The sequence below is a fragment of the Rhizobium sp. P38BS-XIX genome (assembly GCF_012641435.1).
Taxonomy (GTDB): Bacteria; Pseudomonadota; Alphaproteobacteria; order Rhizobiales; family Rhizobiaceae; genus Rhizobium.
On sequence record NZ_JABAIJ010000001.1, the window covers coordinates 903644 to 1017454 of the forward strand.

Annotated in this window: 112 protein-coding genes, 2 tRNA genes and 4 pseudogenes (2 of these 118 only partly in view); 55 read left to right on the forward strand and 63 right to left on the reverse strand. The window is 58.1% G+C overall.

The window, feature by feature from the left end:
* From HGP17_RS04390 to HGP17_RS04415, 6 genes are all read left to right on the forward strand, one after another.
* Nucleotides 1-258 carry the 3' portion of a hypothetical protein gene (locus tag HGP17_RS04390; RefSeq protein ID WP_168806255.1) on the forward strand. 108 nt of this gene lie to the left of the window's left edge, so only the last 258 of its 366 coding nucleotides appear in the window; its start codon lies off the left edge, out of view; it ends in the stop codon at nt 256-258.
* Nucleotides 248-643, forward strand: coding sequence for a hypothetical protein (locus HGP17_RS04395; RefSeq protein WP_168806257.1), 396 nt, complete (start codon nt 248-250; stop codon nt 641-643). Before HGP17_RS04390 ends, HGP17_RS04395 begins: the two co-directional genes overlap by 11 nt.
* A 5-nt stretch (nt 644-648) precedes the next feature.
* Nucleotides 649-1683, forward strand: a complete 1035-nt coding sequence (locus HGP17_RS04400; RefSeq protein WP_168806259.1) for a radical SAM protein — start codon at nt 649-651, stop codon at nt 1681-1683.
* 88 nt (nt 1684-1771) lie between these two features.
* The gene (locus HGP17_RS04405) at nt 1772-3079 is read left to right on the forward strand and encodes a hypothetical protein (protein WP_168806260.1); all 1308 of its coding nucleotides are present in this window, start codon (nt 1772-1774) and stop codon (nt 3077-3079) included.
* Nucleotides 3080-3222: 143 nt separating this feature from the next.
* Nucleotides 3223-4608 carry an AAA family ATPase gene (locus HGP17_RS04410; protein ID WP_168806262.1) on the forward strand — a complete coding sequence of 462 codons (1386 nt, stop codon included), beginning with the start codon at nt 3223-3225 and terminating at the stop codon, nt 4606-4608.
* Nucleotides 4605-5573, forward strand: coding sequence for a DUF4435 domain-containing protein (locus HGP17_RS04415; protein WP_168806264.1), 969 nt, complete (start codon nt 4605-4607; stop codon nt 5571-5573). The genes HGP17_RS04410 and HGP17_RS04415 overlap by 4 nt, the downstream gene beginning before the upstream one ends.
* Nucleotides 5574-5836: 263 nt before the next feature.
* Here the strand turns inward: HGP17_RS04415 and HGP17_RS04420 are convergent, their stop codons facing one another.
* On the reverse strand, nt 5837-6655 hold the full coding sequence (locus HGP17_RS04420) for a metallophosphoesterase (protein WP_168806267.1): 819 nt from the start codon (nt 6653-6655) through the stop codon (nt 5837-5839).
* 80 nt (nt 6656-6735) lie between these two features.
* Nucleotides 6736-8721 carry an AAA family ATPase gene (locus HGP17_RS04425; protein ID WP_168806269.1) on the reverse strand — a complete coding sequence of 662 codons (1986 nt, stop codon included), beginning with the start codon at nt 8719-8721 and terminating at the stop codon, nt 6736-6738.
* A 467-nt stretch (nt 8722-9188) separates the two neighbouring features.
* On the opposite strand from HGP17_RS04425, the gene HGP17_RS04430 reads away from it, so the two are divergent.
* A complete protein-coding gene (locus HGP17_RS04430; RefSeq protein ID WP_168806270.1) occupies nt 9189-9722 on the forward strand; it encodes a helix-turn-helix domain-containing protein in 534 nt (177 codons plus the stop codon).
* Nucleotides 9723-9938: 216 nt separating this feature from the next.
* On the opposite strand, the gene HGP17_RS04435 is transcribed toward HGP17_RS04430, so the two are convergent.
* Complete coding sequence (locus HGP17_RS04435) at nt 9939-10571, reverse strand: MarC family protein (RefSeq protein WP_168806272.1); 633 nt, start codon at nt 10569-10571, stop codon at nt 9939-9941.
* A gap of 227 nt (nt 10572-10798) precedes the next feature.
* Between HGP17_RS04435 and gyrA the strand changes: the two genes are divergently transcribed.
* The gene (gene gyrA, locus HGP17_RS04440) at nt 10799-13591 is read left to right on the forward strand and encodes a DNA gyrase subunit A (RefSeq protein ID WP_168806274.1); all 2793 of its coding nucleotides are present in this window, start codon (nt 10799-10801) and stop codon (nt 13589-13591) included.
* A 153-nt stretch (nt 13592-13744) separates the two neighbouring features.
* Here gyrA and HGP17_RS04445 read toward each other — a convergent pair whose 3' ends face one another.
* The 4 genes from HGP17_RS04445 to HGP17_RS04455 all read right to left on the reverse strand — a co-directional run bounded on the left by HGP17_RS04445 (nt 13745) and on the right by HGP17_RS04455 (nt 15496).
* Complete coding sequence (locus tag HGP17_RS04445; RefSeq protein ID WP_168806275.1) at nt 13745-14635, reverse strand: NAD(P)-dependent oxidoreductase; 891 nt, start codon at nt 14633-14635, stop codon at nt 13745-13747.
* Nucleotides 14636-14849: 214 nt separating this feature from the next.
* Nucleotides 14850-14984, reverse strand: a complete 135-nt coding sequence (locus HGP17_RS33895) for a hypothetical protein (RefSeq protein WP_281412742.1) — start codon at nt 14982-14984, stop codon at nt 14850-14852.
* A gap of 38 nt (nt 14985-15022) precedes the next feature.
* Nucleotides 15023-15181: a hypothetical protein gene (locus HGP17_RS04450; RefSeq protein ID WP_168806277.1), complete on the reverse strand. Its 159-nt coding sequence runs from the start codon at nt 15179-15181 to the stop codon at nt 15023-15025.
* 90 nt (nt 15182-15271) lie between these two features.
* A complete protein-coding gene (locus HGP17_RS04455; RefSeq protein ID WP_168806279.1) occupies nt 15272-15496 on the reverse strand; it encodes a hypothetical protein in 225 nt (74 codons plus the stop codon).
* Nucleotides 15497-15697: 201 nt separating this feature from the next.
* On the opposite strand from HGP17_RS04455, the gene coaD reads away from it, so the two are divergent.
* The 7 genes from coaD (at nt 15698) to HGP17_RS04490 (ending at nt 21551) form a co-directional block, all read left to right on the forward strand.
* The gene (gene coaD / locus HGP17_RS04460; protein ID WP_168806281.1) at nt 15698-16210 is read left to right on the forward strand and encodes a pantetheine-phosphate adenylyltransferase; all 513 of its coding nucleotides are present in this window, start codon (nt 15698-15700) and stop codon (nt 16208-16210) included.
* A gap of 29 nt (nt 16211-16239) precedes the next feature.
* Entirely contained in the window at nt 16240-16812 is a 573-nt protein-coding gene (locus HGP17_RS04465) for a peptidylprolyl isomerase (protein ID WP_168806283.1), read from the forward strand.
* 139 nt (nt 16813-16951) lie between these two features.
* Nucleotides 16952-17452 carry a peptidylprolyl isomerase gene (locus HGP17_RS04470; RefSeq protein ID WP_168806285.1) on the forward strand — a complete coding sequence of 167 codons (501 nt, stop codon included), beginning with the start codon at nt 16952-16954 and terminating at the stop codon, nt 17450-17452.
* A gap of 74 nt (nt 17453-17526) precedes the next feature.
* Nucleotides 17527-18612: a tRNA preQ1(34) S-adenosylmethionine ribosyltransferase-isomerase QueA gene (queA, locus tag HGP17_RS04475; RefSeq protein ID WP_168806287.1), complete on the forward strand. Its 1086-nt coding sequence runs from the start codon at nt 17527-17529 to the stop codon at nt 18610-18612.
* Nucleotides 18613-18618: 6 nt separating this feature from the next.
* On the forward strand, nt 18619-19749 hold the full coding sequence (gene tgt, locus HGP17_RS04480) for a tRNA guanosine(34) transglycosylase Tgt (protein WP_168806289.1): 1131 nt from the start codon (nt 18619-18621) through the stop codon (nt 19747-19749).
* Nucleotides 19750-19991: 242 nt separating this feature from the next.
* A complete protein-coding gene (locus tag HGP17_RS04485) occupies nt 19992-20417 on the forward strand; it encodes a VOC family protein (RefSeq protein ID WP_168806291.1) in 426 nt (141 codons plus the stop codon).
* Between the two features lie 249 nt (nt 20418-20666).
* Nucleotides 20667-21551 (forward strand): cell wall hydrolase, encoded by an 885-nt coding sequence (locus tag HGP17_RS04490; RefSeq protein ID WP_168806293.1) that lies wholly within the window; start codon nt 20667-20669, stop codon nt 21549-21551.
* 174 nt (nt 21552-21725) lie between these two features.
* Here the strand turns inward: HGP17_RS04490 and HGP17_RS04495 are convergent, their stop codons facing one another.
* The 5 genes from HGP17_RS04495 to HGP17_RS04515 form a co-directional block, all read right to left on the reverse strand.
* Nucleotides 21726-22148 carry a DUF4864 domain-containing protein gene (locus tag HGP17_RS04495; protein WP_168806295.1) on the reverse strand — a complete coding sequence of 141 codons (423 nt, stop codon included), beginning with the start codon at nt 22146-22148 and terminating at the stop codon, nt 21726-21728.
* 83 nt (nt 22149-22231) lie between these two features.
* Nucleotides 22232-23497, reverse strand: coding sequence for a beta-ketoacyl-ACP synthase II (fabF, locus tag HGP17_RS04500; protein ID WP_168806297.1), 1266 nt, complete (start codon nt 23495-23497; stop codon nt 22232-22234).
* A gap of 17 nt (nt 23498-23514) precedes the next feature.
* Nucleotides 23515-24021 (reverse strand): helix-turn-helix domain-containing protein, encoded by a 507-nt coding sequence (locus tag HGP17_RS04505; RefSeq protein WP_168808084.1) that lies wholly within the window; start codon nt 24019-24021, stop codon nt 23515-23517.
* Between the two features lie 138 nt (nt 24022-24159).
* The gene (locus HGP17_RS04510; protein WP_168806299.1) at nt 24160-26061 is read right to left on the reverse strand and encodes an ABC transporter ATP-binding protein; all 1902 of its coding nucleotides are present in this window, start codon (nt 26059-26061) and stop codon (nt 24160-24162) included.
* Nucleotides 26062-26063: 2 nt separating this feature from the next.
* On the reverse strand, nt 26064-27953 hold the full coding sequence (locus HGP17_RS04515; RefSeq protein WP_168806301.1) for an ABC transporter ATP-binding protein: 1890 nt from the start codon (nt 27951-27953) through the stop codon (nt 26064-26066).
* 233 nt (nt 27954-28186) lie between these two features.
* On the opposite strand from HGP17_RS04515, the gene HGP17_RS04520 reads away from it, so the two are divergent.
* Nucleotides 28187-28843 (forward strand): dihydrofolate reductase family protein, encoded by a 657-nt coding sequence (locus HGP17_RS04520; RefSeq protein WP_168806303.1) that lies wholly within the window; start codon nt 28187-28189, stop codon nt 28841-28843.
* A gap of 19 nt (nt 28844-28862) precedes the next feature.
* Here the strand turns inward: HGP17_RS04520 and HGP17_RS04525 are convergent, their stop codons facing one another.
* Nucleotides 28863-29732: a LysR family transcriptional regulator gene (locus HGP17_RS04525; RefSeq protein ID WP_205925787.1), complete on the reverse strand. Its 870-nt coding sequence runs from the start codon at nt 29730-29732 to the stop codon at nt 28863-28865.
* Between the two features lie 105 nt (nt 29733-29837).
* On the opposite strand from HGP17_RS04525, the gene HGP17_RS04530 reads away from it, so the two are divergent.
* Nucleotides 29838-30062: a DUF1127 domain-containing protein gene (locus HGP17_RS04530; RefSeq protein WP_168806307.1), complete on the forward strand. Its 225-nt coding sequence runs from the start codon at nt 29838-29840 to the stop codon at nt 30060-30062.
* A gap of 278 nt (nt 30063-30340) precedes the next feature.
* Nucleotides 30341-31195, forward strand: coding sequence for a D-alanyl-D-alanine carboxypeptidase family protein (locus HGP17_RS04535; protein ID WP_168806310.1), 855 nt, complete (start codon nt 30341-30343; stop codon nt 31193-31195).
* A 241-nt stretch (nt 31196-31436) separates the two neighbouring features.
* On the opposite strand, the gene HGP17_RS04540 is transcribed toward HGP17_RS04535, so the two are convergent.
* The 4 genes from HGP17_RS04540 to metG are packed head-to-tail and all read right to left on the reverse strand — an operon-like array spanning nt 31437 to nt 35104.
* Complete coding sequence (locus tag HGP17_RS04540; protein WP_168806312.1) at nt 31437-31931, reverse strand: YbaK/EbsC family protein; 495 nt, start codon at nt 31929-31931, stop codon at nt 31437-31439.
* The gene (locus HGP17_RS04545) at nt 31928-32755 is read right to left on the reverse strand and encodes an MBL fold metallo-hydrolase (protein ID WP_168806314.1); all 828 of its coding nucleotides are present in this window, start codon (nt 32753-32755) and stop codon (nt 31928-31930) included. Before HGP17_RS04545 ends, HGP17_RS04540 begins: the two co-directional genes overlap by 4 nt.
* Before the next feature lie 4 nt (nt 32756-32759).
* Complete coding sequence (locus HGP17_RS04550; protein ID WP_168806316.1) at nt 32760-33542, reverse strand: TatD family hydrolase; 783 nt, start codon at nt 33540-33542, stop codon at nt 32760-32762.
* Between the two features lie 8 nt (nt 33543-33550).
* Nucleotides 33551-35104, reverse strand: a complete 1554-nt coding sequence (gene metG, locus HGP17_RS04555) for a methionine--tRNA ligase (protein WP_168806318.1) — start codon at nt 35102-35104, stop codon at nt 33551-33553.
* Nucleotides 35105-35353: 249 nt separating this feature from the next.
* Between metG and HGP17_RS04560 the strand changes: the two genes are divergently transcribed.
* Nucleotides 35354-36154: a sulfite exporter TauE/SafE family protein gene (locus HGP17_RS04560; RefSeq protein WP_168806320.1), complete on the forward strand. Its 801-nt coding sequence runs from the start codon at nt 35354-35356 to the stop codon at nt 36152-36154.
* 55 nt (nt 36155-36209) lie between these two features.
* On the opposite strand, the gene HGP17_RS04565 is transcribed toward HGP17_RS04560, so the two are convergent.
* The 10 genes and pseudogenes from HGP17_RS04565 to HGP17_RS04610 all read right to left on the reverse strand — a co-directional run bounded on the left by HGP17_RS04565 (nt 36210) and on the right by HGP17_RS04610 (nt 44445).
* Nucleotides 36210-36653, reverse strand: coding sequence for a hypothetical protein (locus HGP17_RS04565; RefSeq protein WP_168806322.1), 444 nt, complete (start codon nt 36651-36653; stop codon nt 36210-36212).
* Nucleotides 36654-36680: 27 nt separating this feature from the next.
* The gene (locus HGP17_RS04570; protein WP_168806324.1) at nt 36681-37712 is read right to left on the reverse strand and encodes a DNA polymerase III subunit delta'; all 1032 of its coding nucleotides are present in this window, start codon (nt 37710-37712) and stop codon (nt 36681-36683) included.
* Complete coding sequence (gene tmk / locus HGP17_RS04575) at nt 37709-38392, reverse strand: dTMP kinase (protein WP_168806325.1); 684 nt, start codon at nt 38390-38392, stop codon at nt 37709-37711. The genes HGP17_RS04570 and tmk overlap by 4 nt, the downstream gene beginning before the upstream one ends.
* Before the next feature lie 151 nt (nt 38393-38543).
* Nucleotides 38544-39755: a D-alanyl-D-alanine carboxypeptidase family protein gene (locus HGP17_RS04580; protein ID WP_168806326.1), complete on the reverse strand. Its 1212-nt coding sequence runs from the start codon at nt 39753-39755 to the stop codon at nt 38544-38546.
* Nucleotides 39756-39823: 68 nt separating this feature from the next.
* The gene (locus HGP17_RS04585) at nt 39824-40990 is read right to left on the reverse strand and encodes a septal ring lytic transglycosylase RlpA family protein (RefSeq protein WP_168806327.1); all 1167 of its coding nucleotides are present in this window, start codon (nt 40988-40990) and stop codon (nt 39824-39826) included.
* A gap of 322 nt (nt 40991-41312) precedes the next feature.
* Nucleotides 41313-41813 (reverse strand): GNAT family N-acetyltransferase, encoded by a 501-nt coding sequence (locus HGP17_RS04590; protein WP_168806328.1) that lies wholly within the window; start codon nt 41811-41813, stop codon nt 41313-41315.
* A gap of 80 nt (nt 41814-41893) precedes the next feature.
* Nucleotides 41894-42757: pseudogene (locus HGP17_RS04595) on the reverse strand (sigma-70 family RNA polymerase sigma factor).
* The gene (locus HGP17_RS04600; protein ID WP_168806329.1) at nt 42754-43380 is read right to left on the reverse strand and encodes a flavodoxin family protein; all 627 of its coding nucleotides are present in this window, start codon (nt 43378-43380) and stop codon (nt 42754-42756) included. Before HGP17_RS04600 ends, HGP17_RS04595 begins: the two are co-directional and overlap by 4 nt.
* Before the next feature lie 276 nt (nt 43381-43656).
* Nucleotides 43657-44061, reverse strand: a complete 405-nt coding sequence (locus tag HGP17_RS04605) for a hypothetical protein (protein WP_168806330.1) — start codon at nt 44059-44061, stop codon at nt 43657-43659.
* A 294-nt stretch (nt 44062-44355) separates the two neighbouring features.
* Nucleotides 44356-44445, reverse strand: a tRNA-Ser gene (locus HGP17_RS04610).
* 233 nt (nt 44446-44678) lie between these two features.
* Between HGP17_RS04610 and HGP17_RS04615 the strand changes: the two genes are divergently transcribed.
* Complete coding sequence (locus HGP17_RS04615; RefSeq protein ID WP_168806331.1) at nt 44679-45275, forward strand: DNA-3-methyladenine glycosylase; 597 nt, start codon at nt 44679-44681, stop codon at nt 45273-45275.
* Nucleotides 45276-45349: 74 nt separating this feature from the next.
* Nucleotides 45350-45760: a VOC family protein gene (locus tag HGP17_RS04620; RefSeq protein WP_168806332.1), complete on the forward strand. Its 411-nt coding sequence runs from the start codon at nt 45350-45352 to the stop codon at nt 45758-45760.
* A gap of 123 nt (nt 45761-45883) precedes the next feature.
* Here HGP17_RS04620 and HGP17_RS04625 read toward each other — a convergent pair whose 3' ends face one another.
* The 4 genes from HGP17_RS04625 to HGP17_RS04640 form a co-directional block, all read right to left on the reverse strand.
* Nucleotides 45884-47428 (reverse strand): DHA2 family efflux MFS transporter permease subunit, encoded by a 1545-nt coding sequence (locus tag HGP17_RS04625; protein WP_168806333.1) that lies wholly within the window; start codon nt 47426-47428, stop codon nt 45884-45886.
* Complete coding sequence (locus tag HGP17_RS04630) at nt 47421-48647, reverse strand: HlyD family secretion protein (RefSeq protein WP_168806335.1); 1227 nt, start codon at nt 48645-48647, stop codon at nt 47421-47423. The genes HGP17_RS04625 and HGP17_RS04630 overlap by 8 nt, the downstream gene beginning before the upstream one ends.
* Nucleotides 48640-49104: a MarR family transcriptional regulator gene (locus HGP17_RS04635; protein ID WP_168806337.1), complete on the reverse strand. Its 465-nt coding sequence runs from the start codon at nt 49102-49104 to the stop codon at nt 48640-48642. Before HGP17_RS04635 ends, HGP17_RS04630 begins: the two co-directional genes overlap by 8 nt.
* A 348-nt stretch (nt 49105-49452) precedes the next feature.
* Nucleotides 49453-49734 carry a hypothetical protein gene (locus tag HGP17_RS04640; protein WP_168806339.1) on the reverse strand — a complete coding sequence of 94 codons (282 nt, stop codon included), beginning with the start codon at nt 49732-49734 and terminating at the stop codon, nt 49453-49455.
* 180 nt (nt 49735-49914) lie between these two features.
* Here HGP17_RS04640 and HGP17_RS04645 point away from each other — a divergent pair, with 180 nt between their 5' ends.
* The 5 genes from HGP17_RS04645 to glp are packed head-to-tail and all read left to right on the forward strand — an operon-like array spanning nt 49915 to nt 55403.
* On the forward strand, nt 49915-51807 hold the full coding sequence (locus HGP17_RS04645; RefSeq protein ID WP_168806341.1) for a peptidylprolyl isomerase: 1893 nt from the start codon (nt 49915-49917) through the stop codon (nt 51805-51807).
* Between the two features lie 25 nt (nt 51808-51832).
* A complete protein-coding gene (trpD, locus tag HGP17_RS04650) occupies nt 51833-52849 on the forward strand; it encodes an anthranilate phosphoribosyltransferase (RefSeq protein ID WP_168806343.1) in 1017 nt (338 codons plus the stop codon).
* A gap of 12 nt (nt 52850-52861) precedes the next feature.
* Entirely contained in the window at nt 52862-53677 is an 816-nt protein-coding gene (gene trpC / locus HGP17_RS04655) for an indole-3-glycerol phosphate synthase TrpC (protein ID WP_168806345.1), read from the forward strand.
* A 1-nt stretch (nt 53678) separates the two neighbouring features.
* The gene (gene moaC / locus HGP17_RS04660) at nt 53679-54173 is read left to right on the forward strand and encodes a cyclic pyranopterin monophosphate synthase MoaC (protein ID WP_168806347.1); all 495 of its coding nucleotides are present in this window, start codon (nt 53679-53681) and stop codon (nt 54171-54173) included.
* Between the two features lie 3 nt (nt 54174-54176).
* On the forward strand, nt 54177-55403 hold the full coding sequence (gene glp / locus HGP17_RS04665; RefSeq protein WP_168806349.1) for a gephyrin-like molybdotransferase Glp: 1227 nt from the start codon (nt 54177-54179) through the stop codon (nt 55401-55403).
* A 108-nt stretch (nt 55404-55511) separates the two neighbouring features.
* Here the strand turns inward: glp and gnd are convergent, their stop codons facing one another.
* Nucleotides 55512-56537 carry a phosphogluconate dehydrogenase (NAD(+)-dependent, decarboxylating) gene (gnd, locus tag HGP17_RS04670; RefSeq protein WP_168806351.1) on the reverse strand — a complete coding sequence of 342 codons (1026 nt, stop codon included), beginning with the start codon at nt 56535-56537 and terminating at the stop codon, nt 55512-55514.
* Between the two features lie 366 nt (nt 56538-56903).
* Here gnd and tehA point away from each other — a divergent pair, with 366 nt between their 5' ends.
* On the forward strand, nt 56904-57905 hold the full coding sequence (gene tehA / locus HGP17_RS04675) for a dicarboxylate transporter/tellurite-resistance protein TehA (protein WP_168806353.1): 1002 nt from the start codon (nt 56904-56906) through the stop codon (nt 57903-57905).
* Between the two features lie 84 nt (nt 57906-57989).
* On the opposite strand, the gene HGP17_RS04680 is transcribed toward tehA, so the two are convergent.
* Nucleotides 57990-59123 (reverse strand): citrate synthase, encoded by a 1134-nt coding sequence (locus HGP17_RS04680; RefSeq protein WP_168806355.1) that lies wholly within the window; start codon nt 59121-59123, stop codon nt 57990-57992.
* A gap of 84 nt (nt 59124-59207) precedes the next feature.
* On the opposite strand from HGP17_RS04680, the gene HGP17_RS04685 reads away from it, so the two are divergent.
* Complete coding sequence (locus HGP17_RS04685; protein WP_168806356.1) at nt 59208-60296, forward strand: citrate synthase/methylcitrate synthase; 1089 nt, start codon at nt 59208-59210, stop codon at nt 60294-60296.
* A gap of 64 nt (nt 60297-60360) precedes the next feature.
* Here HGP17_RS04685 and HGP17_RS04690 read toward each other — a convergent pair.
* From HGP17_RS04690 to HGP17_RS04705, 4 genes and pseudogenes are all read right to left on the reverse strand, one after another.
* Nucleotides 60361-62213 (reverse strand): annotated as a pseudogene (locus tag HGP17_RS04690) (adenylate/guanylate cyclase domain-containing protein).
* A gap of 13 nt (nt 62214-62226) precedes the next feature.
* Nucleotides 62227-62760, reverse strand: coding sequence for a FecR domain-containing protein (locus HGP17_RS04695; protein ID WP_168808085.1), 534 nt, complete (start codon nt 62758-62760; stop codon nt 62227-62229).
* A gap of 85 nt (nt 62761-62845) precedes the next feature.
* Nucleotides 62846-63895, reverse strand: coding sequence for a HoxN/HupN/NixA family nickel/cobalt transporter (locus HGP17_RS04700; RefSeq protein ID WP_168806357.1), 1050 nt, complete (start codon nt 63893-63895; stop codon nt 62846-62848).
* A gap of 142 nt (nt 63896-64037) precedes the next feature.
* The gene (locus tag HGP17_RS04705) at nt 64038-64430 is read right to left on the reverse strand and encodes a rhodanese-like domain-containing protein (RefSeq protein WP_168806358.1); all 393 of its coding nucleotides are present in this window, start codon (nt 64428-64430) and stop codon (nt 64038-64040) included.
* 65 nt (nt 64431-64495) lie between these two features.
* Here HGP17_RS04705 and ftrA point away from each other — a divergent pair.
* A pseudogene (gene ftrA / locus HGP17_RS04710) lies at nt 64496-65534 on the forward strand (transcriptional regulator FtrA).
* Here ftrA and HGP17_RS04715 read toward each other — a convergent pair.
* The 4 genes from HGP17_RS04715 to HGP17_RS04730 form a co-directional block, all read right to left on the reverse strand.
* Entirely contained in the window at nt 65497-67125 is a 1629-nt protein-coding gene (locus HGP17_RS04715; RefSeq protein WP_168806359.1) for a CTP synthase, read from the reverse strand. The pseudogene ftrA and the gene HGP17_RS04715 sit on opposite strands and share 38 nt — an antisense overlap.
* 142 nt (nt 67126-67267) lie before the next feature.
* The gene (gene secG, locus HGP17_RS04720; RefSeq protein WP_168806360.1) at nt 67268-67795 is read right to left on the reverse strand and encodes a preprotein translocase subunit SecG; all 528 of its coding nucleotides are present in this window, start codon (nt 67793-67795) and stop codon (nt 67268-67270) included.
* A 114-nt stretch (nt 67796-67909) separates the two neighbouring features.
* The gene (gene tpiA / locus HGP17_RS04725; RefSeq protein WP_168806361.1) at nt 67910-68680 is read right to left on the reverse strand and encodes a triose-phosphate isomerase; all 771 of its coding nucleotides are present in this window, start codon (nt 68678-68680) and stop codon (nt 67910-67912) included.
* Between the two features lie 139 nt (nt 68681-68819).
* Complete coding sequence (locus tag HGP17_RS04730; RefSeq protein WP_168806362.1) at nt 68820-69716, reverse strand: alpha/beta hydrolase; 897 nt, start codon at nt 69714-69716, stop codon at nt 68820-68822.
* 207 nt (nt 69717-69923) lie between these two features.
* Between HGP17_RS04730 and parE the strand changes: the two genes are divergently transcribed.
* The 3 genes from parE to HGP17_RS04745 all read left to right on the forward strand — a co-directional run bounded on the left by parE (nt 69924) and on the right by HGP17_RS04745 (nt 74582).
* Nucleotides 69924-71987 (forward strand): DNA topoisomerase IV subunit B, encoded by a 2064-nt coding sequence (gene parE / locus HGP17_RS04735; RefSeq protein WP_168806364.1) that lies wholly within the window; start codon nt 69924-69926, stop codon nt 71985-71987.
* A 146-nt stretch (nt 71988-72133) separates the two neighbouring features.
* Entirely contained in the window at nt 72134-73264 is a 1131-nt protein-coding gene (locus HGP17_RS04740) for an esterase-like activity of phytase family protein (protein WP_168806366.1), read from the forward strand.
* A 139-nt stretch (nt 73265-73403) separates the two neighbouring features.
* Nucleotides 73404-74582, forward strand: coding sequence for an AI-2E family transporter (locus tag HGP17_RS04745; protein ID WP_168806368.1), 1179 nt, complete (start codon nt 73404-73406; stop codon nt 74580-74582).
* 7 nt (nt 74583-74589) lie between these two features.
* Here HGP17_RS04745 and HGP17_RS04750 read toward each other — a convergent pair whose 3' ends face one another.
* The 4 genes from HGP17_RS04750 to HGP17_RS04765 form a co-directional block, all read right to left on the reverse strand.
* Nucleotides 74590-75054: a GNAT family N-acetyltransferase gene (locus tag HGP17_RS04750; RefSeq protein WP_168806370.1), complete on the reverse strand. Its 465-nt coding sequence runs from the start codon at nt 75052-75054 to the stop codon at nt 74590-74592.
* A gap of 33 nt (nt 75055-75087) precedes the next feature.
* Nucleotides 75088-76239: a DUF2336 domain-containing protein gene (locus HGP17_RS04755; protein ID WP_168808087.1), complete on the reverse strand. Its 1152-nt coding sequence runs from the start codon at nt 76237-76239 to the stop codon at nt 75088-75090.
* A gap of 108 nt (nt 76240-76347) precedes the next feature.
* Nucleotides 76348-76953, reverse strand: coding sequence for a flavin reductase family protein (locus tag HGP17_RS04760; RefSeq protein WP_168806372.1), 606 nt, complete (start codon nt 76951-76953; stop codon nt 76348-76350).
* Entirely contained in the window at nt 76953-77540 is a 588-nt protein-coding gene (locus HGP17_RS04765) for a nitroreductase (protein WP_168806374.1), read from the reverse strand. Before HGP17_RS04765 ends, HGP17_RS04760 begins: the two co-directional genes overlap by 1 nt.
* Nucleotides 77541-77649: 109 nt before the next feature.
* Between HGP17_RS04765 and HGP17_RS04770 the strand changes: the two genes are divergently transcribed.
* Entirely contained in the window at nt 77650-78774 is a 1125-nt protein-coding gene (locus tag HGP17_RS04770) for a hypothetical protein (protein ID WP_168806376.1), read from the forward strand.
* Between the two features lie 47 nt (nt 78775-78821).
* Here HGP17_RS04770 and HGP17_RS04775 read toward each other — a convergent pair whose 3' ends face one another.
* The 5 genes from HGP17_RS04775 to HGP17_RS04795 all read right to left on the reverse strand — a co-directional run bounded on the left by HGP17_RS04775 (nt 78822) and on the right by HGP17_RS04795 (nt 83358).
* A complete protein-coding gene (locus HGP17_RS04775) occupies nt 78822-79661 on the reverse strand; it encodes a lysophospholipid acyltransferase family protein (RefSeq protein ID WP_168806378.1) in 840 nt (279 codons plus the stop codon).
* 144 nt (nt 79662-79805) lie between these two features.
* Complete coding sequence (thrS, locus tag HGP17_RS04780) at nt 79806-81794, reverse strand: threonine--tRNA ligase (RefSeq protein ID WP_168806380.1); 1989 nt, start codon at nt 81792-81794, stop codon at nt 79806-79808.
* 128 nt (nt 81795-81922) lie between these two features.
* On the reverse strand, nt 81923-82450 hold the full coding sequence (locus HGP17_RS04785; protein WP_168806382.1) for a DUF1697 domain-containing protein: 528 nt from the start codon (nt 82448-82450) through the stop codon (nt 81923-81925).
* 5 nt (nt 82451-82455) lie between these two features.
* A complete protein-coding gene (gene yidD, locus HGP17_RS04790; protein WP_168806384.1) occupies nt 82456-82878 on the reverse strand; it encodes a membrane protein insertion efficiency factor YidD in 423 nt (140 codons plus the stop codon).
* Between the two features lie 15 nt (nt 82879-82893).
* On the reverse strand, nt 82894-83358 hold the full coding sequence (locus tag HGP17_RS04795) for an iron-sulfur cluster assembly scaffold protein (protein WP_348648883.1): 465 nt from the start codon (nt 83356-83358) through the stop codon (nt 82894-82896).
* A 290-nt stretch (nt 83359-83648) separates the two neighbouring features.
* Here HGP17_RS04795 and folE point away from each other — a divergent pair, with 290 nt between their 5' ends.
* From folE to HGP17_RS04810, 3 genes are all read left to right on the forward strand, one after another.
* Entirely contained in the window at nt 83649-84260 is a 612-nt protein-coding gene (gene folE / locus HGP17_RS04800) for a GTP cyclohydrolase I FolE (RefSeq protein WP_168806388.1), read from the forward strand.
* 25 nt (nt 84261-84285) lie between these two features.
* Entirely contained in the window at nt 84286-84735 is a 450-nt protein-coding gene (gene hisI, locus HGP17_RS04805; RefSeq protein WP_168806390.1) for a phosphoribosyl-AMP cyclohydrolase, read from the forward strand.
* Between the two features lie 106 nt (nt 84736-84841).
* Nucleotides 84842-85795 (forward strand): patatin-like phospholipase family protein, encoded by a 954-nt coding sequence (locus tag HGP17_RS04810; protein WP_168806392.1) that lies wholly within the window; start codon nt 84842-84844, stop codon nt 85793-85795.
* A gap of 156 nt (nt 85796-85951) precedes the next feature.
* Here the strand turns inward: HGP17_RS04810 and HGP17_RS04815 are convergent, their stop codons facing one another.
* Nucleotides 85952-86386 (reverse strand): CBS domain-containing protein, encoded by a 435-nt coding sequence (locus HGP17_RS04815; RefSeq protein ID WP_168806394.1) that lies wholly within the window; start codon nt 86384-86386, stop codon nt 85952-85954.
* Nucleotides 86387-86552: 166 nt separating this feature from the next.
* A complete protein-coding gene (locus tag HGP17_RS04820; protein ID WP_168806396.1) occupies nt 86553-87326 on the reverse strand; it encodes a rhomboid family intramembrane serine protease in 774 nt (257 codons plus the stop codon).
* 311 nt (nt 87327-87637) lie between these two features.
* On the opposite strand from HGP17_RS04820, the gene HGP17_RS04825 reads away from it, so the two are divergent.
* The 7 genes from HGP17_RS04825 (at nt 87638) to HGP17_RS04855 (ending at nt 94180) form a co-directional block, all read left to right on the forward strand.
* Nucleotides 87638-88303 carry a PAS domain-containing protein gene (locus HGP17_RS04825; protein ID WP_348648884.1) on the forward strand — a complete coding sequence of 222 codons (666 nt, stop codon included), beginning with the start codon at nt 87638-87640 and terminating at the stop codon, nt 88301-88303.
* A gap of 84 nt (nt 88304-88387) precedes the next feature.
* Nucleotides 88388-89017, forward strand: a complete 630-nt coding sequence (locus tag HGP17_RS04830) for a PilZ domain-containing protein (RefSeq protein WP_168806398.1) — start codon at nt 88388-88390, stop codon at nt 89015-89017.
* A 70-nt stretch (nt 89018-89087) separates the two neighbouring features.
* Nucleotides 89088-90050: a prolyl aminopeptidase gene (pip, locus tag HGP17_RS04835; RefSeq protein WP_168808091.1), complete on the forward strand. Its 963-nt coding sequence runs from the start codon at nt 89088-89090 to the stop codon at nt 90048-90050.
* Nucleotides 90051-90443: 393 nt separating this feature from the next.
* Nucleotides 90444-91049 carry a transglutaminase-like cysteine peptidase gene (locus HGP17_RS04840; RefSeq protein ID WP_168806400.1) on the forward strand — a complete coding sequence of 202 codons (606 nt, stop codon included), beginning with the start codon at nt 90444-90446 and terminating at the stop codon, nt 91047-91049.
* A gap of 338 nt (nt 91050-91387) precedes the next feature.
* Complete coding sequence (locus HGP17_RS04845; protein WP_168806402.1) at nt 91388-92158, forward strand: hypothetical protein; 771 nt, start codon at nt 91388-91390, stop codon at nt 92156-92158.
* A 116-nt stretch (nt 92159-92274) separates the two neighbouring features.
* Entirely contained in the window at nt 92275-93783 is a 1509-nt protein-coding gene (locus tag HGP17_RS04850; RefSeq protein WP_205925865.1) for a D-alanyl-D-alanine carboxypeptidase, read from the forward strand.
* A gap of 121 nt (nt 93784-93904) precedes the next feature.
* Nucleotides 93905-94180 carry a hypothetical protein gene (locus tag HGP17_RS04855; protein ID WP_168806404.1) on the forward strand — a complete coding sequence of 92 codons (276 nt, stop codon included), beginning with the start codon at nt 93905-93907 and terminating at the stop codon, nt 94178-94180.
* A gap of 114 nt (nt 94181-94294) precedes the next feature.
* Here HGP17_RS04855 and HGP17_RS04860 read toward each other — a convergent pair whose 3' ends face one another.
* Nucleotides 94295-94729, reverse strand: a complete 435-nt coding sequence (locus HGP17_RS04860; protein ID WP_168808095.1) for a DUF1489 family protein — start codon at nt 94727-94729, stop codon at nt 94295-94297.
* Between the two features lie 106 nt (nt 94730-94835).
* Here HGP17_RS04860 and HGP17_RS04865 point away from each other — a divergent pair, with 106 nt between their 5' ends.
* Nucleotides 94836-95852, forward strand: coding sequence for a serine hydrolase (locus HGP17_RS04865; RefSeq protein WP_168806406.1), 1017 nt, complete (start codon nt 94836-94838; stop codon nt 95850-95852).
* A 31-nt stretch (nt 95853-95883) separates the two neighbouring features.
* On the opposite strand, the gene HGP17_RS04870 is transcribed toward HGP17_RS04865, so the two are convergent.
* A complete protein-coding gene (locus HGP17_RS04870; RefSeq protein ID WP_168806408.1) occupies nt 95884-97293 on the reverse strand; it encodes an L-serine ammonia-lyase in 1410 nt (469 codons plus the stop codon).
* Nucleotides 97294-97493: 200 nt separating this feature from the next.
* Here HGP17_RS04870 and HGP17_RS04875 point away from each other — a divergent pair, with 200 nt between their 5' ends.
* Nucleotides 97494-98186, forward strand: a complete 693-nt coding sequence (locus tag HGP17_RS04875) for a DUF599 family protein (protein ID WP_168806410.1) — start codon at nt 97494-97496, stop codon at nt 98184-98186.
* A gap of 61 nt (nt 98187-98247) precedes the next feature.
* Nucleotides 98248-99237 carry a DUF1624 domain-containing protein gene (locus HGP17_RS04880; RefSeq protein WP_168806412.1) on the forward strand — a complete coding sequence of 330 codons (990 nt, stop codon included), beginning with the start codon at nt 98248-98250 and terminating at the stop codon, nt 99235-99237.
* A 561-nt stretch (nt 99238-99798) separates the two neighbouring features.
* On the opposite strand, the gene HGP17_RS04885 is transcribed toward HGP17_RS04880, so the two are convergent.
* The gene (locus HGP17_RS04885) at nt 99799-100188 is read right to left on the reverse strand and encodes a MerR family DNA-binding transcriptional regulator (RefSeq protein WP_168806414.1); all 390 of its coding nucleotides are present in this window, start codon (nt 100186-100188) and stop codon (nt 99799-99801) included.
* 295 nt (nt 100189-100483) lie between these two features.
* On the opposite strand from HGP17_RS04885, the gene HGP17_RS04890 reads away from it, so the two are divergent.
* On the forward strand, nt 100484-100984 hold the full coding sequence (locus HGP17_RS04890; protein WP_168806416.1) for a peptide deformylase: 501 nt from the start codon (nt 100484-100486) through the stop codon (nt 100982-100984).
* 51 nt (nt 100985-101035) lie between these two features.
* Here the strand turns inward: HGP17_RS04890 and HGP17_RS04895 are convergent, their stop codons facing one another.
* Nucleotides 101036-101572, reverse strand: a complete 537-nt coding sequence (locus tag HGP17_RS04895) for a hypothetical protein (RefSeq protein WP_168806418.1) — start codon at nt 101570-101572, stop codon at nt 101036-101038.
* A gap of 316 nt (nt 101573-101888) precedes the next feature.
* Nucleotides 101889-102215 carry a hypothetical protein gene (locus HGP17_RS04900; protein WP_168806420.1) on the reverse strand — a complete coding sequence of 109 codons (327 nt, stop codon included), beginning with the start codon at nt 102213-102215 and terminating at the stop codon, nt 101889-101891.
* Nucleotides 102216-102713: 498 nt separating this feature from the next.
* On the opposite strand from HGP17_RS04900, the gene HGP17_RS04905 reads away from it, so the two are divergent.
* A complete protein-coding gene (locus HGP17_RS04905) occupies nt 102714-102875 on the forward strand; it encodes a hypothetical protein (protein WP_168806422.1) in 162 nt (53 codons plus the stop codon).
* 111 nt (nt 102876-102986) lie between these two features.
* Here HGP17_RS04905 and lipB read toward each other — a convergent pair whose 3' ends face one another.
* Nucleotides 102987-103703 (reverse strand): lipoyl(octanoyl) transferase LipB, encoded by a 717-nt coding sequence (lipB, locus tag HGP17_RS04910; protein WP_168806424.1) that lies wholly within the window; start codon nt 103701-103703, stop codon nt 102987-102989.
* 239 nt (nt 103704-103942) lie between these two features.
* Between lipB and HGP17_RS04915 the strand changes: the two genes are divergently transcribed.
* Nucleotides 103943-104027: transfer RNA gene (locus tag HGP17_RS04915), tRNA-Leu, on the forward strand.
* Between the two features lie 252 nt (nt 104028-104279).
* Here the strand turns inward: HGP17_RS04915 and HGP17_RS04920 are convergent.
* Nucleotides 104280-105320 (reverse strand): methyltransferase domain-containing protein, encoded by a 1041-nt coding sequence (locus tag HGP17_RS04920; protein ID WP_168806426.1) that lies wholly within the window; start codon nt 105318-105320, stop codon nt 104280-104282.
* A 103-nt stretch (nt 105321-105423) separates the two neighbouring features.
* Entirely contained in the window at nt 105424-105846 is a 423-nt protein-coding gene (locus HGP17_RS04925) for a helix-turn-helix transcriptional regulator (protein ID WP_168806428.1), read from the reverse strand.
* 218 nt (nt 105847-106064) lie between these two features.
* Here HGP17_RS04925 and HGP17_RS04930 point away from each other — a divergent pair, with 218 nt between their 5' ends.
* The 6 genes from HGP17_RS04930 (at nt 106065) to sugE (ending at nt 112185) form a co-directional block, all read left to right on the forward strand.
* Nucleotides 106065-107000 carry a DMT family transporter gene (locus tag HGP17_RS04930; RefSeq protein ID WP_168806430.1) on the forward strand — a complete coding sequence of 312 codons (936 nt, stop codon included), beginning with the start codon at nt 106065-106067 and terminating at the stop codon, nt 106998-107000.
* Between the two features lie 79 nt (nt 107001-107079).
* Nucleotides 107080-109089 (forward strand): acetyl/propionyl/methylcrotonyl-CoA carboxylase subunit alpha, encoded by a 2010-nt coding sequence (locus HGP17_RS04935; RefSeq protein WP_168806431.1) that lies wholly within the window; start codon nt 107080-107082, stop codon nt 109087-109089.
* A gap of 162 nt (nt 109090-109251) precedes the next feature.
* Nucleotides 109252-110379: an S-(hydroxymethyl)glutathione dehydrogenase/class III alcohol dehydrogenase gene (locus HGP17_RS04940; RefSeq protein WP_168806434.1), complete on the forward strand. Its 1128-nt coding sequence runs from the start codon at nt 109252-109254 to the stop codon at nt 110377-110379.
* A 59-nt stretch (nt 110380-110438) separates the two neighbouring features.
* On the forward strand, nt 110439-110903 hold the full coding sequence (locus HGP17_RS04945) for a YaiI/YqxD family protein (protein WP_168806436.1): 465 nt from the start codon (nt 110439-110441) through the stop codon (nt 110901-110903).
* Nucleotides 110900-111730, forward strand: a complete 831-nt coding sequence (gene fghA / locus HGP17_RS04950) for an S-formylglutathione hydrolase (protein WP_168806438.1) — start codon at nt 110900-110902, stop codon at nt 111728-111730. The genes HGP17_RS04945 and fghA overlap by 4 nt, the downstream gene beginning before the upstream one ends.
* A 140-nt stretch (nt 111731-111870) precedes the next feature.
* Nucleotides 111871-112185 (forward strand): quaternary ammonium compound efflux SMR transporter SugE, encoded by a 315-nt coding sequence (sugE, locus tag HGP17_RS04955; protein ID WP_168806440.1) that lies wholly within the window; start codon nt 111871-111873, stop codon nt 112183-112185.
* Between the two features lie 5 nt (nt 112186-112190).
* Here sugE and HGP17_RS04960 read toward each other — a convergent pair.
* The 3 genes and pseudogenes from HGP17_RS04960 to HGP17_RS04970 form a co-directional block, all read right to left on the reverse strand.
* Nucleotides 112191-112577: pseudogene (locus tag HGP17_RS04960) on the reverse strand (DoxX family protein).
* Nucleotides 112578-112709: 132 nt separating this feature from the next.
* A complete protein-coding gene (locus HGP17_RS04965; RefSeq protein WP_168806442.1) occupies nt 112710-113102 on the reverse strand; it encodes a DoxX family protein in 393 nt (130 codons plus the stop codon).
* Between the two features lie 123 nt (nt 113103-113225).
* Nucleotides 113226-113811, reverse strand: partial view of an acyl-CoA carboxylase subunit beta gene (locus HGP17_RS04970; protein WP_168806444.1) — the 3' portion only. The gene runs 947 nt beyond the window's last position; 586 of the gene's 1533 nt are visible here — the last part of the coding sequence; its start codon lies beyond the right edge, outside the window — the gene reads right to left on this strand; the stop codon is at nt 113226-113228.

The window sequence follows — 113811 nt, forward strand, 5'->3', positions numbered from 1 at the left end:
TATGTTTATGATGCGTTTTTCGTGGGATCGCTCGATCTCAAAGAAGAATATCGTCGCTACTACTGCGTCGAGTACCCCACCCTTCGTTATTATCTTGCGATGGTTCACGGTGAACGCTTCGAGGAAGCCGACCTAGACCAAACTCATATATTTCGCATCACCAACCTTCCTCAAATGGTCGATGATTTTCAAGGCGGGACCTATCTCGACACCGTGTTGGAAGTCTTGGAAAAGTGGAGAGCCGGACGTGAAAATTAAAATGGATTTCGTGTCGAACAGTTCATCGACTTCTTTCATATACATTTCCGACCAGGAATTCACCAAGGAAAATTTCCTTGAAGCCATTGGCGCTTCAAACGAGGGGCCATTGAGCGGACTTTTCGTGGCCATGTTTGAGGAGCTGAACAGTTCGATTGAACGCGGTGAACGAATTGAGGACATTGCTCAGGCTTCCTCAAGCCGTGATTTCGATCTAACCCCAGAGGTCCTGGAACGTGTCGCGATTGCTCTCAAGGACGGCAAACCCGTTATTCGTGGCGGCTTAAGCAGCGACGGCGCATTGGCTGAGTCGATCCTTTGCATGGAGATGTTTGAAATCGATACGGACAAGATGTTTATCAACGCTTACCCCAGCTACTGGTGATCTCCATGCTTCGGATGAACCGCTACCAAGACGAAGGCTACTCGACGTTTTTTAACGCGAAAACCGGTTTCTTTGCTCGTGTCGAAGACAAGGGTAAGCCGGAGCCATTCTGGTCGCCGCATGGTCCAGAACTCATGGACATATCGATCACAAACTGGTGCGATAAGGGCTGCGCGTTCTGTTACAAGAGTTCCACAAAGTCTGGGCATCACATGAAGCTCGACGATTACAAGAGTGTGATCGATGCCGCTGCTCGAATGGGGACTTTCCAGGTCGCACTTGGCGGTGGCAATCCGAACCAGCATCCTGATTTTATCGAGATACTCCGATACACGCACGAGCGCCGGATCGTTCCGAATTATACGACCAATGGCAGAGGCCTGACCGACGAGATTTTGGAAGCCACCAAATCATTCTGTGGCGCGGTCGCCGTCTCAGCTTATCCGCCTTACGATGAGACGACGTCCACGATCCGGCTTCTCGCCGCCTTCGGAATAAAGACGAACATTCACTACATCCTGGATGCAAGCAGTGTGGACACAGCAATCCAGTGGATGACCGAGCCGCCCGAATTCCTGCGAGGAATAAACGCTCTCGTCTTCCTGAACTACAAGCCATCCGGGCGAAAAGTGTTCGAGGCCAACTTGCTTCGAAACAGCGACCGCCTCGACGAGTTTTTCAAGCTGGCGACCTCGAAGGAATGCAAGCTGAAGGTTGGGTTTGACGCCTGCTGTGTGAGCGGGGTTTTCGCCCGCACTAAAACAAGCTCGACAGTTGTCGATGCATGCGATGCCGGAAGGTTCTCGCTCTATGTGTCGGAGGACATGCAGGTTCACCCGTGCTCGTTCCAGGGCGGGCTTGCGGCGGGCGATAAACTGACGGCTGAAAACACCTTAGAGGACATCTGGAAGAATTCGCCGAATATGAAGTCCTTCCGAGACTATTTCAGCTCGAACCGCTGTGCTGGTTGCGGGCATCAATCCTCATGCATGAACGGCTGTCCGATCTTTGAGGACTTGGTGGTCTGCGGAAATCGGTAACGAGATGCGAATGGTTGTCGACTGCATAGGCAGGAGCACCGAGGGCATCTCTGAGCCCGCGATACACAGTTGGATTTGGAGTTGAGGAATGCCCGTATCCAAGCTTCAGAGAGAAGTTGTACTGAAGGCACTAGCTTCGGTCTATCAGACCGTCGGTGACGACGGCATGCGAACCTCGTTCATGTTGAACGCGCGGCGCGGAAATCCGTTTTCTGGCGGTATATCCATTACATTGTTCTTCAGGCACTCGCTCTTGGTTGAAGCTGCTGTCATCCTGAGACGAGACGGCCCTTCATTCTATCGGCACATATCATTGTCGGAGGTCCAGTCCGACCTCAGGAACTTCGTTGTGGACCATTTCAATTTGGTGGGCGACGCCATGATATTGAAACAGGTCGAGGGGTCCCTCTTGGAGAATGCGCCGAAGGAGAAAGTTGAGGCTCTTGCCGAGGCGCTCGCTCAGTCGTCATTGTTCGCACCGAAGATGATCCCCACCATCTTTCCCATCATACCGGTGAAAGTTGAAGACGATTTCGAGGGCAAGGTCTTCTGCGCGGTGAGCCCTGACGGGCTCGCCCGAGGGACGGTGTTGCCCGAAAAATTTCGCCCAATTTTAGTTCCAAATCAGTTCCCGCCGTTCGCCGAGAAGCACTCCAAAAAAGAGATTCCAAACTCGTGGCTCGTGGTTCGCGTCCCTCACGCGGGCACCGGGAGCAAATTGCGGTCAGCCATCCTGGGAGCGGTCGCTCTGTCAGTTCGAGCCCCCTATCGATATCAGTTTACCGGCAGAGAGATGTTCGGTGGAAAATGTGCGCTGACAGACACAGGTTACACACTGAACTTTTCTGATCCAGCTACACCGGCCCTTGGACAGGATGTAATCTTACAAAAAGCCGATCACGCTTGGTTACGGATATTAGATAAGAAACTCGAATCGAATGCTGACGCTGACGTCCGGCAGATTAAAGCCTTGCAGTATTACTATCGGGCTTGGTTCCTGGAGGATGCTGAACGCTTCCCCATCACATGCATGGCGCTGGATTCCCTACTGGGTGATCAGGGCGCTGCTACGGAGTCAGTGATCAAAGGCGTAAGGGATTTGCTTGGAGAACAGGTGGAATGGGATCGCCTGAGCCTTCTCATGAAACTGCGCGGATCAGTGATCCACGGAGGTGCACCCGATGTCTACGAATCCAGCAAGTATGCGAGATACTACTCCGGCTACGGCGAGGACCCCATTTCAGATATGGATTCGGTCGTTACCGAATGCCTGCGACGCAAGATATTTGGCGCTGACTTCGTGGAACAGGTCGACCCCTATGCGAAGATCATAGAGGAGCATCGGAATATGGGAAATATTCCGGCTTCAAACGAGCGGAAAGGCATCTTGGGGTGATGCCGTTCCCGTCAGCGCAAAACGCTGAAACACAGCGGCTTGCGTGAAGCATCCTTTTTTTTTCCAGATGCGCAGTCCTCGCTTGAAGGGCACCTCAACTCATGATTGGAATTGGTTCGAGTTAATAGGACATCGACTGATCAATGAACAGCAACGCGGAATTCACCAAATTTGTGATAAATGGATTGCGTGGCAGCAAGTCCGTATCAGCAAAACTCCATTCTAACACGCTGATTCTGGTGGGCGAGAACGGGTCCGGCAAGACCACATTCTTGCGGATGCTTTTCTATTTTCTTTCGGGAAGGTGGTCAAATCTTGCTGAGTTCGAGTTTGACAGCATCTCAGCCACTCTCGATGGCAAGACGTTTCATGTGTCGCACGAAGACGTATTGAGTATTACTAATCTCCTTGTTGATCCGCGAACCCTTAGTCGCTTTCCAGCGAGTCAGAGGCGCAGGATCAATGAGGCTATAGAGTTGGGTCGGTTCGCCGAGGCTGAGGCATTATTCTCCGCGTATGCCAAGCACATGGGTATTACGTTGCCCTCGCAACAAATCGAATTGTTCAGAGAACGTGGCGAGCGGATGGACAATCTGCTCGCACTCCAAGAGGAGGTTGCCAATACGCTTCAAGCGCAAATTCTTTATCTTCCTACATACCGAAGAATTGAGCGCGAGCTAAGCAGCATTCTCAGCGGATATGATCCTGATGAACGACGTAGTCCTGCCGCGATAGCTAGACAGCAGCAGGAAGATGCCAGGGACTACGTCGAACTTGTCGAATTCGGCATGAACGATGTCAAGAAATCGATAAACCGAGCATTGGGCGAGATACGTGATTTCCAGCTGGTCGAGGCCACGCGCCTCAGCGTAAGTTACCTTGGCGATGTTGTTAGTCAAAGCTATAAGTCTGTAGACCGCCATGAAATCGAAAATGCATCAGATGAAAATATCGATAACATACTTAATCGAATTGACAGTACAATTTTGAGTGCGCAGCATAAGAAGCGCCTTAGAGACGTCATTCGCTCCGCTAAGACCACTTCGAACGTGCCCTCCGAGCATGAGCAGATCATCTATCATTACTTCTCGAAACTCATTCGGTTTCAGCGAGATTTACAGAATAGGGAACGCTCTATATCTGAATTTTGTGAGTTGTGTTCAACTTACATTGTAGACAAGTCGTTTACATATTCTACTCGCGATATTTCCTTCAATATTACATCCAAGCGAGATAAAGCCGAAGTTCAATTGTCTGACCTGAGTTCTGGAGAGAAGCAAATAGTATCCCTCTTCAGTCACTTATATCTTTCAGGGCGACAAAAATATTTCGTTTTGATCGACGAGCCGGAGTTATCACTTTCCGTTCCGTGGCAAAGGCGGTTTCTAATGGATATTCACAACGCCTCGTTTTGTGCGGGTATGGTCGCAGTGACACATTCACCGTTTATCTACGACAACGAATTAAGGAAGCATGCGCACGCGTTGGGAGAGTTCGTAAGCGGCGCGGATTGGGGCAATATTGAATGACGATGCTTGAAGTGCATGCGGCAGCGCTGGCGCAGGTTGACGAAGCGTATCATGAGTTCCTTCTTCGCTATGATGTCATGAGAAAAAGTGTCTATGGTTTCGTCGAAGGAAAAGAAGACCCCTCGTACTATCGAAGCCTGGTCGAGCGGTTCATCCCTGAGGATTGGTCAATCGAATTTCTTGCATCGGGCAATCGAAAGAAAGTGTTGGATACCGAAGCGGCGTTCGACTGGACCAGGTTTTCGCGAAGACAGATCGTTTTTTTTGTCGACAGAGATTTGGTGCATTTCCTCAATCCTGAGATAGCGTACCCTGAGAACGTGTACGTGACTGACGGGTATTCGGTAGAAAATTCGATAGTCACGAGAGACGTTTTCGCCCGCCTACTTGAAGAGGTTCACAATGTTGTCGATTGGACACCCCAAGAGCGCGATCAACTGCTGCATCATTTTGACCAACAACTTGAAGCGTTCCAGGAGCTTTTATCACCAGTTATGGCGCAAATTGGGATTTGGCGTCGAGATAAGGTCAGAGCCAATCTTAATAATTTTGACCTTGGATCGGTAATTCGCGTGGTAGATGGCCAGATAACATCGACCGATGATCGGCAAACCGTCGATCAGAAGATCGACAGACTTTGTCAATGCGTAGGGGCCGAGGCTGCTTCGGCGCAGCAGAGGGATGCGATGGAGGAAGGTTTTCGCGCAGCAAATGGACCAAGGAATTTAACACGAGGGAAATATCTTGTCTGGTTCCTAACGGCCATTGCAAATGATTGTCACGGACGGATAGACCAGATCGTACAAGCCTACCAAAATCCTCCGCGACCAAAGCTTACCCTGGGCGTTAATAACGTGATGGTAGTTGCGGCTCCTCGTGCGCGAAGCCCGAATTCGCTGAGAACATTTATAGAAAATACGTTGGCAGCCTTCATACAGGCGCGTAGTGCTCCGATTGCAGGCTAAATCGGATTTGCCATTTTCGAGCGGGGTGGACCTCTACAGCTCCTAGCGAGGTGTAGGGCTGAAAGTGGTGGCACAGCCTGGGAGATTTGTTTCGCGTTGCCTTGAACGCGTTTGTGTGCGGCATGCGCATTCAGCCTGAAGATATCCGTAAATTTTCTAAATATTGTTCCCTCGCCAGCAAGGCGAAACTGGTGGACTGGTATCATGTTGCCATTGCCTCAGCACCATGACTTGGCGACCCTTACCCGGACCGCAGTCCGGCGTTAGGGGCAGAGGTCGATGACAAACCCTGGACGAAAACCATTCGACTCTTGTTCTGTCGCATTTCCTCTCGGGTTGCAGAGAATTCTGGTGCTGCCAAACATGTAGTCTCGTGCACGGTGAATGTGGCCGTGTATCCAAATCGACGGCCGCCGGAGCGTGATCAAACTCGACAAATCGCTTCCGAAACAGGCGTTTGTAACATTGCCGTAGAAACGCGCATCCAAACTGTCGGGCAACGGTGCGTGGTGTGAAATTACGATTGTTCGAGCTGCGTGAGACTTCGATAATTCTTGATCGATATACGCTCGGCTTTCCTTGTGACGGCGATAGATTTCCCGAACTGTAACTGATCCGGTCTGGCCTGGCTTTCTTTCGTCTGAGCGGAAAATCAGGTGGAAATCGAGCATGTAGCCAGGAGCGTTCTGGAAAGCGTGGGTGCGGCGCTCCTCGGGCGACAGGTGCTCATCTCCGCCAATCTCGACAGCGAAATCAGTCCAAAGGGTCGCTCCAATAAAGCGGCACCCTCCGATCTCCACGCTGTCGTTTTCAAGGAGGTGAACGTTGGAATTCTCCACCGCACGACGTGCCTTTTCGAGTGCGTACTCAATGCTTACCCCGAAATAATCATGATTTCCTAGAACGACTACGACCGGCATTTTTGGAGAAATGACGTTTTGGAGGTATCTGATCGTTTTATCGATTTCGTCGGAGACATCACCGGCACAGATGCACAGGTCTGCATCCGGCATCTTCAGGTGGCTTCCCCAAAACCTGTCCATCGCGGATAGGTGAATGTCACTGATGATCCAAGCTCGCATAGCTGGTCCCTTACGCCCGGCATGCCAAGCGGCCTTCTTCTTCGGTCGAAACCTTGTGGTGGGTCAGGGGAGGGCAGCAGCTAATGATTTGCTGCTGCCGGAGTTTTCGTGCCGCGTGGCCAGTAAGCCTCCAGCTGCCTTGCGTCCAAACGCTTTTGCTCGACCAGGGCGTCAGCAATTTTCAGTAGGCTCGGCTTCAGCCCGTCGAGTATCTCTTTTGCTCGTTGATGCTGTTCGCGAAGGATTTCACCTACCTCCTCCCTCAAAGGTAGGTCTTCCCAGAGCTTGGCGGCGTTCGATCTGTCGATGGAACCTGGCAGGAAAAACAATGAGTCTCCGAAAGCGTGTTCAGCCACCATTTGCACTGCCAATTGGGTTGCAACGGCCAAGTCACTTTCCTTGGTTCCGGAGGACCAATTTGCACGATGCCCGAAAACGAGGTCTTCGGCTGCAGCGCCAGCCAAGTTGTACGTTATCATCTTCATCGTATCCCACCGGGTGACGAATTCGGACGGGTGGAATTTGGTCAACGTTGTGCCGTGTGAATCTACAAGTGACGCGAAGCTTTCTACGTTGTCATAGATTTCGACGTGTTCGACCTTACCGAGCAGCAACGCGCGGGCGATAACGGCATGCCCCGCCTCGTGCACCGCCACACGGTAAAGGGTCTTCGCGTCGAGTGGAGGCGTTGGGCGTATCACCGCCTTCAGGTCCAGGATGGTGACGTCCCTTTTTTCTCGCCTTGCCCTCCGGCGTGCTTCGCGCCCCAGTCTTTCAAGATCGGCTCCGCTTTTGCCTGGCAGCCGAGTACCGATTTCTTTTAAAGATGCCTCGGCGGCCAAAGTCGGCAAGTGAAAAGCTAAAATCTCCGCCCGAGATGCAGCGTCGGGCATTGGGAAGTGGATATGCTTTTCCAAACGTCCGCTCCGCAGTAGCGCCGGGTCAATTCGTTCCGGGAAATTGCAGGCACCAATTACGATGACGCCCTCGCGATCAACGATCCCGTCAAGGCATTCAAGCAAGGCGTTGACGACTGTCGTCGAGTAGGTCTCATGCCGCGATGGGAATTTTGCACGGTCACCGATGGCGTCGAATTCGTCGATGAAAAGCAATGAGGGAGCGTTTTCCTTTGCTGCATCGAAGGCTTTGTACATTGCTTTGAGCAAATCACCGAGATCACCATCTTTAAAACTCTGCCATTGCGCAACCGAGGCAGCCTCAAGATGCATACTGCAGTCAGCCGCGAGCGCGGCCGCGAAGCGGGTTTTCCCCGTGCCCGTTGGGCCAAAAAACAAGCATCCTTTATCTATTTCAGACCACGGAAGACGACCCTGCCTCCAATCATCCAGATCGCGCTTCAATGTTTCGGCCCAAGTGCTGGCCTCGCCAAACCCTCTCTGAACGTCAAGGTGCCGAGCTTGACCAGAACCATCTTGCCGTTTTGCGGAAACCAGTTTCGCAGCCGCGCTGGCAGCGGATCGTTTGGGTCGGAAGATAGCTTCCATGCGCTCGGATGGTTGCGCAGCAATCACCGCCGCCTCTCGTTCCGACAGGCTTCCACACCCTCGTAAATGGCTCAATGCTCTAAGGTGCGTGACGTCACAAGTTTGAAGCTGGTCACAAACTGTAGCCGCAAGTTCGAAATCCTCATGAACAGCTGAGCCTTCATGGGTAAAGATAATCAGCTTCTCGCCGGATGAAAAAAGCTCGGCGGGGTCGACTTCCCAACCTCGCCGATGTTTCGATGTTGGGTGGACACAGAGTTTTACCCCCTTTTCACCTTTGAGGATGAACTTTGCCGCTTCGTGAACATCTTCAAGCTGCCATCGGCGCGGCACACTGAAGATCGCGACACAAGAGGGCTCGGAGAGGCAACCGATATTTTTGCGGAAGAGCCTGACAAGAGAGCAGTACGACAAGTATTCAGTTGCAGATTTCCTGGCAATCGCCGCGTTGTTACGCTTAGACCGGCGAAACTCGCCAGTGCGAGCGCTCTTTAGTTGATCAGAAACTCCCTGCAGTTTGAAGATGAACTTGTCAAGGTTGTCAACGAGAGCTTTGTCCATTTGATCGTACCTCATCGGATCAGCCAAGGAGCCCTTGGGGGAAATGGTACCAGCGGCTCAACGTCCTCGCCAATTTCCGCTTTCCGTCGAAGTAGAAAAGCTCGCTGGTGATGCCAGGGCCATCCTTGATTTGCGGGTGGCCGGACATCTCTCCGATGAGGCAAGGCACAGACCGTTTGGCCAGCATGCAGTTGCGAATTACCACGGCGTCGTCAGGAGCAGGAAAGTCGTCAGGTGACGCTAGGCATTCAAGGTCAGTCAAAAGCGACCGCAGTCGTGGGATAAGCACACTGGAGGGAGTTCCAAGCCATTTGTCCATAAATCTCACCATGATTCGTTTGCGCTGATTACAAGAAGCAAAAAATATGATTCGCGACTCAAAATCAAAGAAAAATGATGCACAGGGGCTATAAATGACGCACAGCGAATATTGTTGACATTTCCTTGGTGGAGCGTTTTTTCGGGCTATGAATCCGGTAATTCCGCTACTGAGAGCCGCCCGATTTTTGCTTGGATGGAGCCAAGCGGATGTCGCATCGGCTCTTAATATAAAGCCGAAGACAATTCAGCTGATCGAGCGCGGAAAGTACAAGCTGCTGCCCCGCGAGGCTTGGATACTTAAAGCACACTACCAGGGGGCACTGGTTGAGTTCACCGACGCTACTGCCCACCACGGCGCTGGCGTGCGCTGGAGCGTGCCGGGCATCAAGATGGCAGACGGCACACTTGACCACTTCGGCGGCCGCATTGTCAGATCAGCTCGGGGACTGGTTGATCTTAGCCAACGTCAGCTTGCAGAAATAGCTGAAATCGATCCGAGTTTTATCGCTCGACTTGAAACCAACAGCTACGGCGCTTTGAACGAGGCAACGCTAAAAAAATTGGAAGTAGGATTGCGATCCTTGAATGTCGAGATGACACCGGAAACGTCGTTGGTCGGCGCTGGCGTTAGATGGGTAACAGCTCCGTCGGAAGCGGCATTCATATGTAAAGATGAGTGACGTAGATTTTCCCGAAACTAAAATGTAAACTAACATGCCGATAAAGGGCGATTTCATGTCGTTTGTTTACAAACGCGACAATACCGGAGAAAATTCAGTCGTAACCGCCTAATTCGTTTATACTCTCTCTCTCAGTTTACAGATGTGTTCCGCCTTTCCATTTTGAGAGCGCAGGTCGAACTCAGTTTTCAGGAGCCCGCTTTATGGCGGGCTTTTTCATGAAAGAGCGAGTGCTGCTCGCGCGCCATCGACGACGAACTGGGCTGCCAACGCGGCAAGAATGACCCCGAGCAGACGGGTCAGGATCGCGCGGCCGGTTGCACCGAGCATACGGTCAAGCCTGTCCGAAATAGCGAGCGCAGCAAAGACGAGGCCGAGGTTGACGGCGATGACGCCGATTAGCTGGGCGCGATCGAGGGTCGTCTGCAGCGATCCGGCGAGCAGGATCGTGGCGGAAATAGCACCGGGGCCGGCGATCAGGGGCAGGGCAAGCGGAAACACCGCGATGTTGCGGATGTGATCCTGGGTAATGGCGACTTCCGTCGTCTTTTCCTTTCGATCCTGTCGTCGCTCGAATACCATCTCGAAGGCGATCCAGAAGAGCAGGAGACCACCGGCGATGCGGAAGGCGCCGATGGAAATGCCGAGAACGCCGAGGACGCTCGCGCCAAAGAGCGCGAAGGCCGCCAGGATGAAAAAGGCGATCAGGGAGCCGCGCAGCGCCACCTGCTTCCGCTCCGAGCGGTTCATGCCAGCAGTGAGACCTATGAAGAGCGGCGCAAGGCCGGGTGGGTCGACGGTGACAAGCAGAGTCGTGAAGGCATTGATCAGCGTGTCTGAGCTCGCCATATGATCCCCGGAAATGGTTCTTGATCGTCGTTTTCGCCCATTGTTATGCGAGGAACGGGCTTTCGCAAAGCGCATTGCATCGTTATAGGCGAGATCCGCCACGGAAATGTTCGATTTCATGGCTTAAAAGGGCAAAAGCCTGTTCAAAAACATCGGGCTAAATTGGCGCTCGCCAGGCCTTTCGGCTATAAATTTCACAGTGATTCTAAAAGAGATCGTGATCTGTTTTGACTGAGCAAACACCACCCGGTGGCGGGAAGCTCCCGCCAGGCATCGAGCCGATTTCCATCATGGAGGAAATGCAGCGGTCGTATCTCGATTACGCGATGAGCGTAATCGTCAGCCGCGCGCTTCCCGATGTCCGCGATGGTCTCAAGCCCGTTCATCGGCGCATCCTCTACGCTTCGCACGAAAGCGGCTATCACTGGAACCGCAAGTATGTGAAGTCGGCCCGCCCAGTCGCCGACGTGATGGGTCAATACCATCCCCACGGCGATGCCTCGATCTATGACGCTCTCGTGCGCATGGCGCAGGATTGGTCGATGCGCGTCCCACTCATCGACGGGCAGGGTAATTTCGGATCCATCGACGGCGATCCGCCGGCAGCGATGCGTTACACGGAATCTCGCCTGACGAAGGTCGCCCACGAGCTTCTTGAGGATATTGACAAGGAAACGGTCGATTTTCAGGAAAACTACGACGCGACAACGGAAGAGCCCAAGGTCCTGCCGGCGCGCTTCCCGAACCTGCTCGTCAACGGCTCGGGCGGTATCGCCGTCGGTATGGCCACGAACATCCCGCCGCACAACCTCTCCGAAGTGATCAACGGCTGTATCGCGCTGATCGACAATCCCGCGATCGAGCTACCGGAGATCATGGAAATCATCCCCGGTCCGGATTTCCCGACGGGCGCCAAGATCCTCGGTCGCGCCGGCATCCGTTCCGCCTACGAGACGGGCCGCGGTTCCGTCGTCATGCGCGGTGTTGCGACCATCGAGCCGATGCGCGGCGATCGCGAGCAGATCATCATCACCGAAATCCCCTATCAGGTGAACAAGGCGTCGATGATCGAGAAGATGGCCGAACTGGTGCGCGAGAAGCGCATCGAGGGCATCTCCGATCTGCGCGACGAATCCGACCGCCAGGGCTATCGCGTCGTCGTCGAGCTGAAGCGCGATGCTAACGCCGACGTCATCCTGAACCAGCTCTATCGCTACACGCCGCTGCAGACCTCCTTCGGCTGCAACATGGTGGCGCTGAACGGCGGCAAGCCGGAGCTGATGAACCTGCTCGACATGCTGCGCGCTTTCGTGACTTTCCGCGAGGAAGTCATCAGCCGCCGCACGAAGTACCTGCTGCGCAAGGCGCGCGAGCGTGCCCACGTCTTGGTCGGTCTGGCGATCGCTGTCGCCAATATCGACGAGGTCATTCGCGTTATCCGCCAGGCGCCGGATCCGCAATCGGCTCGTGAAGAGCTGATGACGCGCCGCTGGAATGCAGTGGATGTTGAATCCCTTATCCGGCTAATCGATGACCCTCGTCACCGTATCAACGCGGACGGCACCTACAATCTCTCGGAAGAGCAGGCGCGTGCGATCCTTGAACTGCGTCTGGCACGTCTGACGGCTCTCGGCCGCGACGAAATCGACGAAGAACTCAATCAGATCGGCGTCGAGATCAAGGATTACCTTGATATTCTTTCTTCGCGTGCCCGCATCCAAACTATTGTAAAAGAAGAGCTTTCTGCTGTTCGTGATGAATTCGGAACGCCGCGCCGCACTGAGATCGTCGACGGTGGCCTCGAGATGGACGATGAAGATCTCATCGCTCGCGAGGACATGGTCGTCACCGTTTCGCATCTCGGCTACATCAAGCGCGTGCCGCTGACCACCTATCGTGCGCAGCGTCGCGGCGGCAAGGGCCGCTCCGGCATGACGACCCGCGACGAAGATTTTGTTACCCGGCTATTTGTTCTCAATACGCATACGCCGGTTCTCTTCTTCTCGTCGCGCGGTATCGTCTATAAGGAGAAAGTCTGGCGCCTGCCGATCGGCACGCCGACGTCGCGTGGCAAGGCGTTGATCAACATGCTGCCGCTGGCACCCGGCGAGCGTATCACCACGATCATGCCGCTGCCCGAGGATGAGGACAGCTGGGATAACCTGGACGTCATGTTCACCACGACGCGCGGAACCGTGCGCCGCAACAAGCTGTCGGACTTCGTGCAGGTAAACCGCAACGGCAAGATCGCGATGAAGCTCGAGGAAGAGGGCGATGAAATCCTCTCCGTCGAAACCTGCACTGATCGCGACGACGTCTTGATGACGACGGCACTCGGCCAATGCATTCGTTTCTCCGTTTCGGATGTTCGCGTCTTCGCTGGTCGTAACTCCATCGGTGTTCGCGGCATCACGCTTGCGTCCGGCGATCGCATCATCTCGATGACCATCGTGCGCCATGTCGATGCGGAACCTTGGGAACGCGCGGCATACCTCAAGCGCTCGGTCAGCGAACGTCGCTCGGCAACGGGCGAGGATGAGGAAATTGCACTGGTCGGCGAAGAAGTCACCGAAGAGGGACAGCTGAACGACGAGCGTTATGAAGAGCTGAAGGCGCTCGAGCAGTTCGTGCTGACGGTCTCTGAAAAGGGCTTCGGCAAGCGATCGTCTTCCTATGATTTCCGTATCTCGGGCCGTGGCGGCAAGGGTATCCGCGCCACCGACACCTCGAAGACGGGCGAAATCGGCGAGCTGGTTGCCGCCTTCCCGGTTGAGGATGGCGATCAGATCATGCTCGTTTCGGACGGCGGCCAATTGATCCGCGTACCGGTCGGCGGCATTCGCATCGCCAGCCGCGCCACCAAGGGCGTCACCATCTTCTCGACCGCCAAAGATGAGAAGGTTGTTTCGGTCGAGCGGATCAGCGAGCCGGAAGGCGAAGACGATGCAATTGTCGAGGACGACAACGTCGCCGACGAAACTGGTGAAGCCAGCGGTGGCGAGGGCGCCAGCGAGGAATAAGCACGCAGCATGTCCGCGAATGATGATGGTGGGCAGTTCGCCCGCCATCAAGCCGGCACTGGAAGCTTTCATGATCACCCAAGCCCGTTTTGAAAGCAGGCTTGGGTGATTTGGTTTTTAGTTCGCGTTGGTTTTGTGTGAGGTCTGCCGCCGCTATTGCGACGGTTTCCCGGTAGCGGACAATGGAAGCAGGACCTCCGGACTTCCCTGATCCATTTGCGCAAGGATTTCCTCAGGGCCGAAGTGTGCCCGCCATCCGAGGGTATGATTGGCTGACGTCGAAGCGTAGATCCGGTCTATGCTTTGCGGCAATGTCCAATGTCTGCGGTCAAATTCCGCAGCAAGGGCAGGGGCTCTCAGCCTGATGATCGAGGGCGCGTTGGTCGCGAGCGCGTCGCGATCCTCCAGCTCGAAAGGCGTGGTTGCCGAAACAATATGTCGTTGAAAGTGGTCGCCATCGTTGATCAGAGCGGCTGCGTGGGCATCAGCGACATCGCGTATGTCTATGCCGCGATGCAGTCGGTAGACGGCCATGACATCGGCTTGCTCGGGGAAGCTGCGAGCCATGCGCAAAACGCGCACCTGAAAATCCGGACCAGCCAAAGTCTGAACAATTCGCTCTGCCGTCAGCTTCGTGCGGTGATAGATCGTCCTTGGGTGCGGTTCTGTCTGTTCGTCCAGCCATGTGCATTGGTTAAGAGCAACGGCATGGCCGTAGAGTGCAGTGGTGCTTGTAAACACAAAACGCTTGATGCCGGCAGCGATTGCCGCCTCGGCCAGAAGGCGCGTTCCTTCGACATTGATCCGCCAAAACTCATCGTCGCTTATCGTGCCGACATGCGGCGCGTGCAACGCCGCGCAATGGATCACCGCGTCCGCACCCTGCAAGACGTCGCGTAGAATGGCTCCATCCGTGAAATCGCCAACGAAACGTGTGGTGGCGGAGGGTGAGCGATCGATACCCAGGATTATGTTGTCATCAGCCAAGGCGTGGAACATGGCGCGGCCGAGCCGTCCGGAACTGCCGGTCAAAACAATGCGCATGCAGATCCTCCACCGAATTTTCTCTCAGCCAAACATATTGAAGCGCACATTGCGCTTTATGTCACGAAATCAGGCGGTTGTAGCAATATCGGAGAGGGGCGGCGAGACAATGATTATATTGCGATGGCCTTGAAATGGAAAACCGGACGCTGGCGGCGTCCGGTTTTAGGTCCATCAAAGCTCTTGGCGGGCAAAAGTGCTCGGTACGCGGATATCAGAGCGTCTTGTGGCGCTTATGCAGTCTCTTGCTCTCTTCGCTTTCGCGATGGAGTGCCGAAATGGTGGACGCGACGGATACGACAAACATGATGCTGATAAAAAGCGTAAGCACCGTCAAAATCGTGAACATGATCGCTCCCTCCTTGGTGGGACTAGCGTTCAGATCCCTTAGTATTGGCTCGTGGTGACGAAAGGACGAGCCGAAGCAAAGGGACCGTAAACCTTCGACTGGTCTGGTTTCTGATCGTACAGCGCGACGGTTGCGACGAGCATTCCCGAAATCATGGTCATCCAAACAGCGTTAATAAGGGTGATCTTCTGGGGCATGTTCATCTTCCTTCTTGCCGCAACGTGCAATCTGATTTCGGTTGTTAAACGCGGCGGTTCGCAAATGGTTCCGCCGATGTTGAGGGGGTATTAGCAATGCGCTCCTGAAGCGACTTTGAATGCCTTGTTCATCTGGCGTTCAGATTCGCGATGTGTTTTGCGCATGGCAGTGATGATTTCTTGTGCAGAATCCATGTTGTCTGGGGTTTCAGACGCGGAAACCCATTCGATCTCGTAATTGTCCGCGAAAAGCTGAACGAGATACTCGACCAAAAATGAACAGATGATCGCGCCTGTAACAATAAAAACCAACATGGCCGCTTATTCCTTGAGCCTGACGTCGACGGGCGTTGAAATAAGCTCGTTTCGACGTTGTTTGCAGTAAAGCATTCCCGATCTGAAACAGGCTTGAACGTCGCGTTCATCTACCGTTCAGAGCTGGCCGTCAGGTTGCAAATGACTTGCGAGATAGTTCCATCCATGACAAAAGGCGTCGAAACAACGAGCCGGCTTGGTATGACGACAGCCTTTTATCCCGGATCCTTCGACCCGATGACCAACGGACATCTGGATGTCCTCGTGCAGGCGTTGAATGTCGCCGCAAAGGTCATTGTTGCCATCGGCATTCATCCTGGCAAAAAGCCGCTCTTCTCCTTTGACGAAAGAGCGGAGCTGATCCGACGTTCGCTTGCCGATGCCTTGCCGCAGAAGGCGGGCGATATTTCTGTCGTCGCTTTCGATAATCTCGTCGTCGATGCGGCGCGTGCACATGGTGCAACTCTTTTGGTCCGGGGCCTGCGCGATGGCACCGATCTCGACTATGAAATGCAGATGGCCGGCATGAACCGGCAGATGGCGCCGGATATCCAGACGCTTTTTCTGCCGGCCGGCACCGCGTCCCGGCCCATAACCGCCACATTGGTGCGGCAGATCGCATCCATGGGCGGCGATGTCAGCGCCTTCGTGCCACCGGCGGTTCTTCAAGCCCTGACTGGCAAACTCAAAGATACGGCCAGCGCCAAAAGCTGAGCTGAAATTCATTTCCGAACGGAGCACCCATGAAACTCTTTCATATCGCATTGGCAGGCTTCCTGGGCCTCGCCGCTCTCGCAGGCAGCGCATTCTCGGCCGTAGCCGCCGATCTTCTGACGATCCAGCTGAAGGATGGCCCCGTGGTCATTCAATTGATGCCGGAAGTTGCTCCGAAGCACGTCGCCCAGATCGAGGCGCTGGCCAAAAAGGGTGCGTACGATAACGTTGTATTCCATCGCGTTATCGATGGCTTCATGGCCCAGACGGGCGACGTTCAGTATGGTAACGCTTCGAAGGGTTATGATCCCAACAGAGCCGGCACCGGTGGCTCCGACCTGCCCAACCTCCCGGCTGAGTTCTCCAAGGTTCCATTTGCGCGCGGCGTTGTCGGCATGGCCCGTGCACAGGATCCTAATTCCGCTAACTCGCAGTTCTTCATCATGTTTGCTCCGGGCGACTCCTTGAACGGCCAGTACACGGTCGTCGGCAAAGTCATCTCCGGCATGGAGCTGGTCGACAAGATCAAGCGTGGCGAAGGCCAGAACGGCGAAGTTACCAACCCGGACAAGATGATCAAGGTAACCGTCACCAAGAAGTAATTTCACTGGCGTGATCCCCGAAAGTGCGTTGTGGTTTCGGGATAAGATCATGTCATGTCAAAAGGCATGATCCCGAGGGGCACCGAGCGCTTCTCGTCAGGGATCACGCGCAATCAAAAAGAGAGAAGAGGAAACGAACATGGCTGAGATCAAGGATCCAGAAAACACCCTCATCCTGGAAACCACCAAGGGCCAGGTTGTCATTCAGCTTCTGCCGCAGGTCGCTCCTGATCACGTTGCCCGTATCAAGGAACTTGCTCGCGAAAAGGCCTATGACAACGTTGTGTTCCATCGCGTCATCGATGGCTTCATGGCGCAGACTGGCGACGTCGAGCATGGCAAGGCCGGTGGCAACACCGCGCGCGCCGGCACCGGCGGCTCCTCCAAGCCCGATCTGAAGGCAGAGTTCTCCGCAACGCCGCACGTTCGCGGCACTTGCTCGATGGCTCGTTCGCAGAACCCGAATTCGGCCAACTCGCAGTTCTTCATCTGCTTCACCGATGCACCTTGGCTCAACAAACAGTACTCGGTTTGGGGGCAGGTCATCTCCGGCATGGAATTCGTTGACCAGATCAAGCGCGGCGAGCCGGTGAAGGATCCGGATTCGATCGTATCCGCTCGGGTTGCCGCCGACGTCTGATCGTGATTATTCCTGAAACCCGCCTCTTGCGCTTTTGGCGTGGGGGCGGGTTTCGCTTTGCCTGGATGAATTGAATGCGTGTTGACCTTTTCGATTTCGATCTGCCGGATGAGCGCATAGCGCTGAGGCCTGCAGAGCCGCGCGATAGCGCGCGCCTGCTTGTCGTTGACCCGAACAATGGCTTGACTGCGCTGAGCGATCACCAGGTGCGGGATCTTCCGTCCTTCCTGCGTCCCGGCGACGCCATGATCTTCAATGATACCAAGGTGATCCCGGCGCAGCTTGAAGGCATTCGTCACCGTGAAGGCGCGCCTGGCCAGCAAGTTTCCGCAACTCTTCACATGCGCACAGCCCCCGATCGCTGGAAGGCTTTCGCAAAGCCCGGAAAACGCATCAAGATCGGGGATCGCATACAGTTCGGTCACGGTGAGAATGTCTGCGTGCTCGGTTCGCTCGACGCCACGGTCGAGGAAAAGGGCGACGGTGGCGAGATTACGCTGCGGTTCGATCTGTCCGGTCCGGCTCTCGACGAGGCCATTGCCAGCGTCGGGCATATTCCGCTCCCGCCCTATATCGCGGCCAAGCGCCCGGAAGACGATCGCGATCGCGCCGATTATCAGACGATCTATGCGCGCGAAGAGGGTGCCGTTGCAGCCCCCACCGCCGGCCTGCATTTCACGCCGGCGCTGTTTGCCGCTCTCGATGCTCTTGGCGTCGAGCGGCATTTCGTGACGCTGCATGTCGGCGCCGGCACCTTCCTGCCCGTCAAGGCCGACGATACGGACGATCACAAGATGCATTTCGAGATCGGCTATGTCGATGCTGCGACGGCCGAAAGGCTGAATGCCGTCAAGGCGAGGGGCGGGCGCATCATCTGCGTCGGCACGACCTCGCTGCGGCTGATCGAAAGTGCGGCTGCTGACGACGGTACTATTCAGCCTTGGCAAGGCGCCACGGGCATTTTCATCACGCCCGGCTATCGCTTCAAGGCCGTCGACATGCTGATGACTAATTTCCACCTGCCGCGCTCGACCCTGTTCATGCTCGTATCGGCCTTCGCAGGCCTCGATACGATGCGCGCGGCCTATACCCATGCTATCGAGACGGGCTATCGCTTCTATTCCTATGGCGATGGCAGCCTGCTCCACCGGAAAGACTAGAACGAAATGACAGAGAGCTTTCAGTTTCAATTGAAGAAGACCGATGGCGGCGCGCGCCTCGGTGAAGTCTCCATGCCGCGCGGAGCGATCCGTACGCCGGCATTCATGCCCGTCGGCACGGTCGGCACGGTCAAGGCGATGTATCTCGACCAGGTGCGCGAAACCGGCGCCGACATCATTCTCGGCAATACTTATCACCTGATGCTGCGCCCGACGGCAGAGCGTGTCGCCCGCCTTGGTGGCTTGCACCAGCTGATCCGCTGGCCGCATCCGATCCTCACCGATTCCGGCGGCTTCCAGGTGATGTCTCTGTCCGGCCTGCGCAAGCTCGACGAGCAGGGCGTGACCTTCAAATCGCATGTCGACGGCAGCCTGCATCACATGTCGCCTGAGCGCTCGATCGAGATCCAGGGTCTCCTCGGCTCCGATATCCAGATGCAGCTCGACGAGTGCGTCGCGCTGCCGGCGACACCGAAGGACATCGAACGCGCCATGGAAATGTCGTTGCGCTGGGCGGAGCGCTGCAAGGTGGCCTTCGGCAACCAGCCCGGCAAGGCGATGTTCGGCATCGTCCAGGGTGGCGACGTCCCGGAACTTCGCGTCCGTTCGGCGCAGGCGCTGAGCGGCATGGACCTGAAGGGCTACGCGGTCGGCGGCCTTGCCGTCGGCGAACCGCAGGAAGTTATGCTGCGCATGCTCGATATCACGCTTCCAGAATTGCCGACGGAGAAGCCGCGTTATCTGATGGGTGTCGGAACGCCGGACGATATTCTGAAATCCGTTGCGCGCGGCGTCGACATGTTCGACTGCGTCATGCCGACCCGCTCGGGTCGTCACGGTTTGGCCTTCACGCGCCGCGGCAAGGTGAACATCCGCAACGCCCGTCACGCTGAAGACATGCGCCCGCTTGACGATCAATCGAATTGCCCGGCCTCGCGCGACTACTCGCGCGCCTATCTGCACCATCTTGTCCGCGCCAACGAGGCACTCGGCGGCATGCTGCTCTCCTGGCACAATCTCGCCTATTATCAGGAACTGATGCAGGGCATCCGTCAGTCGATCGCGGAAGGCCGCTTTGCCGATTTCATGGCCGAGACGCAGGAGAACTGGGCGAGGGGCGATCTCGAGCCGGTGTGAGTAGTCAGGCTCGCGTATTGCTGCACGATCTTGCTCCTATCGCCATTTCGCGCTAACAGAAGCGTGTCGAAAAAGGCAGGGTTGGTTTCGGTAGGCCCAACCCCTTCCGGTCTGGAAGTTCTGCTCCTAGCCATTGGTGATGAGAGCCCGCGACGCGGAACTTGACCATTGTGGTCGAGTGTCTCGCGTTGGCGTGCCGTTTCGACCGACATGTCTCCGCGGGACAGCCTTTTGGAGCTGTCATGAGACTGAACCATCTAGATCTGCATGTCCCCGATGTCGCCGCGACACGGGATTTTTTCGTTTCCGTTTTCGGCCTGACTGAGGTGGAAACGCGCGGCGCAGACGGCCTTGCCATTCTTCGTGACGATGCCGGGCTCGAGCTCGTTATCAGCCGACCCGTCGAGAAGTTCGGCGGTGCCGATACCGTCTCCGTCGGTCGCAATACCTATCATATCGGCTTCATGCAGCCATCTCGGGAAGCGGTCGATCTATTGTTCGAACGGGCGAAATCGGCCGGTTGCGAAATCTGGAAACCGCCTTCGGCCATACGCGGCGGTTGGTCGTTCTATTGTTTTGCGCCGGGGCAAATCCTCGTCGAGGTCGGCTGGCGCATGGACCTCGCCCTGTTGGTAAATCATTTATTATCGATTGACGGCTATGCTTAATTAACATCGTTTTGAGCCGGCTGGAGCGGAATTGCCCGAAGCAATTTCTGCTCTCAGTCGTTTCAAAATGAGCCTGGCGACAACAAAGCATTGGGAAAAATAGCGAATCGGAATAAACGGTCCGTCCGCCATTGAAACTATCATTGGCTGATTTGATTGCGTTGACGCTTGGAATTTTAGAAAAATCCGGCTAAAACGCATTCTCTTGTCGATAAGGGCTGTACTACCGAAAATAGGAGGCACTTGCCGTTGAGGGCGCAACGCAAAATCGGGGCATGTCTTTCGGGGCTATTGGTTGTCGGCTTGGCCGCCACCGGCTGCACGACGACGCAGAAGACAACACCGACCCCACGCAATACCACGAAGCCCATTCGTGGTGCCAAAGTTACCTATAACTACACGATAAAAGACAAAGACTGTCTCGAACGTGCGATGTACTTTGAATCGGAACGCTCGGATCCCGGTGGCTACATGGCAGTCGGCACGGTCGTCATGAACAGATTGACCTCCGGTGCCTATCCGCCCACGATCTGCGGCGTGGTCTCGCAGGAGAAGCAGTTTGCGCCCGGCGTCATGACCAGGGAAGTCAAGGATCAGGCAAAGCCGGATCTTGAAGTCGCTGCATCCGCCATCTTGCGCGGCGCGCGACATCCGCAGGTGAAGGACGCCATGTTCTTCCATACCGAAGGCCTGCGCTTCCCATACGACAACATGCACTATGTCGCTTACGCCGGTGGGAACGCTTTTTACGAAAAGCGTGGCCGCGATGGCGAGCTTCAGACGCCTGCGCCGCTTCCGGCCTATGAGGTTGCGATGAATTACGTGCCCACGCAGGGTGCGCCGCAATCGCCGTTCGTCTTGCCTGAGACGCAGCCGTTCCAGCAATCGGAGCCATCGGTTGTGAGCTTTACGCCGGTGAACAATCCGAGCGTGACCATGCCGGCCGCAGCGTCGGTCATTCCGACCGAGGTTCCGATCCCGACGCCCGCACCGACCTCGATGTCGATTTCAGGCCCGATCACGGATGAGAATGCTTTTGCCAATCCGGCCCCGGTTTCGACAATTGTAATTCCGAAGCCTCGCCCGGAATTTCAGAGCAACAGCATAGCGACAGCCTCGAGAGTTCGAGGCTGATAAGGCTTACGGCCTCTCTGCGCGGCGCGTATCGTCTTCACGATGAACGCGCCGTTAGAGCAATTTCAGGAAAAGTGCGCAGCGGTTTTTCGTCCGAAATTGCGCGAAAACAAAGAGCTAGAGCGGTTCAGGGATTCCGTGAAGAGCTGAACCGCTCTAGCCTCTGATCTTCAATCAGATGCCTTCACTCGTCGTGTTGCGGAGTATCTGCACGCCATTGATCTTGTAGCTGCCATCCGGCTGGCGATTGATCTGATAGATTGCGGTCCAGCTCTTGTCATCCGTCCCTGTGATCAACACTTCCTGGTAGACGACGGCGCCGTTGTCGATCGCGCGGCTTTTTCCGAAAGCATAGTTGCCGGGATGATAGACCGGCTCATAGTTCTTCTTCACCATCGCAAAGAAGCTGTTCTGATCGGGGAAGAGCGCTTTGATGCCGGGCGCGGCGAAGGAATAGGCGGCCGCTGCATCATTATGCAAAAAAGCTTGAATCTGTTGCTCGATGAGGCCTTGCGCGGCCTGCACCGGCTCTTCCGCTCGGGCAGCGCCGGCAAACGCGGTGAAGCAGAGGAAAGCGGCCAGAGGCAAAGCGCGCATGTCTATCTCCGTCGATCTGACGAACCATAGCGCGCTTCACCGTTTTTCAGAAGCGGTTCCTTCCTGAAAGATTGCGACGTGCTTCAGTGCCAGCGGCGGAACAGGGCGCTTGCGTTGACGCCGCCGAAGCCGAAGCCATTGGAAATAGCGTATTCCATGGCCATGGGGCGCGCTTTTTCGCCAACAAGATCGATGCCTTCGGCCGCCGGATCGGGGTCCTGTAGATTGCGGGTCGGCGGCGCGATCTGGTCGCGCAGCGCCATGATCGTGAAGATCGCTTCCATGCCACCGGCTGCGCCGAGAAGATGGCCGGTCGCAGCCTTGGTGCCGCTGACGGCGATTTCGCCGTTGCGGCCGAAGACTGTCTTGATGGCTTCCATTTCGCCGTGATCGCCGACGGGCGTGGACGTTGCATGCGCGTTGAGATGTTTGACCTCGGAAGGTGAAATTTTCGCCTGCGCAAGTGCCGCCAGCATTGCGCGTCGCGCGCCGTCGCCATCCTCCGGGCCGGCCGTCATATGATAGGCGTCAGCCGCCGTGCCGTAACCCACAAGCTCGGCGAGGGGCGTTGCACCGCGAGCCAGCGCGTGCTCCAGCGTTTCGATGACGAGCATGCCCGCGCCTTCGCCCATGACGAAGCCGTCGCGCGCGCTGTCGAAGGGCCGGGATGCCTCGTCCGGCCTATTGCTGAACCCGGTGGAAAGCGCGCGGGCTGCGGCAAAGCCACCGAGGCTAACCTTATCGATACAGGCTTCCGCACCGCCGCAGATCGCGACATCCGCTTCGCCGGAGCGGATCAGACGAGCGGCATCGCCGATGGCCTGGACGCTTGCAGCACAGGCCGTGACCGGCGCGCCAAGCGGACCTTTGAAACCATAGCGAATGCTGATCTGGCCGGCCGCAAGGTTGACGAGGAAGGACGGGATGGTGAACGGCGATAGGCGCCGCACTCCGCGCGTCTCAGCCGCGCGAACCGCATCTGCGATGGCCGGAAACCCGCCGACGCCGGATGCGATGATCGTGGCCGTGCGTTCCAGATCGGTAAGGCCCGTTGGCTGCCATCCGGCCTGAAGGATAGCCTCTTCAGCCGCGGCCATCGCAAACAGAATGAAGCGGTCCATCTTCTTCTGGTCTTTGATGGGCACGTAGCGGTCGACGTCGAAGCCGGCTTCCGCGTCTTCTTCAAGACTTGGAACCACGCCGCCGACTTTGGCTGAGAGGTCGCTGACTATCTCATCTGGCAGCACCCGTAGGCCGGACTGCCCGGCGATCAGCCGCTGCCAACTTGCGTTGACGCCCACACCCAGCGGTGAAACCATGCCCATGCCGGTCACGACGATACGATCCATATCTTGCTCCTATTCGATCAGGCGTCGAAGCCCAAAAACCATGCCTTCATCTGAGCGATACGCTCGTGAACGGCTTCGTCGGCCGCCGGCCCAGGCACCAGGATGGTGTCTTCTGGAGAAAAGGCGCGGCCGGTCACTCTATCGATCAGCAGAGGATCTCGATCCTCTCCCGTGTTCACATCGGCAAGCCGCATCGCGACCTCTTCGGCCGGCATGTGCTGATTGCCCCAGGTGAAAAGCGCCATCAGAACGGGGAAGAAATCACGCCCTTTGGTTGTCAGCACATACTCGTAGCGCGGCGGTCGCTCGTTATAGAGCCGCCGATCGAACAGACCTTCCTCGGTCAGATGCTTGAGCCGTCGCGTCAGGATATTCGGCGCGATACCGAGATTCTTCTGGAATTCATCAAACTTGCTCAGCCCCTGAAACGCATCCCGCAGGATGAGAATGCTCCACCAATCGCCGACGCTTTCGAGCGAGCGCGCCGCGGGGCATTTAACTGTGCTGAAGTTTGTTCTCTGCATGGCGAGGCGAATAGCATGAGTAACTATCATTATGCAAGTTACTATCGAGAATGATCTATCGAGGTGCTCCGATCGCAAAAAAAGCTCGCCTTCCAATGGAAGGCGAGCTCGGTGCTGATTGAGCTGAGATTGGGATTCTTAAGTCTGCGATTCTGCCGGCACGGTCGCCGTGACCTCGTCGTCGGGAATGTCGTCGAAGGACGCATAATTGAGGTTGTAAAGCTTCGAATAGAGCTTGCCGTTGGCCATGAGCTGATTGTGATTGCCGCTCTCGATCAATTGTCCGTTCTGCAACACGATAATGCGATCAGCCTCCCGAATGGTGGCGAGGCGGTGCGCGATCACGAGACCCGTTCGGCCCTCGAGCAGCTTGACCAGCGCCTTCTGGATCAGCATTTCGGTGTAGCTGTCGATATTGGCCGTGGCTTCGTCGAGCACCAGGATCTTCGCATCCGCGACGAGAGCGCGGGCGAAGCTGACGAGCTGACGCTGGCCGAGCGAAAGACCGCCGCCACGCTCGCCGAGAACGGTATCGTAGCCCTGCGGCAGGCGCATGATGAATTCATGCGCGCCGACCGCCGTCGCAGCCTCTATCACTTCGTCGCGTGTGGCTTCTTCCTTGTTATAGCGAATGTTTTCCAGAACCGTGCCCGTGAACAGGAACGGCTCCTGCAGCACCATAGCGATCTGCCGGCCGAGCGAATCCTGGGTGAGGGAGCGGACATCGTGACCGCCGACCAGAACCTCTCCCTGCTGCACGTCGTAGAAGCGATGGATGAGCGCCATCGAGCTGGATTTTCCTGAACCGGTCGGACCGATCAACGCCACCGTTTCTCCGGGATTGACGCGGAAGCTGACGTCCTTGAGCACGGGATGTTTGGGATCGTAACCGAAGACGACGTTGCAAAATTCGACGGAGCCATCCATCGAGCGCGGCAGCTCCAAGGCGTTCGGCGCATCCTTGATGTCGATCGGTACGTCGAGCACCTCCGTTAATCGCTGACCGGAGGCCATGGCGCGCTGCATGACCGAATACTGCATCGTCAGCGACCGGATCGGATCGAAGAAGCGCTGAATGTAGAACAGAAAGGCGACCATGATGCCGACATCGAGCCGGTGGTTCAAGACCATCGAGCCGCCGACGATGATGACGATCGCCATGGCCATGCCTGTCAGCGTATCGACGATCGGCACCATGATCTGCGCATAGCGCGCCGCCGTCAGATGCGTCTTGAGATTGGCATGTGCCTTGTCGTCGAAAAGCGCAAAATTCACGCTCTGGCGATGCATGCCCTGGACCGCGCGCACGCCATGGATCGCTTCTGCCAATGCGCCATTGGTGATGGAATTCGTCTCATGCGCATTCATGAACGCGACACGCGCTTTCGGCAGCCAGAAGAGCCGGACGATGAAGAGGATCGGCATGACGGATAGCGTCAGCAGGCCCAGCCGGAAATCGAGCGTCAGCATCACCACGACAATGCCGAACAGTAACGCGATGTCACCGACTGAAAGGACTGACGTTTCAAGGAATTCCTGCATGGAGTTCACGTCGCCCTGCAGGCGCGACATCAAGCGTCCGACTTCGGTCTTGTCCATGAAGGAGAGGGAGACGCGCTGCAAATGCGCGAACATCGCCCGACGGATATCGAACAACACCTCTTCGGCGACCTGGCCGACATAGGTCTCCTGCACGTAGCTTGCGCCGTAATTGACAATGATCGCCGCCGTGAAGATGCCAAGCGAAAGCCAGAGCGCCGAATAATCGGCGGCACCCGGCGCCATCGCGCTATCGATCGCGTGACGAATGACCAGAGGGATAACGATCTGGGATGCTGTGAAGAGAAGTACGGCAACGACAGAAATATAGATCTGGCGACGATAGGGGCTGACGAAGGCCCAGATACGGCGAATGATCTTGGTATCGAAGACCTTGCCGAAAATCTCCTCTTCGACGCGGTGCGAGCCGACGACGGCGCGGGGAGGGCGACGACCATCCTCGCGCACATCGTTGCGCTCGGTTTCCGTAGTTTCCGACATTGTCAGACCTCCCTTTTCGCTCTGGCGAGCGTACCGCCCGATGTCCTGATGACATCGTCCTCCGGGCGTACCTGCAAATCGTAAAGCGCCTTGTACCGCCCTCCAGCGGCCAAAAGCTGCTCATGAGTGCCGCGCTCGACGATCTCGCCGTCCTCGATGAAGAGGATCTGGTCGGCATGCATCAGCGAGCTAAGGCGGTGGGCAACGATCAGGGTCACCCGGTCGCGGGCAAACCGCTTCATGGCGCTGCGAATGCGCTGCTCCGTCGCCGCGTCGATCGCGGCAGTGGAATCGTCAAACACCATCACGGCGGGCTTCAACATCAAAGTCCGCGCAATCGTCAGACGCTGACGCTGGCCGCCAGAGAGCGATACGCCGCGCTCGCCGACGACGGTGGTATATCCTGCCGGAAGGCCGAGAATGTAGTTATGCAACTGAGCGGACTCGGCGGCGCGCTCGATGCGGCCTTCCTTTGCCCACGGGTCGCCATAGGCAATGTTGTTTTCGATGCTTGTGGTGAACAGGAACGAATCCTGCTGCACGACGGCAACGTTCTGTCTGAGCGACTGCAGTGTCGCCTTGTCGATATCCTGTCCGTCGATCGTGATGCGGCCCGAAGTGACATCGTAGAAGCGCGGGATCAGGTGAGCGATGGTGGACTTGCCGCTGCCCGGCGGTCCGACGATCCCGATCGTCTCGCCACGTCGCGCCTCGAAAGAGACATTACTCAGCACTTGCCGCTTTTCCGGACCCGGATAGCTGAAGCTGACATTGTCGAAGCGCAAGGTGCCTTCGGTCACGACGAGCGGCTTTGCGTCAGGCGCGTCCTTGATCGGAATATCGAGATCGAGCAGCTCAAACAAACGCGAGCCGCAGGTGGATGCGCGTGCGAAAGCGTTGACCATCAATCCGAGCTGGCGCACCGGCATCTGTAGGATTGTCATGAAGGTCAGGAACGAGGCGAGCGTGCCCACGCTGATGCTGCCGGCAATCACCTTCAAGCCGCCGACCCAGAGGACGAGGCCCATCGAGATGAAGAAGGATAGGTTCATCGCGCTGGTGTTCATGACGCGAATGCCGACACGACGGTGCGCAAGCGTCAGTGCATTGTGCGATGCCTCGTCGAATTTCATGATCTCATGCAGCTGGGCCGCAAAAGCACGAACGACGCGGATGCCGCCGAGATTTTCTTCCATGACGCGCGTGAGCACCGAAAGGCGCTCCTGCAGATCGAGCCAGGTGGCGCGCAGACGAAGCTGCGTTACGGAGGACCGCCAGGCTACGAAAGGCACGAAGCTCAGCGCAAGCAGGCCGAGGACCACATCCGTCGATAGCAGCATGTAGGCGCCGACGCCGATCAGCATGGTGAGCAGCACAGTGCGCACGAGAGCGGTGGAGAAATACATGCGCACGCCTTCCAGATCGAGAAGGCCAACGGTGATCAGGTCGCCGGAATGCACTTTGTCGTGGAAGCTGAAGGAGAGCTGCTGGATCTTCTCGTAACAGGCAAGCCTGAGTTCGTAGCCCATATGGTGGACCACGGACTCGCTGTAGTAGTTTTGCACCATCGTAAACAGGCCGCGCAGAACGCTGACCACGAGCAGAAGAAGCGCTGTCGTCATCAGGGCGCTCTCGGCGATCTGGCCTGCCGCACCGCCGGCAACCGCCGTTTGCGTTTGGTCAACGGCTCGACCAAGCAGGCGCGGTATCGTCAGCTGCAACGTTGCAGCTACAAAAGTTGCCCCAATCGCGAGGCTGGTTTGCCAGGGATGTCGCACCGTCATGTGGGTGATGCGCACGATCGTCGAGAGACCTCGCCCCCAACCGGCCGCATTGACATGCGCTTGCGAAACCAAAGACTTCGCCGCGCTTCTTGATGAATCGCTGCTCACGCTTTTTATCCAGGTATTTTCAAAACGAGGCGGCCCGGAAATCGGGTTCGTATCTCACGATGTCTATTGATGGGATGAATTTTGCCGATTCCGTGACCACGTTCAAGAGTCAATTGGTCACAAGTCCCACGCGAACGTTAGATTGCGTGTTCGAAAAAAAAACGAAAGAGGGTGTCGGAACGGCGAAAGGCGAGACGTCCTTTGTCCGAGACCCAAACAGCACGGAGGAAATCATGCGCAAGGTCATAGCAGCCACATTCGTCAGCCTCGATGGCATCATGCAGGCGCCCGGCGGACCCCAGGAAGATCCAACCGGAGGCTTTCAGCATGGCGGATGGACATTCCACTATTTCGACGAGGCGACCGGCAAGGCGCTTTTCGAGGTCTTCGAGAAACCATTCGACCTGCTGCTCGGACGAAAGACCTACGATATATTTGCCGCTCATTGGCCGCATGCGGGCGATGACGACCCCATCGCCAGGCAGTTCAATACGATCACCAAATATGTCGCGACGCGCGGAGAGGGGAAGCTGGCCTGGAACAATAGCCGTTCGCTCGGCCCCGACGTCGTTGCGGCTATCAAGCAGTTGAAGGCAGGCGAGGGGCCGGATTTGCTTATCCAGGGTAGCAGCGATCTCATCCAGACGCTGCTCAGCAACGGCCTGATCGACGAGTTCAGCATCCTCACGTTTCCGCTTCTACTGGGCGGCGGCAAAAAGCTGTTTGGCGACGGCACAATTCCATTGGCCATGAAACTGCTGCGCACGCAGATTTCCCCGACCGGCGTCATCATGGCGACGTATCAGCCTGATGGACCTGTCAAGACCGGCTCGTTTGCCCTGCCTGATCCTTCTGAGGAAGAGGTCGAGCGCCGTAAGCGTCTCGACTAAGCCTCGGTACGATCGTGCCTCAGACTTCGCGAAGACACCTTATGACTTCGCGAAGTCCCTTGGTCAGATGCTTGTCCCGGCGCATCGCCATACCGAGTTCACGCACAAGCCGTGGGCGAACAGGCGATGTTGTCAGGACAGCCGAACTGCCGCCATTCACCGCCATGCTCGGCAGAATGGACCAGCCAATTCCGGCCGCCACGAGTTCCTTGATGGCCTCGACGCTGCCGAATTCCATGGCAGGTTCTGCCCGGATACCCGCCGCCATGAACCAGTTGTCGGTCGCGCGCCTGGTGTTTCCACCTTCATAGAGCATCAGCGTCTTGTCTCTCATGAATTCCGCATCCGGACCCGCTGTCGGCATTGAACTGCCTTTCGGCGCCACGGCCAGAAGCTCGTCGTGATAAAACGGCTCGATCTCGAGCGAACGGCCGGAGGCGGGCAGGGTGACCACCGCCAGGTCCAGCCTGTTGGCTTCGATATCGCGCAATATGTCGTCGGTATTTCCGATGCGAACGATGATCTCCAACCCCGGCATGCGCTTCTTTGCGGCGGCAATCGCTCGAGGTAGCAGGTGAATCGATGCTGTGCCGCCGCTGCCGATGCGAACGCGGCCAATCGCCCCTTCGCGATAAGGCGCCATTGCCTCTTCGGCTGTCGCGCAACCTTCCAATATGCGGCGTGCATGCTCAAGCAGTTCCAAGCCTGCGGGAGATGGTTGCGCTCGCCGGCCCACACGCTCGATCAGCCGCACGCCAAGGCGCTGCTCCAACAGCTTTACCTGCAGACTAACGGCGGGCTGTGTCAGTCCTGCCTTCTCTGCCGCTGCGGTAAAGCTGCCAAGATCGATAACGCTGACAAAGGCGGCCAGTTGATCGAGGTTCAACATCAAAAGAATTCCTTATGCATTGCATAGGAATCATAAGCTTCATTCACAAGAAGCGCCAGTGCATCCTGATCCCATCTGAAATGTGGGTAATCGGAGACTGGGCAGATGGCGATCGATACGGAAAGAATGGCGGCTGTGATGCCCGCTGCGGGCAGGGGCGCAAGCGGCTCAGGACTATTAAAGCGCAGCTGGGCAGCCTTCCAATCCTATCTGGAAAAGAGAAGAACGAGGCGGGATCTGCGTGAGCTGACAGACAGTGAGCTTGTGGATATCGGTGTCACACGCGCGGAAGCGCGGATCGAAATCAGCAAATCGTGGTTTTGGAGCTGAAGGACCTTAATATATTGAAAAATTGGATAATTATCTCAATAGCTCTCGAGAATTTTGAATGCAGGCGTTCTGATTCCTGAAATTATGCCACGTCAGCCGAGGTTGGCACCCATAAAGCGGCCCGGGAAAGACCTTCACATAAATCTTTTTTCATGGCGTCGTTCTTGTTTCCGCCATAGATTTGCCCGATCCATCTCTCGCGAAAGCTGCCGGCTGCCTCATTCGGCCCTCGCTCTTCGCCTTATCCCGAAAATCAATCGAAGAGACTGCAAAAATCCATGCTCAAGACGACCTCCTTGCTCCTCGCAACGGCAATCTCAGCCGCATCGTTTTTCGCTACCGTTACGATGGCGGAAGCCGGGCAGGCCAGCTATCTCGTGGATGCAAAGAGCGGCCAGGTGCTGGAGGCGACAAACCAGGACGAGCTGAACTATCCCGCGTCGCTGACGAAGATGATGACGCTCTATCTCGCATTCGAAGCCTTGCATGACGGCCGGCTGAAATGGGATCAGAAGCTGACCATGTCGGAAAATGCCGAAAGCAAGGAACCGTTCAAGCTCGCCGTCGGCGCCGGCCGTAAAGTGACCGTACGCGAAGCTGTGGAAGGGATTGTCGTTCTCTCCGCCAACGACGCTGCGGTGGCGATCGGTGAGCAGCTGGCCGGCAGCGAAGATGCATTCGGCAAGATCATGACCGAAAAGGCGCATAAGCTCGGCATGAGTAACACTGTCTTCAAGAATCCATCGGGCCTGCCGGATCCGGAGCAGATGACGACGGCGCGTGATATGGCGACACTCGGCGTCTCGCTGATGAGGGACTTTCCTCAAGAGTTCAAACTTTTCTCGATGCGCGGCATCAAGTTCCGCGGCATGAAGCTGCGCGGCCACAATAATCTGATGTACCGCTATGCCGGCGCTGACGGCATCAAGACCGGCTATACCGATGCGTCCGGCTACAATCTCGTGACGTCGGCCACAAAGAACGGCCGCCGCGTCGTCGGTGTCATCATGGGCGAGAAGACCGCTGAAATCCGCGACGACAAGATGGCGGTCATGCTCGATACGTATCTGACACCAGCCGGAGCGACGGCCACGGTGTCGACGAACGCTGCGAAGCAGAGCTCGGCAAACTGAGAATTGCCTCTATCGAACGGTTGATCGCCGCGCAAATTGATGTGCGGTGAGGCGGACATAAAGCCAAATCGGCTGGCCCTCTGATCCATGTACAAATATCAGATAAGATAGATTATGGAACTAAATCGTATAAGGCTGAGTGATGGGATCTCAGCTTTCTTTGTGTTTTTCAGATAGTTAGCCGAGAGATCCATAAGCGCCGCTCCAATGCTCAGATGCTCTCCTCAGCCCATCCGCGTGCTTAGCCGCTTGCCTTGATGCGGATAACCTTGGCTGCGATCTTCTCGGCCAGCGTTGTCGGATTGCAGGCGAAGATGCTGTCCGGTCGTCCAGCGGCGCACCAGACCTGATCGTAACCCAGCAGGCTCTCGTCCATGAAGACAGGCAGATCGACGAGATGGCCGATCGGGCCGACGCCGCCGATGGCAAAGCCGGTTTCGTCGCGGACACGGTCGATATCGGCCCGCTTCAGGCGAACTCCATAGTTTGCCGCAATATAGGCCGTGTCGGCGTTATGGGCGCCGGAGACGAGAAGCAGCGTCAGCCTGTGCGTGTCGGCGTCAACGAAGACCAGCGACTTGACGATCTGGCCGATATCGCAGCCGGCCGCCTTGGCAGCTTCCTCGGCTGTCCGGGTCGATTGCTCCATACGCTTGATCAGAATGTTGAGATGCAGATTGCGCGCGGCCTGTTCGACACGCTCCAGGCTCGAAAGCTTCTTGCCGTCTTCGCTCATAACTCGTCATCCTCCACGTCGAGTTCGATCTGCATCTGGTCGTAGGCCGGCTCGACATGATCCGGCGTTTCCGCCAGCACGGTTTCATAATCGAGCGGTGTATGCATATGGGTCAAGATGGCGTGCTTTGGCTTGAGCCGCTCGATCCAGGCGAGTGACTGTTCCAGCGACAGATGGCTTGGATGCGGCCGATACTGCAGGGCGTCGATAATCAGCACGTCGAGATTTTGAACTTTTTCAATCGATTCCGGCGGGAAGTCACTGATATCGCTGCAATAAGCGAGTTTACCGATCCGGAAGCCCAGCGAATGAATATCGCCGTGCGTCTGCTTGTGAGGCCAGAAGCGGATGGGACCGCCTGCCCCATCGATCACAAAGCTTTTATCGAGGCTTTCGATCAGCACGGGACGCACGATTGGCGGATAACTGCTGCCGGGCGGCGTTTCCAGGCAGTAGCGAAAGCCCTCGCGAATGCGGTCCATCGTCGGCGCATCGGCATGGATGGGTATGCGCTCATGCGAGATATGGAAATATCCGCGCAGGTCGTCGATGCCGTGAATATGGTCGGCATGCGCGTGAGTATAAAGCACGGCGTCAATCGAGCTGACGCCGGCGCGGATCATCTGCTCACGAAAGTCCGGCCCTGTATCGATGACGACCGTCGTGATGCCGCCATCGGGTGCGATCTGTTCAATGAGAAAAGCCGCGCGCGTGCGACGGTTCTTGGGATTCTTGGGATCGCAATCGCCCCAGTCACCGGTGATGCGGGGAACGCCCGGCGACGATGAACAGCCCAAAATGGTGAAGCGTCGCCGGTATGTCACGCCGTCAGATCCTCGTCATCTTCGAGAAGCAACGGAAGGCGTTCGCCGTGGTGATCTCGGCGATTTCATCCATGCTGACGCCGATCGTCTCGGCCAGCACTTCCGCCGTGTTGACGACATAGGACGGCTCGTTGCGTTTTCCCCGCCACCGCTTTGGCGCGAGGTAAGGCGCGTCGGTCTCCACAAGCAGCCGGTCGTGCGGGATCGTCTTGGCGATCTCCCGCAGTTCTTCCGATTTCGGAAAGGTCAGGATGCCGGAAAAAGAGATATAACCGCCAAGCTCGACACCGGTCTGGGCAAGGGCAGGGCCTGCAGAAAAGCAATGCAGGATGAAGGGGAAAGCCCCCTTCCCCATCTCGTCCGTCAGGATCGCAGCCATATCCTCATCGGCGCTGCGGCTGTGAATGACGAGCGGCAGCTGCGTTTCACGGGCGGCTGCGATGTGGCGCAGGAAGCCGGTCTTCTGGTCTTCAGGTTTGACCGTATCGTAGAAGTAGTCGAGCCCCGCCTCGCCGATCGCCACTACTTTCTCGTGCTGGTTTGCCAGTCGCACGAGATCCTCGGTCTGGATATCGAGTTCCTGGTCGGCGCTGTTCGGATGCGTGCCGACGGAGCAGAAAACCGATGGATAGCGCTCGGTGAGAACAAGCAATCCCTCAAGTTTCCTGACCCGGGTTGAAATGGTGACCATCTGCTTGACGCCCATTTCGTGAGCGCGCGCGACGATGGCGTCACGCTCCTCTTCGAAGTCGGCAAAATCCAGATGGCAATGCGTATCGATCAGCATGGAAAACCTTATTCGGCGGTCGGCGCGACATAGCGCGGGAAGACCGGCTTCGGAGCTTCCAGCGGCGTTCCGGCAACGAGGCGACCTGCCTCGCCCAGCGCCGTGAAATCGCGCTTGTCGGCAGGGATTGCAATGAGATCCAGAAGCTTAGCCGAGGATTCCGGCATGAACGGCTGCAGCAGGATACCGATTTGCCGAACGACGTCGGCCGTGACGTAAAGCACGGTCGCCATGCGGGCGGGATCGGTCTTCTTCAGCGCCCAGGGCTCCTGGCTCGCGAAATAGCGGTCCGTCTCGGAAACGACGGCGATAATCGAGGCGAGCGCGCGATGAATAAGCTGCTTGCCCATGTCGTCGCGTGTCGAGGCCAGCAAGCCGTCGGCCTGCGCGAGCAGCGTCTTGTCTTCCTCGGTCAGCTCACCGCATTCCGGGATCTGGCCGTCGCAGTTCTTGACGATCATCGATAGCGAGCGGCTGGCGAGATTGCCGATGCCGTTCGCAAGGTCGGAGTTGATGCGCGTGCCGATCGCCTCTTCGCTATAGCTGCCGTCCTGGCCGAACGAGACTTCGCGCAGGAAGAAATAGCGCACCTGATCGAGACCGAAATGGTTCACGAGGTTGACCGGATCGACGACATTGCCGAGCGACTTCGACATCTTCTCGCCCTTGTTGAGCAGGAAGCCGTGGGCATAGACCCGCTTCGGCAGCGGCAGCTTCGCGGACATCAGGAAGGCCGGCCAGTAGACGGCATGGAAGCGGATGATGTCCTTGCCGATGATGTGCAGATCGGCCGGCCAGTATTTCGCACGCGGGTTGTTCGGATCTTCAAGATAGCCCGTCGCCGTCAGATAGTTCGTCAGCGCGTCGACCCAGACATACATGACGTGAGCCGGGTCGTTTGGCACCTTGATGCCCCAGTCGAAGGTCGTGCGCGAAACCGAGAGATCCTTCAGCCCGGATTTTACGAAGGAAATGACTTCGTTGCGGCGTTCGGCCGGGCCGATGAAATCCGGGTTTTCCTCATAGTGCTTCAGCAGCCGGTCCTGATATTCGGAGAGCTTGAAGAAATAGCTTTCCTCCTGCACCCATTCGACCGGCGTACCCTGAGGCCCGTAGCGCACGCCATCGGCGCGCAGCTCGGTTTCGTTTTCCTGGTAATAGGCCTCGTCGCGCACGGAATACCATCCGGCATAGGAATCCTTGTAGATGTCGCCGGCATCGGCCATCAGGTTCCAGATGTTCTGGGAGGTCTCGTGGTGGCGCGCCTGCGTCGTGCGGATGAAGTCGTCGTTCGACGCATTCAGCAGCTTACCCATCGCCAGAAACTCACCGGAGTTACGGTCCGCGAGCTGCTGCGGCTCCAAGCCCTCGGCGCGTGCCGTCTGCTGCATCTTCTGACCATGCTCGTCCGTGCCCGTCAGAAAGAAGACGTCACGGCCATCGAGACGCTGGAATCGCGCCATGGCATCGGTGGCAATCAACTCATAGGCATGGCCGATATGCGGCTTGCCGTTGGGATATGCGATTGCGGTGGTGATGTAGAACGGGGTCTTTTCGGTCATGTCAGGCAGGGATCCGCTTTTACGGTTGCGTCTCTGTTATTCTTGGCTCCGCTCGCTTTAGCGCATGTTTGCCGGGAGCGAAACACCAAGTTTCGCGCGCGCAGCATTCGGTTGACCACGAACGCGGCTTGCTTGACAGGCTCCCGCCTCGCCTTTACCCCTTCGAGAAACCGGAAGCAGGACAGGGATTGCCGTGAAATTCATCGCCATTTGTCGTCGCCTGCCCCACGGCTTCAAGGGGCCGTGATTTTGAGTTTGGTTTCATCCTTTCAGCCGCTTTATTCCGTTTCCGGCTTTTTCGTCGGCATGCTCGTGGGCATAACCGGCGTCGGCGGTGGTTCCCTGATGACGCCGCTGCTCGTCCTTCTCTTCGGTGTGCATCCGGCGACGGCCGTCGGTACCGATCTGCTCTATGCCGCGATTACAAAGACCGCTGGCACGGCGGTTCACGGCATGCATGGGCGTGTCAATTGGAAGGTTGTTGGCCTTCTGGCATCCGGCAGCGTGCCGGCCGCCCTCGCAATGCTGTGGATCATGGCCGGCGTGAACCGCGAAAGTCCGGCGGTTGCCCACACCATCACGTTGTCTTTAGGCTGTCTCCTGCTTCTGACCGCATTGATGCTGATCTTTCGCGGCCAGATCCTCGGCGCCATAAGAAAATGGCGCGGTGAACGCGGCATGATCTCGCCGCGCACCATCGCGTTGCTGACGATTGTCCTCGGCCTGATTCTCGGCATTCTCGTCACCATGACCTCGGTCGGCGCGGGCGCGCTCGGCGTGACCGTGCTGCTGGTGCTTTACCCGCAAACCGATGTTCGCGAAATTGTCGGTTCCGACATCGTTCATGCTGTCCCACTGACACTTATCGGCGGCATGGGATATTGGTTCATCGGCGAGATCAACTGGGCGATGCTCTTCGCCCTGCTCGTCGGTTCGATCCCCGGCATCGTCGCCGGCAGCCTGCTAGCACCGCGCCTGCACGAGCGCTCCGTCCGCATCATCCTGGCCGTCACGCTGGCTGTCGTCGCCTGGAAGCTGATTTTTCCTTAGAAACGCTTGGGCCAAACGATCTGAAGTATAGTGGCGGCCTCCACTTCATAGCGGGCTACGCCTGAGCTCCAAACTCTGGAAACTTCGATGTCAATTCTAGAGCAAGTGGACCGTTTTTCGCCGCGAGGGCGCACCATCCAGGCTTGGCTCCTGAAGACAAAATAGCGAACAACTCGCGATGCAGGTAGATATGAGCTATCGGACCGTATTGCTCGGATGTTTTCCATAGAACAACGATATCGGATGGTTGTTTGGCAAACTCAAAAGCCAGATCCTCACGCACGAATTCACGCGGATTCGCGAATGGCATCTCTTCTCCTTCGTGCCATGGAGGCTCTGCCGGTGCTTCGCCTATGTTATAAAGCCAAACGTCACCGATGATTTCACCGTCCGCGGCTAACAGGTAGGCGTAGGCAACGTGGCCATTATCCTCGAACAAGACGCTACACCCGGAATCCGGATCACTGACAGAGGCCAACAAGGGTTCTTCGTTCGGCACGCTTCCTCCGCCAATTAAGCTACTGCTTCATGCCGAAAGCTGCTGCTTAAGCTCACCGAGAACCGTAATCAGCGTCTGCTTGCGATCGAGATTGTAGGCTTGCGCGATATTAAGCCGTTCGGTTGTCTCCGAATGGAGACGTGCCAGTCTTTCGGCAGTTGCGATCGCGCCGCCCAGCGCAGCTTCGCGGGCACGATCGATAATATCGTCGCCGATGTGGGAGACGAAAAACCCGAAAATGGTTTCGCTGTCCTTGCCTGAAAGCGCGTCGGCAAGCCGATGCATCGCCTTGCGGGAGGCTGGGCCCTCTGCCGCAAGCACCTGGCGATACGCCTCGATGATCTCGCCGCCGCCATAATTCAGCAGCTTGAGCGCTTCGCTGACGCTGCCCTTGGCCGCCGGTAACAACTCACTCCCCTGCCCTGGCGGCACACCAAGGTTTTCGAGCGCCCAGCGCAAAGGCTCGTTTTCGAGCGCCGAGAGCTTCAACGGCAGGCAGCGCGAGCGGATTGTCGGCAGGAGCCGGCCCGGCGCATGTGAAAGAACCAGAAACAAGGCACGTTTCGGCGGCTCTTCCAGGATTTTCAGGATGGCATTGGCAGCGTTGCGGTTCAGGTCGTCGGCTGGATCGATAATTACGATTCGCCAATTTCCCGTGCCGGAGGTTTGCGAGAAGAATTTCCCGGCGCGCCGAACCTCGTCGACCGTGATCGCCGATTTCACCTTGCCGGTCTTCTCATCGACCGGGCGGCTGAGATGCAGGAGATTATGCGATGCTCCGCCGGAAATCTGCCTGGAGACGGCAGATGCCGGATCGGGGTCGGCGATGATTTCCGGCGCCGATGACGGATCCGGATGAGAGAGAACGTGGTTGGCAAAGCGGAATGCGAGCGTCGCTTTGCCGATTCCCTCCGGGCCTTCGATCAGGATGGCATGATGCCCCTTGCCGGAGCGATAGGAGTGCGCCAGAAAAGCTTCAGCATCCTCATGACCGAAGAGCTTGGTATTGTCCTGCGGGGCAATCGCACCGTCGAGAACGCCGGGTCTGTCTTCGCTCATTGCGCAGCTTCCGGGTTCGTTGCCGTGCCGGTGGCGCCGGTCTCCAGCAGCTTCTCGACAATCCCGGCGATATCAGCGGCAATCTGGTCTTCCGAGCGCTGCGCATCGATGACGTGACAGCGGTTAGGCTCACGAGCGGCAATGTCGAGAAAGGCCTCGCGACGCTTCTCGTGCGTCTGCATCTCTTCCTTCTCGAAGCGGTCCGGAGCCTCCACGGCGGAGGCGCGCTTGCGGGCCCGTTCGAGGCCGATCTGTGCTGGAATATCCAGGATCAGTGTGCAGTCGGGTATAACACCGTTGACGGCAACGCGCTGCAGCGCCTCGATATAATCGGCTTCGAGATTGCCCGTTACGCCCTGGTAGACGCGCGAGGAATCCATGAAACGATCGCAAAGAACGATGATGCCGCGCACCAGTGCCGGGCGAATGATGTCTTCCACGTGGTCGTTGCGAGCTGCAGCGAAGAGAATGGCTTCCATCCGTGTTCCGAATATTTCAGCGGCGCCGGAAAGAAGCACATGGCGAACGGCTTCGGCCCCTAGCGATCCGCCCGGCTCCCGCGTCACCAGAACATCGCGACCACGCTCGCGCAATCGCTCGGCCAACCGGCGGATCTGTGTGGACTTGCCAGCCCCTTCCCCGCCTTCGAAGCTTACGAATAATCCGTTTGCATCAGCCAATGATCATGTCCTGCACTTTTCGCGTATCGTCCGCTCGATACGCGATATAGCTCCTGTTTAACCCAAGACATCCCGACGTGGAACCGTGCATGTCACGGTGCTCGAGATTCTATATGGGGTGTAAACAGGGATTTGGCGAACCGCGCAACTGTCAGGCCGGCAATGGCTTATCCCACAGCCAGGAAAACAACAGCGATTCCGTCAGTTCCATGAAAGCATCGAATGCACGCCGTGTGAGAGTGCCTTCCGCAATCGATTCCTTCGTATAGAGCGGCAGTTCCCGCACCATTCGTGCGCCGAGAAAAACGCGCAGCGTGCCGGCTTCATAATCCTCCGCTACCGGCGCGGTCAGCGGCCAGCGATAGACGATGCGCGCCGACAGGCGATCAGGGGTGTCGACCGGAACGTAGACGTCGACCGGTATCTTCGTCAGCAGCCCCACGGTGGATTGCGCGCCACCATAGACGCTTGCGTCACCGATCACTTCCCGGTCTGCGAAAATGCGCTGGCTTTTGAAGTTGCTGAGGCCCCATTCGAGGACGCGGCGCGTTTCCTCCGTCCGCTCCTTGTCGCTTTTCAAGCCTCCGAGCGCCAGAAACAACCGCCGGCCATCGCGCTGGATCGAAGCAACGACCGAAAACCCTTCGCCATCGGCAAAGCCAAGCCCCAAACCGTCTACGCCGATGTTGAGCAGTAGCAACGGGTTTTTATTGCGCTGGTAGATCTTGTTCCAGGTGAAATCCGGCTGGCCGAAATACTTATAGAGATCCTGGTGCTTTTGCTGCAGGTCCTGCGCCAGCGTCACGAGCTCGCGCATGGAGACCTTGCCCCCACCGTTGGGATCATTGGCATCAGGCAAGCCGGTGGAGTTGGTGAAAACTGCCTTCGGCATGCCGATTTCCCGCGCGCGTGCGGTCATGCGCCGGGCAAACTCGCGCTCGTTGATCGCAATGCCTTCGGCAAGAACGATGCAGCTGTCATTGCCCTGCTGTACGGCGACGCCCTGGATCAGATCGCCGACACGAATACGGGATTTCAGCGCTGCAAACATGGTCGATGCGCGCGAGGGCGCTCCGCCCGTTCGCCAGGCATTTTCCGAGACCGGGTATTCAGTGTCGAGCGAGATCTCTCCTCGCCCCACGGCATCGAAGATAACGTCCAGCGTCATCAGCTTGGCAAGCGATGCCGCCGAGATGGGCTGATCCTCATTCTTCGCGAGCAGGATGGTCCCGGTCGATGCTTCGATCATAAAGGCTTGGGTAGCTTTCGTATCGAAAGCACCCGGCGCTGCCGGTTGAGCATCGGCCGCCGAGGTGAAGCGTCCCAGGAGAAGAAGGAACACAAGAATCAAACGTTTTGGCATACCGCCCCTCAATCCAATCACCGGCACATTATTTTAGTGACGGGTAAAGATTCAGGCAACGACGCTGATCAATCCGTCTGCGTCGCGCCCTGATGCTGGCGGCGATAGGACGAAAGGATCGATTCCTGCGTCAGGCCGTCATTGCGAACCATGACGGCATCGAATGCCAGGTCGACATAGACTGTCTTGGCCGGCGCATTCTGATAAGCGGCAACGGTTGAACCGAGGGTTTGGTCGTCAAGGGCTGCCAGCCGAGGCGTGAAATCCGGGCGCTCGCGCGGGATCGGCCCGATCTGCGGCAGAACGATCATGACCGGCTCTGCAGATTCGACGGCTGGCATCGCGCCACCGTTCCACGTCATGGGCGGCGGGTTGTTGCGCTTCTCGCCGCTATAGGCCGGCTTGGGCGCATCCGCAAAAGCCGTTGTGGAATAAGGCGATTGGCGCGGAATGGGCGCGATTGCGGGCGCCATGTCGAAGCTGCGCTGCTGGCGAGCCATATGCAGTGGTGTATCGCTATCCGGCAGCTGATCTGCAGTCATTTTGCCATTCGAGGCAACCATGACACCCGTAGCAATCTGGCCGCCCGGATTGATGCCTGGCAGGCGCGAGCCCTTCGGAATATAGGATGCCATCAAGTAAGGATCATCGTGGCCGTCCATCCGCGCGCGGCCGACATACTGAACCCGCACGTCGCCCGTGCCGCTATGCTGAAGATCGAGCATTTGCGCTGTTTTGTTGGAGAGGTCGATGATGCGCCCGGGATGATAAGGGCCACGGTCGTTGACGCGCACGATAATCGAAGAGCCGGTTTCGACATTGGTGACGCGAGCGTAGCTCGGCAGCGGGAATGTCGGATGCGCAGCGGTCAGCGACTGCTGGTCGTAAACTTCGCCATTGGCGGTCAGGCGGCCGTGGAATGCCGAGCCATACCAGGAAGCGATGCCGACCTTGTTATAGTTATAGTCTTCCTTGGGGTAATACCATTTACCCTTCACCTGGTAGGGATTGCCGACCATGAAACGGCCGCCGCCCTTCGGCACCGGGCCGTTGTTGACGACGCGAGGGCTGGCCTTCACACCGTATTCTTTCTCGGAAAAATATTCCTTGCCGTGCTGACGCGTCGAGGCGACCTTCTGGGAGGTTCCGCAGGCAGTGATGGTTGCGCACATCAGTGAGAGAGCAAACCAACGCATACCCGTTGCGCATGTCACCGCACGATTTTCGAATTTCATCTGTCCCACGCCGCTACTCGATAACTTTGACGGAGGTCTGCTGAACCGGTACATCCCTCATTCCGGTATCCAGCTACGCTCCAATCACCTAACGGTACTTTAATCATGATTAGAGTTCGGCGATTTTGCGATGCAAATTAAGCGCACCGAGGAAATTCTGAAGATCATGGTTAATGATGGGTAAAACCCGACGAGTGATTTAAGCCACCGAGAATAGCCGCCAGCGTTTGCCGATCCGCAGTCGCCGAATCCCCGATGGTGACAGTTCAACCGGAACTTTGCTTCTATGGGTGCATCGAGGGACTGGAAATGGGACGCGATCTCAGGCGCCTGTATCAAGACGCATCAGTATCTCGTCATGATAGACGTCACCGACCTTCAGCGCCTCGCTGTCCTTCGCCCATTCCTTGAATCCGAAGCTTTCGTAGAGACGGATCGCGGCATGATTGGATGAAACGACGCAAAGACGTATCGACCGGCATGCGGTCGCTTCATCGAGGGCCGCGTGCATAAGCTGGCGGGACAGGCCGGAGCCGCGTGCTTCGGGTCGGATATACATTCCCCAGATAGAGGCTATGTGGTGCGTCTTTGCGCCCTTCATTCTTGCGATGGCGATCACGCCGGCAAGCGCGTCGGCATCCGTAAACCCACCGAATATGCAGTTGTTGGCAATCCTGTCTGAAATCTGTGATGCGGAATGGGCCAGCTCATCTTCGTAGGACGCGCCGAACGCTTCCGGATGACGCTCCAATCCCTCAAGACGAACGTCTCGGAAAGCGGCGACATCGCTGCGCTCCAGCCGACGTATGTTGAACCGCGACATGACAATTTCCTTTCGATGACGTGCCTTGGGTTGGAACCGGACGATGTGGTTTCGCATCCCGCCTTCCTGCGCGTCAACACTCAATGGCTCGCTATATGTCGCAGCTTGTCCGGGTTGCGTGTACAGTAGATCGCGACGACCCTACCCTGTTCTATGGAGAGCGCCGTCGTCTGCACGACGTCGCCACCCTCCATCGTAATGAAGCCTGGCAAGCCATCGATCACGGCGTAGCGGATCAACCGCGAAGGCTGGAGGCTGAACAATCGCGCCATTTGCTCGTGGCGCAGCATGACGGCATCGAGCCCGATAAGCGGCTGGCGCGTGGCCGCCACTTTGCCGCCGCCATCGGCATAGGCGACGACGTTTTCCGAAAGCAGGGCGCGCAATCCAGCCATATCTCCTGTTCTGGATGCGGTGTAGAAAGCATCCGCGAGCTTCAGCCCCTCTTGCCGTCCAACCGAAAAGCGTGGCCGGGCGTCGACGAGATGGCTCCTCGCCCGGCTGGCCAGCTTGCGGCAGGCAGCTGCTTCGCGGTCGATTGTCAGCGCGACATCCTCGAAATCCATGCCGAAGACGTCATGGAGCAGGAAAGCGGCGCGCTCGAGCGGTGACAGCCGTTCGAGCGCCATCATCAATGGTAGAGTGATGTCGTCGACGGCATCCTCATCCTGCGGATCGAAGATCGGCTCGGGCAACCAGGACCCGACATAGGTCTCTCGCCGCCGACGCGCGGATTTGAGCTCATTCAGGCAAAGCCGCGCAACGATGGTCCGCAGGAAGGCCGCCGGCTCACGAACCGATTTTCTGTCGGCGGCCAGTCAGCGCAGCCAGGCCTCCTGCACGATGTCTTCCGCGTCGGCCACCGATCCGAGCATCCTATAGGCAAGCCGGGCAAGGCGCGGGCGTAGCTCCGAAAAGATCGAATCGGCGGATGTCTCGGTCATGGCGTTGCAAGAGCTTCCGGGAATGATGCGGACATGGCCTCACGACCACGCACGAACTGTAGCGTCGTCAGCGCGACGCGTCGCCCCAAATAGCGCGCCGTGGCAAGATCGGATTCGGGCGGCGCCGTCTCCGGCCCTTCATCCGTATTGGCCTGAGCGCCGGCTCCCAGCCAGAATCCGAGCCGATTCATATCCATCTCCGAGCCCGTCGAGGAGCAATTTGCTGGCGGCAGGTCGAGGCCGACCCAATGCATGCCATGCTGTGCGGCAAAGATCGCCAGCTGCATGAGTGTGGACAGCTTGTCACCGGACCGGGACCCTGATGTGGTGAAACCGGCCGCGATCTTGTTCTTCCAGCGATAACCCCTGGCAAGGACGGCGCTCGAGGTCTTCTCCTGAAATGCTTTGAAGGCTGCAGATACGCAACCCATATAGGTCGGCGAACCGAAAATGATCGCTTCTGCCGCCTCCAGGTCCTCCCAGTGCCGTTCCACATCATCAACGGACAGCAGCAGGGCCTCGGCGCCGTCGACCTGCTCAATCCCTGCCCTGACGGCATCCGCCTGGCGGCCGGTATGTCCATAGCCGGTGTGATAGATAATCGCGATACGCGGGCGGATCATTGCCTTCTCCTTCGAAATTGCGTTGCGAAGGATAAGACAAGGCACGGAGGTCATTTGTGACATCGTCCGTGGTTTTTCAAGTTTGGGGAGCTTCTGCGCCGGGAAGCATTCTTGTAATCCGGCAAAATGAAAAAGCCTGGCCGCTGGAGACGGCCAGGCTATCTGTGCCAGGTCAGGGGTCAAATCTGACTGAAGCAGCCTAGTAGTAAGTTAAGCTTATCTTTTGTCAACAATAGTTCACGCGATCACGCAATAGTGCTCTTTAGGCGTCATAACTCACGCGCGGGGGCTCTTCTCATCCTCACCTTTCGCGCCGCCTTCTCCAGGCGAGGTCAATCCCTTGAAAAATATAGAGGCTTGTTGGCTCGTGGCATTTTCGTACGCATTTTTGAAATCATAATAGATGACCTGCCATTCCGCCGATCCCATAACGAGATCGATGCTTTTTGCGCGGTAGGTCTCTCTAGCGCTGAAGATCGCCCGCTTTGCGGCGTTCAACGTCGCCCAGCGCTGCTCGAAACGATAGATTCGTCGAATTCCCTCAATGAGCGCACCGATGGTCGCGACAACAATCGCACACACCGATAAGGCCGAAACCGTGTCGGTGGAATGGTTGGTGGCTGCGGCGACGGCGAGAGGACACTGCAAACCATTGCCGATACCGATGTAATTCTCTGCCACCTGGCGGAGACCCGAATTTGCTCCGAATAGTTTCTGTTCGTATCCCCTATTTCACCAAAGAGCTTCTGCTCCCGTTTCAGCCACTTGTCTGCCCTTGATTCCTCGTCAGTATAACTGCCACCAATATCCGCCATATGTCGCTCCCGTTTGCTTGCCGACAGTGATCAGCCACGGCAAGGAAGCTATGACGGGAAATTGGCTCCAGGCTAACCAGCGTGAAAGCTTGCGCGTTCCCAAGAACGCCTATTTCGCCTTGCGAAAGACGGAGGTCGGAAAACCTTGGAAATCATGAAATGGCGGAAGAGGTGGGATTCGAACCCACGGTACGGTTTCCCGCACGCCGGTTTTCAAGACCGGTTCCTTAAACCACTCGGACACTCTTCCAGTCACAAGGGCAGCGATGCCTTGTATAAAGTGGTTGGCTGGCTTTACAGCTATTCGGGGCGGAGCGTCAACCGGGCTGGCGCCCATCTGCGATAATCATTGGCAGTTGTGGCTTCGAGCGCTGAGCCGGGTTTGATTTTCGCATCATTTGGAGCTGTGAAAGACATTCCATAATCTCGTTGCCTGTGCGAAAAGTGCGCTCTCGATCATTCGAAAAGAAACAGCGCTTCTTCATGACTTTCGACGATCAGGTTTCTCCGCTCGGCCCCAGGCCATTGGCAGGCCCTGCCCTTGCCGAATTCTTTGCCCGCGATGCGGTTTCGGTCGCGTCAGAGCTGATCGGCACGCGATTTACCGTCGCTGGGGTCGGCGGACGGGTCGTCGAGACGGAGGCCTATCGTCCCGATGACGAAGCTTCGCATGCCTATCGCGGTCCGACGGCGCGGAATGCAGCCATGTTTGGTCCGCCGGGCCATGTCTATGTCTACCGTTCCTATGGCATTCACTGGTGCGTCAATTTCGTGTGCCTGACCGGGAGTGCCGTGCTCATCAGGGCATTGGAGCCGGAAAGCGGCATTGAAGATATGATCGGTCGGCGCGGAATGGCCGACATCGTTTCGCTCTGCAACGGGCCGGGAAAGCTGTCGCAGGCGCTTGCCATCGATATCAGTTTGAATGGGTGTTCGCTCGACCATGCGCCACTCAGCTTTTCGCTCGCCGAGCCGGTTCCGGTTGTCGCGGGAAAACGCATCGGCATCACCAAGAATGTCGATCAGCTCTGGCGTTTCGGCGCGGCGGGCTCTCGCTTCGTCAGCCGCCGCTTCTCCTGACGATTAGCGATGGAATAGTGGCTCCGCGGCGCTAGATAATTTCAACAGTTAAACGCGAATGATGTGGGAATGGCATGTTCGATCACATCGGAATTGTCGCCAAGGATTTGAAGGCCAGTGCCCGGCTTTACGCCTATATGCTGGCGCCTCTCGGTATCCGCATCGTCGAAAAGCACAGATTGGCCGCGGATTCTGGCTGGGTTGTGCTTTCTACGGGAAAACCGCAATCGCCATTCTTTGTCATCGGCGAAGGACGGCCAACGTTCTGGCCGGAAAATGCCACCGCCGCTTCAAGCCCTCTTCATCTCTGCTTTCGGGCGCCCTCCAGAGAAGCCGTCGATCTCTTCTATGAAGCAGGGCTCAAACATGGTGCGCGTGACAACGGCGCTCCGGGCATTCGCCGCGAGCCGTTCTATTGCGCCTTTCTGATCGATCTGGATGGCAACAATGTCGAGGCAGGTTGCTATCTCGGTGATCAGGCGTGAATTGCCGACATCATGAAGCCGTCTCAGTCACGCTCTTATTCCGCCTCCATTGATGAAAAAGACCGCCGGGGGTGGCGCCCGGCGGTCATATGGCCACGCAGTGAAACTGGAAAGACTGCGCGGCTATTCCATGGCGACGCTGTGATCGACAGCCGGCGGTGCGCTTGGCTTGCGCAGGAGCACCAGCAGCGGTATCGCGCATATCGACATCAGCATCAGCAGTTTGAAGTCGTCGATATAGGCAATGACGGTTGCCTGAGTTGTGATCATACCGTCGAGCGTCGCACGACCGACTGCGGTCAACGGGCTGACGCCCTGCGCGGCGGCCGCATCGAAATAGCGGTTGAACGGTGTCACATAGGCGGCGATGTTCGCATGATTGACCTGGGTATTCTCGGTAATCAACATCGAAACCACCGAAATTCCGACGCTCGAGCCGATGTTACGCGAGAGGTTGTAAAGGCCTGTGCCCTCGCCGCGCATATGTGCCGGCAGCGTTGCGAATGCGATCGTCGTTAGCGGCACGAAGAGGAAGCCGAGACCGGCGCCCTGCACGAAGCCAACCGAGATCAGCGTCCATTGCGAAACGTCCGGCGTCCATCCGGTCATGTCGTACATGGCCCATGCCGTCAGGGCGAGACCGACGAACAGCAGCAGGCGCGTATCCACCTTGCCGATCAGCCGTCCCATCAGGAACATGCAGACCATGGTGCCGACGCCGCGCGGGCCCATGACAATACCAGCGGTGACGACCGGATAGCCCATCAGCGTTTGTAGATAGGGCGTCATCAGTGCGAGCGACGCAAGATAGGTCACGCCGACAATAAAGATGAAAAGCATGCTGACGGCAAAGTTCTGGTCCAGGAACAGCCTCGGATTGACGAAACTTCGCTGGGCCGTGAACATATGCACGATGAACAGGTAGAAGGCGCAGACGCAGACGAGCGCTTCCACGAGGATCTCGCTCGAATAGAACCAGTCGAGCTGCTCGCCTCGGTCGAGGAACAACTGCAGCGCCGCAATGGCGATCGAAAGCATGCCGAAGCCGAACCAATCGAGCTTGGCAAGCGCATCCAATTTGGTTTCCGTCACGTAGACGACGATACCGAAGAATGCGAGCGCGCCGATCGGCACGTTGATGTAGAACACCCAGCGCCAGCTGATGTTATCCGTCAGCCAGCCGCCGATGACCGGTCCAAGCACCGGGCCGACCATGACGGAAACGCCGAAGAGCGCCATCGCGCGGCCACGTTCCTCGACATTGTAGATATCAAGCAGAATACCCTGCGACAGCGGCACGAGTGCCGCGCCGAACAGCCCCTGCAGCAGACGGAAGCCGACGATCTGGTTGAGGGATTCGGAGAGGCCGCAGAGCACGGAGGCTGCGACAAACCCGGCAATCGCCACCAACAGCACGCGCTTGCGGCCGAACTTGGCCGAAAGGAAGCCGGAAGGTGGCGTCATGATCGCGGCGGCGACGATGTAGGACGTCAGGACCCAGTTGATCTGGTCGGCACTGGCAGCGACGTCGCCCTGGATGTGCGGCAGGGCAACGTTTGCGATCGTGGTGTCCAGTGCCTGCATGATGACAGACAGGATGACGCAGGCGGTGATCGCACCGCGATTGGCGACAGGCCCCGATGGCGAGGCGGTTGTGGCGTTACTCATGATCCTGACCGCGGGGTTGGCCCAGCAGGTTGTTGACGAAGTCCGGCAGGCCACGGGCATGGCCGGTGTCGACATCGGCAACGACGCTCATGCCGACGCGTAGCGGAGGCTTGCCCTGCGTGTCGTCGATGTTGATGATCATCGGGATGCGCTGCACGACCTTCACCCAGTTACCCGTGGTGTTTTGTGCCGGAAGCAGCGAGAAACTGGAGCCCGATGCCGGCGCGATGCTGGCGACGGTGCCCTTCCAGGTCGCGCCCGGATAGGCGTCGACGGAGATGGTCACCTTCTGACCGGTGCGGACATAGGTCAGTTCGGTTTCCTTCGGGCTGGCATTGATCCACATATGCGTGGTCGAAACCAGCGAGAAGCCCTGCTGAGCGGCCGTCAGATAGGCGCCGACCTGCAGCGACGGAACGTTGGCGGTGACGCCATCGAAAGGCGCACGGACGATGGTATCGTCAAGCTCGCGTTGAGCATTGTCGACCGCAGCCTTGGCCTGAAGGTAAAGCGGGTTCTGCTCGGCGGGCAGATCGGCCGTACCCTCGCCGCCCAATTGAGCGAGCGTCGTGGCAGCCTGCGCCTGGGCGACTGAAACTTTCTGCTGCGCAGCTTCGAGATTGTGCTTTGCCTGATCGAAAGCGGCCTTCGAGGCGACCGAACTGTTGATCAGGTTCTGCTGGCGATCGAATTCAGTCTGGTAGTAAGGGATATCGGCCTGGGCCTGGGCAATCTCGGCCAGAGCCTGCTTGTAGCTCGCCTGCAGGTTCAAGATCTGGTTCTTCGCATTGCCGAGCTGAGCCTGGGCGCCTTCGAGCGCGATGCGGAAGGAATCGGGCTTCAGGCGGAAGAGCACCTGGCCCTTCTTCACGACTTCATTCTCATGAACGTCAACGGAGATCACCGTGCCGGAGACATCGGTCGAGACACCCACCATATCGGCCTGGATATAGGCATTGTCCGTCGACATGATCTGGCCGCCGGTCACATAGTAGTAACCGCCGATAACGAGCGCGACGGGAAGCAGCGCGAAAAGGATCGGCCGCGTCGGGCTGCGCCGCTTTCGTGGCGTTTCGGGAGGCGCGACCGAAGCCGGAGCAGCAGCGGCCGCTGGCTGCGCTGCCGGGGTGGAAGACGGCGCCTCGGCAACGGGAGTTTGATTCGGTTCTGATGCGTTTGCGTTTGCGGGTACGCGTAGCGGAGAGGATGCGTCAGCCATGTTGTATCTCTTTGTCGACTGCCTTTGAGCGGCAGGCGGTGAGCAGGTTCGATTTCATAACGGTAAGCAATTCATAGAGGCGCTCGTGGTCTTCCGGTGGAACTCCATCGAGCGCTTCCTTGCGGGTCTGGTCGCCCATACCGCGCATGGTATCCATCAAGGGCCGGGCTTCCTCACGCATATAGAGCAGCCAGCTGCGCCGATCTTTGGGATGCTGGCGACGCTCCACGAGACCACGCTCGCTCAGCTTGTCGAGGATCCGAACGAGCGTAATCGGCTCGATCTCGAGGATCTCAGCCAGTCCGGCCTGATGGATGCCTTCGTTGTTCGCGAGGTAGGCGAGCGTCTGCCATTGAGAGCGCGTCAGCCCCAAATCCTTTGCACGCTGCTCGAACCTCTTGCGAAGAAGTCGTGCAACGTCATGGAGGAGAAAGCCAAGGGTAGGTGTCGATTGCATTGTATAAGAAGCCTGCTATTCATAAGCAACCTTATAATTACTGCTACGTATAGTAAGCGCCCATGCGATACAAGGGGTTCGCGATTAAGAAATAGCGATGGTCGAAGATGTCGCAGGGGGTGTCGCAAAGATGTCGCACTCGGAGGTAACGGGATATGGAGCGCGATGGTCCGGAGCACAGCGGAGAAGTATTTGCGCCCGTCTTTGCCTGAAAAGTCTCGCTAGGAAATTGAAAAGGGACGGAAAATTGAAAAGGCGCGGACGAATCGTCCGCGCCTTTTCGGCAGTTTGGCGTCACGAATGAGCGCGTGGGGCTCGCTCGATCCGTTTTTGAGTTCGGCGTTGAAACTAGCGTCTGGTCAGAAGCCCGATCAGATAGCCGATACCTGCGGCAGCGGCGACCATGAATATCGGCTCCTCGCGAACTCTTTCGCGCAACTGCTCTGTAAATTCCTGCGCCTCTTCGGCGACGACGGACTTTGCCCCCTGCCCGACCGCGGCCACGCTCTGGGATAGCCGGGTTAAATCTTCGCGCAACGCGGCAACCTGCGAGGTCAAATCTTCCATCGCCATCTCCGTTTGTGCTCGCGCTGAAGATGTTTGGGCGGAAGCTGATTTCGTCTCTGCCATCGGGTGCTCCTTGTGTTTTCTTGCCGGTAGAACGCTAACACGCGGCAAAGGTTCCGGCACTTTTGCGCAGCGGTCGGGGATTTCCCCTCTGGCTCTTCAATTCCGGTTCGGATTGTTCTAAGGAACTTCGATTGTTTCACCTGCTGGTGAAGACGTATTGTTGACGAGGTTTGCTTTCCGATGTTCGATGTCCTGAGAAAAATCGCCCAGACCTGGGTTGCCAAGGGTTTGTTGCTTCTTCTGGCGGCGGCTTTCGGCGTTTGGGGCGTCGAGCGCTCGCTGATTACCGGCGGTAACAGCAACACCGTGGTCACGGTGGGCGATCAGCACATCGATACCAATGAATTCCGCCTCGCCTATCGCCGCCAGATCCAGGCGATCAGCCAGCAGCTGCGCATGCAGGTCACGCCCGATCAGGCCCGCGCCTTCGGCATCGGTCAGCAGACCGTTGCTCAGCTCGTGGCCGGCGCTTCGCTCGACCAGCTCGCCGCCGACATGAACCTTGGCCTTTCCCAGGATCGCCTGGCGAAGCTGATCGGTGACGATCCGGCTTTCAAGGCGGCAAACGGTTCCTTCGATCGTCAGAAATTCGACTCGCTGCTGCGCAACAGCAGCATCCTGCCGGATGATTACATCAAGGAGCGCAGCAAGGTTGCCATTCGCGGCCAGATCGTCGAAGCCGTGTCCAACGGCTTCGTTGCTCCCAAGGTCCTGGTCGATGCCGTCAAGCAGTATCATGACGAGAACCGCAGCATCGATTATCTGCTGCTGACCAATGCGAACATCGATCCCGTCAAGGCTCCGGCCGATGATGTGCTTTCCAAATGGTTCGATGGCGTCAAGTCGAAATACCGCGCTCCCGAATATCGCAAGTTTGCCTATGTAAAGCTGCAGGCCGAAGATCTCGCCGATACGGCGAGCGTGTCGGATGAGGAAGTGCGCACGCAATACGACCAGCGCAAGGACAGCTTCAAGACGCCGGCAACGCGCACGATCGAGCAGCTGACCTTCGCCAACAAGGATCTCGCCAACGCGGCGTCGGATGCCTTGAAGACCGGCACGACCTTCGATCAGCTCGTTTCCGACCAGGGCAAGAAGCCGTCCGACGTGCTGCTGGGTACGTTCAACAAGGATCAGGTTCCGGACAAGGCGATTGCCGATGCCGCCTTTGGCGTAACCAAGGAAGGCGGCACGACGCCCGTCGTCGAAGGCTCTTTCGGGCCCGTCATCCTACGCGTGACCAACGTGAAGGACGAAACGTCGAAGAATTTCGACGACGTCAAGGAAGATATCCGCAAGCAGATTGCGCTCAGCAATGCGGCCAACGAGATTACCAGCGTTCACGACAAGTTCGAGGATCTGCGCGGTTCCGGTCTCTCGCTGCAGGACGCCGCGACGCAGCTGAAGTTGAAGCTGGTAAGCGTCGATGCCATCGATGCGACGGGTCTCGACCAAAGCGGCAACGAAGTGAAGGATTTGCCGGTTCGCCAGCAGCTGCTATCCGAAGTGTTCAAGGCCGAACAGGGTGGCAACCCCGCGCCGCTGACGGTCGGCAACGATGGTTACATCTGGTATGACGTTCTCGGTATCACGCCCGACCACGACCGTACGCTCGCCGATGTTCGCGAAAAGGCCGTCGCCGACTGGACTGCCGAACAGCAGAAGGTTGCTCTCGCCGCCAAGGCAAACGAGCTGAAGCAGGAAGCACAGAAGGGCAAGTCGCTCGCCGATATCGCAGCGCCGCTGGGCATCGCCGTCGAAAACAAGACGAACATTCTGCGTTCGACCGATGACCCGGTTCTGGGCCGCGGCGGGATTGCTGCGGCATTCTCCGGCCCGGTTGACACCGTTGCCAATTCCGTGGGCGCGGATGACACGACGCAGATCCTTTTGAAGGTCACCGACGTCAATGAGAACCCGACGACGGATGCTTTGAGCAACGACGATCAGCAGGTTGCGCAGATCGCCAACGCTGCCGGCGACGACATCCTCGACCAGATGGTGAACCAGCTGCAGTCGAGATATGCCGTAACCGTCAATCAGAACCTCGCCGATCAGGCGATGTCCCGCTAGACCCGGTCGGGAGGATTGATAGTCGATGGCCGAATTGAAACCTTTAATCGCCAAGGTCGCCAATCGTGAGACATTGACGCGAGATGAAGCGCGGCAGGCATTTGAAATCCTGATGTCCGGCGAAGCGACGCCGTCGCAGATCGGTGCCTTCCTGATGGCCCTGCGTATCCGTGGTGAAACGGTCGACGAGCTCGTCGGTGCGGTGACCACGATGCGCGCCAAAATGCTGCCGGTATCGGCGCCCGCCGATGCGATCGATATCGTCGGCACCGGCGGTGACGGCGTTGGGACTTACAACATATCGACGCTGGCGGCCTTTATCGTCGCCGGCGCGGGCGTGCCGGTCGCCAAGCACGGTAACCGCGCCCAGAGCTCCAAGGCTGGAACGGCGGACACGCAATCCGTATTGGGCATCAAGCTCGATATCGGGCCGGAGACGATTGCACGCTGCATTCGCGAGGCCGGTATCGGCTTCATGTTCGCGCAACTGCACCATTCGTCCATGCGCCATGTCGGCCCTTCCCGCGTCGAACTCGGCACACGCACGATCTTCAACCTGCTCGGCCCCCTGTCGAATCCGGCTGGCGCCCGTCGTCAGCTGCTCGGCGTCTTTGCACCGCAATGGATTGTTCCGCTCGCCGAAGTTTTGAAAGACCTCAACGCCGAGAGCGTATGGGTGGTCCATGGCGACGGTCTGGATGAAATCACCACGACGGGCAAGACCTTGGTCGCGGCACTCGAGGATGGCAAGATCCGCACCTTCGAGCTGACGCCGGCGGATTTCGGTCTGCAGCATGCGAACCTCGCCGATCTCAAGGGCGGAGATGGCGTGGCCAATGCAGCAGCACTACGTGCGGTACTTGGCGGTGCAAAGAATGCCTATCGGGACATTGCGCTTGCCAACGCTGCGGCATCCCTCGTCATTGCCGGCAAGGCAGAAACGCTTCATGATGGCATGAGACTTGCGGCTCAGTCGCTCGATAGCGGCGCGACTGCGGCCGCGTTGGAGAAGCTCGTCGCCGTATCCAACGAAGAAGAATAGGTTCAGAACGTTATGACCGATATCCTTCAAAAGATCGAAGCCTACAAGCGCCAGGAAATCGCAGCCGCAAAGGCTAAGGTCTCCCTTGCCGATCTCAAGGCGATGCAGGCTGGCCAGTCCGCACCGCGTGGCTTTCACAAAGCGCTGCTGGCAAAGAAGAATGCCAGCACGTTTGGTCTCATTGCAGAAATCAAGAAGGCAAGCCCGTCGAAGGGGTTGATCCGTCCGGATTTCGATCCGCCGGCGCTTGCAAAGGCCTATGAGGCCGGTGGCGCAGCCTGCCTTTCGGTGCTGACGGACACGCCGAGCTTTGAAGGCGCGCCTGAATTCCTGACCGCGGCCCGGGCTGCATGTTCGCTGCCGGCCCTGCGCAAGGATTTCATGTTCGATACCTATCAGGTTCAGGAAGCCCGTGCCTGGGGAGCCGACTGTATCCTCCTCATCATGGCGTCGCTGTCGGATGACGATGCGCAACGCCTTCAGGACGAAGCCTTCGGTCTCGGCATGGACGTGCTGGTCGAAGTTCACGATGCGGAGGAAATGGAACGGGCGCTGAAACTGTCCTCTCCATTGATTGGCATCAACAACCGCAATCTGCGGACCTTTGAGGTCAGCCTTACCGTCAGCGAAACCCTGTCCGCCATGGTGCCCGAGGGACGTCTGCTGGTTGGCGAAAGCGGCGTCTTCACCCACGACGACTGCAAGCGCCTTGAAGCTGCCGGCATCTCCACTTTCCTCGTCGGCGAAAGCCTGATGCGCAAGGACGATGTGACTGCGGCAACGCGGCTGTTGCTCAACGGTGAAGCCGGCGTACTGGCGGCCGAGTAAGATGAGCACCGATAAAACCGGTCTCACCCATATCGACGCCTCGGGCGAGGCACATATGGTCGATGTCGGCGACAAGGCTGAAACGGCACGAAGCGCCACGGCCGGCGGTTATGTCAGGATGAAGCCGGAGACGCTGGCGCTGATTCGCGAAGGCAACGCCAAGAAAGGCGATGTGATCGGCACCGCACGGCTGGCGGGGATCATGGCCGCGAAGCAGACCTCCAATCTCATCCCTCTGTGCCATCCGCTGATGCTGACCAAGGTTGCCGTCGATATTGTCGAGGATGCTGGCCTGCCCGGTCTGCGCATTACGGCAACGGCAAAGTTGACCGGCCGCACAGGTGTGGAGATAGAAGCGCTGACGGCGGTTTCCATTGCCTGTTTGACGATTTACGACATGGCGAAAGCTGCAGATCGAAGCATGGAAATCGGTGGCATTACGCTACTGGAAAAATCCGGCGGAAAGTCGGGAGATTTCCGCCACCCGGGGGCCTGAAGCATGAGCTTGTTACCTGTCGCCGAAGCTCTGTCGCGTCTGTTGGACAGCGCGACGCCACGTCATCGGTTCGAGAACGTGGCGCTCGACATGGCCGAAGGCAGGGTTTTGGCAAAGGGTCTGGCAGCGCGGCTGACGCAGCCGCCTTTTGACGCTTCCGCCATGGATGGCTACGCTCTGCGCTTTGAGGATGCCGCAGCACCCGGCGCAGAGTTCCGAGTGATCGGTGCCTCTGCCGCCGGTCATGCCTTCGAAGGCAGCATTGGCAAGGGCGAGACGGTTCGCATCTTCACGGGCGCGCCGGTTCCTGCCGGCGCCGATTCGGTGCTTTTGCAGGAGGACGCCGAGAAGCTGGATGGCGATCGCATTCGCACGACCTATCCCATGCGCCAGAGGCAGCATGTTCGCCCTCGCGGTCAGGATTTTCTCGAGGATGAGGTCGTATTGCCCGCCGGCACGGTGATGGATTTCACCCGGCTCACGGTCGCCGCGGCCATGAATCACGCCACGCTCGATGTCTATCGTCGTCCGCTGGTCGCGATCCTTGCGACGGGCGATGAGCTGGTGACGCCCGGCAGTGTTCCCGGCCCGGCGCAGATCGTCGCGTCAAACACGTTCGGTATCGCGGCCCTGGCACGCAATGCCGGCGCTCACGTTCTGGATCTCGGCATCGTCGCGGACAACGAGGATGACATCACGGCTGCCATCGGCCGCGCGCAGGTCGCAAAAGCCGATATTATCGTGACGCTCGGAGGCGCATCCGTGGGCGACCATGATTTGGTGCAGGCAACGATGATTGCCGCCGGCATGCAGCTGGATTTCTGGCGCATCGCCATGCGCCCGGGCAAGCCGCTGATGGTCGGCAGCCTCGGCGACATGCATGTGCTGGGGCTTCCCGGCAATCCCGTATCCAGCCTTGTCTGCGGTGTGCTTTTTCTCGAGCCGCTGATCCGCAAGCTCGCCTCGCTCCCGCCTGTTAAGCGAGAAGCCCAGGCGCATGCTGCAATCACTCTTGCCCCGAACGACCAGCGCCAGGATTATGTGCGCGCCACGTTGACGAGGGCTGAGGATGGCGAATGGCTCGCCGAGCCGTTTCCAAAGCAGGATTCCTCAATGATGAAGGTATTCTCGCGCGCCGATTGCCTGATCGTCCGTCCGCCGCACGCCCCCGAATTGGCGGCGGGTGCACCCTGCCCCGTCCTTCTTTTGCGGCCTGATCTTCTGGGTTAAGCGGCTCCGCGATCCGCCTTCCGGCCGATCAACTTCCAATCTGGATAAGAAAAAGCCGGGAGGTTTGACCCTCCCGGCTTTTTTGTATGCACCAAATCGTCGAGGTGATTACTTCACGGGCTTCTCGTGATGGCCGCCGAAGCCGGCGCGCATCGCGGAAAGAACCTTGTTGGCATAATCGTCGTTGCCGCGCGAAGCGAAGCGGCCATAAAGCGCGGCGCTGAGAACCGGCGTCGGAACACCTTCGTCGATCGCGGCCGAGATCGTCCAGCGGCCTTCGCCGGAGTCAGATACGCGGCCGGCATACTGCGACAGCGCGGCGTCACCGTGCAGAGCGTCGGCAGTGAGGTCGAGCAGCCACGAGGTGATGACGCTACCGCGGCGCCAGACTTCGCTGATGTCGGCGATGTCGAGATCATACTGATAGTATTGCGGATGCGAGAGGGGTGCCGTTTCAGCGTCCTTCTCGGCGTCCTGCTTGCCGATATTGGCATGACGCAGAACGTTGAAGCCCTCGGCATACGCAGCCATCAGACCATATTCGATGCCGTTATGGACCATCTTGACGAAGTGGCCGGCGCCGGACGGGCCGCAATGCAGGTAACCCTGCTCCGCCGTGCTTGTCTTGCTGGCTTCTTCAGAGCGCATTTTCGATGGCGCTACGTCGCCCATGCCGGGAGCCAGCGTTGCAAAGATCGGCGAGAGATGCTCGACGGTTTCCTTTTCGCCGCCGATCATGAGGCAGTAGCCGCGCTCAAGGCCGAAAACGCCGCCGCTGGTGCCGACGTCGACATAGTGAATGCCCTTGGACCTCAGCTCCTCGGCACGACGGATGTCGTCATGATAGTAAGAATTGCCGCCGTCGATGACGATATCGCCCGATTCCAGCAGCGGAACGATCGTCGCCAGTTCCTGGTCGACAATAGCTGCCGGAAGCATGAGCCAAACGACGCGCGGCTTGGCGAGCTTTGATACGAAATCTTCGAGTGACTTGCTGCCGGTTGCGCCGAGCTGTTCGAGCGCTGCAATGCCTTCCGGACGCGCATCGAAAACAACAGCAGTATGGCCGTCCCTCATCAGGCGCTGCACCATGTTGTTGCCCATACGGCCAAGGCCAATCATTCCGATTTGCATATGTCAGTCTCCTAGGACGGTTTTAATCGTTTTGAATACTCCTTAAAGACATTTCGCAATATTTTCCAATGAACAAATGACGGGCGAGCTATGCATGAGCGCGACAGCGTCGAAAAATCGGCCCGTTCACGCATCTGTGATATCGGCGAGGGATAAAGCCGGCTTCCAATGCCCGGCAATGTCGCCAGACGGGATCAGGCCGATATTTTCACACACTCTTTTACCCTGGAAATTAAGTGGTTGGCCGACAAAATAATGCTCAGCACCTCTCGATTTTCAAGGTAAGATTGTGCTGCAATCCATCGTTCCGGTTTTGACAGGATCTTTCACTGGACGCCGCCTGCCACGAGGCGTCGAAGGGGGCACATGGCTACGTCTTTGAAACTGCCACTCATTCCGGCTGCATTCTTCGGCATGGTGTTGGGCCTTTCCGGGCTTGCCAATGCCTGGCGTGTCGGCGCGCGCATCTGGCAACTGCCATCAATAATCGGCGAGGTGCTCACCTTTGTCACGCTCACCGTATGGCTGGTTCTCCTCGTGCTCTATGCCCTGAAATGGATCATTATCCGAAGCGAAGGTCTCAAGGAGGTGACCCACCCGGTCCAGTGCTGCTTCATCGGCCTGATCGGCGTCGCCACCATGCTGGCGGCTGGAGGGATTTTGCCCTATTCGCGTATTGCTGCCGAAACCATCTTCCTTGCTGGTGCTGCCTATACGCTTGCTTTTTCCGTTTGGCGCACCGGCGGCCTCTGGCAGGGTGAACGCGATGTTGCCGCAACGACAGCCGTGCTCTATCTGCCGAGCGTTGCGGGGAGCTTCGTGACCGCGATCGTCAGTGCGGCTTTGGGCTTACCCGAATGGGGGCAGCTTTTCTTCGGCGCCGGGTTCTTTGCATGGCTGGCGATCGAATCAGCCCTGCTCCACCGCCTGCTGACAGGCCCGGCACTGCCGCCGACGCTGCGACCCACACTCGGCATTCAACTCGCGCCGCCGGCCGTCGGCGCGCTCGCTTATATCGGCGTGACACAGGGACCAGCTGACATCCTCGTCCACGCGATGCTTGGCTATGCCATTTTGCAGGCCCTCATCATGATTCGCCTGTTGCCGTGGATCACAAAGGAATCGTTCAGTCCGGCCTACTGGGCCTTTTCGTTCGGTGCCACCGCGCTGGCCGCTGCTCCGATGCGGCTGATCGAGCGTGGTGATGGTGGTCCCATCGCGCAGCTCGCGCCGGTTCTGTTCGTAGCCGCCAACATTGCTGTGGGGTTGATTGCCTTGGCCACGATCCGTCTCATCCTCAGCCGCAAGCTGGTTATCGGATGGATTGATTTGACAAATCACGATACCGGAGCCGTCGGCCGGAGCTGACGGTTGACGCAATGTTGAAACGACGCCGCGCCATATCACCTTACAGTGATTTGGCTGAATATGCCGGTGCGGGTGTGAATGAAGTTACTGAACCGGCGGCCCGATATAGCGTGCCCGCGGCCGGATGAGGCGGCCGCTTGTCGCCTGCTCCATCGCATGAGCCAGCCATCCAACACTGCGCGAGAGCGCGAAGATGATCAGCGGCGCGTCCTCCGGCAAGTGATATGCATGCGTCATCGCCGTCAGTGCAAAGTCAACATTGACGCGTTCGCCGACGAGCTGCTCACCGATCTCGCGCACCGCTGAAAACAGAGGTGGCAGCGTCAGGCAATCCAGCAGGGATACGCCACGCACATCGGCATCCGGATAAAGCTGATGGCCGAAAGCGGGCAAGGGTCGCCCCTCCGACAGATAGCTGCGGACAGCCTCTTCCGCACCCATGGTAGCCGCCCGCGCGATGAGCGAACGTACGCTTTGCCAGGCACCGCCATGCAGCGGCCCTGTCAATGTCGAAAGACCGGAAAGGGTCGCTGCAGATAGTGTCGCACCTGCGGAAGCTGTGATTCGTGCCGTGAAGGTCGAAGCGTTCAGCTCATGATCCGCAAGCAGCACGAGGCAACGTCGTATCATCTCGCCGGCATCCGGGCGGCCCCAGGCAAGAGCAAGACGTTCATGTATAGGACGATTGGCAGCGCCGGGCGCAAGCATGTCGGCGACGGTTGAAAGGACGCTTTCCGCTTCATTCTGGAGGGCCGGCAGCGAACGGCCTAGGGACGGAAGGTCTCCGGTGATGCGCTCGGCAAGTGCGGTGAAAGCCGCATTCAAGGAAGGATGCCTCCGTCCCACCTCCTCTGCCTCCAACCGTAAGGGCCGCTTCATATCCCAGAGCAGCACCGCGACATCTTCCAGGCTTGCCGTCTCGGCGAGGAGTGCCGCATCCTGGCCTCGATAAAAGAGCCGCCCGCCGTAAACCGTCGACAGCGCCGAGGGAAGAACAGGATCGCCCCATTGGATAGCTTCGGCAGCGACAGCCTCCGTCTTGCGGCGGCCGGCATGACGGCTCGCCAGCCGCTTCACATCATCCGCAAAATAGAGGCTGCGTCGTGTGTCCGCCGGATCAGGCTTCGCGCGGATGCGGCCACGGCTGACATTGGCATAAAGCGTCTGTGATTTCGTTCCCAGCAGATCCAGCGCCTGCTCTGCCGTCAGCCAGCTCATCGGTCCTCATATTGATCATTTGCATCAAGATTGACGTCAATAGGAATAGGCCCGATCTAAATGGATAGTCAAAGGAGAACTGTAATGAAAAGTGGTCTTGAAGACGTCATTGCCGCAGAAACCAAGCTATCCGACGTCGATGGCGCTACCGGTCGCCTGATCATACGTGGCGTATCGCTCGATGATCTGGTTGCCACCAGCCGCTTTGAAGATGTCGCGGCTCTGCTGCTCGATGGCCTGTTTGACGAACACGTCGATGCGGATTCCATTCGCGTGCGGCTTGGCGCGGCTCGTGTCGCGCTATTTCAGCATGTCGAGGCAGCCGATGCCGTCTTGCTTGCCCTGCCACCAGTCGATGCAATGCGCGCACTTCTGGCTCGAGTCGAGGACGGCGAGAATTTTGAAGATGCCATCAAGCTTATGGCGGCGCCGGCAGTCTTTCTTCCGGCTGTGCTGCGAATGCAGAAGGGCGATAAGCCGCTGAAGCCGGATGCGTCTCTTTCCCAGTCGGCCGATATTCTGCGCATGTTGACAGGCCGTGTGCCGTCAGCCGAACAGACGGCAGGGCTCGATGCCTATCTTGTGACGATTTCGGATCATGGGCTCAACGCGTCCACATTCGCCTCGCGCGTCATCGCCTCCACCCATGCCGGCCTGACATCGTCTGTCCTGGCCGCGATCAGCGCGCTGAAGGGTCCTTTGCATGGCGGCGCGCCCGGACCCGTCCTCGATATGCTCGATGGCGTCGGAACGCCTGAAAACGCCCGCGCCTGGCTATCGCACGCGCTTGACCACGGCGAGCGTCTGATGGGCTTTGGCCATCGCATCTACCGTGTCCGCGATCCACGAGCCGATGCGCTGAAAACCGTATTGAAGCCCATCTTCGCCAGCGGACAGGCAGATCAGGCACGCATCGCGCTAGCGGAGGCAATCGAATCCGCAGCCCTCGCCCTGCTGCACGAACGCAAACCCGATCGTCCGCTGGAAACCAACGTCGAATATTACACCGCACTGTTGCTGGATGCTCTTGGTTTTCCGCGCAACGCCTTTACCGGCGTCTTTGCCATCGGACGCACCATCGGCTGGATCGCGCATGCGCGTGAGCAGACGCTCGATGGCCGCCTGATCCGCCCGCAGTCGCGCTACGTCGGCCCTGTGCCAAAGGCGGCTTGAAACATTTGAAACCAGTGCGGTCGCGCTTAGGCGCGGCCGCATCGGCGTGCCTGGGACGGAATGATCAGCTACGCCAGAGCCAGATGGGTAATGTGCCGGCTCGGCCACGCAAGCTCGCATCGAGCGGGCCGTCAAGCTTGCCTTCCATAAAAGGAATGCTGTCACGACCGGCCGCATGCAAGAGGTCGTTGCTGATGGCGATCTCCGCACCATTTCGGGCAGCAACCTCCATCAGGCGGCTGGCAACATTGACGGTGTCGCCCGTGGCCGTGATCTGTTGACGGTCGCCGTCCCCGAGCCTCGATGCGACGATCATGCCGAAATGCGCGCCGATCTTGAAGCCTATGCGCGAGGCGGTCGCCTCCGGCAATGTCACGAGCCAGCCTCTCATTCGATCGGCGAGATGAATGCAACAACGGGCTGCGTTGGCTGGGTCAGTGTGTTTCGGTTGCGGCAGGCCGAAAAGAATCATTGCCCCGTCACCCATGAAACTGGTGATGGCGCCGCCGGTGGCCGTCACCTCTTCATCGACAAGATGATAGAACCCGTTCAGCAGTTCCCGCACGGCAGCAGGGCCGATCGTTTCGCTGAGACCGGTGAAACCGTTGATGTCGATAAAGACAACGGCTGCTTCCTGATGCACAGGCTCGGCAAGGAAACCCGGATCGCGGGCCAGATGCTCGGCAAGTCCCGGTGCCTGGATGCGCTGCAGACGCTCGCTCTGCTCGGCGAGACGGCCCGCCTGCCGGCGTCCAAGCCAAAGCTGCGTCGCACCGAAGAGGAGCGCGGGAGGCACCGTCGCGGCGATCGGCAAGGCGGCACTGAGCAGATCCCATGCTTGAAAGCGCTGATATTGATTGCCAGCCAGGCGGCGACCACGCAAAACACCATGACCAAACCGATCGTGTTGCGCCGCCAGGCGAGCAGGCCGACAATGACGAGCGGCATGCCGACCGCGAAGTATAGATCCAGATAACGCACGCCGAGATCGCGGATAAGCCCGTCCTTTGCGATCAGGTGCGTGATCGAGGTGGAGACGACCTCGACGCCCGGCAATACCGGATCGAAAGGCGTCGGGAAAACATCGCCGCCGCCCGTGACCGTCGCGCCGATGACGACGATATGATCCCTGATCGCGTCTTCCGGCAGATGCCCGCTGAGAGCCGCGCTGGCGCTGATGGTGCGAATCGTGCCGCGCGGACCGTAAAAGGATAGTGGCATCAGATAGCCGGTATCCGTATGGACCGAATGGCTGCCTATCTTGATCTGATCGGAAATGACGGCAGCCTGCTCGCCTGTCGCAGCGGATGCGACCCGCAGCGAGAAGGAGGGTTCGATGCGATCGCCGCTGCGAAACAGCATAGGCACGAAACGCGGCGTTCCCGTCTTGTCGGTCTGGACATTAACGACGCCGTAGCTCGCGGCAGCGGCAAAGCGTTGTTGCGGCTCGATAAATTGCAGAGCGCTTGGAACCCGTGCAAGCGGTTCCTTGCTGGTATCTGTCACCCGCTGATGACTTTCAGGAAAGATGCCGGCGGCGGCGAGGACGGCATTGGTGCGTCTGAGCGATTGTTCCAGCGCGGCGTCGCCGGCCTCATCGCCTGGATCGACCAGAAGCACGTCGAGCGCCAGGGCTTTCGGCCCTAGAGCCGAAATCGCGTCGATGATTTTGGCGAGTGTGGCGCGTGGCAGCGGATAGTGCTCTGCAACGCGGGACGTATCGTCATCGATAGCGACGATTGTAACAAGATCGGGCGGCTGCCGGCGTCCGCCGATCGTATCCCTCAGATTGGTCAGCGTCGCCTCGGCTCCGTCGACAAATGGAATGTCGCCGTGCAGATGCGTGATGCCGAGACCGAGGCCCCAGAGCGCGGTCAATACAAGCGCGATCAGCGTCTGCAACGGAGGTCTGCGCATGGGCGTCAGGATCTCACTGGCCGAGACGCGTCATCAATGCGTTGATGCGTTGTTGTGCCCAGCTTATGACCCGCAGAGAAGATCGGCCGCTGTCGGCATCGATGCCCTGCCCTTTGCCGAGCGTGACACCTTGTCCGGTCGACACCTTGTTGACGGCGACACGGCCGCGCAGGACCAACACCGAAGTCTTGCCGCGCTGTACGTCGACAGCCCATTGTGTGCCGCGAACGGCTGCGATCGCCTGTGGCGTCACCACTTCGAAGCCGCCCTTGACCTTGCTGCTGTCGACATCGACCAGGACCGCCTTGCCGTTGAGCACGATGGCATCGACCTGCCCATCATGATTCCGGTCCGCCAGACGGTAATGTGCGCCGCGCTCCAGGGTGATGCTGAGGCCGGGCTGGCAGTTCAAGGTCTGCCGCTCCGCGCTGACGGCCGGCTGCAAGGAGCAATTTCCTGCGGTTTGCGCAAAGACCGCATCGGTGCTGACGGCAGACAAAACAGCTGCAGTAAGCGCGGTCGGGAGAAAATTGCCGATCTTGATCATGAATATGGCCCTCATCGCACGTATCTGGGGCGCGAGATGGCGATTCCCAGTCACGACATTCCAAATCTTTGGGTGCGATGATGCGTCAGGGATGATTGATCCGCAAGTTGTCATAGCCACGTGCCTTGTAAAGCACGGTCGAGATCAGCCAGCTCAACAGGAAAATGCCGACGACGGCAAAGCCGAAATTGGCAAGATTATCATTGAGTTCGCCAATAAAGCTCCAGAACCAGCCTTGAAGACCAAGCTTGTCCGAGATCAGCCCAAGCGCCTCGATCCCGCCAATGAAGATAGCAACGACGACGGAGGCTGCGGTGATCGTAAGATTGTACCAGAGCTTGCGGACCGGCTTGACGAAGGCCCAGCCGTAAGCGCCCGTCATCAGGGTGCTGTCAAGCGTATCCATCAGGGACATGCCGGCGGTAAACAGCGCCGGGAAGATGAGGATCGTCCAGAAGGACATTCCCTGTGCTGCCTGGGCGGCGGAAATGCCGAGAAGCCCGATTTCCGTCGCGGTGTCGAAGCCGAGACCGAAGAGAAAGCCGATGGGATACATATGCCAGGAGCGGGTCACGACCTTGAACATCGGCCGGAAGATGCGGGCCAGAAAACCACCGCCGACAAGCAGCGCATCAAGGTCTTCCTCGGCGATCCTTTCGCCTCTTTGTGCGCGTTTGAAGGCGGACCACACGCCTTTCAGGACAAAAAGATTGGCAATGCCGATCAGCAGAAGGAACAGGGCCGAGACCGTCGTGCCGATCACGCCTCCAATATCATGAAAGGAATCAAGCTGGCTCTGCATTGCCGCTGCCGTTGCTGCGATCAGGATCGAGGCGATGATGACGATCGAGGAATGACCGAGCGAGAAGAAGAAGCCGACTGCATGAGGCTGCTTTTTTTCCTGGATTAATTTTCGCACGACGTTGTCGATCGCGGCGATGTGATCGGCATCGAAGGCATGGCGAAGGCCGAACATATAAGCGAGAAAGGCAATGCCCAAAAGCGATGGCCTGTCTGCAAAAGCCAGCCAGGCCCAGATCCACGCGGCGATATTGAACGCGATCAGCAACGCGAAGGTCGAAGCGATTTTGGCCCTCGGCCGTTCCACGCTATCGTCGAATGGATTTAGGATCATACTTTTGTTCCCGTTATGCTTACTGACAGACTGCCACGGAACGGGGGACGGCGCGACAGCCAAATGACGTAGATGCCAAGTTTTTCTGCAGTGTCGCAAAAATGAGCAAAGCCGGTACTCGCCGGATTTGCTTCTTGTCCTATCAGCCCACGTCCAGCGGATTGCCCTCATCCGCCCAGCCGGTGATGCCGCCGATCATCACCTTGACGCGCTTGCCAAGCGTGCCGAGACGCAGCGCCGCCTTGTCGGTGCCGTTGCAATGCGGCCCCGCGCAATAGACCACGAACAGCGTATCGTTCGGCCAATCCGCCATCTTGCGCGCGGTCATCTTGCCGTGCGGCAGGTTGATCGCGCCGGGAATATGCTGTGCCTGAAACAGCGCCGGGCCACGAACATCGAGCAGAACGAAATCGACATTGCCTGAGGTCATCGACTGATAGACGTCTGAGCAATCCGTTTCGAAACCAAGCCTCTTTGCGTAATGCTCGGCGACAAGGCTTGGGTGCGCGGTGGGGATTTCACTAACGAGAGACATGGAACGCTCCTTCTTTGGTTCGGTGCATTCATGCCTGAGCAATCCTGTGATTGAAATTGGCCGAAATGCCATATAGCGTCAATATCATGCCAAACGAAAACATCATCGATCTGACGGGTCCGCATGTCGTCACGCTCGTCTATGACGGGCTATGCACCTTCGAATTCGGCGTCGCCTACGAAATCTTCGGTTTGCCGCGCCCGGAGATGGGTGAAGACTGGTATCGATTTTCGGCCTGCGCCATTGAGGCCGGCCCCTTGCGCGCTGCTGGCGGGCTCACGGTTGCGGTCGATCATGGATTGGAGATTATTGCCGAGGCCGATCTGATTGTCGTGCCGGGTTGGCGCGGCATCGGCACCCCGGTTCCCGACGCGCTGATTGCGGAATTGCAAGCCGCCAGCGAGCGCGGCACACGCATCATGTCGCTCTGCTCCGGCGTCGCGGTCCTTGCCGCCGCTGGCCTGCTTGCGGGCCGCAAGGCGACGACCCATTGGCGTTATGTCGATTCTATCGCGGCTCGATATCCCGACATCACGGTCGACGCGGAGGTTCTCTATGTCGACGAAGACAAGGTGTTGACGGCGGCCGGCAGCGCCGCGGCTATCGATCTTTGCTTGCACGTCGTGCGTCGGGATTTCGGACCCGATATCGCCAACAGCGTCGCCCGCCGTCTCGTGGTGCCGCCTCATCGCGAGGGTGGCCAGGCACAGTATATCGAGACGCCGGTTCTCAGACAGCGCGAGGGAGCCCGACCTGGGGCCATTGCTTGAGTGGATGCGCGAGCGATTGCAGGAGGAACAGCCGATTGCGGCACTTGCCGCGCGGGCTGGCATGAGCGTGAGGACTTTCCAGCGCCGTTTCGAGGCGACCACCGGCATGGCGCCGGGGGAATGGCTGCTCAGCGAGCGGCTGCGGCGCGCCCGCGATCTTCTTGAGAAGCAAACGGCCATTTCATTGGATGATGTGGCCGCGGCGAGCGGTTTTGGGTCGCTCACCACCATGCGCCATCATTTTCGAGAGAGGCTTGCGGTCAGCCCAAGCGACTACCGCAAGCGATTTTCGGATCTTAGACCAACCGGCTCTGTTCCGTCGCCGCTTCGATGAAGCTCGAAAACAGCGGATGCGGCTCAAGCGGACGCGACTTCAGTTCCGGGTGATACTGAACGCCGATGAACCACGGATGGTCGGCATATTCGATCGTCTCCGGCAGAACACCATCCGGTGACATGCCGGAGAAGGTCAGGCCGCAATCTTCCAGCTTTGTCTTGTAGTCGATGTTGACTTCATAACGGTGGCGGTGACGCTCCGAGATGTCGGTCGAGCCGTAGATCTCAGAGATTTTCGTGCCCTTCTTCAGAGCGGCCTTATAGGCGCCCAGACGCATCGTGCCGCCGAGATCGCCGGCTGCCGTGCGCTTCTGCAGCTCGTTGCCCTTCAGCCATTCCGTCATCAGGCCGACCACCGGCTCCGTCGTCGGACCGAACTCGGTCGACGACGCATGTTCGACACCGGCAAGGTTGCGCGCTGCTTCGATGACGGCCATCTGCATGCCGAAGCAGATGCCGAAATACGGCACCTTTCGCTCACGTGCGAAACGAGCCGCCAGGATCTTGCCTTCCGAACCACGCTCACCGAAGCCGCCCGGCACCAGAATGCCGTGAACCTTTTCCAGGTAAGGCGCCGGATCTTCCTGTTCGAAGACCTCGGATTCGATCCACTCGAGGTTCACCTTGACGCGATTGGCAATGCCGCCGTGATGCAGCGCTTCGATCAGCGACTTATAGGCATCCTTGAGGCCCGTATACTTGCCGACGATGGCAATGGTCACCTCGCCTTCCGGCGTGCGGATACGGTTGCAGACTTCTTCCCACTGATCGAGGCGCGGCTTCGGAGCCGGCTCGATGCCGAAAGCGGCCAGCACTTCGTTGTCGAGACCTTCCTTGTGGTAAGCCATCGGCACGTCGTAGATGTTCGAAACGTCGAGCGCCTGGATGACTGCGGACTGACGGACGTTGCAGAACAGCGAAAGCTTGCGACGCTCCGCTTCTGGGATCTCGCGATCAGCGCGCACCAGCAGGATATCGGGATGAATGCCGAGTGCCTGCAGCTCCTTGACGGAATGCTGGGTCGGCTTGGTTTTCAATTCACCGGCCGCCGGAATGTAGGGCATCAGCGTCAGGTGAACATAGATCGCCGTGCCGCGCGGCAGGTCGTTGCCAAGCTGACGGATCGCTTCCATGAAGGGCATCGCTTCGATGTCGCCGACGGTGCCGCCGATCTCGCAGATGACAAAATCATACTCGTCATTGCCTTCGACCACGAAATCCTTGATCTCGTTGGTGACGTGCGGGATGACCTGAACGGTCGCGCCGAGATAGTCGCCGCGGCGTTCCTTGTCGATAATGTTCTTGTAGATGCGACCGGTGGTGATGTTGTCGGTCTTCGTGGCCGAGCGACCGGTAAAGCGCTCGTAGTGGCCGAGATCGAGGTCGGTTTCCGCACCGTCGTCGGTGACGAAGACCTCGCCGTGCTGGGTCGGGCTCATGGTGCCCGGGTCCACATTCAGATAGGGGTCGAGTTTGCGCAGGCGGACTCGATAACCACGAGCCTGCAACAACGCTCCGAGAGCCGCGGCCGCAATTCCTTTTCCGAGAGAAGAAACCACGCCGCCAGTGATGAATACATATCGCGCCATGGGAGTCACCGGATACCTTTTAACAAATGATTCCGCTAGCCCTAAAATTCGTTTCCGGAATTTTGGACGCACAAGACGGAATATGGACAAAACAAAACCGGCAGATCCGAAGACCTGCCGGGGATGATTTCAGCGACCAGTCTTACTTGGTCGGAACGTCGCTGCCGCTTTGGGCAGGCGCAGGGGTCGTCGTCGCCGGCGCGGTCTGCTGACCGGTCGTGGTCGGAGCCTGCTGAGCAGGCGCAGTAGCAGCCGGCTGGTTCGTGGTGGCAGGTGGCGTTGCCTGCGACTGCGGAGCGACAGCGCCGCTGTTCGGAACGCCATTGCTGTCAGCCGGCTTCGGCTGGCTCGTTGCCGGCGCGGAACCATTTTGGCCGCCAAGCGAATCGAGAATGCCGTTGCCCTGGCCGGCTGTGCTCGGGATGCGGTTCAGAATGTCGGTCGGACGCGCCTCGAAGCGCGACAGCACGTTCATGCCGAGCGCTAGCGCGAAGAAGAGCGCGGCCAGGATGGCCGTGGTCCGCGTCAGCGCGTTGGCCGTACCGCGTGCGGACATGAAGCCCGATCCGCCGCCGATGCCAAGACCGCCGCCCTCAGAGCGCTGAATCAGCACCACGCCGATAAGCGCGACAACAATCATGAGATAGATGACAAGCAGTACGGTTTGCATAGGTCCAGTCCTGCCCGCATGCGGGCATCAAAAAGAAAAGCTCGCGGCTCTTTACATGAGGCTCTCGCCTATTCCAAGCCCCTTTGAGGCTGGAATTCCCGGCAAAAGGGTCCTTCAGGCGAACTGCCGTTCGAATGCGGCATAGATGGCAAGGAAATCGACCGCTTTCAAGCTCTGGCCACCGACGAGAACGCCGTTGACATTCGGGATATCGAGAATGTCGCGTGCATTGGCGCCACTCACCGATCCGCCGTAGAGGATTCGCATATTCGCGCCCGCCTTGTCGAAACGCGCGACCAGTTCCGAGCGGATGAACTCATGGGCTTCCGCGATGTTTTCGCGTGTCGGAATTTGGCCGCTGCCGATCGCCCATACGGGTTCATAGGCGATCACGGTCGATTCCGCAGTCGATTCTTCCGGCACGGAGCTTGCCAGTTCGCGCTTCAGCACATCCAGCGTTTGGCCGCTATTGCGCTCATAGGCGGTTTCGCCGAGGCAAATAATGGCGGTCAGGCCGGCCTCGTGCGCGGCACTTGCCTTGGCGCGCACCAGCATATCGCTCTCCGCATGATTGCGCCGCCGCTCGGAATGTCCAACGATCACATGCGTGCCGAAGCAATCGGCAATCATCTCGGCCGAAATATCCCCGGTGTGCGGGCCGCTGACCTGTTGATGGCAATCCTGGGCGCCGATCGCCAGGGGACTGTCGTCGCAAAGCGCCGTTGCGACGTAGAGCAATGTGGCCGGGGGGCAAAGAAGCGTATCGATCTTTTCGGATAATGGCGCCTTGACGCCATCGGCGATCGCCTTGATCTGGTCCAGGCTCGCGCGCGTGCCGTTCATCTTCCAGTTTCCGGCCAAAAGCGGCCGTACGGTCTTCGTCATTCCGATGCTCTCCCCCTTGTTCCACCTGTCGGACTAACAAAACTGTGGAGCAAAGGAAAGTTATCGAGAAGGGCCGAAACCGGTTCAAATCGTTTGAAAAATACTTATCTGGAAAATAAATTCGATCGAGGCGAAAAATTCACGATGCCTGTGGATCGACGATCCAGTTCAGCACCTTGCGCCAGTCGGTCATACGCACCGGCGTGCCATGATTTCCGGTTTCAAAAAGCGTGAACCGCGTGGGGTAATGCGCCTTATAGAGTTTTTCGAACAGGGCTTGCTGGTCGGCCGCGGCATAGACCGGATCCTTGCTGCCATGGGTGAACCAAAGCGGCAGCTTGGCTTTGTAGAAAGCGCTCTTGGTGAAATCCGGATCCGTGACGCCGCTGAGGATCGCCATACCCTTGAGGCGCTTGACGCTTTCGATATCGCGGGTAATGCCCCAGCAGATGAAGCTGCCCATGGAGGCGCAGGTCAGGATGACGGGTTTGCCGCCCGACTGCTCGTAGGAATAACGGATAAGCGCAGCAATGTCGGCAACGCCGTTGCTGTCGAAGCTTTTGACGCTTGGGACATAGTAGGTGCCGCCATTCTTATAGGCGAGGTTTTTCAGCCGGTTGAAGTTGCCGCCAAACGTATAGTCGCTCGAGCCGAGCCGCCTGTCCCCGCCTCGTCCGTGAATGAAGATGACGGTAAAGGCCTGTTTGGACGCCGGGCCTATGCGCGTGACATCGACCTTGCGATCGGCTAGCTGCAGCGTCTCGTCTTCCTGTGCCTTCCAGCGAACGCCGGTATCGACATAGGCTGGCTTCACGCGCTTTTCCGGGATCTGGTCCCGGCCGTTAATGTCGCGCATTTCCTGATAATCGATCGTCTGAAACGCACCGTTGTCATGATTTTCGAGGATGGTCTGGTTCGAAAACAGATCGTCCTTGAACGGCTTCAGCATCTCCGCCGAAGCGCCGGGTGCTGTCAAAAGAAGCGGAATTGTCGAGATTGCGGCCAGAATGGATAAATGAGCTGTGGACATTCGCATGCGGATACTTCCTCAAATCGGCCATCGGGGTTGCCATTCGTCACCCGGCAACGCAAATCTCTATATTAAATTGGCCCTCATGGGGCGCCATCGCTCTTGTGCGCCGTTTCTGGCAAAATCGCGGTGATTCGCGAATAGCGGCCATAAATGCGATAATAAAAGGGGTCTGGCCCCACCAGAACAAAAATCTGAGCAGTTTGAAATTCTATGGACAACAGCAACGATCTCTTCTCCGGACTACCTCGCCCCGCGAAGCCTGAGGCAACGGAAAAACCTGCGGTGAAGGCGGAAAAACCTGCGGCGGCCCCTGCCGCCCGCGCTGCTCCGGCGACATCCTCTGCCGAGGAATATGGCGCGAGCTCCATCCGTGTTCTCGAGGGGCTTGAGCCGGTGCGCATGCGCCCTGGCATGTATATCGGCGGCACCGACGAGAAGGCGCTGCACCACCTCTTCGCCGAAGTCATCGACAACGCGATGGACGAGGCCGTCGCCGGTCACGCCAATTTCATCGAAGTCTACCTCGACAAGGAAGGCTACCTGACCGTCACCGACAACGGTCGCGGCATTCCGGTGGAAAATCACCCGCAGGTACCCGGCAAGTCGACGCTCGAAGTGATCATGACCAAGCTGCACGCCGGCGGCAAATTCGACGGCAAGGCCTATGAGACCTCCGGTGGTCTGCACGGCGTCGGCGTGTCCGTCGTCAACGCGCTGTCGGACGATCTGGAAGTCGAGGTTGCGCGTAACCGCAAGCTCTATCGCCAGCGCTTTTCGCGCGGTCTGCCGGTCGGCGGGCTGGAAGAGCTGGGTGACGTCCATAACCGTCGCGGCACACGCGTCCGCTTCCATCCCGACCCGCAGATCTTCGGCGATCACGCCCGTTTCGATGCGGCGCGCGTCTTCCGCATGGCCCGCTCCAAGGCCTATCTGTTCGGCGGCGTAGAGATTCGCTGGACTTGCGATCCGGAACTCGCGCCGGAAGGCGCTGACGTTCCCGAAAAGGCAGTCTTCCACTTCCCCGGCGGCCTGAAGGATTATCTGAAGGCCACGATGGGCAACGAGTTTACCGTTACCCGCGAGATCTTTGCTGGAAAATCGGAAAAGGAAAGCGGCCACGGTTCGCTTGAATGGGCAATTACCTGGTATGGCGGCGACCCGCAGGTTCACTCCTATTGCAACACCATTCCGACGCCCGAAGGCGGCACCCACGAGGCCGGTCTACGCATAGCCCTTACGAAGGGCCTGAAGAACTATGCCGAGCTGACGCAAAACAAGCGCGCTGCCAACGTCACCACCGACGACGTGATGATTTCGGGCGTTGGCATGTTGTCGATCTTCATCCGCGAACCGGAGTTCGTCGGTCAGACGAAGGACAAGCTTGCAACGGTCGAGGCTCAACGCCTCGTCGAAAATGCACTGCGCGATCCCTTCGACCATTATCTGACCGACAATCCGGCCGAAGCTGAAAAGCTGCTGGAATGGGTGATCGAGCGCTCCGATGAGCGCATGCGCCGCCGCAAGGAAAAGGAAGTCAATCGCAAGACCGCCGTGCGCAAGCTGCGCCTGCCGGGCAAGCTGGCCGATTGTTCGCAGAATACATCTGAAGGCGCCGAACTGTTTCTGGTCGAAGGTGATTCGGCAGGTGGCTCAGCCAAGCAGGCGCGCAATCGCACCAATCAGGCGATCCTGCCGCTGCGCGGCAAGATCCTCAACGTCGCAAGCGCCGGCCGCGAAAAACTTTCAGCCAACCAGCAGATCACCGATCTGGTGCAGGCACTTGGATGCGGCACCCGCACGAAATATCGCGAGGAAGATCTCCGTTATCAGCGCATCGTCGTCATGACCGATGCCGACGTCGACGGTGCGCACATCGCCTCGCTGCTGATCACCTTCTTCTATCAGGAAATGCCGGAGCTGATCCGTGGCGGCCACCTTTTCCTGGCGGTACCGCCGCTCTACAAGATCACCCAGGGCTCGAAATCCATCTATGCGCGAGACGACGCTCATCGTCTCGAATTGATGGAGAGCGAGTTTAAGGGCAAAGGCAAGGTCGAAATCAGCCGCTTCAAAGGCTTGGGCGAAATGTTGCCGGCGCAGCTCAAGGAAACCACGATGGATCCGTCCAAACGCACCCTGCTGCGCGTCGAGATCGATGAAGTGGATTTCGAGGGAACGCGAGATGCGGTCGACAACCTGATGGGCACCAAGGCCGACGCCCGTTTCCGCTTCATTCAGGAGCGCGCCGCCTTCGCCGAAGCTCTGGATATTTGATCAACGGACAACCGCTGATTGCTGCAGCCGAGAGGCCTCGCGATATTTTACTGGATTGTCCGATAGCCGTTGCGAAAGCGTCATGGATGAATGTGTAGATGGCGGCAAGATGCCGCCATTTCACTGTTCAGGTTGACGATTTCACCATGTTGAAGCTATTTCTGACGACTGCCGCAATTATCCTTTTCAGTCATTCCGCCTATGCGCTTGATATCGGAACAGCGGTTGGCGTGCCCTGCCCCTTTGGCGACTGCAAGGCCGGCATCAGCCTTTCCTATCTCGGAACCTACGAGATCCCCACAGGCTTCATGGAAAACGATGTGGAAGTCGGCGGCCTTTCCGGCATCGATTTCGACCCGTCGACCGGCCGCTATATCGCCATCAGTGATGACCGCTCCGAAAAAGCGCCGGCCCGCTTCTACGATCTCGACATCGATGTCGATGCCAGCGGCTTGAAGGGCGTTAAGGTAGTCGATCATGTTACGTTGAAGGATAAGGACGGACAGCCCTTTGCGGCCAAGAGGGTCGATGGCGAATCCATTCGGCTGGGCAAGGACGGAATCTATTGGACCAGCGAAGGCGACGGCAAGGCACTCCTGCCGCCCTTCGTGCGCGTGGCCAATCGTGACGGCAGCTTCGTTCGCGAGTTCTCCCTACCCGAGGGCTTTGCGCCGACCGCAGACAAGAGCACAGGTATCCGGGACAACCTCGCCTTCGAAGGCATTTCTCTCCTCCCCGGCGGCGATGTTGTCGTCGGGACGGAATCGGCGCTTTATCAGGATGGGCCGATCACGACGCTGACTGGCGGGGCGCTTGCGCGCCTCATACGCTACGACGCCGCGACCGGAAATCAGAAGGCGCAATACGTCTATCCCATCTCGCCTATACCGCAGGCGCCTTCGACGGCAACGGGTTGGAACGACTTCGGATTGTCCGAGATCATGGCGCTGGACAATCGCCATCTGCTGTCGATCGAGCGCGGCTATGCGCAGGGCGTCGGCAACGCTGTTGTCATCAACATGTTCGATCTCGATGGCGCCACGGATGTTTCGAGCATTCCTTCGCTCGCAAAGACCGATCAGCGGATCGTGCCGGTGCGCAAGACGCAAATTCTGGATCTGCGTGCATTGGGGCTCAATCCCGACAACATTGAAGGTATTACCCTTGGCAAGGCGAAGGACGGTACGGAGGTATTGATCCTCGTTGCGGACAACAACTTCAATCCAATGCAAAAGACTCAGTTTTTTGCATTCAAAGTGATCCGCCGTCCCTCCTGATATCTGCGTCCCGTCCATAAATCGGTCGTGTTATTGTCACGGCATCGGAATAAAGAGGCTTTCAGGGCGTTGCTCTTGAAAGAGCCTAGATCATACCCCATAACCGGGTAGTCTAATAAATAGGGGCGAAGTAAGTCGGGTGGGTGTATTTGAACGTCAAAAGCCAAAGGAGCATCGGTGGCTGGGGCCGAGCGCGCATGCACGCCTGCCGCTGATTCCTTCCATCTCCGCCGCCCGTTGGCTGCTGCTTCTGATTGCCATTGCCGGTATCTATTTCTTCTACGGTTTCCTTGTCCCGGTTCTCGCTGCAGCCGTCATCGGCTTCGCGACCTGGCCGCTTTATGGCGAACTCCTACGCCGAACCGGCGGAAATACGACGCTTGCCGCCACGATCGCGCTGATCTTCATTGTGACTTTTCTCGTGTTGCCGATTGTCTTGTCGGCGATCTATATGGCTGGAGAAGTGCGCGAATGGTTCACTTGGGCCATCCATGTCAACCGTGAGGGCGCACCTCCGCCGCAATGGATTCTGGCGCTGCCTCTGATCGGTTCCTGGCTCGGCGACCAGTGGACGCAATATGTCGGCAGCCCGGGTTCTCTCGGAGAAATGGCGCAACTCGTCAGCGGCGCGCATATCGGTAATATCTACAGAGCCGTGCTCGCGGCCGGCGGCAGCGCGTTTCATGTCGTCTTGACACTGCTCTTCATGCTGATCGCCCTGTTCTTCATCTATCGCGATGGCTCAACCTTCGTTCGTCAGGTCGATCTTCTCGGCGAGCGCATTCTTCCAAATCGCTGGGAGCGCATCTCCCGCGTGGTTCCGGCCACCATCAGCTCGACTGTCATGGGCATGACCTTGATCGCCATCGGCGAAGGCATCGTGCTTGGCGTCGCCTATTGGATTGCCGGCGCTCCATCGGCTATCACGCTCGGCGTTCTCACGGGTGTCATGGCGCTTGTTCCGGGCGGCGCACCGCTATCCATGACGCTCGTCTCGATCTATCTCGTCGCAAGCGGCGCTCTCTGGGCTGGCGTTGCCTTGTTCCTCTGGGGAACGATCGAACTCTTCATCGTCGACAAGACGCTTCGCCCCAAATTGGTGGGCGGCCCAATCAAGCTCCCCTTCCTGCCGACCTTCTTCGGCCTGGTTGGCGGGGTGAAGACGATGGGCTTTCTCGGTCTCTTCATCGGTCCTGTATTGATGGCGATCATCGTCGCTATCTGGCGCGAATGGATTCGCGAAGCGGAGTTGACCGAAGAGCAGCATTCTCAGGAGCCGGAGTTGCAGCTGCGCGTGCGGGATGGCTCCGAGCGCTGATTCGCCGTCAGTCTTGTGTCAGTGTCTTTTCCATGAACAGGCTAAGCGGATCCGGAGCGTAGCTGCCGAAGGCCGAAATCTCCACATAGCCGAACCGCTTGTAGAGATTGATTGCTTCCGGCTGGTATATGCCCGTCTCGAGACGTATCGCCGATATACGGCGTTCACGGGCGGCAGCCTCGATGGTCTCCATCAGCTTGCGTGCGACGCTACGCCCTCTCGCGGCGGGGTCGACGAACATGCGCTTGATCTCGGCCGTACCGTCGCCGCCGTCCACGAGCGCGCAGCATCCGACGATATCCGGGCCGATCCGCGCAACCCACAACGTTACATCTGGCTGCTCCAGGGACTGAAGGTCAAGAATGTGATTGCTCTCGGCCGGATAGAGCGATTCGGCATAGGCACTCGACATGTCGAGCAAGCGGATAACGCCATCCTGGTGCGGCGATTCAATCGAAATGATCAGAGACATTGCAAACCTAGATAATACACTCCACGCTTTGCATCACGCCGCGGCTAGAGTTGCAAGTGCGGCAAAGCTGCGCGCAGCCTGTCGTCGCTCGACGTTTGCAAGCTTCTCGACCATATCAAGCAGCTGTGTCGCTGCAGCCGGCTGCTCCGCGAGACGGAACTTGCGCATCAGGCGGGACGATACATTTTCAAGCAATGCTTCGCCGTTGGCGCGCGATGCCTCGCGCCAGATCAGCGTCGCTTCCACGAATACCGTGCTGATGTCTCTGGAAAGGCCGGCACTTTCGTAAAGTGCCCGTATCGCGTAGATGCGACCACGCGAAATGATCGAGCGCACGCGCCGCTCGTCGCGACCGCAGAGGTTGGTGATGGCGCAGGCGAAGAAGTCGACCTTTCCCGAGCATAACGCATGCATGAGGAAGGCCGGCGTCAACCAGCCGCACTGCCTCAGATGCTCGACGAGATCCGGCAGCTGCTCATGCTGGGCGGAGCCGGCAATATGGACGGTTGCCGATTCGGTCGCTTCGCGAGTGACCTGCTGCAACCGGCCTGCGCCGATCAGCGTCTGGATAAGACCAGATTCCGAAAACGCATCGCTGACCTTGCACATCAACAGATGTCTGACTTCGGATGACAATGTATCGCGGCTGAGGAGCAGTCCGCGGATATCAGCACAATCGCCGAGGCGCTCGGCAATGCGCTTCACCGACGCCTGCGACAGCAATGCGCCGTCATTTTCAAGAAGGCACTGGATTTCGGTTTCGCCGCCGATCTCGGTCAATGCCGCGCAAACCATACGCGGCACATGCCCACGCGAGGCGATCAGAACTCGCGTGACATCGCTGCCACGAAGCACGAGATCGACGAGATCGGCGTCGGTAAATATCGGCGAAAACAGGATGATCTGCCCGGCGATTTCGGGCTGATCCTCGGCGAGCGTCAAGACAACATTGCGCGGCGCACGGGGCGAATGCGCCACAGCTTCGGCAAGCGAGAGCCGTACGCGCGGTGAGGGATCATCGAGCAGATACGTCATTGCCATTTCTGCCGCTGCGCGCTCTTCGCTGGGCATTTCCGATTGCAGATAGGCACGACCGAGAGCGTTGGCCGCTCTTGCTCTGTTTTCTGCCTTGGCGGTCTCGGCCCAGCGAAGAAATGCTTCTATGATCACGTAACGCCCCGATATCGGCGAAGCTACCCTCGCCTCGCAAACTCATGAGGCAAACCTTACCGGGCAAAGGTTTACGGGCCGTTTACCTTGTTAATTAACCACTAAAAAACCATGCGGGGCGCTTCAGGGTGCTTTGGGCCGTATCATCTCGAAAACGTCGCTGCCCTCGCTGTAATCCATGTAGCCCAAACGTGCGATCGGCCGCGCCAGCGCCATATCGAGCCTGCCGTTGCGGATAATGGCTTCGTCGATGTGGATACCGACGACCTGACCGAGGACCATGATATTTTCCGAAGGCTCGCCGTCGAGGCCCTTCGGCAGCAGAATCTCGGTGACGCGGCACTCGAGTGCCGCGAAAGCTTCGCCGACATAGGGTGCATCGACCAGCTCGCCCTGCATCGCGGTCAAGCCGGAAAGCTCGAACTCGTTGACGCCGTAAGGCGCGGCGATCGACGAATGGTTCATCTTCTCGACGAGATTGCGGCTGACCAGATTGGCGGTGAAAACGCCCGTTTCTTCGACATTGCGAACGCTGTCCTTGCGGCCGGCCGAGGAAAACATCACCAGCTTCGGCCGGTCGCTGATCGCGTTGAAGAAGGAATAGGGAGACAGATTGAGCGAACCGTCCCTGCCCTTGCTGCCAATCCAGCCGATCGGCCTTGGCGCCACGATCGCCTTGAAGGGATCGTGCGCCAGGCCGTGGCGATTGGTATCCGTCGTATAGAACATCACGCGTTCTCGCCGCCGACCCACGTCACCGTCTGGGACAGTTCCGGACGTGGACGCTCGACAGCCGGGAAAGTCGTAGAGCCGATATGAATGAAGCCGGCCACCTTTTCGCCCGTGTTGACGCCAAGCAGCGGATAGGCGCGCTCGTCGAAGGCGAACCACTCGGTCAGCCAATTGGAAACCCAGCCATGGGCATTGGCCGCAATCAGCAGATTGAGGCACAGCGCACCTGCTGACATCAGCTGCTCCCATTCCGGGATTTTGAAATGCGGTGCGGCGGTGCTGACGACGCCGATGACGACCGGGGCACGGGTGAAGCGCGCGCGTTCGACCTGAATCATTTCCTCGGAAAGGTCAGGCTTTGTTTCCAGCGCCAGTTTCAGCAGCTCTTCGCCGATGCGAACACGCTCCTCGCCGCGATAGACGATAAAGCGCCAGGGGGCCAGTTTACCGTGATCAGGCACGCGCGACGCCAGGCGAAGAATCTCTTCGATCTCGGCCTTTTCCGGTCCTGGCTCGGACATCTGGAAAGCGGGGATAGAACGGCGCACGGCGAGATAGTCGACGAGCTTGATATCGGTTTTCATTGAGTGATTGCTTTCATTTGACTGATAGGAAGACGTGGGTCTTGAATTTGCCACCGCATTGGTTTTGAAGTGGCGTGTGTTGTATCGTAAGTCAATCGGTTCGGACCCCATGTCAGGCATTTCATCCGCTCGCCGATTGAGCGCGATCATCGCTGTTCTCTTAAGCCTCAATACGACCGCCTCGTCGCAGGAAGCCTTCAAGGAGTTCAAACAGCTCGACGGCAGCGTGAAAATGCCGAAGCTGAATGCCTTCGTAGCGCCGAATGGCGAAAATTCTGCGGCCCGCACACTGCGCGATGTGTCGCTGGAAGCCAAGTTGACACCCCAAAGCGGTCCGCAGCAGCAGGGTCTTTCCTGGTATGTCTTCAGCCCCATCGCCGGCGCGGACGGGAAGCTGCCGCTCGTTGCAAGCTCGAAAGGCGGTTCGGCCTCGTTTCATCTGATGCCCGGCGACTATTTCGTCAATGTTTCGTTCGGTCGCGCCGGGGTGACAAAGAAACTCAGCGTGCCTGAAACCGGAGACACACAGAAGCAGACTATGGTTCTCGATGCCGGCGGCATGGTGTTGAATGCCGTTTCAGGGTCCGATGTCCGTATCCCGCCCAAAGAATTGAGTTTCTCGATCTACTCCAGCGAAGCCAAGGATGATGGCGAGCGCGGGCTCGTCATGGCCGACGTGAAGCCGAATACGCTCGTCGGCCTGAGCGCCGGCACCTATCATGTCGTATCGGAATACGGCAACGTCAACGCAGTCATCCGCGCCGACATTCAGGTCGAAGCCGGCAAAGTGACCGAGGCAACGATCCAGCATAGGGCGGCGAAGATCACCCTCAAGCTCGTGTCCGATGCCGGTGGTGAAGCGATTGCCGACACTGCCTGGTCGATCCTCACCTCTGCCGGTGACATCGTTGGAGAAAGCCTCAGCGCGTTTCCGACCATGGTCCTTGCGGAAGGTCGCTATACGGCGGTGGCTCGCAACAAGGACAAGATCTACCAGCGCGATTTTACCGTCGTGGCCGGGACGAACACCGATGTGGAAGTGCTGATGAAACAACAGCAGCCGCAGGATGTTGATAGCGAACAGCCCGCGCAGCAGCTTCCGATCCAGATGCCGCAGATGCGCCAGACACAGAGCCCACAGACGCAGCCGGCGACATCGACCCAGCAACCGCTGCCGACATATGAGCAGCTTGCACCGGCTGCCGGCGGTGATGAAGGCGACAGCATGGATTGACGACGGGAAATCTCCCGCCGCCTCTTGGCAAAATCAGTCTTGAGAACCTAAACGGCCTTCCGCCGTGGCATCTTCTTCGGTGGAGCCATCGAAAACACGGCGCCATAGAGCTTTGAAAGCATATCCTTGCGGTCGCTCCCTTCGCTCAATGCTTCCCAGCTCATCAGCGCGCCGACATGGGCGGTGATCGTGCTTCCCGAAAGACGCCGGAATTCACGGATCAGCAAGGATAGGCGCAGCGTCATGGAGAGCCGGCTTGCCAGATGGAACAGCCGGCCGTTCTGGCCCTCGAAATAGATCGGAATGACACAGGCGCGTGCTGCCTGGATGAGCTTGGCCGGAAATATCTTCCACGGCAGGTCTTCGGCACGGCCAAAGCCCTTCTTGGCGGTTGCGACGCCGCCGGCGGGGAAGATGATGATCGTCGTGCCTTCCTTGAGCAGGCGAACAGCCTCGTGGCGCGTCTTCATGTTGATCGCCATCGCTTCCTTGGTCTCCTCGAAGGAAACAGGCAGCGAATAATCATGCATTTCCGGCACCTTCAACAATTCGTTGTTGATCAGCACCTTGAAGGGACGGCCAAGCTGTTCGGCCAGCGCCAGCACGGCAATGCCATCGCCGATGCCATAGGGATGGTTGGCAACGATGACGATCGGCGCGTCGGGAATTTTTTGCGGCGGCCATTCGCCCTTGGCGAGCAGCTGCACATCGATGAGATCGAGCATCTTGCCGAAGACGCGCTCGCTCTTGCCGACGATATCGGTGCGCCAGATATCATAAAGGCGGGCATAACGGTCGCGGCCGGACAGGCCTTCGATGGAGCGGATGAACCAGCGTTTGATACGGGTATCCCGTTCGTTGGCGTAGGATAATTCTTTGAATTCCAAGTGCGCGACGGGGCTGCCCCGCTCCTATCGTTCAGCTGCGCCGGATGTTGCGGCCGCAGCAACGCTTTGATTCAGCAAATATATGAAAGCTTTATGTCAGTTATCTGACGGCACCCTTAAGTGCCGTCAGCATAATTCTTTTACTCAGGCGGCCTTGTTGCGCCGTGCTTCCCGCTTGCGCAGAACGTCCGGCGGCGTTGCTTCCAGAGTAAGCGAAGCGATCGCCTCATCGAGGGACATCGAGGTCTGCGACTGGCTGCCGAGGCGACGGATATTGACCGAACGCTCTTCGGCTTCCTTCTTGCCGCAAACGATGATGACCGGAACCTTGGTCACCGAATGCTCACGGATCTTGTAGTTGATCTTCTCGTTGCGGAAATCGGTCTCGACGTCGAGGCCGGCATCGCGCAGCGCTTCGGCGACTTCTTCGCCGTAGGCATCGGCTTCCGAGGTGATCGTCGCCACGACGACCTGCAGCGGCGAGACCCAAAGCGGCATGTGACCTGCGAAGTTCTCGATCAGGATGCCGAGGAAACGCTCCATCGAGCCGCAGATGGCGCGATGGATCATGACGGGCTGCGTCTTTTCCGAATGCTGGTCGATGTAGAAAGCGCCGAAGCGTTCCGGCAGGTTGAAGTCGACCTGCGTCGTGCCGCACTGCCATTCGCGGCCGATGGCATCCTTAAGCGTATATTCGAACTTCGGACCGTAGAACGCGCCTTCGCCCGGCAGAATGCCGGTCTTGATGCGTCCGCCGGACTGCGCTTCGATCGTTTTCAGCACATCCATCATCACGCTTTCGGCACGATCCCAAAGTGCGTCGGAGCCCACGCGCTTTTCTGGACGGGTCGAAAGCTTGACGACGATCTCCTTGAAGCCGAAGTCTTCATAAACGGACAGGATGAGATCGTTGATCTTCAGGCATTCGGCCGCCATCTGCTCGTCGGTGCAGAAGATATGCGCATCGTCCTGCGTGAAGCCGCGCACGCGCATCAGGCCATGCAACGCACCCGAGGGTTCGTAGCGGTGGACCGCACCGAATTCCGCAAGACGGATCGGCAGTTCGCGATAGGACTTCAAGCCATGCTTGAAGATCTGGATATGGCCCGGGCAGTTCATCGGCTTCAGCGCGAAGACGCGATCGTCGTCGGTGTCATCACCGGCAACGGTCACCTTGAACATGTTGTCGCGATACCAGCCCCAGTGACCCGAGGTCTCCCAAAGCGACTTGTCGAGCACCTGCGGCGCGTTGACCTCCTGATAGTCGCCCTGGAGCCGCCGGCGCATATAGGACACCAGCGTCTGGAACATCCGCCAGCCCTTGCCATGCCAGAAGACGACGCCGGGGCCCTCTTCCTGGAAATGGAACAGGTCCATCTCGCGGCCGAGACGGCGATGATCGCGCTTTTCGGCTTCGGCAAGAATGTGCAGATAGTTATCGAGATCCGCCTGCTCGGCAAACGCCGTGCCGTAGATACGGGTCAGCATCGGATTGTTGCTGTCGCCACGCCAATAGGCGCCGGCCACCTTCATCAGCTTGAAGGCATTGCCGATCTGGCCCGTTGAGGCCATATGCGGGCCACGGCAGAGGTCGAACCAATCGCCCTGGTAATAGATCTTCAGATCCTGACCTGCGGGGATCGCGTCGACCAGTTCCACCTTGTAGTTTTCGCCCTTGGCGGCAAAGACTTCCTTTGCCTTCTCGCGCGACCAGATTTCCTTGGTGAAAGGCTTGTTGCGCAGAATGATCTCGCGCATCCGCTTTTCGATCACCGGCAGGTCATCGGGCGTAAACGGCTCGTTCTTGGCGAAATCGTAATAGAAGCCGTTTTCGATGACCGGGCCGATCGTCACCTGCGTTCCGGGCCAAAGCTCCTGCACGGCTTCGGCGAGTACGTGCGCGGTGTCGTGGCGGATCAGCTCCAGCGCACGGTCGTCCGAGCGGGTGATGATCTCGATCTTGCCATCGGTGACCGGATCGGAAAGGTCGCGCACGGTGCCGTCGATGGCAATCGCGACAGCCTTCTTGACCAGCGACTTGGAAATGGATTCGGCGACATCACGACCGGTCGTGCCGGCAGCGAAGCTGCGCACGGAGCCATCGGGGAATGTCAGGGAAACAGGTTGGGACATCGATATTCTCCTTGTCCAGTCCCGCCAACGAATGCGGGTGGTTTCGAAAGATACGGACTAAATCAATACTGACTTACGTCCGCGCGCCTGATAGCGGTATTTGCCATTCTAGTAAAGGAAAAGCGGCGTTACCTGCGGATCATCTCGGCCAAACCGCGCACGGTGTTCCAATTCCGCATCGTTCCAACGCCGAGGCGTTTCGTCGTCAAAGCCGGCAGCAACCTCGTTTCGCTGGCTTTGAGGCCGAAATCGATCCAGAGATCTCCATGCACGATCGCCATGCGCTCGTCTTTTCGGTATTTCGAAAACATTTCAATCGCTTGAGCTTCAAGCGGCTGCCGCATGACGCGAATGATGACCTCGCTGCCGATGCCATCAAGAAATGGATTTCCATCCGCGAGCCTCAGCCAGGTGTCGGCGTCGCGAACGATGATGTCGACATGCTTGCCGAAGCGCGCGGCAAAACCGGTTTCGAGCTTCGTTTCGATCGAAGCGATCGGTTGCGTCTCGCATTCGAAAATCAGGTTGCCGGTCGCAACAAGCGTTTTGGCATTGCGAAAGCCCAGCTCCTCCGCCATCGCTTTGAGATCGGCCATGACAACGCGGCGACCTGGGCCGAGAACAATGCTGTAAAGCAGCGCGACGTACACAGCCATGCGGATCAGACAGCCTTACAGCCGAGGCGGAAATAGCGCCACGGCGTCCACCAGTGATAACGATGCTCGAGATCACCGGGCACAGGATCAAGGCCGCTGGTACCTCCCGGACCACAGCGGGCGACGCGAAACAACGTCATCCATCCGCCGGCCCAAAGCCCATGCCGCGCAACGGCCTCATAGCCGTATTCCGAACAGGTCGGGATATGGCGGCAGGAATTACCGATGAAACCGGACAGCGTCAGCTGATACAGCCGAATGAGGCCCATGCCAAACAGCCGGTCCGGCGTCTTACGGAAAGGGCCGGAATAATTGCGCGATCTGACCACTTTATCGCCGGATGGTGACTTGACGCGACGAGCATGCTTGGACGCGGCGGCGCCCCCTTCGTCTTCATCGTCGTCTTGCATCAGACAGAATTGACACATGGGCCGAAATCCCGCTCAGACAGCTTCGGCGGTCGTTGTGCGTCCGCCTTGGCGAGCAGCTTCGATCTGCCCGATCGCATCCACGACGGCATCGAATGTCAGCATGGTCGAGGCATGCCGCGCCTTATAGTCCTTGACCGGCTTCAGATAGCGCATGTCCTCAAAGCGGCCCTCCGGCCCCTCGCCATCCGCCTTGAGCATGGCGAGCATGTCTTCGCGAGCTTTCCGCAGTTCGTCTCCCGAGGCGCCGACAACGTGCCGGGCCATGATCGAAGAGGATGCCTGGCCGAGCGCGCAGGCCTTGACGTCATGGGCAAAATCCGTCACCACGTCGCCGTCCATTTTCAGCCAGATTTTTACGCGAGAACCGCACAGTCTGGAGTGGGCCTGGGCACTGGCATCAGCGTCAGCAAGATTGCCGATACGGCCGATATTGCCGGCAAATTCCAGGATTTTGCTGTTGTAGATGTCGTCCATCACAGATTTTGCTCCGATGTACCCGTTCGGTGTTTCCTAACAAAAAACACAGCGTGTCCATTTCGGCCACTTTCACAGGGACTATGCCATACTATATGTATGTCGTTCGAAGACCATGCAAATGCAATGGTCTTGTGTAAGTTTGATGGGAAACCGTGCAGGACGGCAGGCTTGTCCGCCAGCCAGAACGCCCCGGAGCCCGCCAAAGGTACAAACTCTCCGCGTTTCGGGGAATGCCAGTGGCGAGTCCGACAAGATGATATCCGCGGTGCGGGTCAGGAGAACCACAGGTAATGGACGCCATTGTAAAGAATTTTCCGCAGAACGCCGACACCGAACGTCCGACCCAGAAGGAAGCGGAAGACGCCGTTCGCGTTCTGCTGCGCTGGGCCGGTGACGATCCGCAACGCGAAGGTCTGCTGGATACGCCATCGCGTGTCGCCAAGGCTTACCGCGAACTTTTCAGCGGATATGACCTCAATCCCGAGGACGTGCTCGGTCGGACCTTTGAAGAGGTTTCCGGCTACGACGACATGGTTCTCGTGCGCGACATCCCGTTCTTCTCCCATTGCGAACACCACATGGTGCCGATCATCGGCAAGGCGCATGTCGCCTATCTGCCGAACGGTCGTGTCCTCGGTCTTTCCAAGATCGCTCGTGTGGTCGATATCTTCGGCCGCCGGCTCCAGACCCAGGAAGCCATGACGGCGCAGATCGCCAATTCGATCGACGACACCCTGCGCCCGCGCGGCGTTGCCGTGATGATAGAAGCCGAGCACATGTGCATGGCGATGCGCGGTGTGCAAAAGCAGGGTTCCACGACGCTGACCACCACCTTCACTGGCGCCTTCAAGGCCGATCCGGCGGAGCAGGTTCGCTTCATGTCGATGGTCCGGGGCCGCTAACCAGGCTTAAACAAAAGCGCCGGAGATGAATTTGATTTTCAATGCGCCTTCCGAAGACAAATCCGAGCTTGAACACAACGGCGATTTCACGCCGCGCTTCGACGATCGCGGCCTGATTACCGCGATCGTGACCGATGCGCGCGACGGCGAACTTCTGATGGTCGCGCATATGAATGCCGAGGCGCTTGCGCTGACGATCAAGACCGGCACGGCTCATTATTTCAGCCGTTCGCGTGGTAAGCTCTGGAAAAAGGGCGAAACCTCCGGAAACCTTCAGACGGTCAAGGAGATCCGAACGGATTGCGATCAGGACGCCATATGGCTGAAAGTGGAGGTCGCCGGGCACGACGCGACGTGCCATACTGGACGACGTTCCTGCTTCTACCGCACAGTCGGGCTCGAAGATGGCAAGCCGATGGTGAACGTGGTGGATGATCATCGCCACTTCGATCCGGAAGACGTCTACCAGCACTAGACTTATCGGCGAAGCGCTCCAAGAAGATACAACCAGTATACGATTTGGAAACGAAAAAGGGACAGTATTTTTGCAGAGGCACGCAGGGCCTCGGAGGAGGCTTTAGATGCTGAATTGGGGGTTGAATCGTCACCTTGGCGGACAGAACTCGACCAGTTCAGGTTCTTTGCAGGATATGTCCAATCCGCCTCCGGCTCCTCCAAAAAAGGTCAAGATCGCCCTTGCGCTTGGCGGCGGCGCTGCACGTGGCTGGGCCCATATCGGCGTTTTGCGTGCGCTCGACGAAGCCGGCATCGCCGTAGGCATGATCGCCGGCACGTCGATCGGCGCGTTGGTCGGCGGTTGTTACCTCGCCGGAAAGCTGGACGAGCTGGAAGCCTTTGCCCGATCGCTGACCATGCGCCGCATTGCCAGCCTTCTCGATCTGACCATCGGCGGCAGCGGCCTTTTTGGCGGCATGCGGCTGACCAAGCGTATGCAGGAGCATCTCGAAGGGCTTTCGATCGAGGATCTCGAACAGCCTTTCGTTGCCGTTGCCTCGGAATTGAATACCGGTCACGAGGTCTGGATCGCCAACGGATCGCTGATAACAGCACTTCGGGCATCCTATGCCCTGCCCGGGATTTTCGAACCGGTGCGCTCCAATGGTCGAACGCTCGTCGACGGCGCGCTGGTCAATCCCGTGCCTGTCACCGTCTGCCGCTCCTACGAACAGCCGCTCGTCGTTGCGGTCAACCTGCATTATGATCTTTACGGCCGATCCGCCGTCGTGAAGCACAATGTCGGGCCGCCGAATGGCGACTTGCTGCGCCGCGACGAGGCACCGGCGATGAAGCTCGGGATGACCGGCGTCATGGTGCAGGCCTTCAACATCATTCAGGACAGGATTGCGCGCGCGCGCCTGGCCGGTGATCCGCCCGATCTGGCTCTGCATCCGCGTTTGAGCGACATCGGCCTTTCGGAATTCCATCGCGCTGGCGAAGCGATCGATCGCGGCTACGAGGAAGCAACCGCCAGATTGACCGAAATCCGGCGCATGCAGGAAGCTTACGCGCGTTAAGATACCACGCGGAAAAGCGCCTCGCTGATCATCATCTTTCTTAGCTACGTGGAGAGACGCCGTTCTAAGTATGCGGCCTTTCATTTGGGCCAAAGGCATGCACCGCCGCAATCGACCCGACGAAGGCCGATTGCTTTGACGACGTCGAACCGATCCTTACCCAGCGATATAGGCCTTGATCTGCTCCGCCTCGAGCTCGATCTCACGGATGCGCCATTTGACGACGTCACCGATCGATATGATGCCGCTGAGCTTGCCCTTTTCCTCGACGGGAACATGGCGGAAACGACGTGTCGTCATGGTTTCCATGAGTTCGTCGGTGGTGGTGTCTTCCTTGCAGCGATGAACCTTCGACGTCATCATCGACGCGATCGGCTTGTCCAGGCACTCGTTGCCTTGTTTGGCAACCGCGTTGACGACATCCCGCTCCGTGAAGATGCCGGATATCTTTCCGCCCGGTCCAACGACGACGATTGCGCCGATCCGGTTTTCATTGAGAATTTTCGCGGCTTCCGCCACGGTCGTATTGCCGCCCGTCGTCACGACATCGCGGCCTTTGGCTTCAAGTATGGCCTTTACGGAAACTGACATTCGATCCTCCCATCTCGAAAGCATGGTGAACACTGCAGCGTCCGATATGTTCCGAAATCTACCCCCGGAGCTTAAAACCGGCGCCCGCCCGTCGGTCAGTCGATCTCCTCTATCGCATGATCGACGGAAGACGATGGTGCGCCCGTGTCAGCAATAAAGCAACAGCTCATTCTTCAAGCGGCAGCGCTTCAGGCTCTTCCTCGCGTGGTTGCCGGTCGAAGAGCGCAAAGAGGAGGAAACCGAACAAGAAGCCGCCGATATGAGCATCCCACGCCACGGGTTGCGAGCTGTCGCCGACGAGCGTTATGCCGAAGGCGACGAGCGCATTACCGGCGACCCACATGATGATATAGGCCACGACCGTGCGGCTGCGCAGTGATTGCAGGACAGTCAGCCGGGGATTGCGATGCGCCTGCCCCATCGAAACACGCCGACCGTCCATCGCAGGAAACGCAAAGCGGCAGGCAGCGCCCATCAGTGCCGAAACCACGCCCGATGCGCCGATCAGCAATGTCTGGTCGCCCCAGTAAAGAGCTGCATGCAGAAAGGCCGAGGCGGCGGACGAGAAAATCCAGAAGATCACATAGCGTAAGGTACCGATGCGCCGGGCCACGGGCGCGGCGAAGACCATCAGCCACAAGCTATTGAAAACGATATGTTCGATGCCGCCGTGCAGCAGCGAATAGGTGAGCGGCGTCCAAAGCCACTCAAGACCTTGCTGCGAGAGCGGAAAGGCGTAGCGAGCAGGTATGAAGCTGAAGGTGAAATAGAGCCAGTTCAGCGTATCGTCCGACCAGGACGGGACATTCATGATCGCAAAGACGGCCACGAGAACGGCAAGGCTGCCTAAAATAACTGGTGGGAGATTGAAGGCGGGAACGCGCTGCTGCTGCGGCCGTGGATCTTCCGGCTCTTGGCGCGGCAGCTGTTCATCATCCATGTCTTGCTCTGCTTTTCTGTCGGTGTGACCGACACATAGCGCAGCGAAACTCAAAAAAAAAGCCGCCCAGTATTCTCCGGGCGGCGCATCGGGCGGTTTCTTCGAAGCTGACCTGAGGAGGCCGCCCCGCACCCGGAAAGTTCGTGCAAGTCACTTCGTGAAGTGATGAACATTTCCTTTCATCCGGCGACGGAAAAGGCAATCGAAACCATTCGTTAACCCTAATGGGCCGGCTCTGGCATGAAACTCGCAGGAGCTCGTGTGAAGGCTGAAAATGCCCTCGCAGTTGAATTGAAATGGGACATGGACGCATGATGCGCCAGACGACGAGCATCGATATATTTACCTACTGGGAGCAGATCCGCGGCAACGCGGATGCACCTCTTCGTAGTTTGATACAACCATCGGCCGTAAGCCACATCCTTCCGGAACTGTTCATTCTGGAAAACACGGTGGATGACAATCCGCGCTTTCGCCTGGCCGGCACTGCCATTTGCAATCTCATGGGGCGCGAGATTCGCGGCGAGAATTTTGCTGCGCTTTGGGCCGGCAGCCAGCAGGAAGACCCGGTGCGCATTGCGGCCGGCGTGATGACGCATGTCGTTCCCGCATTGATCACCGCCACCGGCTATTGCATCAGCGGTCGCAGCGCGACGTTCGAGATGGTATTGATGCCGCTGCGAACGGCCGGCGATACGTGCGATCGGTTGCTGGGCTCCCTCACACCGACGGCGCCTTCCGCATGGCTCGGCAACGAACGCCTGGAATTTCTGGCGCTAGATCGCAGTCGGCTGCTTTACGAGCGCCCTGCCCGCCATCTGGATTTGCCGCCGCATCCCGATCCGACCGATCTATTGCCCTCCAGGGAAAGCATCGGACTGGGCGAATGGATGCGCAAAAAACTGAATCTTGCCATAAACGGCCGCGACACGGCCAAAACTGAACCAACACGGGACAAAATTGACGGTCGTCGGTAAGTAGAGCCAGACGAAAGACAACCTTACCTTAAGAAGTTTCGGCTAGATCTAGCACAAGACGCAATCGATTAAAGAAGCCTCTCGATGCACTCATTCCAGCCGGCCCATGCGACGCGGTCAAATCAAATGGCAGGTAGTGCCCCGCGCAACGATCAGCGGACCTTTCAGCGGGTCCCGATCAACATGCAGGGTCGTCTGATGCTGGCAAATTACGAGGAATTCGAATGCGTCGTCACGGAAATGTCTCCGGGCGACATGTATGTCACCTGTCTGGGACGTCCACGCACGCAAGAACGTGTCATCGCCTACATCGATCATCTCGGCCGCGTTGAAGGCAATGTGGTTCATGTCGATGGCCGCGGTTTCAGCATGTCGATCAACGCGACCGAACGGAAGCGTGAAAAACTCGCGGCGCAGCTGACATGGCTTGCCAACAAGCATGAGCTTGGCCTGCCGGAAGATCGTCGCCACGATCGCCTGACCCCGCGCAACGTACTGAGCGAACTCGCACTCGACGACGGTACGATTTATACCTGCCGCATCATGGACCTTTCGCTCTCGGGTGCCGCAGTCGACGTGGAAGCGCGGCCGCCACTCGGCACGCCGGTCCGCCTCGGCAATATGCGCGGCCGCGTCGTGCGCCATTTCATGGAAGGTGTGGCGATCGAGTTTCTATCGCTCCAGTCTCGCGATACCTTGCGCGAATTTCTCTGATACTGTCATCCTCCTGTCACGCGGCGTCCTGAAATAGCGACGCTTGTCTTCCTTTTTGCGTGACGGCGAGATGCTCTACCCGGATTTCGTTCCCTTCGATCAAGGCCTAGCGGATGTCGGCGACGGCCAGAAGATCTTCTGGATGCAGTCCGGAAATCCGCAAGGCGTGCCGGTTCTGATCCTGCATGGCGGTCCAGGATCCGGCAGCTCGGGAGGAACACGGCGCTATTTCGATCCGCAACATTACAGGATTATCCAATTCGACCAGCGCGGCTGCGGCAACAGCCTTCCGCACGCCTCGGAGCCGAACGCCGATCTGTCCACGAACACGACCTGGCATTCGGTGGCCGATATCGAGCGGCTGAGGCTGATGTTTGAAATTGAGCGCTGGATCGTCTTCGGCAATTCGTGGGGATGCACACTCGCGCTCGTTTATGCGCAAGCCCATCCAGACCGCGTTTCAAGCCTGCTGGTCGCCGGTGTCACCATGACGAGACAGCCGGAGATAGACTGGCTCTATCGCGGGCTTGGTCGGTTCTTTCCCGAGGAATGGGCGCGGTTTCAGTCCGCCGTTCCAGCGGCGGATCGCAATGGCGACCTGGTCGGCGCTTATTATCGCCTTCTGCTCGATCCCGATCCCGCCACCCATATAAAAGCGGCAAGTGACTGGCATCGATGGGAAGCCGCGTCGATTCTGGTCGATCCTCGTGCAACGCTATCGGCGCGCTGGTCCGATCCGAATTATCTGACGGCACGTGCCCGCATCATCACGCATTATTTTCATCATCGCGCGTGGCTGGAAGACGGCCAGATACTGCGGGATCTCCATCGGCTTGCCGCCATCCCCTGTACCATGATCCAGGGACGGCTCGATCTGGAAGCTCCCGTTGTCACGGCATGGGAGTTGTCGCGGGCGTGGCCGGCGGCCAAGCTGATCATCGTACCAACTGCGGCCCATTCGCTCGCAGCTTCGGAAATGGCTGCATCTATAGTTCAAGCGACCGACGCGCTACGCGCCAATATTTCTCGATAAAAAATCAAATTTTTTTTTGGGCTGATTTTCCCAAATTGGCACAGGTTCGCATGTTTCCGGCCGCCTCCTCGGCGTTCCCTTCGTTTCGGACGCCTTCTCTGTCCCATCATGAAGCACTTAAACGTGCCGGAACGCGGCTCCTCGTTAAGAATCCAGTTGGTCGGAAAACATTTTAAAACAGCGCGCTGCCGCGATTCCACGCGCGAATTCTCATACCGGAACCATTCAAATTTTAATCGAATTTGCCGAAAAACTGATTCAAGTTTTCTGCGTGTTTTATGAAAGTTTGATCCAGATTTGAATAAACTAAGTGCTTAATTTGACTGCGTAATTTTGCGTCGGATAAAATCATGCGTGTCATTCTGATCCCAACAAAAAAGCAGGGACAGGGACATGAACTTTCACTTCGTACTTCGCGGCTGCGCCGCACTGGCGCTTGCCACCTTCGGCTTCTTCGGTCTTGCTCAGGCAACGCCCGCCAACATGACGATCACGGGTGACGCTGCTCCCCCGATCGGCCATTACGAGTTCTGCAAGGAGAACCCGCGGGAATGCGCTTTCGCCGGCGGCGATGCCGGTCCGGCCATTCTGACGCAGGATAGCTGGAAGACGATCCTCAAGATCAACTATACGGTCAACACGACGATCAAGCCGATGACCGACATGGAGCTCTATGGCGTCGAAGAAAAGTGGGCCATCCCGACAACGGCCGGCGACTGCGAAGATTTCGCTCTCTTGAAGCGCAAGCAGCTGATCGACGCAGGCTTCTCGCCGTCCGACCTGCTGATGACCGTCGTCTTGCAGCCGAATGGCGAAGGCCATGCCGTTCTTACGGTTCGTACCGATCGTGGCGATTTCATTCTCGACAACATGCGCAACAAGGTGAAGCTCTGGTCCGAGACGGAATACACCTTCCTGAAGCGCCAGTCTGCAGATGATCCTGCTCGCTGGGTCAAGATCCAGGACGGCCGCGCCGTCGCAGTCGGCAGCCTGAAATAACACGCTCTACCGGATCGTCGACGACCTAGCGCCGGCGATCAAGATCAGAGGCCCGGTCTTGTCCCCTGATTTCGTCCAGGCCGGTGCCTCTGAGCCGTTCCCACTGTCCCGGGAACGGCTCTTTTCGTTGTGAAGGCCCGTTTGGGGCAATGTGACGAAAACTTCCCGGATCAGCCAACAGATAGCATGGCTGCCGACATATTTTTAAATCTTCATTAACCATCATGGCGCCAATTATTTCTCAGACAAGACTCATCAAAGTCTGACGCCGCATCGAAGCATTCATCGATCGAATTGACGATGGTTTTCGAGCGCGGAAGGGAAATGAAGGCAAGGGCATGGTTTCTTCTCCGTCATCTGCTTCGATGCTCGACGAGCGGCCGCTGATATCGGGCAGCATCATCTATCGGTTGACGACCGGCGTTGCTGCTCTGGCCGCCCTCACCGTCGCCATTTCGGTTGGAGGCCATTGGCTCGGTGAGCGGATTTCACTGAGCGGACATACGACAGACACCAAAGCAGTATCCGTGACGATTGGTGATGATAGTCTGCGCCTGGCAGCAAACACCGTCCGCTTCCCGAGCGAGAGGGTGGATGGATCGGCAGAGCGTGTCGATCTCTATCTCACATGGCCGCAGATGCAGGGATACAGCGAAGCCGATCGCCTGCGCTTCGACGACATTTCCCAATCGTCTTCGCTTATTTTCCTGCAACTCAGCCAAAGCACGATGTCCCATGACATGTCGGGCCGACTTGGGCCGATCTATTCGCACATCATGGATGGCGCGCCTTACAACGGTCCCTATGGGCTCACCGCGCACCGCCTGCGCGCAGACGCCGGTTACAATGATGAAATTCTCCTGACCGCACCGAGGGCCGGCGAGCAGGACTATGTTGTACGCTGCATCCTGCCCTCCTCGCCCGCCCAGGCAACAAGCGGCGACTGTCAAAGAGACATCAAGGTCGGCAAGGACCTGAGTGTGCTTTATCGCTTTTCCAGCAGCCAACTCGGCGATTGGCGCGCCATGGACAAAGTCGTCCGTGATTTCATCGCTGCCCGCCTTGTGAACAGCGCAAATTCTGCGACCCCGGCTGTTGGTGGTCGCTAAAATGGCGCAAAAACCCGAAACCAACTGTTCATCATAAACCGATTGGTAACGCTAAGCCTTTAGTCTCCGCGCAACGGGCGTTCATGGAGGCGGCGGCCGGATAATCGAGAATGTTAATGCAAGCAGAGAGTGATTTAGTGTCCAGATCAACCCTTTCCGTATCGTCGTCTCAATCCGGCAAGATTCTGGCGAAAGCGTTTCTCGGTTTCACGATCGCAGCCGCGACGATTACCGTCAGCTTCGACGCGAATGCAGCCAGTGGCTCGAAATATGCCGGCATCGTTATCGATGCCAATACGGGCAATGTTCTCTACAGCGAAAATGCCGACACGCTTCATTATCCGGCGTCGCTGACCAAGATGATGACGGTCTATTTGACCTTCGAGGCGCTTGAGGCTGGACGCATCACTCTCGATACACCTGTCGTATTTTCCAGGAATGCAGCCGGCCAGGCGCCGACAAAGCTTGGCATTGGCACCGGCCGCTCGGTCACCGTGCGCGAAGCGATCCTTGGCATCGTCACCAAATCGGCCAACGACGCTGCCATGGCGCTGGGCGAAATGCTCGGCGGCTCGGAAGAGAATTTCGCCCGGATAATGAACGACAAGGCGCGTGCTCTTGGCATGACGCGCACGACCTATCGCAATCCGAACGGCCTGCCGAACACTGCGCAGATGACGACGGCGCGTGACCAGGCCCGTCTCGGCATTGCCCTTCGCGAGCACTTTCCGCAATATTACGGCTTCTTCTCGGAAACGAGCTTCAAGCTCGGCAATCGTGTCATCCCGGGCCACAACCATCTGATCGGCTCGGTTCGCGGTGTCGACGGCATCAAGACTGGTTACACCCGCGCTGCCGGATACAATCTGGCGACCTCGGTCAAGGTTGACGGACGCTCGATCGTCGGTGTCGTTCTGGGCGGTGCTTCGACCCCTGCTCGCGACAACCAGATGCGCAAGCTGATTGCTGAGTATCTTCCTCAGGCGTCGACCAGGCACATTTCGACCGATGTCATCGCGCAAGCCCCGGTCACCGCGCCCAATCCGCAGGCCGCAAGCGCTCGATTTGCCGACGTCAGCCGCGCGAAGGTCCGAAATGACGAAACGGCGGCAGCGATTGAGCCGCAGCAACCAAGCAGCGCTGCGGCTTTCGCGGCGATAACGCCGAGCAGATCGGCCAATCCGCTTCTGGCCGCAAAGCCGGTTCAGCGCCCCGCCTCGGACGAAGTTGCATCCATTTCGCCATCGGACGCCGCTGATGAGGATGAGGTCGATACCGTGACCACCGCCTCGACGTCGAAGGCAGACACGAAGGTCGTCAAACTGCAGCGCGCCGAGAAGGCGGAAAAGACCGAGAAGGTTGCCAAGGCAGGCAAAGCCGAGCGGGACATCACCGGTTGGGTTGTGCAGATCGGCATTTCCGCCAGCAAGGACGGCGCCAGCGACCTTCTCGACGCGGCCAAGACAAAGGGCGGCAAGGCGCTGCGTTCGGCCAAGCCTTATACCGTTGCCTTCGATGGCGGGTATCGCGCCCGGTTCGGCGGTTTCGAAGACCAGAATTCGGCAGTCAATGCCTGTAAGGCTCTCAAGCGTGCCGGCGTAAAGTGCTGGGCAAGCATGGAGTAAATGCGGCGCTTTGATGCCGCATAGTTTGAAGATCGGTCAGGTTTCCATGAGGATGCCTGGCCCTCCGGTTCCGAATGTCATCGGGCCGGCCCTGAGTTTGTAACGTGTACGGGGACTTGAAATGGCAATGAACGAGAACTTTCCCGGTTTCTCGCTCGACGGCGGGGGCAAGATGAAACAGAAGAGCTTCGCTCTTCATCCGCTACATGAAGCCGCAATGCGGCTGGCGGATCTGGGTCTCAGCCGCTCGCGATCGCGCAATAAAACCAAAGATTTGATTGGCGTCCTGTTGTGTCACGGTGCACGCGCCTGGCGTTATTCGCAACCGGAAGCGCATATCCATCTGCATATCACCGCGCCGGAAGGCCGCGCGCCGATCATGATGCGTCTTCGCTAAAGCAATAGCGGGAAACGGCGTTGCCGTTTCCCGCTCTAGACAACATGAAAAACGAGAGATGCAGCTTTTTCCTGAATCCCGCAGGTTCTGAAAAAGCTCGCCGCGTCTGCCGGACTACAGCAGGCCGAGTTCCGAAAGCTCGCGCCGCAAATCAGCCGGCATCTCGGCCACCGCACCGAGGCTATCGAGATCGCGCGGAATATCTTCCTGCGGCAAATAACGCCATCCCTGGAAAGGCCTGCGAGGCTGGCCGGCCGTTTCGATAACGCTAGGATCCAGGATAAGCCGGCAGCGCTGAATTCCTTCCGCATCGGTGAAGGTCTCGATATCGAGCAATTTCTGTCGCGCCTGAACCTGCCCTTTGATCACCCAATACAGCGAACCGCCGTCCAGAAGATCGTCGACGCGTTTCGGCACCATGCGTGTCGTATGCGTGGTATGCGGCTCCAGACCTGCAGCGATGGCGTTCATCGCCCTTTCGGAAACCCACTCGCGCAGATCATCAATGGAATCCGCGCCGACGCACAATTTGATGAGATGCAAAGCCATCCTGCCGTTGAATTCCTTTTGGCTGGCAGCGTCAAGCTTTTCGCTGCCGACATCCACAAACTCGATATCATACTGTCGACAGAAAGACCGATTCTCGGAGATGTCGATGACGTATGTGGTCAATTGTCCCGCCGACGAATGGACGACAGCGAGGGAAGCAGGCGATCTCGGCTGGTCTCAAACCGCCTTGGCGAATGCCTACGAGTTTGCATCCTCCATTGGCTCCTCGGCCATCATGATCGTGCAGGATGGAGTGGTCGTCAGCGCCTGGGGAAGAGTCGCGGATGTCACCGGCATTGCCTCGATGCGCAAGAGCCTCCTGAGTGCGTTGATCGGCATCCATGAAGCCGAGGGAACGATCGATTTGAACGCGACGCTCGCCGATCTCGGCATCGATGATTGCGAGCCGGCTTTGACCTCCATGGAGAAGCAGGCGACCGTCGCGGATCTCCTCACATCGCGATCGGGGATCTATCACGCCGCAGCACACCAGGCTACACCAATGCCGGCGCGCGGCATTCATCGCCCAGGCGAGCAATGGTTCTACAACAATTGGAGCTTCAACGTTCTTGGCGTCATCCTGGAATGCCTGACCGGGATTCCGATTGCGGAAGATTTTACGCGTCGTATCGCCCAGCCGCTGCGGCTGCAGGATTTCCAGGCAGAGCATTTTTATTTCAAGACGATTCCCCAATCCGTCCATCCTGCCTACAAGATCAGAATGTCGGCGCGAGATCTGGCGCGTATCGGGCTGCTATTTATGAATTCCGGACGCTGGGATGGAGTTCAGCTCATTCCGCAGAACTGGATCGACCGGAGCGTCACACCCTATACCGATCTGGGGCGCGGCGCCGGCTTTGGCTACAGCTGGTGGACGGGTCGATACATCATACGATCGACGGCGACTTCGAAGCAGCACGCTCGGGAAGAAATGCGATTCTACTGGGCTTCGGGTATGGGCTATCAGTACGTCATGGTCTTCCCGGCTATTCGATCGGTAATCGTTCACAGAGTGACCAACTCCGATAACGGACCAGGCAGCGACCAAATGGAGCAGTTGCAGGCCATGCTCCTCACCAGCCGCACGATCGGCGTCCCTTTAACAACGCCGATCACCGCGTGAGAATAAACCTCGGCCGATCAGACGACCACACTCAGCATTCGACAACATTCACGGCAAGACCACCCGTCGAGGTTTCCTTGTATTTCTCGCTCATGTCATAGCCCGTCTGCCGCATGGTTTCGATGCAGGCGTCGAGCGGTACGAAATGCTGGCCATCGCCCTTCATGGCGAGCGAGGCGGCTGTGACCGCCTTGACGGAACCAAGAGCGTTGCGCTCGATGCACGGAACCTGCACGAGACCCGCGACCGGATCGCACGTCATGCCGAGATGGTGTTCCAAGGCGATTTCCGCGGCATTTTCGATCTGCTCGGGCGAGGCGCCCATCACAGCAGCAAGCCCCGCAGCGGCCATCGCCGCCGCCGAACCCACCTCGCCCTGACAGCCGACCTCGGCGCCGGAGATCGAGGCATTGTGCTTGATGATGCCGCCGACGGCCGCAGCCGTCAGCAGATAATTGCGGATGCCGTCCTGATCCCAATCCTCATGGAAATGCTGATAGTAACGGATGGTCGCAGGAATAACGCCAGCCGCGCCATTGGTCGGCGCCGTCACGACGCGACCGCCGGCCGCATTCTCTTCGTTGACAGCCATGGCATAGACACTCAGCCAGTCGTTGGCGAGCAGCGGATTGATACGATTGCTGCGCCACTCCTCCTGCAGCTTGTCATGGATAGCGCGCGCACGCCTGCGGACCTTCAATCCGCCCGGCATGATGCCGTCGACCTTGAGACCACGGTCGATGCAGCTGCTCATCGCGGCCCAGATGCGGTCGAGGCCGGCATCCAGCTCTTCGGCGCTCATGCGGGTCTCCTCGTTGGCGCGCTTCATCTGCGCGATCGAGAGACCGGAACGCTCGGCCATGTCGAGCATCTGCTTGGCGGTCGCAAATGGGAACGGAATGCGCTCCCCGGCCGCGGCGGGCTTCTTCCTGTCGGCCTTCATTTGCTCGAGTTCAGTGTCGGTCACGACGAAGCCGCCGCCCACTGAATAATAGATGCGCTTGACGAGCAGGCGCTCGTCCTTGTCGAAGGCGGCAAAGCTCATGCCGTTCGCATGGCCTGGCAGCGGCACTTTCTTGTCGAAGATAAGATCGTTCTTCGGCTGGAATTCGTAAGCGGGATGGCCAGGGGGCGTAATCCGCCCGCTACGCTCGACCTCATCGATGATGGCATCCATCCGGTCAGGATCGACGCTGTCGGGCCGCTCTCCCATCAACCCGAGAATAACGGCCCTGCCCGTGCCATGGCCAATGCCCGTATGGGCGAGCGAGCCGTGCAAACTGACTTTGATTGATGTCACGTGCACGTTCGATGACGGGCGCGGCCATTCATTCGACAGGAGCAGGTCCAGGAAGCGATTCGCAGCCGACATGGGACCCATGGTGTGCGAACTGGACGGTCCCACACCGATCTTGAAAACATCGAAAACGGAAAGAAACATGGACCTTTAGTGCCTCCTCGGCAAATCGATTGGTGGGAAGGCTACGCTATCGGGGCAACCTTGCACGGCGATCGACCGACATCGGATTTCATGGCAGCGACATTACATATAGGCATCCGGCGAGACAAACAGAAGGGCATTGCACACCGCCGGAGCTACGCTAGAGTCGATTCGGGATTGATCTGGGGGAATCTGCGTTAATGACGACTGCCGACTATGTCGCCCTCGCCCTTTTTATCGTTCTCTGGATCGCGCTTAACTGGATCACCAGCAGCGCTCACTTTTTCAATCGCACCAGCCTGACGCTGGCGATGAACGAGCGCCGCCGCGAATGGATCTATAATTCGCTGCGCCGCGACCTGAAGATGATCGATACGCAAATCCTCTCCGGCCTGCAGAACGGAACGGGCTTTTTCGCCTCCACCTCGATCTTCGCGATCGGCAGCTGCTTTGCACTGCTCGGGGCCACCGACAAGGTGAACGCCTTTTTCTCCGACCTGCCCTTCGTCTTCAATGGCGGCCGCACCGCGTTCGAGATCAAGGTGGCAGGACTTGCCTGTCTCTTCGGCTACGCCTTCTTCAAATTCGGCTGGGCTTATCGTCTGTTCAATTATTGCACCATTCTGTTCGGGTCATTGCCGATGCGGGACGAAGTCCTGCTCGATCCTCGGGCAGCCGAGCATGCTGCGGAACGCGTCGTGCGCATGAACATCATTGCCGCCCGCAATTTCAACGCCGGCCTGCGCGCCATCTTCCTGTCGATCGGCTATCTCGGCTGGTTCCTCAGTCCCTATGTCTTCATGATCACGACGATTTTCATCATCGTGGTCCTGATCCGCCGGCAGTTTTTTTCCGACGCCCGTCTGGCCATCATGGATATCGATGTGCCATGACAAGGCCGCGCCGGCTCGGCCGGGCGCCTCGATTTGAATTCACGCCTGGAAGGACTTGCCCATGGCCGCTATCGCCGAGAGTGCCGATGCACCGCAAAAAATGCCACGCATCGGCATTCTTGATACGGCCCGCGGCATCGCTCTGCTGGCGATGGCAAGCTACCATTGCACCTGGGATTTTGAATATTTCGGCTATCTCGATTCCGGTACGGCCGAAACGGGCTGGCTGAAGCTCTACGCGAGAACCATTGCCAGCACCTTCCTGTTCCTGGCCGGCTTCAGTCTCGTCCTTGCCAACACGCCGGAGATTCGCTGGCGGCCATACCTGCGGCGCCTGGGCATGATCGTGATCGCTGCGGTCGCGATCTCCGTCGTCACTTATTTCCTGATCGGTCAGGGATGGATCTATTTCGGGATTCTGCACTCTATTGCCGCTGCAAGCATTATTGGCCTGCTATTCCTCCGACTTCCCGCCTTCGCAACCCTGCTGATCGCCGTCCTGCTGGCGGCTGGCATCGTCGTCGACAATGTGATCGCGCCATTTTCGCTACATTCGGCGGCATTCGACACGCCATGGCTCTGGTGGGTGGGGCTGTCGGTCACCCCGCAGCAATCCAACGACTATGTGCCCTTGTTTCCCTGGCTGACACCATTTCTGTTCGGGCTTGGCGTGGCGCAACTGGCAATCTCCCTGAACATACTTCCTCGACTGGCGAAATTCGGGCCGGGGCGGAACGTGATCGCTCGCGCCGGTCGCCATAGCCTGGCGTTCTATCTCATCCATCAACCGTTGCTGTTTGGCCTTGTCTATCTCCTCTCAGTCGTAGCGCCGGCGCCGCAACCCGATCCCAAGGTCGGTTATATCAAGGAATGCGTCGCGGCCTGCACGCAATCCGGCGGGGAAACCATGTGCCGCAGTTTCTGCCAATGCACCCTGGATAAATTGCAGGAACAAAACCTCTTCACGCCCTTGGAATCAGGCGCCATCAAAGCGGGCAGCGATGAACGGGTAAATCGAATCGCGATACAATGCACAGAGCAAGCGCAATGATATGGCTATCGCAGCCGCAGTCTATCGGCTCCCGAACAGCAACAGAATCCGACCGATTCGGGTTCTTTTCAAATAGACCAAATTCGTGGAGACCGAATCTTCCCGACCACGGTAGAGATCCATATGGCGGCCATTCTCAACGCCTGACATCGTTTCCAGTCGGGCTGATGTCTTCCCGCTCAAAAAAGAGCAACCCGGTTCGCGACAATTGACATTAACCGCGCCGGAGAGACGTTGAACGGAGCCGATGGTGATGCTGAGCTGCACGTCGGAGCTTCTCTCATCGAGAAGCTCGCAGGAGACATCGATCTGGTAATCGACTTGACCAGATATAGGGTCCTAATCATCAAGCGATAACGCATAAGCGACTGCAATCCTGGGCTGCGCCACGCCTGCGGCACAACCGGCGCCGACGTGCGGAAAAATCGCCGTCACGCCTATAAAAATGGCAAGGAAACGTCGTGCAGCCACGGTGATCAACCCAATGAAATTCGGGTTCTACAGGCACGCAGGCATGAATTAAGGCGGAATTTCAGTCACTTCATGCGGAAATGCGGACGATTACGTTCCCACGCCAATTTCTGCAAGCCGACCAAGACAGGCTTCCTCGACGTTATCGAGTTCGCTCAACGTGTCCTCAATGTCCTTGCGCTTCTGGCGCAGCTCATCGCGCTTTTCGTCCACGCGCTTCATCAGCAGCTTGAGCTGGCCGATTTCGCCTGGAGGTTCTTTGTAAACCTGGATGATTTCGCGGATTTCAGCGATGGTGAAGCCGATGCGGCGACCGCGCAGGATTTCCTGGATCAGCCGCCGGTCTGCCGGTCGAAACAGGCGCGTGCGCCCGCGACGCTCGGGATGGATAAGACCCTCGTCCTCGTAGAATCGCAACGTCCGGGTCGAAACCCCGAATTCCCGAGTAAGCTCGGTTATGCTATAATATCCGTCGACCAAGAATCCGCCCCTATCTGATGGTCGATCATAATATTGACTTTTACGTAATAGTCAATTTTTGTTGATGAGCGCGTTTTGCTGACACTTCGTAGCGTCGATGGACATCGCCGACGCATCGGATTTGGTTACTTGGCAAAGCCAACACCATTCTGGCAATCCAGCCGTTCATGCGGAAGGCGAAACTCATTGTCAACAAGTGGATAGCGCGGGAATCTGCTATATCAATCGAAGATCGTATCGGCCTTTCCATGTGTCGATAGATCCATCGCAAGTCGTTTCACAGGAAGCCCGTCACGTGCCAGTTCGCCCGATCATACGTTTTCCCGATGCACTGCTTCGAACGCCCTGCACACCCGTCACCGCATTCGACGATGAGCTGCGCGCGCTCGTAACGGACCTTCTCGACACGATGCGCGCGGCACCTGGCGTCGGCATCACCGGCCCGCATATCGGTGTTCTCAAGCGCGTCGTTGTCATCGAGCTCGATCGTGAAAATGGCGTGCGCACCTATATAAACCCCGAGCTTATCGAGTCATCGGAAGAAACAATGCAACACATGGAAGGCAGCGTCTCCATGCCGGGATTGACGGAAGAGATCGTCAGGCCGAAATCTATCCGGTTTCGCTACCAGGATATTGAGGGTGTGGTGCATGAAGAAGTTGCCGAGGATTTCCTGGCCATCTGCATTCAGCACGAAATCGATCAGCTCGATGGCATCTTCTGGCTACAGCGTCTTTCCAAGCTCAAGCGCGATCGCTTGGTGAAGAAATGGGAAAAGGCGCGGCACGCCGCCTGAATCAAAACGGGCGCCCATCGGGCGCCCGTTTCAGATCATTCAGTGAAATAATCAGCCCTTGAGCTTGGAGTTGCAGAGGCTGTAGTAGCCGCCGCCCTTCTGGATCCACTTCAGGCCGCCGAGCGAATTGCTGGCCTTGGCCGAATTGTAAGCGTCGACGCAGGTGTGGAAGCGGCCCTTGCCGGGCGTTTCGCTGGCATATTTCGCATCAACCTTTGCCGGGAAGGTTACGCCGGCCGGCGCAGCAGTCGTCGGCTTTGCCGGTTCCTTTGCCGGCGGCTTCGTGGAGTCCGGCTCTTCGGCATCAACCTTGGCTGCAGCGGTGGTCTTCGCTGTCTTCGCCGGGGTCGTGGCAGCCGGTGCAGTTGCAGCCGGAGCGGTCGTCGTGGTTGCGCTGGCGTCGGCGCTGCACTGCGTCGCGCGGAAGTCGTTCCACTTCTGGCCGTTCAGGGTGCCGGCAGTCTTGGCAGCCTGATATTTGGCGCTGCACTCTTTCATCGTGAGTGCTGAAGCTGAAGAAGCGAGGCCCATCGAGCCTACAACTGCAAGAGACGCAAAAGACATCAACAGAATGGCACGACTTGTCATTGGCATTTCCTCCGCTCTATGACGAATGTCGAAACTATTAATCGTATCGTCCCCTTCGATTGTCAATCGACACGCGATTTCGGGGCGACGGATGACACCATATGCGGTCGAACATGAACGCAAACTGTACGAAAATAGCTATCGGAAAGAGCGACTTAACCTGAAAAGCAATCTGTGATGGCAGGGCGCTGCATGCCGGTTTCAGCCCATAAGACATCCGACAAAGTCCCGATATGACACGCTCATCACGCTGCCATAGTCGTGACCTCGAATGATGTCTGTGAAGACTTATACCGTAACGGGATCCCTGCCCTTGCTACTGACACATCAGATAGGCGTGCGGCACGCAGGTGCAGGCATAGGACGGCGTCGGGCACGTATTGTCCTGCAAAGTGCGATCATCACAATTGCACGTGACGAAATAGGACGAATTATTCGGCAGCTTCAGGATGCTGGAGGTAGAGTAGCCACTGCCGAGATCGGCGCGCCGGTAGCTGAAGCTTGATGCGGAATTGCCTGCATCCGGTTTGGTCGCTGTTTGGGCTTGCGCCATGGTGGGTGTAATGGCCAACGCCAACGCCAGAACCAACGATAGCCTGCTGCCAACCCCACGGTATCTTTTTGCGCCGATAACCGCTCTCATCTCTGTTATTCTCCATGGATGCTTCATCGCGACAAGGACCTGGGACTCCTTATCGTCGCAAAACGCTAGCATCGCCGGACCAGCCCTGAAAGCCAACCGAACCGCGCAATCGTTCCGTGACGATCACGCTTTCTCGATATACGAACCGGCACGACATGCAGGTCGACAAGGAGACTGTAGCTCTTAAGCCTTGAAGTGTGTTTTTACCGCCCTACACTCTTAGAGGCAGTTCCCCTCTCTATGCCCTGGATGCTCTCCCTTCCAGGGCATTTTTCTTTTTTGAAGCAGAGGTCAGATGGCACTGGAGATTGCGCCAGGATTGGCTTCAGCACTCATGGCGCATGTCACTTCATGTTTTCAGTCAGGCGCTTGGAAATGATTCGCCAAGCCCTCATCATCAGCGTAGATTGAATTTACCGCTGGCCACCCGAACCCGTAGGCGCCGGCGGCTGAGAGAGCTGACATACTCTCGCCTGCAGAGGTCAAGGAGCTACCGGCATGACCTCGCATAACAATCGCGATAATATCCTGAGTGACCAGAAGCTGCACGATCTCCTTAAAGCGGAAGTCGAGCTGGAGCGCTTAGGTGAATTCAAGCGCGATACGCCGACGCAGAGCGAATTGCCTGCCGAAGAACGTGCAGAAGAATCGATTCTGTAACCGCATGATTTCGAGTAATGCCCGCGGCCGCAGACACGACCTGCGACTGCACCGCATTTTTGCGCGCGCTGACTTAGCCGACGCCGACAACCACGGAGCTTGAGCCAGCGCTTAAGCGTCGTTGACGGTCTGGCCGAAGACTTCCTCAAATGCGTCGCGCAGGCGAATATCGACATCCGTCATCATGACAGGCAGGCCAAGATCGACAAGGCTCGTCACACCATAAGCCGAGATCCCACACGGAACGATCCCGGTAAAGTGGCCGAGGTCGGGATCGACATTCAAAGAAAGCCCGTGAAACGTCACCCATTTGCGCACGCGGATGCCCAGGGCTGCGATCTTGTCTTCGGTCATGCCGCCATCGGGCAGGAGCGGCTTTTCCGGGCGCCGCACCCAGACGCCGACGCGATCTTCCCTTCGCTCGCCACGCACATTCATCGAATCGAGCGTGCGAATGATGACTTCCTCGAGCGCGCCGACGAAGGCGCGGATATCCTGCCGACGACACTTGAGGTCAAGCATGACATAGGCAACACGCTGCCCCGGCCCATGATAAGTGTATTCGCCACCGCGTCCCGTCGCGAAAACGGGGAATCGATCCGGCTCGATGAGATCGGCGGAATTCGCGCTCGTTCCCGCTGTATAAAGCGGCGGATGCTCAACCAGCCAGACGAGCTCCGGCGCTTGCCCCTCGGCGATGGCCGCCACCTCCGCTTCCATGGTGGCAACGGCTTCTTCATAGGGGACAAGGTGATCGCTGATGCGCCAGCGAACGGGTGGCGTGCCTTGGGCGGGAAGCATCTGGTGAGAAAGTTCTGTACGAAGCATATGGCAGTCCTTTACGCGCCGCCGGCCGCACATGTGGAAATCCTGCGCGCTGACGGATTATCCACATATGGCGCTATTCGGGCGCGAATTCAAACATCTAAGGCGTTTCCACCGCATTCGTGGCGTCGCAATCGAAGGCCCTGTGAAGGAATTTAAAAAAACTGACATATCGCTCTTGTGCCCCCCGAATGCTTTTGCTACATGCAGCCGCGCCGGAGCAATTCGGCGCCTACCACGATGCGGTCGTGGCGGAATTGGTAGACGCGCAGCGTTGAGGTCGCTGTGGGGCAACCCGTGGAAGTTCGAGTCTTCTCGACCGCACCAAGAACCCGGCTTAGGCCGGGTTTTTTGTTTTTAAACAATGCCTTGAGAATGAAAATGAATATGTCTCAGCACGAGACCAGGCGCGGGACACCACTTGCCCATTGCCGTCCTCAAGACGCCATCCAATAAATACATGAACTGTGGATGCATGACATCCGAGCGACACGACAGATCTGATTGAATCTGCGCGCCCACTCGAATGTATGAGACACTCAAGCAGCTTCTTACGGGAAAAGTCGCCACAGCGCTCCTTTAGGACGAAACCAGATCGCTGAAGCGGTTCTTCAATCCCTTCGCAACGTATCTGACAAATGAAGGACGAGCGATCCTGACCTTCCGAAAACCACGTCCTTGCTCTCTTGCTGACAACGCCAATAGCTGCATCCGATCGTGATGGCTGATCGGCTTGCGGTCGACGAGGCGAAGATGAGCGAAGAATTCATGTTCTCGCGTCGTCGATACAAAATCCAGTGCAAGACGGCTTACTCCGATCGCATGGCACTCCTGCGCCAACAAGGCAAAGCTGGCCGGGGTGAACACCGAAGCGTGGCAATCCTCATAATTGTTTGGCGTATGGACGTGATCGGCAAAATAGCGTGCATGCGCGTCTTCAAGGCTCATATTCAGGAAGGTCAGATCGCGCACCTTATGCTTTGGGTCGCTCCAGGCAAGCTCCGCGCATTTGGCGGCCGCCAGCGTCGCATAATCAAAAAGCACCACATCGTTGTGAAAGGCGGGATTCTGTCTGAATGCTGACAACCATTGCCCTATTGTCGTGATTGGCCTGAAAAGATCGAAGCAATGCCGCTTATCCGGCAGTGCCAAAGTCACGTAACCGCCGGGCTTGAGTAAGCGCGCGCAACTGTTCAGAAACCCGATCGGGTTTGGCAGATGTTCAAGGACATGGCTGAGAATAATGACCTCGAAGGTTCCGTGATGCTCCTCAGAAACTGAATCGGCTAGATCACCGGAACTCCAAACGAAATCCACGTCCTCGATGCTGTCCGGATCGTAGCCGGCATAAGCATATTGCCGCAGCAAGCCGGCACGATCCATCTTATCGACTGTAAAGGCATTGAAACCCTTGCTCTTCGGTGCGAGTGGTCGGGCCAGCGGGCCGATTTCGAGAACCTTGGTCGTTTGGCTGATATGTTTGCGCAGCCGTCGCCCCCGACTTTGATAGGGGTTGATCCAACTCGGTGTAACAAGTGACGGTGAAAGATCCGATGCCAGTGTGCCACGAGCTGTTCCCCCGAACAGCTGTCGGATCGACGTATAGATTCGCGATAGCATTATGCCCCCATATGCTGAGCGCTATCCTTGCCCCCAAGATAGCGCTACAACTTTTTAGACGCATTTTTCAATTAGCGATAGTTTGATTTTCGGCCCGCAACGCCTAATGCGCCACATCCTTGCTGACATTGCGCAACTGGATCTGATGATCGAGCCGTTCGACCTGACGCGTGGTTGCTTCGATCAGCCGGCCGATTTCCTGATAGGCTGCCTGAAGGCGGGAGAGCTCGTTTCGCACGGCGGCAAGCACCCGCTCGTCGCTATCCTCGCCGGGGCCGTCGCCTGTTCCCGTCATCAGCCATGCCGGGGAAACGCCAAACAAGGCGGACATCTTGACCAGCGCCGATGGCATCGGTTCCGAGCGATCGGATTCCCAGGCAAGCATGGTCTCCTCGCTAACGCCGAGCTGGCTTGCAAGCGCCTCAAGGCTTATGCCGGCCGCATCGCGGGCCATCGACATCCGCCCGCCCAAAGTGTCGCCACCCTCATCCGCAAAAATGGTCGTCTCTTGTTCGCTCTTGAACATGGATGAGATCCCCTTTCCTGGTCGCGCCTGAAATATCCGACGCCTGTATGTTTTAACCGTTTCAAAAGACACAGATAGGTCTAAGGGCGTCATCTCGCCACCATGATCTGTCCCAAATGGAAAAGTCGATGGCCCTCGCTTCATCAAGGTCTTGCCGTTCCCGGACTTGTATGTGATCGCTTCTTGATCGCCTGTCGTTCCTGTGTTTGATGTCCGTCATGTCCACCGCTCCCGTCGCTCCCGAAAAACAGAATACGCTTCAAGGCATGACGATCATGGCAAGCTCCATGATCATGCTGCCGATGATGGACGCGATCGCCAAATATATGGCGAGCTTCGAAGGCATGTCGCCGGGACAGGTGACCTTCTATCGCTTCTTCTTTCAGCTGGTGTGCATGCTGCCCTTGCTGGCCACGGTCTCGGGCCGAGCGGCATTCTCGGCAAAGCGCCCTTGGCTCAATCTTCTGCGGGGCGCCCTGCACGGCGCAGCGAGTCTGCTGTTTTTTGCCGCGGTCAAATACATGCCGCTCGCCGATGTCTTTGCGATCTATTTCGTCGAGCCCTTCATGCTGACGGCACTGTCGGCCCTGTTTCTCGGTGACAAGGTCGGATGGCGCCGTTGGCTTGCGATCGCCATCGGTTTCGGCGGAGCGATGATCGTCATCCAGCCGAGCTTCGAGATTTTCGGCCTGAAGGCACTCCTGCCCGTTGCCTGCGCATTTCTCTACGCGGTCTACCTCTTCATGAACCGTGCAGTCGGCGAGGCCGACTCGCCATTGACGATGCAGATCATGGCCGGCGCCGGCGGCACACTCTTCATGACATTGGCCCTCATCGCCGGAGCATGGTCCGGCGTCGGCGATTTTGAGCCTTCGCTACCAGCCTCCAGCCTAGGTCTTGTGCTTCTGCTGATCCTGGGCTCGATCTCGGGCTATGTGCACATGCTTGTCGTTCGCGCTTTCCGATTGGCGCCCTTATCCTTGCTTGCACCTTTTCAGTATTTCGAGATTATCTCGGCCACGATCCTGGGCTATGCGATCTTCGGAGATTTTCCCAATCTCTCCAAATGGATCGGCATTGCCATCATCGTCAGTTCCGGACTTTTCATCATCTGGCGCGAACGCGTGCAGTCGCGATCGGCAAAATCCGCCTGAACACCCATCTTGCGCATGGACCGGTGATGTCGTTTGTGGCTAAAACACTGACACGGAAGACGTATTGGGCGGAGATTGCATGTTCAAGAAAATCCTGATCGCCAATCGCGGCGAGATCGCCTGCCGCGTGATCAAGACCGCGCGCCGTATGGGTATCCTCACGGTCGCCGTCTATTCCGATGCTGATCGGGATGCCCTGCATGTCGAAATGGCAGATGAATCGGTGCATATCGGTCCCGCACCCGCCTCCGAAAGCTATCTCGTCGCCGACAAGATCATCGCCGCCTGCAAAGAGACCGGCGCCGAGGCGGTTCATCCCGGTTATGGCTTCCTTTCCGAGCGCGCCTCCTTCTGCGCGGCGCTGGAAAAGGAAGGCATCGTCTTCATCGGCCCGAAGCCGAAGGCGATCGAAGCCATGGGCGACAAGATCGAATCGAAGAAATTCGCCAATGCCGCCAAGGTCTCCACCGTTCCCGGCCATCTCGGCATCATCGATGACGCCGACCATGCCGAACAGATTGCAGGCGAGATCGGCTATCCCGTCATGATCAAGGCTTCCGCCGGTGGCGGCGGCAAGGGCATGCGCATCGCCTGGAGCAAGGACGAAGTGCGCGACGGCTTCGAGCGCGCCCGTTCGGAGGCGAAGAGCTCCTTCGGCGACGACCGCGTCTTTATCGAGAAGTTCGTCGTCGACCCCCGGCATATCGAAATCCAGGTGCTGGCGGATGCTCATGGCAACGTCGTCTATCTCGGCGAGCGGGAATGCTCCATCCAGCGACGGAACCAAAAGGTCGTGGAAGAGGCTCCCTCGCCTTTCCTTGACGAGGCAACGCGCAAAGCCATGGGCGAGCAGTCCGTAGCGCTCGCCAAGGCAGTCGATTATCAAAGCGCCGGTACGGTCGAATTCATCGTCGATCGAGACCGGAACTTCTATTTCCTCGAAATGAACACGCGCCTACAGGTCGAGCACCCGGTGACCGAGCTCGTGACAGGTATCGATCTCGTCGAGCAGATGATCCGGGTTGCCGCCAACGAGAAGCTGCCGTTCAAGCAGGCGGATATCAAGCTCAACGGCTGGGCGGTCGAAAGCCGCCTCTATGCGGAAGATCCCTACCGCAATTTCCTGCCGTCGATCGGCCGCCTGACCCGCTACCGTCCTCCACGCGAAGGCAGGACGGACAAAACGGTGGTGCGCAATGACACCGGCGTATTCGAAGGCGCGGAAATCTCCATGTATTACGATCCGATGATCGCCAAGCTCTGCACCTGGGCGCCGACGAGGCTCGATGCGATTGAGGCCATGGGGGAAGCTCTTGACGGTTTCGTCGTCGATGGCATCGAGCATAACATGCCGTTCCTCTCCGCACTGATGAAGCATCCGCGCTGGCGCGAGGGTCGGCTTTCGACCGGCTTTATCGCCGAAGAATATCCGGAGGGCTTCGCGCCGGTAACGCCGGATGAGGAACAGACTGCTCTGCTGGCCGCCATCGCCCTGTCTTGCAGCCTGATAGAATCCAATCGCCGCGAGCGTTACGCCGATCGACTGCGCCCTGCCGCGAGTCCCTTGCGCGAAAACTGGATCGTCAGGATCGGCGGGGATTATCTGCCGGTCACACTCCTTGAAGGTGTCGTGACCATTCCGCTTGAAATGGACATGCAGATCGGTAGCAAGACCCTAACCGTGTCGACCGATTGGCGTCCTGGCGACGCCGTGTGGGTCGGCACCATTGGCGATCGCAAGCTGACGGCTCAGATCCGGACCGTATTGAACGGCCTGCGCATCGACTGGCAGGGCATTTCCGTCAGAACGAAGGTATTTACGCCGCGTCAGGCCGAGTTCGACAAACTGATGCCCGTCAAGCTGCCTCCGGATACGTCGAAGCTCCTGCTCTGCCCCATGCCCGGCCTCGTCGTTGCAATTGCCGTTGCCGAGGGACAGGAAGTGAAGGCGGGCGAAACGCTGGCCATAGTCGAAGCGATGAAGATGGAAAACGTCCTGCGCGCTGAACGGGATCTTGTCGTCGGCAAGATCAACGCCAAGCCGGGCGAGAGCCTCGCAGTCGACGCCGTGATCATGGAATTCGCCTGATTCAGAGACTGACGGGCTTCAGTCGTTTCACAGGAACAGCGTGGCAACGGCTCCGCTGAAACATGATAATTGCGACGCTAAGTGTCTGATTTTGGCTTGAGTCATCAAGCGCGCCCGTGGCAATGTCGCCTTGATCAAATCATAGCAGGAAGGGATGAAACCATGGACGTAAGAGCAGCAGTCGCGGTTCAGGCTGGCAAGCCGCTTGAGGTGATGACGGTTCAGCTTGAGGGGCCAAGGGCTGGTGAGGTACTGATCGAGGTCAAGGCGACCGGTCTCTGCCACACCGATGATTTCACCCTGTCGGGTGCCGATCCCGAGGGCCTGTTCCCCGCTATCCTCGGCCATGAAGGTGCCGGCATCGTCGTCGATGTCGGACAGGGTGTCACCTCGGTGAAGAAGGGCGATCACGTCATTCCGCTCTATACGCCCGAGTGCCGCGAATGCCCCTCGTGCCTATCGCGCAAGACCAACCTGTGCACGGCGATCCGCTCGACCCAGGGCCAGGGTGTGATGCCGGACGGCACCTCACGCTTCTCGATCGGCAAGGACAAGATCCATCACTATATGGGCTGCTCGACCTTCGCCAACTACACCGTGCTGCCGGAGATTGCCGTTGCCAAGGTCAATCCTGACGCTCCCTTCGACAAGATCTGCTATATCGGCTGCGGCGTGACGACAGGCATCGGCGCCGTCATCAACACCGCCAAGGTGGAGATGGGCGCAACCGCAATCGTCTTCGGTCTCGGCGGTATCGGCCTCAACGTCATCCAGGGTCTGAAGCTTGCCGGTGCCGACATGATCATCGGTGTCGATCTCAACAATGACAAGAAGGCCTGGGGCGAGCGCTTCGGCATGACGCACTTCGTCAATCCGAAGGAAGTCGGCGACGATATCGTGCCCTACCTCGTCAACATGACGAAGCGCGGAGCCGATCAGATCGGTGGCGCCGACTATACCTTCGACTGCACGGGCAACACCAAGGTGATGCGCCAGGCGCTGGAAGCAAGCCATCGCGGCTGGGGCAAGTCCGTCGTCATCGGCGTTGCCGGCGCCGGCCAGGAGATCTCGACGCGTCCGTTCCAGCTGGTAACGGGCCGCTCATGGATGGGGACGGCCTTCGGCGGTGCCCGTGGCCGCACCGATGTTCCGAAGATCGTCGACTGGTACATGGAAGGCAAAATCCAGATCGATCCGATGATCACCCACACCATGCCGCTCGAAGACATCAACAAGGGCTTCGAACTCATGCATTCCGGCAAAAGTGTCCGAGGCGTCGTCATCTATTGATCGCGCGCGTATGCGGCGCATGAAACATGCGCCGCATATAACTGAAAAGATTTGATATTATGATCTATGTCGATGCCGACGCTTGCCCGGTCAAGCCGGAGATCCTGAAGGTTGCCGAACGCCACGGCATCGAGGTGACCTTTGTCGCCAATTCCGGATTGCGGCCGTCGCGAGACCCCATGGTGCACAACGTCATCGTCTCCAATGCTTTCGATGCTGCCGATAACTGGATTGCAGAACATGCTGGTGCAGGCGATATCGTCGTCACCGCCGACGTGCCGCTTGCGGGCCGCTGCGTTGCTGCCGGGGCGTTGGTGACAGGGCCGACCGGCCGTATCTTCGACAAGACCAATATCGGCATGGCAACGGCCATGCGCGACCTCGGCGCACATCTTCGCGAAACGGGCGAAAGCAAGGGCTACAACGCCGCCTTCTCGCCGCGAGACCGCTCCACCTTTCTCGAAACCTTCGACCGGCTCTGCCGGCGTTCAAAAACCCAACAGACGCCTGGAGGCCAGCCGTGAACATCATTTCTCAGAACACCGCGTTCGGCGGCATGCAAGGTGTCTTCTCGCACGAATCCGAAGCCTGCAAATGCGAGATGACCTTTGCCGTTTTCGTGCCGCCGCAGGCGATCAAGGAGCCTCGGCCGGTTCTCTGGTATCTTTCCGGCCTCACCTGCACCCATGCCAATGTGATGGAGAAAGGTGAATATCGCCGCATGGCGGCCGAACTCGGCCTGATCATCGTCTGCCCGGATACCAGCCCGCGCGGCAATGATGTTCCCGACGAGCTGACCAATTGGCAAATGGGCAAGGGCGCCGGCTTCTATCTCGACGCCACCCAAGCGCCCTGGGCTGAAAACTATCGGATGTACAGCTACATCATCGAAGAGCTGCCTGCGATCATATCAAAGCAATTCCGCGCCGACATGAGCCGTCAGGGAATTTTCGGCCATTCCATGGGCGGTCATGGCGCCATGACGATCGCATTGAAAAATCCCGATCGCTTCAAAAGCTGCTCGGCCTTCGCTCCGATCGTCCAACCGTCAACGGCCGATTGGTCCGCGCCTGCGCTGGAGAAATATCTCGGCAGCGACAAGGCAGCATGGCGCAACTATGACGCCTGCGCACTTGTCGAGGACGGTGCCCGCTTCCCCGAATTTCTCATCGACCAGGGCAAAGCTGACAACTTCCTTGAGAGTGGCTTGAAGCCGTGGCTGTTCCACGAAGTCATCAAAGGCACAGATATCGGTCTGACGCTGCGGATGCACGAGCGCTATGACCATTCCTATTATTTCATTTCCAGCTTCATGGACGATCACCTGAAGTGGCATGCCGAGCGGCTGTAAACGCAAGGATGGCAGGAGCCGCTTGAAATCCGCGGGCGACGAAGGCATATAGAAAATACGCAGACGACTGCGGCGGCCGGCGCCCAAAACCGGCCGTAGACATCGCGGGGACGGCCTCGCTCTTAACGAAGGAGCGTAAAATGGCTTGGTTCCTGCTTTTCCTTGCAGGCCTGTTCGAAGTGGGTTGGGCTGTCGGCCTGAAATATACCGATGGCTTCACGCGGCCGATGTCGACGGTTCTGACCGTCATCTCGATGATCATCAGTGTTGTTCTGCTCGGCCTTGCGGTCAAGACGCTGCCGATGGGCACGGCCTACGCCGTATGGACCGGCATCGGCACCGTTGGCACTGTTCTCCTGGGCATATGGTTGCTGGGGGACCCCGCGACCTTGGTTCGATTGCTTTGCATCGGCTTGATCGTCGCAGGCATCGCCGGCCTCAAGCTGGCGGCCTGACGGGGTCATCGGCGCTGGCGATTGTCCAGCGCCCAGCATCCAGGGCCGGCAAACACCAGAAATAAAAAGATGAAACAGAACAGAATGGCGCCGTCTCCCTGGTTGTTGGCCGGGAAGAAATTCATCGGCATATGCACCATGAAATAGGCAATCGCCATCTCTCAGCTAAGGAGAAAGGCGACAGGCCGAGTGAAGAGACCGAGAAGGATGAGGATGCCGCCGATCAGCTCGATAAGCCCGGCCACGAAGAAGAGCGTCGTGATCGCATAGGGCGCTGTGGGAAAGCCGAAGAGCTTTTGCGTGCCATGCTCGATGAACAGCAACGCAGTCATAAGTCGTAAAGCCGTGAGGGCGGCAGGCTGATAAATCGACAAACGCTTTGACAATGACATTGGGTATCTCCGTTCGAAGGGGAACGCGAAGGAGATACCGTCAAAGGTGCTCTCGTTTCGCCGACTGAACGTCAACACGCGAGAGACGGATTTATTCGGCGGGCCCGTACACCAACCCGCCGAATAAATGGATTACTTCCTGTTGTTGTCGATCGCCAGCAGACCGGGGCCAGCGAAGACCAGGAACAGGAAGATGAAGCAGTAGAGGATTGCTGCGTCACCGCCGTTATTGGCCGGGAAGAAGTTCTTCGGATAATGCGCCATGAAATAAGCGACGGCCATGTTGCCGCAGAGAATGAAGGCGACCGGACGCGTAAAGAAGCCGACGATCGTGGCCAGTCCGCCAACAACTTCAAGGATACCCTGAACAAGAATCAGGGTCGGCAACGGACTCGGAAACTGCCCGCCGGGCGGAAAGCCGAAGAGCTTTTGCAAGCCGTGTTCGATAAACAGAACGCCGGTGACGATACGCAACACAGTAAGAGCATAGGGCTGATATTGATTCAGCCGATCGGAAAGCGCCATTTTAGACTCCAGTTTTAACTCCCCCACGAGGAAGCAATAGAGTGGACGCGCTTGAACGGGAAAACACGGCTTCTGACGTCCAATCAATTTTCCGTGTCAAATCCGTGGCGTGTTGTCACAGATTCATAACGGAATGTTGTCGTGCTTTTTCCAGGGATTGGTCAGATCCTTGTTGCGCAGCATCCGCAGCCCCTGCGCCAACCGTCTGCGGGTCGAGCGCGGCATGATCACTTCGTCGATATAGCCACGTTCTGCAGCAACGAACGGTGACAGGAAGCGATCCTCGTACATCTTCGTATGCGCCGCGATCTTCTCCGGATCGGCGATGTCCTTGCGGAAGATGATCTCAACCGCGCCCTTGGCCCCCATGACGGCAATCTGCGCCGTCGGCCAGGCATAATTCAGATCGCCACGCAGGTGCTTCGAGGCCATGACGTCATAAGCGCCTCCAAATGCCTTGCGGGTGATCACTGTCAGCTTCGGCACGGTCGCCTCGGCATAGGCGAAGAGCAGCTTGGCGCCATGCTTGATCAAGCCACCATATTCCTGCGCCGTCCCCGGAAGGAAGCCAGGCACATCGACGAAGGTCACGATCGGGATATTGAAGCAGTCACAGAAGCGCACGAAACGGGCGGCCTTTCGCGAGGCGTCGCTGTCGAGCACGCCGGCAAGGACCATCGGCTGATTGGCGACAAAGCCGACGGTCGCG

Bases quoted from the DNA above. Each gene is read 5' to 3' on its own strand.
- HGP17_RS04400 (WP_168806259.1), top strand. From the start codon at position 649: ATGCTTCGGATGAACCGCTACCAAGACGAAGGCTACTCGACGTTTTTT.
- HGP17_RS04405 (WP_168806260.1), top strand. From the start codon at position 1,772: ATGCCCGTATCCAAGCTTCAGAGAGAAGTTGTACTGAAGGCACTAGCT.
- HGP17_RS04410 (WP_168806262.1), top strand. From the start codon at position 3,223: ATGAACAGCAACGCGGAATTCACCAAATTTGTGATAAATGGATTGCGT.
- HGP17_RS04415 (WP_168806264.1), top strand. From the start codon at position 4,605: ATGACGATGCTTGAAGTGCATGCGGCAGCGCTGGCGCAGGTTGACGAA.
- HGP17_RS04420 (WP_168806267.1), bottom strand. From the start codon at position 6,655: ATGCGAGCTTGGATCATCAGTGACATTCACCTATCCGCGATGGACAGG.
- HGP17_RS04425 (WP_168806269.1), bottom strand. From the start codon at position 8,721: ATGGACAAAGCTCTCGTTGACAACCTTGACAAGTTCATCTTCAAACTG.
- HGP17_RS04430 (WP_168806270.1), top strand. From the start codon at position 9,189: ATGAATCCGGTAATTCCGCTACTGAGAGCCGCCCGATTTTTGCTTGGA.
- HGP17_RS04435 (WP_168806272.1), bottom strand. From the start codon at position 10,571: ATGGCGAGCTCAGACACGCTGATCAATGCCTTCACGACTCTGCTTGTC.
- HGP17_RS04445 (WP_168806275.1), bottom strand. From the start codon at position 14,635: ATGCGCATTGTTTTGACCGGCAGTTCCGGACGGCTCGGCCGCGCCATG.
- HGP17_RS33895 (WP_281412742.1), bottom strand. From the start codon at position 14,984: ATGTTCACGATTTTGACGGTGCTTACGCTTTTTATCAGCATCATGTTT.
- HGP17_RS04450 (WP_168806277.1), bottom strand. From the start codon at position 15,181: ATGCCCCAGAAGATCACCCTTATTAACGCTGTTTGGATGACCATGATT.
- HGP17_RS04455 (WP_168806279.1), bottom strand. From the start codon at position 15,496: ATGTTGGTTTTTATTGTTACAGGCGCGATCATCTGTTCATTTTTGGTC.
- coaD (WP_168806281.1), top strand. From the start codon at position 15,698: ATGACGACAGCCTTTTATCCCGGATCCTTCGACCCGATGACCAACGGA.
- HGP17_RS04465 (WP_168806283.1), top strand. From the start codon at position 16,240: ATGAAACTCTTTCATATCGCATTGGCAGGCTTCCTGGGCCTCGCCGCT.
- HGP17_RS04470 (WP_168806285.1), top strand. From the start codon at position 16,952: ATGGCTGAGATCAAGGATCCAGAAAACACCCTCATCCTGGAAACCACC.
- queA (WP_168806287.1), top strand. From the start codon at position 17,527: ATGCGTGTTGACCTTTTCGATTTCGATCTGCCGGATGAGCGCATAGCG.
- tgt (WP_168806289.1), top strand. From the start codon at position 18,619: ATGACAGAGAGCTTTCAGTTTCAATTGAAGAAGACCGATGGCGGCGCG.
- HGP17_RS04485 (WP_168806291.1), top strand. From the start codon at position 19,992: ATGAGACTGAACCATCTAGATCTGCATGTCCCCGATGTCGCCGCGACA.
- HGP17_RS04495 (WP_168806295.1), bottom strand. From the start codon at position 22,148: ATGCGCGCTTTGCCTCTGGCCGCTTTCCTCTGCTTCACCGCGTTTGCC.
- fabF (WP_168806297.1), bottom strand. From the start codon at position 23,497: ATGGATCGTATCGTCGTGACCGGCATGGGCATGGTTTCACCGCTGGGT.
- HGP17_RS04505 (WP_168808084.1), bottom strand. From the start codon at position 24,021: ATGCAGAGAACAAACTTCAGCACAGTTAAATGCCCCGCGGCGCGCTCG.
- HGP17_RS04510 (WP_168806299.1), bottom strand. From the start codon at position 26,061: ATGTCGGAAACTACGGAAACCGAGCGCAACGATGTGCGCGAGGATGGT.
- HGP17_RS04520 (WP_168806303.1), top strand. From the start codon at position 28,187: ATGCGCAAGGTCATAGCAGCCACATTCGTCAGCCTCGATGGCATCATG.
- HGP17_RS04525 (WP_205925787.1), bottom strand. From the start codon at position 29,732: ATGTTGAACCTCGATCAACTGGCCGCCTTTGTCAGCGTTATCGATCTT.
- HGP17_RS04530 (WP_168806307.1), top strand. From the start codon at position 29,838: ATGGCGATCGATACGGAAAGAATGGCGGCTGTGATGCCCGCTGCGGGC.
- HGP17_RS04535 (WP_168806310.1), top strand. From the start codon at position 30,341: ATGCTCAAGACGACCTCCTTGCTCCTCGCAACGGCAATCTCAGCCGCA.
- HGP17_RS04540 (WP_168806312.1), bottom strand. From the start codon at position 31,931: ATGAGCGAAGACGGCAAGAAGCTTTCGAGCCTGGAGCGTGTCGAACAG.
- HGP17_RS04550 (WP_168806316.1), bottom strand. From the start codon at position 33,542: ATGCTGATCGATACGCATTGCCATCTGGATTTTGCCGACTTCGAAGAG.
- metG (WP_168806318.1), bottom strand. From the start codon at position 35,104: ATGACCGAAAAGACCCCGTTCTACATCACCACCGCAATCGCATATCCC.
- HGP17_RS04570 (WP_168806324.1), bottom strand. From the start codon at position 37,712: ATGAGCGAAGACAGACCCGGCGTTCTCGACGGTGCGATTGCCCCGCAG.
- HGP17_RS04580 (WP_168806326.1), bottom strand. From the start codon at position 39,755: ATGCCAAAACGTTTGATTCTTGTGTTCCTTCTTCTCCTGGGACGCTTC.
- HGP17_RS04585 (WP_168806327.1), bottom strand. From the start codon at position 40,990: ATGAAATTCGAAAATCGTGCGGTGACATGCGCAACGGGTATGCGTTGG.
- HGP17_RS04590 (WP_168806328.1), bottom strand. From the start codon at position 41,813: ATGTCGCGGTTCAACATACGTCGGCTGGAGCGCAGCGATGTCGCCGCT.
- HGP17_RS04600 (WP_168806329.1), bottom strand. From the start codon at position 43,380: ATGATCCGCCCGCGTATCGCGATTATCTATCACACCGGCTATGGACAT.
- HGP17_RS04615 (WP_168806331.1), top strand. From the start codon at position 44,679: ATGACTTTCGACGATCAGGTTTCTCCGCTCGGCCCCAGGCCATTGGCA.
- HGP17_RS04620 (WP_168806332.1), top strand. From the start codon at position 45,350: ATGTTCGATCACATCGGAATTGTCGCCAAGGATTTGAAGGCCAGTGCC.
- HGP17_RS04625 (WP_168806333.1), bottom strand. From the start codon at position 47,428: ATGAGTAACGCCACAACCGCCTCGCCATCGGGGCCTGTCGCCAATCGC.
- HGP17_RS04630 (WP_168806335.1), bottom strand. From the start codon at position 48,647: ATGGCTGACGCATCCTCTCCGCTACGCGTACCCGCAAACGCAAACGCA.
- HGP17_RS04635 (WP_168806337.1), bottom strand. From the start codon at position 49,104: ATGCAATCGACACCTACCCTTGGCTTTCTCCTCCATGACGTTGCACGA.
- HGP17_RS04640 (WP_168806339.1), bottom strand. From the start codon at position 49,734: ATGGCAGAGACGAAATCAGCTTCCGCCCAAACATCTTCAGCGCGAGCA.
- HGP17_RS04645 (WP_168806341.1), top strand. From the start codon at position 49,915: ATGTTCGATGTCCTGAGAAAAATCGCCCAGACCTGGGTTGCCAAGGGT.
- trpD (WP_168806343.1), top strand. From the start codon at position 51,833: ATGGCCGAATTGAAACCTTTAATCGCCAAGGTCGCCAATCGTGAGACA.
- trpC (WP_168806345.1), top strand. From the start codon at position 52,862: ATGACCGATATCCTTCAAAAGATCGAAGCCTACAAGCGCCAGGAAATC.
- moaC (WP_168806347.1), top strand. From the start codon at position 53,679: ATGAGCACCGATAAAACCGGTCTCACCCATATCGACGCCTCGGGCGAG.
- glp (WP_168806349.1), top strand. From the start codon at position 54,177: ATGAGCTTGTTACCTGTCGCCGAAGCTCTGTCGCGTCTGTTGGACAGC.
- gnd (WP_168806351.1), bottom strand. From the start codon at position 56,537: ATGCAAATCGGAATGATTGGCCTTGGCCGTATGGGCAACAACATGGTG.
- tehA (WP_168806353.1), top strand. From the start codon at position 56,904: ATGGCTACGTCTTTGAAACTGCCACTCATTCCGGCTGCATTCTTCGGC.
- HGP17_RS04680 (WP_168806355.1), bottom strand. From the start codon at position 59,123: ATGAGCTGGCTGACGGCAGAGCAGGCGCTGGATCTGCTGGGAACGAAA.
- HGP17_RS04685 (WP_168806356.1), top strand. From the start codon at position 59,208: ATGAAAAGTGGTCTTGAAGACGTCATTGCCGCAGAAACCAAGCTATCC.
- HGP17_RS04695 (WP_168808085.1), bottom strand. From the start codon at position 62,760: ATGATCAAGATCGGCAATTTTCTCCCGACCGCGCTTACTGCAGCTGTT.
- HGP17_RS04700 (WP_168806357.1), bottom strand. From the start codon at position 63,895: ATGATCCTAAATCCATTCGACGATAGCGTGGAACGGCCGAGGGCCAAA.
- HGP17_RS04705 (WP_168806358.1), bottom strand. From the start codon at position 64,430: ATGTCTCTCGTTAGTGAAATCCCCACCGCGCACCCAAGCCTTGTCGCC.
- HGP17_RS04715 (WP_168806359.1), bottom strand. From the start codon at position 67,125: ATGGCGCGATATGTATTCATCACTGGCGGCGTGGTTTCTTCTCTCGGA.
- secG (WP_168806360.1), bottom strand. From the start codon at position 67,795: ATGCAAACCGTACTGCTTGTCATCTATCTCATGATTGTTGTCGCGCTT.
- tpiA (WP_168806361.1), bottom strand. From the start codon at position 68,680: ATGACGAAGACCGTACGGCCGCTTTTGGCCGGAAACTGGAAGATGAAC.
- HGP17_RS04730 (WP_168806362.1), bottom strand. From the start codon at position 69,716: ATGCGAATGTCCACAGCTCATTTATCCATTCTGGCCGCAATCTCGACA.
- parE (WP_168806364.1), top strand. From the start codon at position 69,924: ATGGACAACAGCAACGATCTCTTCTCCGGACTACCTCGCCCCGCGAAG.
- HGP17_RS04740 (WP_168806366.1), top strand. From the start codon at position 72,134: ATGTTGAAGCTATTTCTGACGACTGCCGCAATTATCCTTTTCAGTCAT.
- HGP17_RS04750 (WP_168806370.1), bottom strand. From the start codon at position 75,054: ATGTCTCTGATCATTTCGATTGAATCGCCGCACCAGGATGGCGTTATC.
- HGP17_RS04760 (WP_168806372.1), bottom strand. From the start codon at position 76,953: ATGTTCTATACGACGGATACCAATCGCCACGGCCTGGCGCACGATCCC.
- HGP17_RS04765 (WP_168806374.1), bottom strand. From the start codon at position 77,540: ATGAAAACCGATATCAAGCTCGTCGACTATCTCGCCGTGCGCCGTTCT.
- HGP17_RS04770 (WP_168806376.1), top strand. From the start codon at position 77,650: ATGTCAGGCATTTCATCCGCTCGCCGATTGAGCGCGATCATCGCTGTT.
- thrS (WP_168806380.1), bottom strand. From the start codon at position 81,794: ATGTCCCAACCTGTTTCCCTGACATTCCCCGATGGCTCCGTGCGCAGC.
- HGP17_RS04785 (WP_168806382.1), bottom strand. From the start codon at position 82,450: ATGGCTGTGTACGTCGCGCTGCTTTACAGCATTGTTCTCGGCCCAGGT.
- yidD (WP_168806384.1), bottom strand. From the start codon at position 82,878: ATGTGTCAATTCTGTCTGATGCAAGACGACGATGAAGACGAAGGGGGC.
- folE (WP_168806388.1), top strand. From the start codon at position 83,649: ATGGACGCCATTGTAAAGAATTTTCCGCAGAACGCCGACACCGAACGT.
- hisI (WP_168806390.1), top strand. From the start codon at position 84,286: ATGAATTTGATTTTCAATGCGCCTTCCGAAGACAAATCCGAGCTTGAA.
- HGP17_RS04810 (WP_168806392.1), top strand. From the start codon at position 84,842: ATGCTGAATTGGGGGTTGAATCGTCACCTTGGCGGACAGAACTCGACC.
- HGP17_RS04815 (WP_168806394.1), bottom strand. From the start codon at position 86,386: ATGTCAGTTTCCGTAAAGGCCATACTTGAAGCCAAAGGCCGCGATGTC.
- HGP17_RS04820 (WP_168806396.1), bottom strand. From the start codon at position 87,326: ATGGATGATGAACAGCTGCCGCGCCAAGAGCCGGAAGATCCACGGCCG.
- HGP17_RS04825 (WP_348648884.1), top strand. From the start codon at position 87,638: ATGATGCGCCAGACGACGAGCATCGATATATTTACCTACTGGGAGCAG.
- HGP17_RS04830 (WP_168806398.1), top strand. From the start codon at position 88,388: ATGCACTCATTCCAGCCGGCCCATGCGACGCGGTCAAATCAAATGGCA.
- pip (WP_168808091.1), top strand. From the start codon at position 89,088: ATGCTCTACCCGGATTTCGTTCCCTTCGATCAAGGCCTAGCGGATGTC.
- HGP17_RS04840 (WP_168806400.1), top strand. From the start codon at position 90,444: ATGAACTTTCACTTCGTACTTCGCGGCTGCGCCGCACTGGCGCTTGCC.
- HGP17_RS04845 (WP_168806402.1), top strand. From the start codon at position 91,388: ATGGTTTCTTCTCCGTCATCTGCTTCGATGCTCGACGAGCGGCCGCTG.
- HGP17_RS04850 (WP_205925865.1), top strand. From the start codon at position 92,275: ATGCAAGCAGAGAGTGATTTAGTGTCCAGATCAACCCTTTCCGTATCG.
- HGP17_RS04855 (WP_168806404.1), top strand. From the start codon at position 93,905: ATGGCAATGAACGAGAACTTTCCCGGTTTCTCGCTCGACGGCGGGGGC.
- HGP17_RS04860 (WP_168808095.1), bottom strand. From the start codon at position 94,729: ATGGCTTTGCATCTCATCAAATTGTGCGTCGGCGCGGATTCCATTGAT.
- HGP17_RS04865 (WP_168806406.1), top strand. From the start codon at position 94,836: ATGACGTATGTGGTCAATTGTCCCGCCGACGAATGGACGACAGCGAGG.
- HGP17_RS04870 (WP_168806408.1), bottom strand. From the start codon at position 97,293: ATGTTTCTTTCCGTTTTCGATGTTTTCAAGATCGGTGTGGGACCGTCC.
- HGP17_RS04875 (WP_168806410.1), top strand. From the start codon at position 97,494: ATGACGACTGCCGACTATGTCGCCCTCGCCCTTTTTATCGTTCTCTGG.
- HGP17_RS04880 (WP_168806412.1), top strand. From the start codon at position 98,248: ATGGCCGCTATCGCCGAGAGTGCCGATGCACCGCAAAAAATGCCACGC.
- HGP17_RS04895 (WP_168806418.1), bottom strand. From the start codon at position 101,572: ATGACAAGTCGTGCCATTCTGTTGATGTCTTTTGCGTCTCTTGCAGTT.
- HGP17_RS04900 (WP_168806420.1), bottom strand. From the start codon at position 102,215: ATGAGAGCGGTTATCGGCGCAAAAAGATACCGTGGGGTTGGCAGCAGG.
- HGP17_RS04905 (WP_168806422.1), top strand. From the start codon at position 102,714: ATGACCTCGCATAACAATCGCGATAATATCCTGAGTGACCAGAAGCTG.
- lipB (WP_168806424.1), bottom strand. From the start codon at position 103,703: ATGCTTCGTACAGAACTTTCTCACCAGATGCTTCCCGCCCAAGGCACG.
- HGP17_RS04920 (WP_168806426.1), bottom strand. From the start codon at position 105,320: ATGCTATCGCGAATCTATACGTCGATCCGACAGCTGTTCGGGGGAACA.
- HGP17_RS04925 (WP_168806428.1), bottom strand. From the start codon at position 105,846: ATGTTCAAGAGCGAACAAGAGACGACCATTTTTGCGGATGAGGGTGGC.
- HGP17_RS04930 (WP_168806430.1), top strand. From the start codon at position 106,065: ATGTCCACCGCTCCCGTCGCTCCCGAAAAACAGAATACGCTTCAAGGC.
- HGP17_RS04935 (WP_168806431.1), top strand. From the start codon at position 107,080: ATGTTCAAGAAAATCCTGATCGCCAATCGCGGCGAGATCGCCTGCCGC.
- HGP17_RS04940 (WP_168806434.1), top strand. From the start codon at position 109,252: ATGGACGTAAGAGCAGCAGTCGCGGTTCAGGCTGGCAAGCCGCTTGAG.
- HGP17_RS04945 (WP_168806436.1), top strand. From the start codon at position 110,439: ATGATCTATGTCGATGCCGACGCTTGCCCGGTCAAGCCGGAGATCCTG.
- sugE (WP_168806440.1), top strand. From the start codon at position 111,871: ATGGCTTGGTTCCTGCTTTTCCTTGCAGGCCTGTTCGAAGTGGGTTGG.
- HGP17_RS04965 (WP_168806442.1), bottom strand. From the start codon at position 113,102: ATGGCGCTTTCCGATCGGCTGAATCAATATCAGCCCTATGCTCTTACT.